Here is a 96,705-nt window from a genome sequence, read left to right on the forward strand (position 1 = left end):
CACTTGCTCGTCCTCCAGTACTTGGTAGACCAGGCGATGCTGAATATTAATGCGGCGCGAATAGGCCCCCGCAAGATCACCAATTAGCTTCTCAAACGGAGGCGGCTTGCGGTAAGGATCTTCTGCTATTAGCGCTAACAGTTCTTGGGCTTTTGGTTTGAGGCCGCTGGAGGCCAACTTTTTTGCATCTTTCTGAGCCTGCTTGGTGTAAACCAACTTCCATGTCACCAGTCCAGCTCCTCATCGCATGCATCCACGGGGGTATCCATCCCTTCCCGAATAGACTCCCGCATACCGGGTACGGAGAGCAGGTAAAGTGTTTCCTGAATAGCAGACCAGTCTTCTTCGGATACCAGAACGGCTTTGTTCCGCTTACCCATGATAACGATTGGTTGGTGGGACTCAGCGGTCTCGTCAATCAACCGATAAAGGTTGCTACGCGCCTCAGTTGCTGTGATTCCGGTCATGACGCACCTCTTGCGTATTCAATTTTTCACCAAGTGTACGCCTTTGGGTACGTACGTCAAGACGAACGCCTTTGTGGCAGCGACAAAGAGGACTTTTAACTTTCCCAGTTACTGGCTGGAATTCGCTTAACGTGTATATGGCTAACAAGCCGGATGGTGGGGCGGATCAGGAACTGGAAGCTGCCAATGATAAACAGCCAGATGGCTGCCTTCTCGTATTCCGGAAACAGAAACAGGATGCTGCCCACCAGGAACCAGATGGCGATGAAGAAGTCGTTGATGATGCTGATTACTTCGTAGCGGCGGCGAATGATCAGCTCTTCGTGCCCAAACTTCAGGGTCAGTGGGCTGTCAGTGCGGTCTTCAACCATGCTGCTGAGGATCTCTTTTAGAAAGCGGCGGAATGTTCATTCCGCCGCGACTGGGATTATTGCATGTCGTTGAAGGCAGCATCGGTTCTCGCAGCCAGGATAAAGTCGTTCTCGTGCAGGCCACCTATTTCGTGGCTCCACCAGCTCACGGCAACCTTGCCATATTCCAGAACAATCACAGGGTGATGATCTTCCTCTTCGGCAAGTTCGCCAATCTTGGTTGTGAATTCGAGCGCCTTAACAAAGTTCTTGAGCTTGTAGACCTTATGGAGCTGCTCCTCACCGTCAATGTCCAGAATTTCCCAGTCTGGAACATCTTTGTGCAGCTGCTGCTTTTCTTCCTCGGTCGCCTTGGGTGCGTTCGGGCTGCAGGCTTCACAGCTGTGTGCTTTCAGGTCACTCATTTCAACCTCCGTGGTTGATGGCTGTATTACAAGCGTGGGTTGTGCTCCTCGGTTTATCAACCCTTCTCTTGAAATCCGGTCGCTTTCAGAATACTGTATATTTAAACAGTATTTTGAGAGTTTTCATCATGAGCGAGCTTCTGAACACGCTGATGCAGGATGCCCGTGTCTGGCAGGGGCATCGTCATACCCAGACTTCACAGCCGGCGGAACCCACCGGTTACCAGGTGCTGGATAACCAGCTTGGCGGCCTGGGCTGGCCCCGGGGTGCACTGAGCGAATGCCTGTTGGATGCACCGGGTATTGGTGAGCTGCATCTGCTTTTGCCGCTCATGCGGCGGGTGTGCGAAGAGGGCAAAAGCATGTTCTGGCTGAACCCACCACATACGCCCTACGCCCCTGCCCTGGCCCGGGAAGGTGTGAATCTGGACCAGGTGGTGCTGATCCATACCGACGATGAGGGCGATTTCCTGTGGACACTGGAAAACTGCCTGCGTTCACCGGTAACCGGCCTGGTGATGGCCTGGCCGGGGAAGCTGGCCTCGCGGGACGTCCGTCGCCTGCAACTGGCCGCCGAAGCTGGCAGCAATGTGTGCGTGCTGTTCCGGGAGCGGCGCTACGCCGAGCAGAATTCTCCGGCTGCCCTGCGTTTGGAACTGGAACCCGATGAGCAGCAGGCTCTCAAGGTGAATGTGCTCAAACGCCGGGGCAGCTGGCCCGGGCAACGCTGTTCACTGGCCATGGCCCAGCGGGCCGATCTCGCATTCCGTGAAACCACCCGGGTTGTCCGGGGCCCCTGGTCGGGTTCAACCAGGTAATAACGCTCCATGCTCTGGCTGTATCTGCATTTCCCGCACCTGGTGCTGGACCATATTCGCCGCACCCGTGAAGATGAGGGCGCCCTGGTGGTGGTTGAAGGCTCTGGCCAGAAGGTGATTCAGGCCTGCCCGGAAGCCAGGAGCCAGGGTATTCGTAGCGGCATGCGCCTGAAAACCGCCATCAGCCTGGCGCCGGATCTGGGTATGGTGCGTGCCGATGAAACCCAGGAAGCCAGGATTCTGGAAGATCAGGCCCGCTGGCTGTACCGCTACGCCGCCCATATTGTGCTGGTGCCGCCCGATGGTCTGCTGGCAGAGATTGGCAGCCTGCAAAAACTCTATGGCGGCCTGCCCGCTGTTTGGCAAACCGTGGAACAGGGCCTGAATGAACGACAGTTGAACGCCTGGATCGGTATTGGCTATACCCCGTTGGCGGCCCGGCTGATTGCCCGTGCTGGCAAGGGGGAATGCACCGCAGACAAAGGCCACATTCTTCGGAACCTGAGCCAGATGCCCCTGCTGGCAGCGGAATTCGACGAGAAAGCCTGTACCCGGCTGCAGCGCCTGGGGCTGAATACGCTGGGAGAGGTGTTTGATTTACCGCCGGGGGAGCTTGCACGGCGGCTGTCTCCGGAACTGCTGGTTTACATCCAGAAAATCCAGGGCACCCGGCCAGATCCCCGCACACCCTGGCAACCGCCCCACTCGTTCCGGCAACAGGCGGATTTTGTGCAGGAAATCGAACATACCCAGGGGCTGCTGTTTCCGCTCCAGCGCATGCTTGACGAACTGGAAGAGGATCTGTGCTGGCGCCAGCAGGATACCGACAGCCTGCGGCTGATTCTGAGGCATCGGCACGCAGAACCAACCAGGCTGCAGATCCGCACATCCGGGCCGGAGCACAGGGCCGATAATTTCCTCAACCTGATTCGCCTGAGGCTGGAGCAGCACTCCCTGAGTTCCCCGGTTATCTCGATGGTTCTGCGGGTAAAGCGCTTCCTGTCCCGGGAAGCACCTGTCGGGCAGGATCTGCTGGGCGAAACCCAGGACCTGAATGAAGCCTGGCATACCCTGATCAGCCGGTTGCAGGCCCGGCTTGGCGATCAGGCCCTCAGGCAGCTTTCGCCCCAGGCGGATCATCGTCCCGAACGGGCCTGGTCGGCCTCGGAAGTTCTGCGTAAAACCGGAACGCCGCTCATACCGGCGGCAGAACTGCCCAGGCGGCCGCTCTGGCTATTGAAAGGCCCGCAACCGCTGACGGAAGCACCCGTTGCCTGGTTTTCCGGGCCCGAGCGCATCAGCGGTGGCTGGTGGGATGGCCAGCGCGTGCACCGGGATTACTACATTGCCCAGTTAACCAGCGGCCAACTGGCCTGGGTGTTCCGGGACGCCCGGGAAGGCTGGTTCGTGCATGGTTGGTTTGGCTGATGGCTACACAATCTTATGCAGAGCTGTTCTGCTTCAGCAATTTCACCTTCCTGACTGGAGCTTCTCATCCTCACGAGCTGGCTGAGCGGGCACATGAGCTGGGTTACACCGCCCTGGCCATTACCGATGCCTGTTCTGTAGCCGGCATTCCCCGGGCCTGGGCGGCGCTGGCAGAGAGTCCGGTAAAACTCATTACCGGCAGCTGGTTTGAGTTGTCGGATGCCCCCGCCGGCGCCACATTACCCCGCTTTATCCTTCTGGCCCGCACGCGCAAAGGCTACGGCCAGCTTTGCCAGTTGATCACTACCGGCCGCCGTCGGGCTGAGAAAGGCCAGTACCAGCTGTTTTACCGGGACATCGAAACCCACACCCTGGATGACTGCCTGTGCCTGTGGCTGCCCCCCTCGCCTACCGAGGCAAACTCTGATCAGGCACTGGCCTGCGGCGAGTGGCTGGCCCGACTTTTTGACCTACGGCTCTGGATTGCTGCCGCCCGCACCCTGGAATCTGGCGAGGAGCAGCGGCTGGCCCGAATACACTGGCTGGCCGATCAGCTGCGCACACCCGTTGCCGCCGTGGGCGAGGTGCACATGCACAGCCGGGAACGCCAGCCGCTGCAGGATGTACTCACGGCCCTGCGAAATCACACCAATCTGGAGAACGCCGGGCACTGCCTGTTTCAGAATGGCGAGCGATACCTGCGGCCCCTGCCCGTTCTGCAGAGACTGTTTCCGGAAGCCTGGCTGAAAGAAACCCTTGCCATCGCCAGCCAGTGCACCTTCGAGCCCGGCAGCCTGCGCTATGAATACCCGCCGGATCTGGTGCCGGAAGGCGAGACCCCGGCCGGCTACCTGAAACGGCTGACCCGCGAAGGCGAGCGTCGGCGTTACCCGGAGGGCACTCCACTGCAGGTACAAAGCCTGATCCGCAAGGAGCTGGGCCTGATCTCGGAGATGAAGTACGAGCATTACTTCCTCACCATTCACGATATTGTGGACTTCGCCCGCAGCCGGGGAATTCTCTGCCAGGGACGGGGCTCGGCCGCCAACTCTGCGGTCTGTTATTGCCTGGGCATCACCGAGGTGAACCCGGCCCGGGTGGAACTGCTGTTCGAGCGGTTTATTTCCAAAGACCGGAACGAGCCCCCCGATATCGATGTGGATTTCGAGCACGAACGGCGCGAAGAGGTTATCCAGTATATCTACCGGCGCTATACCCGTGAGCGTGCCGCCCTGGCGGCTACCGTGATCCGCTACCGGCCCAAAAGCGCCATCCGCGATGTCGGCAAAGCCCTGGGGTTTGATCCGGCCCTGGTGGAACAGTTGCTGGAAGGTATCGACTGGCGGGACAAGGCCACTAACTTGCGCCAGCAGATTCTCGACAAGAAAATCACCCGCAACCCACAGGTAGCGGACCAGTTCTTTACCCTGGTCAATACCCTGCTGGGCTTTCCGCGGCACCTCTCCCAGCACGTAGGTGGGTTCGTGATCAGCGCCGGGCCACTGGCCGAACTGGTGCCGGTGGAAAACGCCGCCATGGCCGACCGCACCGTCATCCAGTGGGATAAGGACGATCTCGAGAGCCTGGGGCTGATGAAGGTGGATGTGCTGGCCCTGGGCATGCTCTCCGCCATTCGAAAAGCGCTGGAGCTGATCAGTGAAGAAAAAGGCGAGCCTTTCCGGATACAGGACATTCCCCAGGAAGACCGTGGCACCTACGCCATGCTTCAGACAGGCGACAGCATCGGCGTGTTTCAGGTGGAATCCCGGGCCCAGATCAACATGCTGCCCCGCCTGAAACCGGAAACCTATTACGATCTGGTGATCGAAGTGGCCATTGTGCGGCCCGGCCCCATCCAGGGCGACATGGTGCATCCGTACCTGCGTCGCAAGCACGGGCTGGAGCCGGTGGATTATCCAAACGATGCCGTGCGCAAGGTGTTGGAGCGCACCCTCGGCGTGCCCATTTTCCAGGAACAGGTGATCAAACTGGCCATGGTGGCGGCCGGCTTCTCCGCCGGTGAAGCCGATCAGTTGCGCCGGGCCATGGCGGCCTGGAAATCCCATGGCGACCTGACCCCGTTCCGGGAAAAGCTGGTCACCGGCATGTTGGAACGTGGGCACGATGCCGATTTTGCCGAGCGGCTGTACCAGCAGATCTGCGGCTTTGGTGGCTATGGCTTTCCTGAATCCCACGCTGCCAGCTTTGCCCTGCTGGTCTACGTTTCGGCCTGGATCAAGCGGCATTACCCGGCTGCCTTCTACTGTGCCCTGCTCAACAGCCAGCCCATGGGCTTCTACTCCCCCTCACAACTCGTGCAGGACGCACGGCGGCACAATGTCACCGTGCTGCCGCCAGATGTGAATGCCAGCCAGTGGGATCACACCCTGGGAGGCAAAGCACGACACCTACGCCTGGGCCTGAGAATCATCCAGGGCCTCTCTGTGAGTGGTGCCGAGCGCATCCATCAGAGCCGCCCGTCCTCCGGCTACCGTTCCGCCAGCGAGCTTCGTCGTCTGGCTGCCCTGAACCAGCGTGATATGGAACTACTCGCCGGCGCCAACGCCATGCCCGGCTTCACCGCCAACCGCCACCAGGCGTACTGGCAACTGCTCGATCACGAACAGCCCACGGAACTGTTCGCCGAAGAAACCGCTGTCGACTATCAACCGGACTACTGCCAGCAATTGCCGGAACCCTCGGAAGGCCAGAACGTACTGGCCGACTACGCCAGCCAGGGTCTCACCCTTCAGCGCCACCCTCTGGCCCTGCTTCGGGAACAGGGCCACCTGAAGTTCTGCCTCAGCGCCGAACAGCTCAAATCCACCAAAGCCGGCATCCCTGTCCAGGTCGCCGGCCTGGTCACCGGCCGCCAGCGCCCCGGATCCGCCTCCGGCGTTACCTTCGTGACCCTGGAAGACGAAACCGGCAACGTGAACGTGGTGGTGTGGCTGGAAACGGCACGGCGGCAGCGCAAGCCGTTACTGACTGCGCGGTTGTTGCATGTAAAGGGCGTGTTGGAGCGGCAGGGGGATATTGTGCATGTGATGGCGGGCAGGCTTTCGGATCTTAGCCATTTGATTCGGTCGTTGCCGGTTCACTCCCGGAATTTTCATTAGCAACAAAAAACCCCGCACAAAGGCGGGGTTTTCGGTACTGCAGTGAGAAGATCAGCCCAGAAGCTTGATCATCACACCCGCAGCAACCGCAGAGCCAATAACGCCGGCCACGTTCGGGCCCATGGCGTGCATCAGCAGGAAGTTCTGCGGGTTGGCTTCCAGACCAACCTTGTTGGAGACCCGCGCTGCCATCGGCACCGCAGATACACCGGCAGAACCGATCAACGGGTTGATCTGCTCTTTGCTCAGCTTGTTCATCAGCTTCGCCATCAGAACACCGCAGGCGGTACCAATACCGAAGGCAACGATACCCAGGCCGAGGATACCCAGAGTCTGGCCATCCAGGAATTTATCCGCCATCAGCTTGGAGCCAACAGACAAGCCCAGGAAAATGGTCACGATGTTGATCAGGGCATTCTGGGCAGTGTCGCTCAGACGCTCGACCACGCCACACTCGCGCATCAGGTTACCGAAACAGAACATACCCAGCAACGGTGCCGCATCCGGCAGGAACAGAACCACTGCAATCAGTACCACCAGCGGGAAAATGATCTTTTCCTGCTTGCTGACCGGGCGCAACTGATTCATCTTGATCTTCCGCTCTTCGGCCGAAGTCAGCGCCTTCATGATCGGCGGCTGAATCATCGGTACCAGTGCCATGTAAGCGTAGGCAGAGACGGCAATGGCACCCAGCAGGTGCGGAGCCAGAACACTGGATACGTAGATGGACGTCGGGCCATCCGCACCACCGATGATACCGATGGCAGCCGCTTCCAGGATGTTGAACTCCAGAACACCGGTCCAGTCCAACAGCGCAGCACCGATTACAGTACCGAAAATACCGAACTGAGCCGCAGCACCCAGCAGCAGGGTCTTGGGGTTGGCAAGCAGCGGACCGAAGTCCGTCATGGCACCCACACCCATGAAGATCAGCAGAGGCCCGATGGTGCTGCCGATAACCACAGAGTAGAAGTTATACAGCATGCCATTGCCATAACCGAAGTCCTGCGCAAGGGAGTTTGCCGCCGCCATTTCGGAGTAGCTGGCCTCTTTCACCGCCAGCTTGAAGGCTTCCTTAAGCTCGGGCGTTACTGCCTGCCCGGCCTGATAAGCCACATCCAGGGGCGCGGCCAATGCGGCCAGAATCTGCGTTGCTTCGTTCTTCAGAGCGAAGTGGATGGCATTTTCCGCCGCAGTCAGGGCCAGGCCTGCCTCCGGAATATTCGCCAGAATGCCACCAAACCCGATGGGTACCAGAAGCAGCGGCTCAAATTTCTTGTTGATCGCAAGATAGAGGAGCAAGAGGCCGATGGCGATCATGATCACCTGGCCGATCTCGATGTTGAACAGGCCACTACCTGTCCAGAGTGTCATTAATTTTTCCATGGAATGCTGGCCCTTTATGCGATTGTCAGCATTTCATCATCAGGAGAGACGGCATCACCGACCTTGATGAAGACTTCGCCGATAGTGCCGGCTTTCGGCGCGCGAACCTCGGTTTCCATTTTCATGGCCTCGAGGATAATCATCACATCGCCCTCTTCCACGGTGTCACCCGGTGAAACCAGGACCTTGAAGATGTTGCCACCCAGAGGCGCGACCACAGGCTCGCCTTCACCTGCTGCAGGTGCCGGAGCCGAAGAAGCAGCCGGTGCGGAAGCAGCACCGCCCTCACCCTGAATCTGGGTGATCTCACCACCTTCGGAAACGGCAACCACAAACTTCTTGCCGTTCACTTCAACGGTGTAGGTCTCGGGCCCTTCGGACTTCTTGGCCGGAGCTGCGCTTTCGGCGGTTGGAACCGGCTCGAACGCATCCGGGTTGTCACGGTTTTCCAGGAACTTCAGGCCAATCTGCGGGAACAGCGCGTAGGTCAGAACGTCGTCTTCGACATTTTCCGCCAGCTTGATGCCCTTCTCTTCGGCCAGCTTCTTGAGCTCGTCGGTCAGCTTGTCCATTTCCGGCTCAAGCAGATCTGCCGGACGACAGGTCACAGGCTCTTTGCCATCCAGAACACGCTCTTGCAGTTCCTTGTTCATGGGCGCAGGTGCAGCACCGTATTCGCCTTTAAGAATTGCAGAGGTTTCCTTGGAGATGGACTTGTAACGCTCGCCGGTCAGAACGTTCAGCACCGCCTGGGTACCGACGATCTGGGAAGTCGGGGTTACCAGCGGGATGTAGCCCAGGTCTTCACGAACCTTGGGAATCTCGTCCAGTACCTGGTCGAACTTGTCGCTGGCATTCTGCTCACGCAGCTGGTTTTCCATGTTGGTGAGCATGCCACCCGGTACCTGGGCAATCAGGATGCGGGAGTCGGTACCACGCAGGCTGCCTTCAAACTTGGCGTACTTCTTCCGTACCTGACGGAAGTAAGCGGCAATTTCTTCCAGCAGGTTCAGGTCCAGGCCGGTATCACGATCGGTACCCTCAAGAATCGCAACCACGGCTTCGGTGGGCGAGTGACCGTAGGTCATGCTCATGGAAGAAATCGCGGTATCCACGTTGTCGATACCGGCTTCCGCGGCCTTGATGGCGGTAGCGGTGGACATGCCGGTAGTGGCGTGGCACTGCATGTGAATCGGGATGTCCAGCTCTTTCTTCAGACGGCTGACCAGATCAAAGGCCACGTACGGCTTGAGAATGCCCGCCATGTCTTTGATCGCGATGGAGTCCGCACCCATGTCGGCGACTTCTTTCGCCAGCTCGACCCACATGTCGATGGTGTGAACCGGGCTGGTGGTGTAGGCAATGGTGCCCTGGGCGTGTTTGCCGGTCTTGCGAACAGCCTTGATGGCGCGATCCAGGTTACGGGGATCGTTCATCGCATCGAAAATACGGAACACGTCCACGCCATTCTCGGCGGCACGCTCACAGAAACGGTCAACCACATCATCCGCGTAATGACGGTAGCCCAGCAGATTCTGGCCGCGCAGAAGCATCTGCTGCTGGGTGTTGGGCATGGCTTTTTTCAGCTCGCGAATGCGCTCCCAGGGATCTTCGCCCAGGTAGCGGATGCAGGAATCAAAGGTAGCGCCGCCCCAGGACTCCAGGGACCAGAAACCGACCTTGTCGAGTTTCTCGGCAATAGGCAGCATGTCATCCAGCCGCATACGGGTGGCAAGCAGGGACTGGTGGGCGTCACGCAGGATAACGTCCGTAATCCCCAGCGGTTTCTTTGTGTCAGTCATCGTGTCAGCCTTCTGTTTAAAGGTTCTAGTCTTTTACCGGCTCACTTCTTGTGGCGCGACCGGAATTGTGCAATCGCCTTCTTGATGGCCTCGGCGGTGTCAGGGTCAACCGACGCGGGCGCCTTCGGCTTGGCACGTGGCGTTTTGGCCGGGGTTGCCGGCTCTGGCGGCGCAAACCGTCCTATAAGCTTGGACATGAGGAGTGTCGCGAATACCAGAATAATCAGGAACACGAACACAAACCCCATTCCGGCAATCATCAGATCGACGGCTTGTGACATCAGGTCATTCATATCGAACAGCTACCTGTATTGATTTATGTTTCTCCCGAACTTTGCCCGGACTGACCAGTTAGACTAAGGTCTAACAGCCTTCCGCCACAATTCGGGGGGCAAAATCCTGCGTAATTTACCGTTTTCAGGGCCCTCGGGCAACCTGAATGCAAAAATCTATACGGGGTTTCCGAGCGTCGCGGCCCGAAAAGACACACATTTACCCAGACGAAGCAATTCTCATTCAGGCATATCGGACGCGGATTTTACGGCCTTTTACCTTGCCGTTTTCAAGCCTGGACAACGCCTTGCCTGCCAGCGACTTTTCAACCGCCACAAAACACTGATGGTCGAACAGATCGATCTTCCCGACGGCCTTTCCGGGCAGACCGGCTTCACCAGTCAGGGCGCCCATTACATCCCCCGGACGAATCTTGTCCTTGCGGCCACCGGCAATGCACAGGGTTTTCATGGCGGGCGTAACGGGCTTCAGGGGCGTCGCCAGAAGGGCCTCGGTGTCTCCCCACTCCACGGCGCGCCCTCTCTCGGATTCGATACGACTGATCTTGTGGCCTTGGGCCGGTGTGCAGAAGGTGACGGCATGGCCCTGCTCACCTGCCCGGCCGGTGCGCCCGATGCGATGAGTGTGAACCTCGGGATCCCGCGCAGGTTCAGCATTGATCACCAAAGGCAGAGACTTGATATCAAGGCCTCGGGCGGCCACGTCGGTGGCTACCAGGATGGAACAACTCTGATTGCCAAAGCGCACCAGCACGCTGTCTCGATCCCTTTGTTCCAGATCCCCGTGCAAAGGCAGTGCGGAAAAGCCTCGCTCACCAAGCTCCTGCGCCAGTTCGTCGCACTGCTGCTTGGTGGTGCAAAAAACGATACAGGACTCAGGCTGCCGCTCGGAAAGCAGCGCCACAATGGCATCCGATTTGGATTGCGGCGACACTTCGTAGAACAACTCTTTGATGTCCGGATTCTCTCCGGCTTCTTCAGCGCGAACATCTACCGGGCTCTTCTGATACTGCTTGCTCAGTTCTCGGATGGGCGCGGGCCAGGTCGCCGAAAACATCATGGTCTGGCGGGAGGACGGCGTCTGGGAAAGAATATCTTCCATTGCCTCCTGAAAACCCATATCGAGCATGCGGTCTGCCTCATCAAGCACCACGGTTTTCAGCCGTGCCAACGAGAGAGTTTGCTTGCGCAAGTGGTCCTGGATCCGTCCCGGGGTTCCAACCACAATATGGGCGCCATGGCTAAGCGACCCGATCTGGGGGCCAATGGCCACACCACCGCACAGAGTCAGCACCTTGATGTTATCCCGGGCCCGTGCCAGCTCACGGATCGCTTTGGCCACCTGATCCGCCAGCTCCCTGGTGGGGCATAACACCAGCGCCTGCACCGCAAACAGCGGGGGATTGAGCTTCTCAACCAGGCTGATGCCAAAGGCCGCCGTTTTTCCGCTACCGGTTTTCGCCATGGCGATGATGTCTTTGCCGGCCAGCCCTGGCGCAAGCGCCTTCGCCTGAATCTCCGTGGGTTGAGCAAAACCCAATTGGTCGAGGTTCGAACGCATGGCCGACGACAGGCCAAAGTCATTAAAAGAAGACATAGAAGAAAATCCCGGAATCAGCGGAAGCTGGTTATGAAGGCAATAATGAGGGCGTATACTAGGGCGGAATTGTACCAGAATCTGCAACGAAAGAACGGAGTGACTGATGGCATCCCTGCAGGACCAACTGCTGAAAGCCGGCCTGGCCGACGAGAAAAAGGCCAAGGCTATTCGCAGCGAAAAACGCAAGAAGAGAAAACAACAACCCAAGGGTGCTGTCGAGGTAAACGAGGCCGAGGTCCGAGCACGCCAGGCCCGTGAGGAAAAAGCCGAACGGGATCGCCAGCTCAACCTGGAGCGCCAGCGCGCCGCCGAGAAGAAAGCCATTCAGGCCCAGATCCGGCAGCTGGTAGAAACCAACCGACTGGACCGGAGCCGGGGCGAAACCTCCTACCAGTTCGTCCATGACAAGAAGATCAAGAAGCTCTTCGTAGACGACACGATGGTCGATCAGCTATCCCGCGGCCGCCTGGCGATCGTTTTCGTGAACGACAATTACGAGATTGTGGCGGAAGGCGTTGCGCGGAAGATCATGGAGCGGGATGAAAGCGCCGTTGTCGTTCTACATGACCGCAAGAAGGATGATGTAGGCGAAGACGACCCGTATGCAGGCTACGAAATTCCCGATGACCTGATGTGGTAAGCCGTTGAGCTGATTCTGATAGCCATCAGAATCAGCAACTCACCATTCCGTATCACGTTAAAGAACACCCGGTAATCATCTGTTACTGTAAAGTTCTGGAATACCCCGCCGTAAACCCTCTTAATATAAGTCAAATAAAAGGCACCTTTACTCTTCCAGGCGTATCAAAAACACGTCTCCGGCCTGCGGTCGGACAGAGGCGCTATCGAAGTTGGGCCGGCCACTCTCACATCGTTCAGGGTTACAAACACAATGCGTTTTTCAGAGTTGTTCAGCAACATGACCATCCGGACTCGACTCGCCGGAGGTTTTGCCATCCTCCTGGTTCTGACCATTCTGGTCGGCCTGGTTGGCGACCGCGCACTGGAGAGCTACAGCCAACGATCGAATATTGTTGCCATGCTCGGGCAAGTAAATACCAATCTCACCGAAGCACGGGTTGAAGAAAAGAACTTCTTGCTAACCGGTGAAAGCGAGGCTGTTGCAAGCACCCAGGCACAGGGCGATCGTGTTCTGGAACTGACCAAAGACATCAAACCATTACTTGCAGTACCCGAAGATATCGAAACACTGGGCCAGATTCAGGCTGATGTAAAAAACTACCAGCAACTGATGGGACAGGTTGAGACAAATATTGGTGAGCGAGAGGCAGCGCTCGAGCGCCTTGAAACCAGCGCCCGCATCTTCGGCTCATCACTCAAGGCACACAGCTCTCTGTTTTTTGCCTCGGCCATTTTCGAGGATATGCGCCGCTCTGAACGCAAGTTCCTCATCGAACAGGACACTGCCAGCGTCAAGGCTTATCTCGAAGATGCAAAAAGAGTCCAGGGCCCGCTCAAATCGGCGGCGATCACCGCCGAGGAAAAAGACGAGATCAACAAGGCACTTGAGACTTATGTAAGCGAATTTCAAACGGTAGTGGATCTGACCAACGCGGGTGAGCAACTGTCCGATGACATGGTCAGCACGGCTCGCAGCGCCATCGAATCGGCAAACAACCTTCGGGCACTTCAGACCGAGAAAATGGAGGCTGACCGCCTGCAGGCGTCCGGGTTGATTTTTGGCGCCACCGGCATTGCCGTGGTGCTGGGCATCCTGATGGCTTACCTGATCACTCGCGCGATCGTATCCCCCGTTAATCAGGCAGTGAACATTGCCTCCGAAGTTGCCTCTGGCAACCTGACCGTGGACATCAAGGCAAGCGGTACCAACGAGATCGGTCGGCTGATGGCCGCCCTGGCGACGATGGTAACCAGCCTCCGGGAATTGGTCAGGAGTATCGAATCAGGTGCATCAAACATCGCCGCCTCTGCAGAGGAGCTTTCAACCGTCACCAGCCAGACCAGCGACGGCATCAACCGCCAGAAGCAGGAAACCGACCAAGTTGCCACGGCCATGAACGAGATGACGGCGACCGTTGGCGAAATTGCCCGCAGCGCAGAGCAGGCCTTCTCAGTAGCAACCGATGCTGCCAGTCAGGCCAGCGATGGTGAACGAGAGGTACGGGAAACGGTTGATCAGGTGAACAGCCTGGCGCATGAAGTCAGCCAGAGCATGGAAACTATCCAGGGACTGCAGAAAGAAACCGCAAACATCGGAACCGTCCTGGATGTCATCAAATCGGTTGCTGAACAGACCAATCTACTGGCCCTGAACGCTGCTATTGAAGCCGCCCGGGCTGGTGAGCAAGGTCGAGGCTTTGCCGTCGTAGCTGATGAGGTTCGTTCACTCGCCCAGCGGACCCAATCATCCGCCCAGGAAATCGAGACACTGGTAACCTCGCTTCAAAACAGTGCCGGCGATTCGGTTTCTGCCATGGAGTCCAGCACCACCATGGCCTCGAACACCCTGGAGCGTGCCACGGCAACCGGGGCGACCATTGAGCGCATTGCCCGTGCCGTGGAGGACATCAAACAGTACAACAGCCAGATCGCCACAGCCTCCGAGCAGCAGACGTCGGTGGCTGAGGAGATCAATCAGAACATCACCAGCATCCGCGACGTTACCGATCAGTCTGCGGCTTCATCGAACCAGACAGCCAGCTCCAGCAGCGAGCTGGCCAGGCTCGGCAGCGACCTGCAGAACCTGGTTTCCCGATTCCGGCTGTAGGCTCATAAAAACCAAAAAGGGGCAGCTAACACATCCTGGTTGCCTGCCCCCTTTCCTTATTGAATTGACCGGTATCAGTGAAGCTGGTGCCGCTCAAATATCTCCAGAATTTCCCTTTCGGTCTCCGCAGGCACACTGACTTTCACAACCTTGGCTTCCTCGTCGATGAAAATGTTGTCACGGGGAATACCGGTTGCAATTAGATCGTCCCAGGTGTTCTTGGCCTGGTCATGATCCCTGTAGCTACCATTGAGTGTCTTGTTCATGGTTAGACCTCCTTCCTGAAATCAAATTTCCCTGCACTCTTAAGATTAGGTTCGAGAAGGATGGTTGAGCAAATATTGATCAACCTGAAATTGATCGGGGACAAAATAAAAAACCCCGCACAAGGCGGGGTTCTTTATTTATATGGCGCGGCTGGGAGGATTATTCGGGGCCTTTGGCCCTCACCCCTTTGGGGTCGCCGTCGCTTTGCTCCGGCGTTCCTCAACCCACTGCGTGGGTTTCGGTCGAACCTCTTATCGGTTCAAATCCTCCCAGCTATACAAAGCAAAACGCCCCAGCCTGTGGGATGCACAAACTGAGGCGTCTTGATCTTAAGATGGCGCGGCTGGGAGGATTCGAACCTCCGACCGCCTGGTTCGTAGCCAGGTACTCTATCCAGCTGAGCTACAGCCGCTTAAAACTTGTGGCAGGTTGATCGATGGCGCGGCTGGGAGGATTCGAACCTCCGACCGCCTGGTTCGTAGCCAGGTACTCTATCCAGCTGAGCTACAGCCGCACATTGATCACTTGCTCTGGTTGAATGCTACCTCAACCTGTCTCGCTTTTCCCGAAAGGAAAATGGCGGAGAGGGAGGGATTCGAACCCTCGGTACGATTGCTCGTACGGTTCCTTAGCAGGGAACTGGTTTCAGCCACTCACCCACCTCTCCTTGAGAACGGGGCGTATACTACCATAATTTTTCTGTTTTCATAGGGTTGACACGAGATTTTTCGGACTCGTTTCAGCCCACCATCAAAAAAGCCGTTCAGGTTTCCCATGAACGGCTTTCTGTCTCTCAGCTGTTGCCGGGTTCCGGCTCTTCAGAGCCTTTTTCCGACTGAATACGCTGGTAGATTTCTTCACGGTGTACCGCGACTTCTTTCGGGGCATTAACGCCAATGCGTACCTGATTGCCCTTTACACCCAGGACGGTGACGGTGATATCGTCGCCGACCATCAGGGTTTCGCCCACACGGCGAGTCAAAATCAACATATCCCTTACTCCCTATCCAGAGCTACCTGTTCCGATAAATGGTTTTTGATCTATTTATTGCTTTTATAGTGGGATCACTTACTGATCTGTAGACGCACATTCCCTTATACGGTTCACGTTTGTCATAGGCTCAGCATATGATGCCCTTTTTTCAGAGGCTCCGCAGACCGACCTTTTATCTGCGTTTTTCAGGCCTCGTCTGATACCGCGGGCTTGTCCAGCTCAAATGCACTGTGAAGCGCACGAACGGCAAGCTCAAGGTATTTCTCATCGATCACCACGGAAATCTTGATTTCTGATGTGGAGATCATCTGGATGTTGATGCCCTCATTGGACAGCGCTTCAAACATCTGGGTTGCCACGCCAGCGTGGGAACGCATTCCAACACCCACGATGCTGACCTTGGCAATCTTGCTGTCGCCAGCCACTTCACGGGCGCCCAGTTCGTCAGCCACACGCTGAAGCACTTCTTTCGCACGCTTGAAATCATTGCGGTGAACGGTGAACGTGAAGGCTGTGCGGTTATCCTCACCCACGTTCTGCACGATCATATCCACTTCGATATTGGCGTCGCTCACCGGCTTCAGAATGCGCAGCGCGCTGCCCGGGGTATCCGGTACGCCGGCAATGGTCAGTTTGGCTTCATCACGGTTAAAAGCGATGCCGGAAACAACCGGTTGTTCCATGGCGTTTTCATCCTCAAGAGTAATCAGGGTGCCTTCGCCTTCCTGGAAGCTGGAAAGTACCCTTAATGGAACGTTGTATTTACCTGCAAATTCTACTGAACGGATCTGGAGCACTTTCGAGCCCAGGCTGGCCATCTCGAGCATTTCCTCGAACGTGATCCGCTCAAGCCTGCGCGCGGTATCGACAACCCTCGGATCGGTCGTGTAGACACCGTCAACGTCGGTATAGATCTGGCATTCGTCTGCCCTGAGCGCCGCCGCCAGCGCTACCGCTGTAGTATCAGACCCGCCGCGGCCCAGAGTGGTGATATTTCCGCTCTCGTCGATGCCCTGGAACCCGGCGACCACCACCACTCGGCCGGCATCCAGATCTTCGCGCATGCGTTGTTCGTCGATCTGTTTGATCCGAGCCTTGGTGTGACTGCTATCAGTCAGGATGCGTACCTGTGAGCCGGTGTAGGAGCGCGCTTCACAGCCGCGTTTCTGCAACGCCATGGACAGGAGCGCAATCGTTACCTGCTCACCGGTGGAGACCAACACATCCATTTCACGGGGCGTCGGCTCCTCCATGATGTCGTTCGCCAGGGCGATCAACCGGTTGGTTTCGCCACTCATGGCGGAAACCACGACAACGACATCATGACCTTCCTTGCGGAAACGGCACACCTTGTCGGCTACCGCTTGAATACGTTCGGTTGTTCCAACCGATGTGCCACCAAATTTCTGAACCAACAGAGCCATTATTTTCCCAATATCCGAAACGGGGACTCACAGCGGAGTAACGCTCCGCCAATTAAAACAAACGGGCGGGATTATAAACCCCAGCCCGCCCACAAAAACAGTTGCTTAAGCGATATTTTTTTCGACCCAACCGGCGACACCTGCCAGGGCATCCTCAAGCTTGGATGGATCATTACCCCCACCCTGAGCCATATCGGGACGTCCCCCGCCTTTGCCGTCGACCTGGGCCGCCAGGTGCTTCATCAGATCCCCTGCCTTGATCCGGTTCGTCGCAGACTTGGTAACACCTGCGACCAGGGTGACCTTGCCATCTTCCACGCTGGCAAGCACCACAACACCTTCGCCCAGCTTGTTCTTGAGCTGGTCCGCCGTTTCCATCAGGGCTTTGCGGTCTGCGCCTTCCAGTTCGGAGGCCACGACCTTGAGCCCAGCGACGTCCACTGCCGTGCTGGCCAGGTCGGTGCCTGCAGAAGAAGCCAGCTTGGCTTTCAGCGCATCCACTTCCTTCTCAAGCTGACGATTGCGATCCACGGTCTGCTGAACCTTCTCAATAACCGAATCGCGGGAACCTTTCACCAGGCGAGCCGCTTCGCGCAGGGTGCGCTCGGTACCGTCGATCCAGTCCAGCGCGCCCATGCCGGTAACCGCTTCGATACGGCGCACACCGGATGAAATGCCGCTTTCAGAGGTAATACGGAAAAGACCAATGTCACCAGTGCGAGAAACGTGCGTACCACCGCACAGTTCAACGGAGTAGTTGTCGGTACCCATGCTGAGTACCCGAACCACATCCCCGTATTTTTCACCGAACAGCGCCATGGCGCCCTTCTCCTGGGCCTTTTCCATGTCGGTGATTTCGGTTTGCACCGGGCTGTTTTCCAGAATCTGCTCGTTCACCTGACGCTCAATCTCACGGAGCTGTTCCAGCGTCACGGCCTCGAAATGGGAGAAGTCGAAACGCAGTTTATCCGGATCCACCAATGAACCCTTCTGGGTTACATGCTCACCCAGCACCTTGCGCAGGGCCGCATGTAGCAGGTGGGTAGCAGAGTGGTTGCGCTTGGTGCGCTCACGACGGGCGTGATCGATCCGGGCGTCGACTTCCAGCCCCGGGAACAACTCGCCCTCAATCAGCGTACCAAGGTGCAGGTGGTTATCCCCTTCCTTGCGCGTATCCGTTACCTTGAACCGGCCACCGCTCCAGGTCAGCAGGCCAGTATCGCCCACCTGGCCACCGGACTCGGCGTAGAACGGCGTGCGCTCAAGCACCACAACGGCCTCATCGCCGGCTTCTGCGGTCTTTTCCTCGCCGTTAACGATGACTGCACGGATTTTCTCGTGGCCATCGATATGCTCATAACCGGTAAATTCAGTCTTGCCCTCGAGCTGCAAACCGGCGGCGTTGTAGTCGATACCGAACTTGCTGGCTGCCCGGGCGCGTTCGCGCTGACCTTCCATGGCTTTCTCATAGCCTTCATAGTCCAGCGTCAGGCCCCGCTCACGGGCGATATCGTTGGTCAGGTCAACCGGGAAACCGTAGGTGTCGTAAAGGGTGAAGATGGTCTCGCCCGGAATCTCGCTGCCGTTAAGCTCAGCAATGTCCTGCTCAAGCAGGCGCAAGCCCTTGTCCAGGGTCTTGGCAAACTGCTCTTCTTCCTGCAGCAACACTTTTTCAATCTGCTTGCGGCTGCTAACCAGCTGCGGGAAGGCGTCGCCCATCAATTCACACAGGGCACCGGTGAGTTTGTAGAAGAATGGCCCGGTTGCACCCAGCTTGTTGCCATGGCGTGCCGCGCGGCGAATGATCCGGCGCAGCACGAAACCGCGGCCCTCGTTGGACGGCATCACGCCGTCGGCAATCAGGAAGGCGCAGGAGCGGATGTGATCGGCGACAACACGCAGTGACGCTTCCGTGGTCGCGGCACCGCCCAGAACCTGGGAGGCGGCCGCCAACAGATCCTGGAACAAATCGATCTCATAGTTGCTATGCACGCCCTGCAGAACCGCTGTGATTCGCTCCAGGCCCATGCCAGTGTCTACGGAGGGCTTGGGCAGCTTCAGCATCTCGCCATCGGCAGTACGGTTGTACTGCATGAACACCACGTTCCAGATTTCGATGTAGCGATCACCATCCTCTTCCGGCGAGCCGGGAGGTCCACCAGCCACATCCGGGCCGTGATCGTAGAAGATTTCGGTACAGGGGCCACAGGGACCGGTATCGCCCATTTGCCAGAAGTTGTCAGAGGCGTAACGGCCACCCTTGTTATCGCCGATCCGGACGATGCGGTCAGCCGGAACTCCGATTTCCTTGTTCCAGATATCGAAGGCTTCGTCATCTTCGGCGTATACGGTCACCCAGAGTTTCTCCTGGGGCAGGTTCAGCCAGTTCTCGCCGGTCAGAAATGTCCAGGCGTAGTTGATCGCTTCGCGCTTGAAGTAGTCACCGAAGCTGAAGTTGCCCAGCATTTCGAAGAAGGTGTGGTGACGGGCGGTGTAGCCCACGTTCTCCAGGTCGTTGTGCTTGCCACCCGCGCGGACGCATTTCTGGGAGGAGGTTGCCCGGGTGTAGTCACGCTCTTCACGGCCCAGGAACAGGTCCTTGAACTGGTTCATTCCCGCATTCGTAAACAGCAATGTGGGGTCGTCCGCAGGTACCAGCGAACTACTTGGAACAATGGTGTGGCCTTGCTGCTTGAAATAATCGAGGAACGCCTGTCGCAACTCTGCGGTTTTCATAGCCCTTTGATACCTTTCCAGAAACCCGGCGGGAGTGCCGCCCGGTCCGCGATTGAATACGAATACTTACATGCTTGTGCAAATCCGCTACTCTAGCACACGCCGAGAACAGGAAAAACGTGAAACATCACAGGAGATTCCATGCCCCGACGCTTCCATGACGCCGAGGAACTATTCCCACCAGCCACCGCCCTGAAACGCTCTCTTGCCATTATTTACGACGGTTTGATCAGCATCGCCGTGCTGCTTGTCGCGACCTGGGGATACACCATGGTGGCCGGCTGGATTACTGGCTGGGACCGGTACGAACAGATGGCCGAGTCAGGCCAGCTTTCGGGCGACCCGGGGCTGACGTTTACCCTGTTTCTGGTCCTCTACCTGTTCTTCGGCTATTTCTGGACCCGCATCGGCCAGACCCTGGGAATGCAGGTGTGGCGTATCCGCATTGAAAACATTGATGGCACGTCGGTGAGCTGGAGCAAGGCGCTCAGGCGGTATGTAACGGCGGCGGCGGTGATCTTCCTGACGCTGCTGGGCAGCTACTACCTCGGAGCCGCCACTCTGTTTCTGGGCATACCGGCGATTATCGCTTTGTTCTATCCAATCAACGGTCTTTCTATCACTGATCGGCTGTCGGACAGCGTCGTTGTCTCGGTTCCCAAAGAGACCACAACTAAAAAGCGCGCGGCAAAGTAATGACGGGGACAGGGTCTGCTAGCCGGCCCGGCGCATCAGGATCGCGCCTACCACGGCATTGACCGCAATTGGCACCAGCACCGCCAGCATCGGGTTAAAACCGTAAACAAGACTCATGGGCCCCAGCAGATCCTGCATGTACTTGAATAGCAGCCCCACCAAGAGGCCCGTGAACACGCGAAAACCCATGGTAACCGAGCGCAGGGGCCCGAAAATAAAGGAAATGGCGACCAGCACCATCACAGCAGTACCCAGGGGCATCAGGGCCTTCTTCCAGAATGCCAGCCAATAACGCGAGGCATTGAGGTCCTGTTCCCCCAGATAGCGGGCGTAGGTGAACAAGCCCGTCATGGAGAGGTTTTCCGGTTTTACAATCAGGACACTCAGAACGCTCGGTGAAAGCCCCGTATCCCATCTCAGGGCCTGCTTTTCAGAGCGCGTGGTTCTGTCTTCCTCGAACTCGGTGGTGCGCACCTTCTCCAGCAGCCAATAATCACCCTGATAGATGGCCCGCTCCGCAAAGCTCGCCGCCAGCAACTGCCTGTCTTCATTGAACTGGAATCGGGAAACGCCGTGAAGCACGCCATTGGGCTGCACCGCATTCAAGTGAATGTAGACGTTCCCTTCCTTGTGCCAGACCCCGGATGCCGAAGCGACGTTGGTGCCTGCACCCAGTGCCACGGCCTTGTCGCTCTGCGCCACCCGCTCTGCCGGCGGGGCCACGTACTCACCAATCAATACGCCCAGAATGACCACAACCAGAGCCGGCTTCATGGCCGACCAGACAATACGTTTGAGCGAGACCCCGGCCGCCCGGATAACCGTCAGCTCCGACGAGCTGGCCATGGAACCCAGCCCCACCAGACACCCCATGAACGCGCCCAGCGGCAGGTAATCGTAGATCCGACGTGGCAGGGTCAGGAAGACATACCAGAGCGCCTCAAGCGTCTGGTAATCATTGCGGGTATCCTCAAGCTCGGCGATAAAGGCGAAGATCAGATCAAGCGACAGTACCACTACCATCACCAGGAACATGGCGCCGCCAACGGTGCGCATCACATAGCCGTCAATCCTGCGCATGGGCAGTCCCCTCCCGCATCAATCGCCGGCGATGCAGCCAGTCAGGACCAAATTGCAGCCAAAGGCCAAAACCGATAAACAGGGCATGGACCCAGAGCATGCCGACCCACTCGGGAACCTTGCCCTCGGCAAGCCAGTCCCGGGCAACAATCAGCAGGCCGAGGTAGGTGATGTACACCAGCATCGCCGGAAGCAGATGGAAGAACCTACCCTGGCGAGGGTTCACCCGGCTCAGGCGAACCGCCAGCAAAGTCACGACCGGGACAATCAGGGGCAGTGAAAAGCGCCAGTGCAACAAAGCCCGATCCTCCAGCCGGTCTGACTGCATCAGGCTCCAGGTACTGGCCCCTTCCTCCAGCTCCCGGGTGCCAGCCTTGCCACTCTCGATCTTCAGGCCATAGGCTTCAAAATCGATGGTGATGTAGTCCAGCTCCCCAGCGGCACCCTCGAAGCGGCCACCCTCTTCCAGGATCAAGAAGCGGCTCCCGGTTTCCGGGTCCACCAGCTGGGAACCGGAGTCGGCGGTGATAATCGTCAGCCCCTGACCGTTTTCGGCGTATTCGGCGATAAAGACCCCCTGAAGCCGGCGTTTATCCTCACTCAGGCCTTCGGTGTAGGTAACTCGCCCGCCCGAAGAGAAATCCTGGAAACGCCCGGGCGCCAGCATCTCGAATTCTGTGGCCTTGCGCTGTTCATTGAAGATTTTCTCAACCTGGTTCATTCCCCAGGGAGAGACGTACAGACTCATGGCGCCAACGATGATCATCACCGGCAGACTGCCCAGGAGGGTTTTACCCAACAGGGCCTTGTCGCTGACACCGCAGGCAAACAACACGGTCATCTCGCTTTCGAGGTACATGCGGCCGTAGGCGAGCAGAATGCCAATAAACAGACCCAGCGGCAGGATCAGTTCGAGAAATCCCGGAAAACGGTACGCCATGATCTCGAACAGAACACCGGCGGAAATACTGCCTTGCGCAGCACTGTCCAGATATTTAAGGAAACGGCCACTCATGAACACCAGCAGCAGAATGCCGGAAACGGCAAGCATGCTGATCATGATCTGGCGTATGAGGTAACGGAAAATGATACTCAAATCGGTCTCTCTGGCCGTATCCGTTGAAACGTGGAGGTCGCTGGGAACTGCGCGTATTCTATGTAACCTTGGTGCCGAATGACAGAGTAGCGGTATTACACCGGCGTGAAGGCACGAACAGGCGCGGAAGCCGCGCCAATCGCTTGATAATTTCCCGGCAAGCCCCAATGCTAGACTAGATCACAATCAAGAACGATTCCCGCCGGCGGCGGGACCCTCGTGAACAATCAACAGGAGTTGCCATGAATTTCAGCCTGAGCAGTAAAGCCATCGCCAGCACCAAAGCAGACTGCCTTGTTATTGGCTTGCCTGAGAAAGGCACCTGGCCCGATTCGACCAATCAGGCCGATGAGGCTCTGGGCGGGCTGATCAAGACACTCCAGAAGGCCGGTGACCTCACCGGCAAAAATGCCACCACAGTGACAATTCCGCTGACGGATCAGCCCTGGAGCCGTCTGCTCGTGGTTGGCACTGGCAAGGATGCAGATCGCAGCCCCGCCAACTACCGTAAAGCGTTGATCGCAATGATGACCGCGCTCAAGGACGGTCCGTCCAAAAGTGTCGCGATAGCGCTGGCAGATACCCCGCTAACCGGCGAAGAAGCCGTGAGCTCCGAGGCCGCCCGGCTGAGCCTGATTGGCAGGACGCTGGAAGACCAGCTCTACACCTTCAGCGACTTCAAGAGCGAAAAGCCCGCCGACCGCAAGCTAAACAAAGTCGTTGTCCATGCCTCGAATGCCGGCAAAGCCCTCAAGGATGCCTTCAACCTCGGCCTCGCCACCGGGCGCGGCATGAACTTCACCCGGGATCTCGGCAACACCCCGCCCAACATCTGCCATCCGGAATGGCTGGCCCAGCAGGCCAAGAAACTGGCCAAGGACTACGACTCCATCAAGACCGAAGTGCTTGATGAGAAGCAGATGGAAAAAATGGGTATGAACACCATCCTCGCCGTGGGCAAAGGCAGCACCCAACCCCCACGCCTGATTGTGATGGAATACCGTGGCGGCAAGGCCAAAGACAAGCCCCATGTCCTGGTTGGCAAAGGTATCACCTTCGACACCGGCGGGATCAGCCTCAAGCCCGGCGAGGGCATGGATGAGATGAAGTACGACATGGGCGGCTCCGCCAGCGTCTTCGGCGCCATGAAGGTTCTGGCCGAAACCCAGCCCAAGATTAACGTAGTGGCTGTCATTGCCGCGGCGGAGAACATGCCGGACGGCGGCGCGTCCCGCCCGGGCGATATTGTAACCACCCTGTCGGGTATGACCGTTGAAATCCTCAACACCGACGCCGAAGGCCGCCTGGTACTGTGTGACGCCCTCACCTACGTGAAGAAATTCGACCCGGCCGCCGTGATCGATCTCGCAACCCTGACCGGTGCCTGCATCATTGCCCTTGGCAATCACGCCACCGGCCTACTGGCCAACAACGATGAACTGGCCAACGAACTGCTGGCCGCCGGCGAACGGGCTGGTGACCGTGCCTGGCGCCTGCCGCTCTGGGACGAATACCAGAGCCAGCTCGACAGCAACTTCGCCGACATGGCCAACATCGGCGGCCGCCCGGCCGGCACCATTACGGCAGCGTGCTTCCTGTCCAGGTTCGCCAAAGACTACCGCTGGGCGCACCTCGACATCGCCGGTACTGCCTGGCACTCCGGTAAGGCCAAAGGCTCCTCCGGCCGCCCGGTGCCCCTGCTGGTTAACTACCTGATGTCCCATGCCGGATAACAACCCGGCGCCCTCTCCGGAAACCGGCAGCCCCGCTGCCGGCTCTTCCGGCCAGGAGGACCGGAACCAACGCTACTGGTTCCACATCCTCGCCCAGAACACCCCCGCAGCCCGCAACCTCCACGCCGCAAAGCTCGTGGACAAAGCCTGGCAGCAGGGAGACCGCGTGTGCGTCGTCTGCGATACCATGCAACACGCAGAAGAACTGGACGACCTGCTCTGGAACTTCAGCCCCGACGCCTTCATTCCACACAGCGTTGTTCCCGATTCAGCTACCACCTGCACCGACCCTGTCGGCATCCTGCTATGCCCGCCGGTCGCCGAAGACTGGGATACCGTGATCATTCTTTCGGCCACCTTGCCGGCGGATGCAGACCGGTTCAAACGGCTGGCTCTGGTCGCCCATAACGATCCGAATGTGCTGAATCAGGCCCGCTCGCATTTCAAGCAGTTGCGGGCACTGGGAATTGAACCCCGGGTGCATGATCAGAGGAAGCGTTAGGTTCGCCGCATCACCGGCGAGCATGTATAATCGTGCGTCTCAATTTTCCCTTGTGAATCAACCAACGGTCACTGCAGAACCCCATGGAAAAAACCTACCAGCCAGAAAACATCGAGCGCCAGTGGTACGAAAACTGGGAAGCCAAAGGGTACTTCCGCCCCACAGGTGAAGGCCAGTCCTACAGCATCGCCATCCCGCCGCCCAACGTCACCGGCAGCCTGCACATGGGCCATGCGTTCCAGCACACCATCATGGACACCCTCACCCGCTTCAAGCGCATGCAGGGCCGCAACGCACTGTGGACCGTCGGCACCGACCACGCCGGCATCGCCACCCAGATGGTGGTTGAGCGCAAACTGGCCGCTGAAGAAGACAAAACCCGCCATGACCTGGGCCGGGAAGAGTTCATCAAGCGCATCTGGGACTGGAAAGAGCACTCGGGCGGCACCATCACCCGCCAGATCCGCCGCCTCGGCAATTCCGTGGACTGGGACAACGAACGCTTCACCATGGACGACGGCTTCTACAAGGCCGTGCAGGAAGTGTTTATTCGGCTGTACGACGAAGGCCTGGTCTACCGCGGCAAACGCCTGGTGAACTGGGACCCGAAACTGCACACCGCCATTTCTGATCTGGAAGTGGAAAACAAGGAAGAGAAAGGCTTTTTCTGGCATCTGCGCTACCCGCTGGCTGACGGCGTGCAGACCAAAGACGGCAAAGATTACCTGGTGGTAGCCACCACTCGTCCGGAAACCATGCTCGGCGACACCGCCGTGGCCGTACACCCGGACGACGAACGCTACCAGCACCTGATTGGCAAGCACGTGATGCTGCCCCTGGTGAACCGCCGTATTCCCATTGTGGCCGATCATCACGCCGATCCGGAGAAAGGCTCCGGCTGCGTGAAGATCACTCCGGCCCACGACTTCAACGACTATGCCGTTGGCAAGCGCAACAACCTGCCGATGATCAACGTCATGACCCAGGACGCCAACATCCGGGACGTGGCCGAAGTGTTCAATGCCGATGGCAGCGAAAACACCGAACTCGACGGCACCATGCCAAGCGCCTACGCCGGACTAACCCGGGAAGCAGCCCGCAAGCAGATTGTTGCCGACATGGAAGCCGAGGGGCTGGTCGAGAACATCGAGGACCACGTACTCAGCGTGCCCCGGGGTGATCGCTCTGGCCTCATTATCGAGCCCATGCTGACCGACCAGTGGTTTGCCGACGCCAAGACCTTGGCCAAACCGGCCATTGAAGCGGTGGAAGACGGTCGTATCCAATTCGTACCCAAGCAGTACGAGAACATGTACTTTGCCTGGATGCGCGACATCCAGGACTGGTGCATCTCCCGCCAGCTCTGGTGGGGCCATCGTATTCCGGCCTGGTACGACGCCGAGGGGAACATCTATGTTGGCCGCAGCGAAGATGAAGTTCGCCAGAAGCACAACCTGGATGCCGACGTCACCCTGGAGCAGGATGAAGACGTTCTGGATACCTGGTTCAGCTCTGCCCTGTGGACCTTTGGCACCCTGGGCTGGCCGGAAATCACCGAGCGCCTGAAGACCTTCCATCCGACCGATGTGCTGGTAACCGGCTTCGACATCATCTTCTTCTGGGTTGCCCGGATGATCATGATGACCATGCACTTCATGAAGAACGAAGACGGTACGCCCCAGGTGCCCTTCCACACCGTGTACGTCACCGGCCTGATCCGCGACGAGCACGGCGACAAGATGTCCAAGTCCAAGGGCAACGTGATCGACCCGCTGGACATGATTGATGGCATCAGCCTGGACGACCTGCTGGAGAAGCGGACCGGCAACCTGATGCAGCCTAAGCTGGCCGAGAAGATCGGTAAGCGCACCAAGAAGGAATTCCCCGAGGGCATCGCCGCCCACGGCACCGACGCCCTGCGTTTCACCCTGGCCGCCATGGCCACCACCGGCCGCGACATCAACTGGGACATGAAACGCCTGGAAGGCTACCGCAACTTCTGCAACAAGCTCTGGAACGCGGCCCGCTACGTGCTGATGAACACCGAGGGCGAAGATTGCGGGGTCAATGACGAACCGGTTGAACTGTCCCTGGCCGACCGCTGGATCATCAGCGAGCTGCAGAGCTGCGAGCAGGATGTGATCCGCCACCTGGACCAGTACCGTTTCGATCTGGCCGCCTACGCACTTTACGAGTTCATCTGGAACGAGTACTGCGACTGGTATCTAGAGCTGTCCAAGCCGGTACTCAACGATGAAACCGCCAGTGCCGAAGCCAAACGTGGCACCCGTCGTACCCTGGTGCGCGTGCTGGAAGCCGTCCTGCGCCTGGCCCACCCGATGATGCCGTTCATCACCGAGGAAATCTGGCAGCGTATTGCACCCCTGGCTGGTAAAACCGGCGACAGCATCATGCTGCAGGCCTACCCGCAGCCGGATGCCACCAAGCAGGATGCAGCGGTCACTGCCGATATTGAATGGCTGAAAGGCGTAATCGTGGCCGTGCGGAACATCCGGGGCGAAATGAACATCTCCCCGGCGAAAAAGATTCCGGTACTGCTGCGCGGCAAAGACGCCGAAGACCAGCGTCGCATGAACGACAACCGCCAGTTCCTTGGCTCCCTTGCCAAGCTGGAGAGCCTGGACTGGTTCGAAGGTGACAAAGCTCCGATGTCTGCTACCCAACTGGTAGGCGATATGGAAGTTCTGGTTCCCATGGCCGGCCTGATCGACAAGGATGCCGAGCTCAAGCGCCTGGACAAGGAGCTGGAGCGCCTGCAGAAAGAGATTGGCCGCCTGGAGGGCAAATTGGGGAACGAGAAGTTTACTGCCAAGGCGCCAGCCGAAGTGGTTGAGAAAGAGCAGGAGAAACTCCGGGACGCCCAGAGCAGCCAGGCCCGCCTGAGCCAGCAAAGGGCTGACATCGAGGCCATGTAACCGGCATGATCGGCATTCTCGGCGCAGGCTCGCTGGGCAGGCTCTGGGGCGCAATGCTACCTGCGGGGGGCGTTGCCTTCATTGCCAGGCCCGGTGAGCCGACCGGCGCCAGTGTCGATTACCGGTTCCGGCCTTTTGAAGGGCCGGAATCACAAGTACGGATTCCCTTTCTACAGCCTGGCGACGAGCCAGAACTTATTCTGGTTACAACCAAGGCCGGCGATACCCTGGACGCCGTTGCCGGCGTCATCAACCAGTTCGCAATTGATACCCCCATCCTGCTTTTCCAGAACGGTCTTGGCAGCCAGCAAGCCGTTGCCAAGCGGTGGCCGGAGCGACCAATCCTGGCCGCAAGCACCACCGAAGGCGCGAACCGACCAGAATCAGGGCTTCTCGTTCACGCCGGTACCGGTGACACCTGGGTAGGCCCGATGACAAGCCCCGCCAAAGTAACGGTCAGAAAAGCCGTTACCATGCTGGCAACCTCCGGCATGAAAATTCATCCGGAGACGGACATCGTCCAACGACTCTGGCAAAAACTCATTATTAACGCCGGCATCAACCCCTACACCGCCATCCTGGACTGCCCCAATGGCAAGATCCTGGATGCCCCCCTGTACCAGAGCACCATCGACCAGCTCTGTCTGGAGCTTTCACAGCTGATGGATGCCGCCGTCAGGATTCGACAGACACCGGACGCGCTACGGGAACGCATCGAGCAGGTAGCCCGCAATACCGCCGGCAACACGTCATCCATGCGTGCCGATGTTCAACGGGGACGCCAAACCGAGATAGACTTTATAAACGGATACGTGGCGAAACTGGGGAAAGAGCTCGGCATCGAAACTCCGGTGAACCAAATGCTGACCGAGCGGGTACAACAACTGTCGTGACGTTAACAGGAGCAGACTGATGGGCAACCGCCTTTCCAAGATTTACACCCGCACCGGCGATGACGGCTCTACGGGCCTGGCCGATGGAAATCGTATTGCCAAGAACGCCCAGCGGGTCGAGGCCATGGGTACCGCTGATGAACTCAACTGCCACATCGGGCTTTTGATCGAGACACTGGACAGCGACGACGAACTGGTGGAAAGCCTGCGCCGTATCCAGCACCATCTGTTCGACCTTGGCGGCGAATTTGCCATTCCCGGCAGCCGTGTGATCGGCGACGAACACATTGAGTGGTTGGAGGGCACGTTGGACCAGCACAACGAGGGTCTGCCACCACTGAAGAACTTTGTATTGCCAGGCGGTAGCCCCGCTGCAGCCCAATGCCACCTTGCCCGTGCGGTCTGTCGCCGTGCAGAGCGGGTTGTCGTCGCCCTCGGCCACGAGGATTCGATCAACACCGCTTCCCGGCACTACCTGAATCGTCTCTCCGATCTGTTATTCGTCATTGCCCGCGTATTAGCCCGGCGCGAGGGCGGTGAGGAAATTCTCTGGGAACAAAAAAAATCCGGCCTCTAGGGCCGGATTTTTAGTTGTCTCGCTCCAGTTCTGGCGCCAGTCAGACTTTAAAGGCCTCCACCAGACGCTGAAGTGAGGCCGTCAGTTGCGACATTTCCCTCGAGGATCCCAGTGTCTCCTCGGCATTGGCGGCCGTTTTATGGCCCAGTTCGCCAATCTGCTCGACACTGGCATTCACGTTTTTCGCAACGGCAGACTGCTCTTCTGCCGCCTGTGCAATCTGGTGGCTCATATCCACGATCACCGAGATGCCTTTGGCGATCCTGTCCAGAGCTTCCGTCACTTCACCAGACTTCTGCACCGTTGTCTCGGTAACGTCCCGGCTGTTGGTCATGGCCGAAACCGCGTCTTTCACGCCGCTCTGAAGCCGGGAAATCATGCCTTCGATCTCTTCGGTGGATTTATGGGTACGCTGAGAGAGTGAGCGGACCTCATCGGCAACTACCGCAAACCCACGACCCTGCTCACCTGCCCTCGCGGCCTCAATCGCAGCATTCAGGGCCAACAGGTTGGTCTGTTCGGCAATCGCCTTGATCTCTATCAGCACCTGGCTGATGTTGTCGCTGTCCTTGCTGACCCGGTTAATCACTTCCACGGCGCCGGATATCTCGCCTGCCAGCTTGTTGATGGTTTCTACGGTATCAGCAACGACACCACGACCGGTCTCGGTGTCCTGCTCGGCGTTGCTGGCGCTGTCTGCCACCCGGTGAGCGCTTTCGGTAACTTCGTGAACCGCCTCGACCATCTGGTTCATGGCTTCGTTGATCTGGCCGCTTTCTTCCATCTGCCGTGCCACGGCTTCGCTGTTGGCCGCCGCAGTATCATTGACCCGGGTTGCCTGCTGGTCCACATCCGCCGTAGTCCGGCTGACGGAACGGATAAGCTCGGCAATCCGGTCCGTCATGTTATTGAATTCCGTGGTCAGCTCACCCAGTTCGTCGCGATTGCGCAGCATGATGTGGGTGGTCATATCGCCGGCAGCGACGCTGCGAGCCGCTTCGCTGAACCGGTTAATGGCGGTGCGTACAGACATGAAGAAGCCGATATAGAGATAGACCACCACCAGAAGAACAACAACCAGGGCGATGACGATCAGCCGGCGCTGATTGACCTCACTGTTCAGCCGCGCCTGCAGATTCTCGTCGACCACGTTGAAAGCCGCCGCCTTGACCTGATTATAGTGAGCCAGTTGCCCGGACATCAGGTCGTTGTATTCAGTCCAGGGCATTTCCAGGCGCATCGGCGTAATCACGTTCACATCCAGTTGATCCCGAACCACCATCAGGCTCTCATCAACCCGCTGGATGGCATTACCCGCCCGCTCAGCCAAAGCCGGCGATGCCTCAGAGGCCAGGGCCAACGCTGGTGAGAGCAGTGAACTGCGATTGGTCAACTGGTCATAGATTTCGTTCAGCGTTTCGCTCAGCGCATAGCCTACCTGTCCCTCGACCAGGGCATAGATACCGTAGGATTTTGCCTGGCCAATCACGGTGCGGGCTGCCGGCAGTGAGTCGCGGACAAGTCCCAGAATCAACTGATTTTCCCGGGACGCCCCCTGCCCCAGGCCCGAGATTTCAATGGTGGCCGAAAGCAGGGCCTGAGCCTTCTGGACAAATTCCTGGTAATACTTGAACTGCGGATCGAAGTTACCCTGATAGTTGTCTTCAGACCGCAGAGCCTCCCACTCCTGCCGAAGGTCGTTGACCTGCTCGGCCCAGGAGCCAGATGTATCGAAAGAACGCTCCTCGGCAGTCAGGGCCGCCAGCGTATTATCGATCTCACTGGCAGCCTCTTCCGACACCGCCATAATAGCGCTCTCGTCCTTGATGATCGCGGGTGAGCGATAATCGCGATAATCCATCGCGGCGTCCACCAGCCGGTCAACCTGCTGAAGCTGCTCAAGCCCCTCGACACCTCGGGTCATGGTCTGGACGGAACGGTTCAGCTCGGAAATGGCGAGCCAGGACAGCCCACCGATCGGTAACAGGAACAGAATGCTGATGAGACTGAACTTGTAAACCATCGGCAGCCGGTTCATCAGTGCAATGGCGGGATTAATGAGTTGCTTCACAGGGACCCTCGTGCTGGCAAAAAACAACTGAACTCATGTTCTTTTCTTATATTGTCGCCTAAAGTCTTAAAAACTTAAGCATTCTTTCTTGTTAAACTGTAATGTTTTATAAAATCCGGCTCAGACAACCCCGGAAATGACCAGCAGAGCGAGCGTGCATATCCAGACCAGCATGCTTCTGTTCAACAAATCCCTTACTGCTCTCAGGCTACGTCCTCCGAACGCTGTCCACTCATCCGGATGAACCCGGGAAAAGCGGGCTGGATCCAGCGCATACCCGGTTAACGACCCGTTGGCCGAAATCATGAGCACCTCCCCGGCTTTTTTGGTCACACCGGTCAGCGTGCGGCGGGTTTCCCGCAGCCAGCCGGCCAGGTCTCCGGCAATTCCGAAGGTCAGGGAAAGAAGCCTGGCAGGGATCCAGCCGGCGAGGTTCGCCAACCCGGAAAAGCGCGGCCTTGCCGGAGCCTGGGGCCACTGATCGGCAAGAGCAACCAGACCGCGGGCGAGAAGGGCAACGCCGATACCACCAACCACGTACCAGAAAGCCACCAGAAAGAAGCGCTGGAACACCGACACCATAAGTGCCTTCGACAGCGAGAGGTGCATGGCCTCGGGAGACACCGCTGCTCCCCGTTCATCAGCCGGCAAAAGATCTTTCACATGATGCCAGGCTGACTGCATGTCCCCCCGCTGCCATGCCTCTGCGTAGGCCCGGAGGATCTGTCGCCAGCCAGGCGTTCCCATGAGAACGACCAGAACCAGGAATTCCAGTGGGTAAGCAGCCATTCTCCAGCCGGAGGCGACCAGGAGATATTGCGCAAGCCCGAGCAGAAAGGCCGGTAATAAAACCAGTGCCAGCCCGATACCTATCCCGGACTCACGGCCTGCCCTGACCCGGCTGCCATGCCTGAACCAGCGACGCCAGACCTCGTCACCGGAGAGCAGATCAAGGGAATCCAGACGCCTGCGAACCATGTAAGCCAGCAGAAACACAACAAACACCATTCAGACGTTCCTCCCCGAACCTCTGGCTGCGTGCAGCCCCGCCCGGAAGTACTGCCAGTCGAAGGCCGGCCCCGGATCAGTTTTCCTGCCCGGCGCAATGTCGCAGTGGCCGGTGATACGGTCATCAGTGATGGCCGGCCAGGCAGCCATAATCAGGTCCGCCACCTCTGCCAACCTACGATACTGTTCAGGGGTGTAAGGAATGTCGTCAGTCCCCTCCAGTTCTATGCCGATGGAGAAATCATTGCACTCGTCCTGACCTTCGAAACACGAACGGCCAGCATGCCAGGCGCGCTCAAGCAGACTGACAAACTGAACCAGAACACCATCCCGACGAATCAACAGATGGGCGGATACCTGAACGCCCTCGATGGTCTGGAAATATGGGTGCGCGGAGTGATCAAGCCGGTTGCAGAAGAAGTCCTCTATTTCAGGACCGCCAAACTGCCCGGGAGGCAGGCTGATGTTGTGGACGACCAACAGGGAGATGGGTACCCCGTCCGGACGGGGCCCGAAATTTGGCGAGGGACACCAGCGGGCGAAGGGAATCAGTCCGGTTTCACGAAGCAATCTTGCATCGGTACCGGAATCAGTATGGCGTTCGGCAAAAACGTCTGTATCGGGCAAAGTAATTCCAGATGTATCAGAGGATTACACTCTCCGATTGAATCACAAACTTGCCACGGTTGCTACGAATCAGTCCTTGCGGCTGCTGCGCAGGTTGTCGATGATCGACTCCAGTGCCCGATCAAAGATGAGGCCATCATCGAGCATGCTGATCTTCCCGGCTTCCATGTCGGCGGCGAGTTCCAGACGTAAATACTCGGCCACCTTGGCACCACTGCGGTTGACGAAGATGTACTTGCCAGTGGCTTTGATAAAGGCCGCAAGCTTGCAGCGCACCTTGGTTTCGTCTCGGGTTAGCTCAATCCATGAACCCACGCGCAAGCTTTCCGCCTTTTCCAGCCATTGCGGCGATACTTGAGCCGGATCCGCAGTCTCTGCCATCCCCGCTTTTTCCTCTGGCGCCTCGTTGGCCAGCCCAGAGGCTGCCTGCTCGGGCTCGGTCGGCGCCGGGGTCTGCTTGAACCCCTCGTCTGGCGCCGGAGGAGCCACAGGCGCTTGCAGCGAGCGCTCGGGCTCTGGCTCGGGCAAGTCCTCAGGCTCCGCCAAAGGTTCGGGACGGGACGGCGCGGTCACCAGCCGCTGGAAAACGTCTACGTGGGCCAGTTCCAAGTCACGAATGGCCGCATCGGTGGCAAACGGGTCCCAGGAAATTTCCTGGAGGGCCTTGCGAAGGTCATCCACAATGGCTGGAATCGCACGGAGAAGCTCCCCACGGGTAGAGTCATTGATCGGGCGAGGGTCGACACTCCACACCAGCTGCTCGGTGAGATTCCGGGCGTGTTGCCAGCGGTCGCTTTCCTCACCTTCACGGAGAACCACCCATTGCAGATATTTGGCCCATGCTTCGTTCAGGAGCCCGACAACCGGCTCGGGAATGTCCCGTTGCTCCATCAGTTCCTGTAACAATCCGTCCGCCGCCTGAGAGGCACGCTCCTGCCGGGCTCGACCCTCTTCTGCATCCCGCAGGCGTTGCTCCACGAGCTCACGACGTCTGCGGTCGAGATCCATGAAGTGGCTGAAGTCTTTGAGCAGCTCTTCGAACAAACTGACGTCGGTAGTGAACTCGCCCAGCACCCTGTCCACAACCGATTCGATTTTTTCCCTCAGCGGGTCCCTCTGGCCGGCCTTTTTTTCGGTCCAGCCGATGGCTGACAGCGCCAGTTCGTTAAGCAGCTTACGGACCGGGTGACCGCCGCGATTGAAGAAGTTCTTGTCGCTCAGTGCCACCTTGAGTACCGGAATCTGCAGGCGACCAATCAACGCCTTCATCACAGGGTGCAGCTGACGATCCTCAAGGATGAAGTCGAACAACATGGAAACCAGGTTGATCACATCACTGTCTACCTGACCCACGTGCAGACTTTTGCCATCACCTGAGCGCAGGATCGGCTGAAGCTGCTCGTTCAGCGGAACAACGGCATCATCGCCCCATTGACGGCTGTTGGACTGCGCCTCGGTGAGGCGCGCCATCAGTCGATCAGTATCAATGTAACCTTCACCGTAAGAGGCAGTACCGCTGGCAGGAGCGGTATCGCCCCGGTGCAGCAGCGCACTGAGCTCCGAGAATGTTGCCTGCGATTGAGACATACCCTGGCTCTCTGAAGAAAAACCTGCCTGCCCGCCCGCGCCTGCCGGTGCCGAACTCTCGCCCGTCGGGCGCTGACCCGAGCGAGCGGGCACCCTGCCGGTAGGGGGACGCTTCATGTCCGGCATAACCCCTTCATTAATCAGGGTGCGGTTCGCTTCTTTGTAGAAGTCACCAAGAGTATCGGCAAGCAGGCGATCGAACAGCTTCAAAACCACCAGCTTGGCCCGGATATCAATATCCAGATCGGCACAGGCTTCGGCAACACCGCCACAGATGATTTCCGGGCTCAATGGCATCTGCGCGTCTTTCAGCTCAATGCCCGGCAACAGGTGCCCGACACGCGCTGTCAGCAGGCGAATCTGTTCGGTGTAGCGGTTCCGGAGCTTGTTGATCAGGTTGTCGACAGCAACCTGCTGCTCCAACTGGGAGTGATCAACCAGGCTGAGAGAGTCCTCATCCACGTGCTCCAGAGACCGGCCGCCCTGCTGGGGTTGGAACTTTCCAATTTCATTGAACGCCTGGCTGACGTACTGGAGAATCGAGACCACCATGGACTTGCGACGAAGCCTGAGCTCGCGCATGGCGTCAAAGTAGGCGGTCTGGTCAAGATTCGTTCCGGCTCTGTCGGCGAGTTCGAACAGGGCATCATCGGCACGATCGAAAAAACTGGCAAGAACGGACTTCAGGGACTGACCCGATGCGTCACGCAGACGAATGAGGGGCGCAGGCAATGAAAACCGGGCGGGCGGCTTCTGGCCTGAAAAGCTGACAACCTTGTTATCGTGCACCATGTCGCTGCTCCGCCTTGTCTTGCAATAATGCCTTTTGGTTTCTCCACTTCACATGATACGAGCTGCCCACGTCAGGTTGTGTCAGATTTTGTCACCTTTTGTGTAGACCTGACGTGCATCACAGTTTAGCAGTCTGGACTCAAGAGTTTGGCGATTCTCTGGCAGCCCTTTAGAATTGGCAGCCTGAAACGCTCACAACCCTCTGCACCGGACACTTTGCCCTATGATCTCCCCAGAACTCCTTCGCCAGGCCCGAATTGAGAATGTTGCCCAGAGCCTGCGGGAAGACATTGGTGATGGTGACATCACGGCCAGGCTGATACCCGCCGACAAACGGGCGAAGGGCCGCGTGATTACCCGGGAAACCGCGACGATTGCAGGAAGGGAATGGGTTAACGAGGTGTTCCGACAAGTGGACCCGTCCGTGGAACTCACCTGGCAGGTATCCGATGGTGATACCGTTTCACCGGACCAGGTGCTGTTTACTATGGAGGGCCCTGCCAGAAGCCTGCTGAGCGCCGAGCGAGCAGCCCTGAACTGGCTCCAGACCCTGTCCGGGGTAGCTACTTCATGCGCCGCTTATGCTGCCCGGGTTGCCCACACCCAGGTTCGCCTGCTGGATACCCGCAAAACCTTGCCAGGTCTGCGTCTGGCCCAGAAATACGCCGTTACCTGTGGCGGTTGCTTCAATCATCGCATCGGCCTTTGGGACGCCTTCCTGATCAAGGAAAATCACATTGCCGCCTGCGGCTCAATCGCCAAGGCCATTGAGGCCGCCCACAGGATTGCGCCAGGCAAACCGGTTGAAGTGGAAACCGAGAACCTCGACGAGCTGGCGCAGGCGCTGAAGGCTGGCGCAGATATCATCATGCTGGATGAATTCTCGCTTGAGGACATGCGAACAGCTGTTGCCACCACTGGGGGCAAGGCAAAGCTAGAGGCCTCCGGGGGCATCAACGCCGACACCCTGGTGCCGGTCGCCGAGACGGGCGTGGACTACATTTCGATCGGGGCGCTGACCAAAGATGTGAAGGCCCTGGATCTGTCTATGAGACTGAACTGATCACCCGTCACTAAGAAGGCGATCGATAGCTTCCAGTTCCCTGACCAGCCGGCTCCCGGACTCCGGCCGTCCCCGGAAGTGCTCCTCGGCCATCGGTGCGATGCCGGAAGCCGAGGGTAACGGGTGATCGTTTTCGATGATCACCTTCATCCGCTCAACGAAGACAAACTGCAGCCACTGGGTGAACTCCAGCGTATCGATACAGAATGGCTGAACGCTCTGGAATGCTTCGTCCGGTGGTGGCTCAGACTCCCAAAGACCCAGCTGCCGCAACTCCATCTCAATGTTCAGAAGGCAGTCTGCAACCTGCCCGATCGGGTTACCGGATTCAGTCATATCAATCTCGCCTCAATCGTTGAGCGGCTCAAGCTCCACGGTTTCACCATGCAGGACCCGGAACAGGTCCTCATACTGGCGTGTCAGTGGGTGCTTGGGCGCCATGTGAATCAGGGGTTGCCGGCTTTGATGGGATTCTTTCATTTTCACGGAGCTTGAGAGCCTTACCGGCAGCATGGGCAAGCCTTCTTCGGTAAGCTCCCTGACCAACTGCTTCGGCAAGCTGGCGCGGGGCTGGAACTGGTTGGCAACAATTCCCTCCACCAAAAGGTCCTCGTTGTGATCTTCCTGGAGATCACGAATCTCATTCAGGATGTTGTACAGGGCCTGCCGGGAAAAATCGTCACAATCGAAGGGTATCAGGCAACGCTGGGCGGCAATCAGCGCGGAGCGCGTGTAGAAATTCAACGCAGGCGCCGTGTCGATGTAGATCGCATCGAAGGATTCACCGAGCTTTTTCAGTGCCTCCCTCAGTTTGTATATCTTGTGCTTCGCTTCCAGCTTGCGTTCCAGGAAGTCCAGCTCCGGGCTGGAAGGCATCACAAACAGGTTCTTGAATGGTGAGGCGTGGACAAATTCATCCGGGCGGCGATTGAAAACCGTAAATGCAACCGTCTGTTCAAGCAGATCGGCGACGGTGTCCTTGAGCTCGCTGGCAGGCTTGCCGAGCAGATAATGGGTGGAGTTTCCCTGGGGGTCAAGATCCACAACCAGAGTTCGCTTTCCACGAGCGGCGCTGATGGCTGCGAGGTTACACGTGATACTGGACTTGCCGACACCGCCCTTCTGATTGAATACCACCCGTCTCATTTTTTCTCTCCCTTGATGAACCCGTTATCGTTTTCTGCCCTGCAATGCGTGCCGTCCAGCTCACCAATCCATCACTGTTTTCACAAAGGGGATGGTAAGCCGCCTCTGGGCCTGAAGTGAGTTTTCGTCCAGTATATCCAGAATCCCCAGCAAATCACCGAGCCTCCGCGGTGCCCGGCGCATGATGTAGCTGGCGACGTCATCTGCCATGACCAGCCCCCGCTGCTCTGCCCGGGCCCGTAGAATCTTCAGGCGATCCTCATCCCGGTATATGCCCAACTGGATGACCAACCCGTGACTGAACCTCGAGACCAGATCCGGCAATCCAAAGGGCAGGCTGGCTGGCAAATCAGAGAGACTTACCAACAACAGGCCGCCCCGATCCTGTATCCGGTTATACAGGTGAAAAATGGCCTCTTCCCATACCTGCTGCCCTGCGATGCGATCGACATCGTCCAGACATACAATGTCATGGCCCTCAAGCCCCGACAGGGCATCGGCACCGAAAGGCTCCAGCTCTGCGATGCTGATACAGACCGCCGTCCTGCCCTGCTGCTCACCCAGGTGGCACACGGCCTGCAAAAGATGACTCTTGCCGGTATCGGCATCACCACACAGAACAACCACCGGAACATCATCAGGCCGATGACATACGGATTCAAGGCGCTGGGCCGCCGTGGTGTTCCTGTCACCGTGAAAGTTATCGAAACGGGCATCATCGCGTAGCTTGACCCCAAGCACCAACTGGGACGCGGTCATGGACGGGTAGCCCTCCAGGCCCGCAAGCTCCATACAATCAGGTAATGCCCGCCGCTGAACACTGCGGAAACAGCCACCAGGAGAATGCCGGCATCCACCACCCAGGGCTGCATCGGCAGGTCCGCCAGAAGCACGATAATGGCAAGGGCGACGAGAATCTGGATAAAGGTATTGATCTTGCCGGGGATGCTTGGCTCCATATCGTATCGGCCAACCTTGTAGTGGTATGCCAGAGCCCCGACAACAATGAGAAGATCGCGACCCAGCACCAGCAAAAACAGCCATACCGGCAGAACGGCGGTGAGTGTCAGCATCAGGTAGGCCGTGATCAGCAGGGCCTTGTCCGCCAGGGGATCGGCAATCGCCCCAAGCCTGGAACGCCAGTTGAAATGCCGGGCCAGGAACCCGTCAACCGCATCGGTACCCGCGGCCAGGAAGAAAATCAGCAACGCCCGGCGATAATCTCCGGCAAGGAGTGCTCCGGCAAAGGGAGCGATCAAGAGGATACGCAGGAACGTCAGGGCATTGGGAATCCAGCGCCAGCGGTGCAAATTCAAAAGACTCCCTCCGGTTACACCTTATTCGCCGCCATCGCTCCCGATGACAGAAGACGGTTGCCAACGATAATACAGAACCTGGTACAGGGATTCGAACGCCTCCTGAGCCTCCTCCTCATCGACGGGCACCGGCTGATAGGTAAACTGGGAGGTTTCTTCGGGCTCTGCCACAGAGGTTTGTTGATCCGAACCCTCCGGTTGGGTTTCCCCGCTCCCGGTTGCAGCTTCTGTTTTCGCGTCCGACGACGTTAACCGCCCTTCTGTTGTCGGCCCGGCACCTGGGCGTTCCGCGGGAACGTCTGAATCCATCGGAACAAAGCGCGGATCCAGGGCGATATACTCTCGAAGCTGGTCCAGCTCACCGGAAAACGCCACGCGCAGGGTAAGCTGTTCATCGCGTACCCGGTGGGCACCGACTCTGACAACCGGTGTCAGCCCCTCCAGTACCTTATTGGCTCTTGCATAGTCTTCCAGTGAGGTCACGCCGCGCAAAACAATGTCCACCTGCGGCGAATCCCCCACTTCTGATGCAGCAACTGCATATCGGCTGGCGTAGAGCTCGGCCCAGCGATTGATCACGGCCTCCGCCAATGCTTCCGGAGTTTGCGCCGTAACCGACTCTTCACCGGTATTCATGGCCATACCATCGAACACCCAGCCCGCTCGCCATTGGCCGCCGGTGCGGCTAACCCGAACCAGCGCGAGAACATCGTGATCCAGATCCTCAGAGGCGGACTTCACCCGGCCGATAAACTGCCCCCAGATATCCGAAAGCAACTCCCGATCAGCGCCAAAATCCGATGGCGGTAATGCAACCGGCAAGCCCCGCTTACCGGCCGCCTCATCGAAAGCAGCCCGCCAGGTGTCGGCGCTTTCTGCAGCGGCGCCCGCTTCTGGGCGCGTGACGAGTGTTCTCGAACCACGATCCTCGGCAGCGATCCAGGCCAGCGTGAGCGGCCTGTTGGCGCCCCACACCGGCGCATTGATTGAAGCCAGGGCACGGTTAACACCAACCGCCCCGAAAGACATGCTTAGAACACTCTGGCCGGACTCATCCCGGGCAACCTGATAGGAAAGTAACAAAGACTCGGCCTCGGACAGCAGTGCGTCAACGCCCTCCATAGCCAGCACCTCACGGGTACCGGAAACCCGGATAAAGACCTGGCTGAGGCCATCGGCATACCCCTGGGCCAGTTGCCCGGGCGAGGATCCTTCCACCGGTACTTTGGCCGAGTACAGACCGGAGACTGTCACCGCGGTTACCGGGGCGGAAAACCCGACCAGCAGAAAGCTGAACAACGCAAAGAACCACGTCGCGGAAACAGACCTGTGTGCCGGCTTTTGTCCTGATACTGACATGAAACACCCTGCAATTCGCATGAATGGCGCATAGGATACACCATGCCCCAAGGCGTGAGTAGCAGCCACGGATTTCGGAAAAGCAATATACATTTGGAGCGCCACACCGCACCTGTTAAAATCCGCCGCCTGACACACTGGCCAACGGTTAAGTACACCATGAGCGAACAGAAGCCCTCCCTGACCTACCGCGATGCTGGCGTCGATATCGATGCAGGCAATGAACTCGTCAGCCGAATCAAGGACACCGCAGCGCGAACCCGTCGCCCGGAGGTTCTTGGTGGTCTGGGTGGCTTCGGCGCCATGGTCTCGATTCCCGCCGGCTACAACGAGCCTGTTCTGGTTTCCGGCACGGACGGCGTCGGCACCAAGCTCAGACTGGCCATGCAGCTGGACAAGCACGACAGCATCGGTATTGATCTGGTCGCCATGTGCGTGAACGACCTGGTGGTCGGTGGCGCAGAGCCCCTCTTTTTCCTCGACTATTATGCCACCGGCAAGCTCAACGTCGATGTGGCTGCACAGGTTGTCGCCGGGATCGGCGAAGGCTGCGAACAGGCCGGTTGCGCGCTGGTAGGTGGAGAAACCGCTGAAATGCCGGGCATGTACGAGGGCGACGACTACGACCTGGCAGGCTTCTGCGTGGGCGTTGCCGAACGCAGCGAAATCATTGATGGCGGCCGGGTTCAGGCCGGCGATGTTCTGATTGCCCTGGGCTCTTCCGGACCTCACTCAAACGGCTATTCCCTGATCCGGAAGATTCTGGAAGTCAGCAACGCCGACCTAGAGCAGCCTATGGGCGACACTACCCTGGCGAATGCCCTGATGGCGCCGACGCGCATCTACGTAAAGAACCTCCTTCAACTGATTCGCGAGGTGGATGTCCGGGCCCTGTCCCACATTACCGGCGGCGGCCTGCCAGAGAATATTCCCAGGGTTCTGCCAAACGGCACCATCGCGGCCATAGACACCGAAAGCTGGTCTCTGCCTCCGGTTTTTGAGTGGCTCAAGAACAATGGCGGCGTGGCCAGTGAAGAAATGTACCGCACGTTCAACTGCGGTATCGGCATGATTGTCTGCGTGCCGGCCAACCAGAAGGAACTCGCCCTGGATACGCTTAAGGCTCTGGGCGAACATGCCTGGCACGTGGGTACGATCGAGCGCGCAGACAGTGAAGAGGCCGATGCCAGCATTCGCTACGCTCCGGGACTGCTGTCGGCATGAAGGCAGATCAGACTCCGTTACCGAAAATCCTGGTGCTCGCCTCCGGCAGTGGCACCAACCTTCAGGCTCTCATTGAAGCCAGCCGAGAACGGGATTTCCCGGGGCAGATCGTTGCCGTTGGCTGCAACCAGCCCGGAGCATTTGCCCTCGAGCGCGCGGCCCAGGCCAACATCGAAACCTTTGTGGTCAACCACAAGAATTTCGAATCCCGGAATGAGTTCGATGCCTCCCTGATGGCGGAAATCCTCCGCTACAATCCGGACGTGATTGTTCTGGCAGGCTTCATGCGTATTCTGACCACCGACTTTGTCCGGGCTTTCCGGGGCAAGATGCTGAACATTCACCCCTCATTGCTGCCCAAGTACACCGGGCTCAACACGCACCGCAGGGCACTGGAAGCGGGTGATAGGGTTCACGGCGTCTCTATCCACTTCGTCACCGAAGAGCTGGATGGCGGCCCGGTCATTGCCCAGGCAGAGGTGTCGATTGCTTCCGATGACACACCCGAAAGCCTCGCGGAGAAGGTCCAGACCAAGGAGCACATCCTTTACCCTATCGTTGTGCGCTGGTTCTGCGAAGGCCGGATTCAACTGGGCAGCGATTATGTGCTGTTCGACGGCGAACCGCTGAACGCGCCCATGCGCCTGCCGGACAACTGATACCTCCCCTGAACGAATTGTCATCCCCGCACTCGCTCCAAGCAGCTACACTGTCGCCATTGATGACGGTAATGGTTCGGGAATGACAAGATGCTTTCACGACGACTCACCAGAGCAGGCTTGGCGGTCTTGCTGGCCTGCCTCGGCATTCTGGCCGGGCCGGCCAATCTGCACGCACAGACTGAAGCCGACCTGACCCCTTTCGAGGCCAGCTACACCGCAGCCATGGAAAAGGGGCTCTCCCTCAATGGTACTGCAAAGCGCACACTTACCTCCCAGGGCAACGACATCTGGCTTTACCGGACGGATGTCGATTCCTTTATCGTGAGTATCGACGAATCGCTCGTATTCCGCTGGGAGGACGGACACGTCATACCCATGCGATACCGGTACCGACTATCCGGTTTTCTGATCAGCGACCGAAAGCAATCGATCGACTTTGACTGGTCCGCAGGCGTCGCAAGCGGGGAATACAAGGGCAAGCGCTTTGAACTACCACTTGAGGAAGGGCTTCTGGACCCGCTGGGTTATCAGCTTCAGCTGCATCAGGATATCAAGAACGGCAAGCGGGATATGACCTATCGGGTGCTGGACGGCAACTCCATAGATACCGATCGCTTCGCGGTGATCAACGGCGAGAAGATAAACACGGGCAGCAAACAGAGAAGCACGCTCAAGGCAGAGAAGGTCCGCGAGGACTCGAAGCGCCAGACCCTGATGTGGTTTTCGCCGGAGCAGAATTACCTGCTCGTCCGGCTCAGACAGGTGGAGCCGGACGGCAGCACCTACGAGCTGAAACTCAAGGAAGCGGAGTTCGAGCGCTAGACGCTGCGCCCGGCCTCCCGCCACACCGCCTTGACCTCATCAGCAATGATCCGAAGACCTTCGGCGACCCGGTCGTCGTCCTGTGAATAGGTAACGCGCAGGCACTCGTGCCGGTGCCTCCAGCCATCCTCGGGCAACCCCGGGAAGAAATAATGCCCGGAAACCACCAGGACACCCCGGCTTTTCAGCCTCTGGTACAGTTCCAGGCTGGTAATCGGCAGGTCCGGGAACCAGAGCCACAGGAACATGGCGCCTTCGGGTTTGTGGACGTACCAGCGGCAGCTGTCCTCACCCATGGCCTCCCGGAAAGCCGCCACCGCCCGCTCCATCTTCGCCTTGTAGAAGGGGCAAACCACATCCCGGCTCAGGGACAGGATCTCACCGGAGCGAACCAGCGGCTCCGCCAGCATGGCACCAAAGCTGCCAGTCGCCAGATTCATGATGGCGTTGATACCGGAAAGCGCCTTGATCACGGGCTCGGCCGCAATCACGATACCGGTCCTCGCCGCCGGCAAACCCAGCTTCGAAAGGCTCAGACAGAGGATAATCTGGTCGTTCCAGGTCGGCGTTGCATCAACGAACAACAAGCTCGGGAAGGGCGTGCCGTAGGCTCCGTCAACGATCAGCGGAACATCGTGCTGCCGGGCAAGCTCTTCGAGCCGCGCAAGCTCCTCATCCGTGACAACGTTTCCAGTAGGATTGGTTGGCCGCGACACACAGATGGCGCCGGTTTCTCCGGTAACCTCCACCGCATCAAAATCCACCCGATACTTGAATTCGTGGGCATCGGTGAAGGAGATGTCCGGCTGAACCGCGTGGAACAGTCCCGGTTCGATGCCAGCGTCGGCGTAGCCGATATACTCGGGCGCCAGTGGCAACAGGATATGCTTGCGTTGTCCTTCGCCATAATCGCCGCCAAACATGTTGAAGAGCATGAAGAAGGCCGCCTGACTGCCGTTGGTCAGGGCAATATTCTCGGGCTTCAACCCCCAGTCGTATTCCCGGTTAAGCAGTTCGGCGAGCGAGGCGATAAACTGTTTTTCACCCTGGGGCGGATCGTAGATGCCGACCAAACGGCGAACGTCGCCCTCACTACGACTCATATCGGCCAGAATTTCCTGCACCCGCTGCTGAATCTCGGGAATGTGCCCTGGATTACCGCCACCCATCATGATCATGTCATCTCCGGATGCCATGGCGTTACCCAGGTCATCCATCAGAGACGTGATGCCGGCATCGGCGGTGAACTTGCGACCAAAAGCAGAGAGTTTCATGGGGTTAAATCCATCTGACCTAATCTGAGAATAAGGAGTACTACCGGAAGTGTAGCTTGCTTCTTCACCCTGCGTTTATTCGCTGAGCGAGATACCGAGGTTACTGACGCCCTCGTTGGCGGCGTCTTCCCGAAGCCGAGCCACAAACTGATCGGTCGGCGTACGCTGGCGTTTCAGAGCCAGGATCAGGTCCCGCTGGAAGGTTTTGTCTTCCTTCATTAGCGGATGGTGATCGAGCAAACGAACAAGTTCGTCCTCCTCCAGATCCTCGCCCTCCGACAGCTCAATAAAGTTCATCACGGTTCCGGTAGCCATCTGCGAGGCATCGGTGGCCCGGTGCTTGGCCGGGTTGAGCCGGTTCAGCAGGGCCTGCTCCAGTAGCTGACAGAAGTCGAAGGCCGGGTAAACGCCGTAGGCATCGTAGGCTTCGACATCTGGCGACAGGGTTTCCAGTTTCGCAAGTAGCTGGGGAATGGCGGATTCCGAGACGTCTTTCTGAAGCATGTCCCAGCCCAGATCCAGAAGCTGGCGCATTTTGGCACCTGTTTTCAGGCCCATGGCGTCGGAAAACAACGCGTAATTCGGGAATGAGCGCTCAGCCAGAGCAAGCAGGAAGGCGCATTCGCGCCAGCCCTGCAGTTGTGAAACGGCTTTCAGGAACTGATTGGCGTTCATGTCCTGGGCAGGGTCACGCCGGTCTGGCCGAGGTACTTGCCGCCGCGATCCTTGTAGCTGGTTTCACAGATTTCGTCAGATTCGAAGAACAGCATCTGGGCCACGCCTTCGTTGGCGTAGATCTTGGCCGGGAGGTTGGTGGTGTTGGAAAACTCCAGCGTAACCTGGCCTTCCCATTCCGGCTCCAGCGGGGTGACGTTGACGATGATGCCACAGCGGGCATAGGTGGATTTGCCCAGACAGATGGTCAGCACGCTTCGCGGGATGCGGAAGTATTCAACGGTGCGAGCCAGTGCAAAGGAGTTCGGCGGGATGATGCAGACGTCGCCGGTGTAGTTGACGAAGCTGTTTTCGTCGAAGTTCTTCGGGTCCACGGTGGCGGAGTGGACGTTGGTGAAGATTTTGAATTCGTTGCTGCAGCGTACGTCGTAGCCGTAGCTGGAGGTGCCGTAGGAGATCACGCGGCCTTTTTCGGTTTCACGAACCTGTCCGCTTTCGAACGGTTCGATCATGCCGTGTTGTTCGGACATCCGGCGAATCCACTTGTCGGATTTGATGCTCATTGGCGAAGTCTCGTATCCACTGGGAAAATTGGGGCGTAGTTTACCTGTTCACTCGGGGTCTGTCGAAGCCCACGGAGGTTCCGCCTTAAGAGGGCTGCGACTGTTATTCAGGACTTCACCATTGGCGGGCTACGCCCACAGGGGCAGCCTTCCAAAAACCGCTACGAGCACATCCATGTGCGCTTGGCGAAGGCCATCCATGGCCTTCGACATTTTTGGAAGGCTGCCCCTGCGGCCGTGATCAAGCCAGTGAGTTAACCGCCGCAGTTCTGCACAACGCCTCAGTGCTCGGTCACAGAAACACTTGAGATCGAACCGGAAAGGTTCCGCTCCCTAGTGGACAGTTCAGCCCCTACCCTTCTCGCGATATCGCGATAACGGCGGGCCACTTCGGAGTCCGGTTCGGCGATCACGGAGGGGGTGCCGCCATCGGTTTGCTCCCGGATGGTCATGTGCAGGGGCAGCTGGCCTAGGAGTGTGGTGTCGTATTCCTCAGCAATGCGTTCGCCGCCGCCGTGGCCGAACAATGGCTCTTCGTGGCCACAATTGCTGCAGATGTGGACGCTCATGTTTTCGACCACGCCCAGCACCGGGATGTCGACTTTTCGGAACATTTCAATGCCTTTTTTGCCGTCCAGGAGTGCAATATCCTGGGGTGTGGTGACGATGACGGCGCCGGTTACCGGGACTTTCTGGGCCAGGGTGAGCTGAATGTCGCCGGTGCCGGGGGGCATGTCGACAATGAGGTAGTCGAGTTCGTTCCAGAGGGTCTGCTGGAGCAACTGCATCACGGCGCCGCTGACCATGGGGCCGCGCCAGACCATGGGGGTTTTCTCGGTGACGACGAAGGCCATGGAGTTGGCCTGGAGTCCGTGGGCGTCCATTGGGACGAAGTATTTGTTTTCGCGGGTATCCGGGCGTTTACCTTCAGGCACGCCGAGCATCATGCCGATGCTGGGGCCGTAGATGTCGGCGTCGAGGATGCCGACCCGTGCACCTTCGGCCTGGAGAGCCAGAGCCAGGTTGACGGCGGTGGTGGATTTGCCGACACCGCCCTTGCCGGAGGCGACGGCGATGATGTTTTTCACGCCGGGGACCGAGGGCAGGTCTTTCTGGACTTTGTAGGAGTGGATTTTCTGGCCCACGTGGACGTCCACGTTCTCGACACCATCGACGTCTTCCAGGGCGTTACCGACCAGCTGTTTCAGGGCTCCTGCGATGCCTTTCGAGGGGTATGGCAGCTCGACCATGAGGGTAACGTTCCCGTTGTCGTCGGCATTGAGGGATTTAACGGCACCCAGTTCGTAGAGGTCCTTGTTGAGGTAGGGATCGCGGTACTCGCGAACCGCTGCTTGCAGGGCCTGCTCTGAAATCTGTGTCATCGGGTTCTCCGGAATAAGCTCATGCTCGATTTTAAGCACGGAAACAGGTGATTCGGGTGAAAATTATCTGCTCGGAAGGTATCATCTGTGCCCGTTTCTGACCATATGGGGTCTTTATCTGGGGCAATCAATCAAGACAGCCGCCAGTCCCCGTTTTGTTTTTCCAACCCGTGTCAACATAAGGTTCGGACATCACCATGACGCAAGCGAGCAAGCAACAGCGCGATATTCTGGTTACCAGCGCCCTGCCGTACGCCAACGGCCCTATCCATCTGGGGCACCTGCTGGAATACATTCAGACCGATATCTGGGTGCGCTACCAGAAGATGCGTGGCCAGAACTGTTACTACGTTTGCGCCGACGATGCCCATGGCACCGCCATCATGCTCCGCGCGGAGCGGGAAGGCATTACGTCCGAGCAGCTGATCGACCGGATCCGTGAGGAGCACCAGGAAGATTTCGCCGGGTTCCATATCCGCTTCGACAACTATTACACCACCCACTCCGAGGAGAATCGTCAGTTCTCGGAGTACATCTACCGTCAGCTTCAAGAAAACGGACACATTGCCACGCGCAAGATTACCCAGTCCTACGATCCGGAAAAGAACATGTTCCTGGCGGATCGCTTTATCAAGGGCACCTGCCCCAAGTGCAAGACCGAGGATCAGTACGGTGATAACTGTGAGGCCTGTGGCGCGACCTACACGCCGGCCGAGCTGATCAATCCGCGCTCGGCGGTCTCCGGAGCCACACCGATCGAGAAGGAATCCGAGCACTATTTCTTCAAGCTGCCAGATTTCCAGGATTTCCTCGCCAAGTGGACCCGCAGCGGAACGCTGCAGCCCCAGGTGGCCAACAAGCTGGCTGAATGGCTGGACGCAGGTCTGCAGGAATGGGACATCAGCCGTGATGCGCCCTACTTCGGTTTCGAGATTCCGGACGCTCCGGGCAAGTACTTCTATGTCTGGCTGGACGCGCCGATCGGTTACCTGGCGAGCTTCAAGAACCTCTGCAACCGGGAAGGCATCGATTTCGAGCACTTCTGGAAGGCCGATTCCACCGCTGAGGTCTACCACTTCATCGGCAAGGACATCATCAACTTCCACGCGCTGTTCTGGCCGTCGATGCTGCACGATGCAGGCTTCCGCACGCCGACCGCGGTGTGGGCCCACGGTTTTGTCACCGTTAACGGGAAGAAGATGTCCAAGTCCCGGGGCACGTTTATCATGGCGCGCACCTATCTGGACCATCTGAACCCGGAATACCTGCGCTACTACTTCGCCGCCAAGCTGACCGGCAGCGTGGATGACATGGACCTGAACCTGGAAGACTTTGCTGCCCGGGTGAACTCGGATCTGGTGGGCAAGGTGGTGAATATTGCCAGCCGCAGCGCCGGTTTCATTACCAAGCGCTTTGAAGGCCAGCTTGGCCAGGTGACCGAGCACGCCAAACTGAAAGAATTCATCGAAGCCGGCAAGGAAATCGAGGAATTCTACGAGACCCGCGAATTCGGCCGCGCGATGCGCCGGATCATGGAACTGGCGGACATTGCCAACCAGTATGTTAACGACGAGCAGCCCTGGGTGATTGCCAAGCAGGAAGGCCAGGACGAGAACCTGCAGGCTATCTGTACCAACGCCATCAACATGTTCCATCTTCTGATGACCTATCTGGCGCCGGTACTGCCGGAAACTGCCAAGGCGTCCGAGACGTTCCTGAATGCGCCGCTGGACTGGACTAACCGCGGCGAGCGCCTGGAAAACCACGGTATCAACAAGTTCAAACCGCTGATGAACCGCGTGGACATGGCCCAGATCGAGAAAATGCTGGACGCCTCCAAGGAGGAATTGCCTGCAGCGACCGGCAAACCGGCGCCTGCTGCCAATCTGGAGCCGATCGCAGATGAAATAGAATTTGGCGATTTCGCGAAAGTGGATCTTCGGGTGGTTAAAATTGTCAAAGCCGAGCATGTGGACGGCGCCGACAAGCTTCTTCGCCTCACCCTTGACGTAGGGCATGGCGAGCGCAACGTGTTTGCTGGTATCAAGTCAGCCTACAATCCGGAAGAACTCGAGGGGCGCCTGACGGTGATGGTCGCTAACCTCAAGCCACGGAAGATGAAGTTCGGGATGTCCGAGGGCATGGTTCTGGCGGCCGGCCCCGGCGGCAAGGACATCTTCATCCTGTCCCCGGATTCCGGCGCCACCCCCGGCATGCGGGTCATGTAAGGGCGACCTGGCAGAGCTGGCAGGGGCCAATGGAGCAAGGTAAATGACGGAATATCTGCTGATTCTGGTCAGCACCATTCTGGTGAACAATTTTGTGCTGGTTCAGTTTCTGGGCCTGTGCCCGTTCATGGGTGTGTCCGGAAAGCTGGAAACGGCCATGGGTATGTCCCTGGCTACCACCTTCGTGCTGACCCTGGCGTCGGTTTGCAGTTACCTTGCCTACACCTATCTGCTTGAGCCGCTGGACCTGGCGTTTCTGAGAACCATCACGTTCATTCTGGTGATTGCCGTGGTGGTGCAGTTCACCGAAATGGTGGTTCGCAAGACAAGCCCGTTGCTCTATCGGGTGCTGGGTATTTTCCTTCCGCTGATCACCACGAACTGCGCGGTGCTCGGCGTTGCCCTTCTGAACATCAACAAGAACAACAACTTCGTTGAATCGGTTTTGTATGGCTTTGGCGCAGCAGCGGGCTTTTCCATGGTTCTGGTGCTGTTTGCCGCCATGCGTGAGCGCATCGCCGTGGCCGATGTTCCGGTTGCGTTTCGGGGTGCAGCTATCGGCCTTGTTACGGCCGGGCTGATGGCTCTGGCTTTCCTGGGCTTTGGCGGCCTGGTCAGCGTGTGACCGGCTGACGGGATTAGGAGTAACGGGTTATGTGGACAAGCGTTCTTGTTGCCGTTGTGGTTCTTCTGGCCCTCGCCGTGATTTTCGGCGGTTTGCTTGGATTTGCCGCTGAACGATTCCGGGTCGAAGGCAATCCCCTGGTCGATCAGATTGATGCCCTTCTGCCCCAGACCCAGTGCGGCCAGTGCGGCTATCCCGGATGCCGTCCCTATGCCGAATCCATCGCCGAGGGCGGCCCCATCAATAAGTGCCCGCCAGGCGGCGAGTCCACTATCAAGGCACTGGCCGACCTGCTGGATGTAGAGCCAGAGCCACTGGATGCCGAGCATGGCGTTGAACAGGTCAAACGGGTTGCGGTGATTCGTGAGGACGAATGCATCGGTTGCACCAAGTGCATCCAGGCCTGCCCCGTGGACGCCATTCTTGGAGCCGCAAAGCACATGCACACGGTGATTGAAAGCGAATGCACCGGCTGCGATCTGTGTGTTGATCCCTGCCCGGTGGATTGCATCGACATGGTGACGGTTGAACAGGATATACGCACCTGGACCTGGACACCGCCCAAATCCGGCCTCATTGCTACCGATCGCCAGGGAGCCAGCGCCTGATGACTCAACTCTGGGATTTTTCCGGCGGCATTCACCCTCTGGAACACAAAGCCATTTCCACCGACCGTCCGATTCGCAGCGCCAGCGTTCCTGACTATCTGGTTCTGCCCCTCCAGCAGCACATCGGCGAGCCCGCCGAAGCCATTGTTGCGGTCGGCGAGCGGGTATTGAAGGGCCAAAAAGTTGCCGATGTGAAAACGGGCATGGGCGTCCCTGTACACGCGCCAACATCCGGCGTGATTGAGAGCATTGCCGACCTTCCTGTTCCCCACCCCTCGGGTATGACGGACCGGTGCATCACCCTGAAATCGGATGGTGAAGACCAGTGGTGCCAGCGCAATCCCGTAAAGGACTATCGTTCCCTGGAGCGGGACCAGGTTCTGCAGATCATCCGTGACGCTGGCATCTCCGGCATGGGTGGCGCCGGCTTTCCCACCAACATCAAGCTACGGCCACCACGGGACCGCAAGGTAAGCACGCTCATCCTGAACGGTGCAGAATGCGAGCCCTACATCACCGCTGACGACATGACCATGCGGGAAAAGGCCGACGAAGTGGTTGCCGGCCTGAAAATCATGGCCTGGATTCTGCGCCCCGAGCGTTGCGTGATCGGCATCGAGGACAACAAGCCGGAGGCCATTGCCGCGCTTCAAAAAGCCACCGAAGGCACCCAGACCGAAATTGCGGTTATTCCCACCAAGTATCCCTCAGGCGGTGAGAAACAGCTGATCCAGATTCTGACCGGCATGGAAGTACCCAGCGGGGGCATTCCAGCCGATATTGGCGTGATGTGCCAGAACATCGGAACCGCAGTGGCCGTGGCAAAGGCGGTTTTCGAAGGAACACCGCTGATCTCCCGTGTGGTGACCATTACCGGGGAAGCCGTCCGGGAACCAGGTAATTTCGAAGCTCTCATTGGCACGCCGATTGAACACCTGCTGGAGCAGGCCGGCGTTAACCAGAACGCCGTTAGTCGTCTTGTGCTTGGCGGGCCCATGATGGGCTACACGCTGACCACGGAAGCAGTACCGGTGATCAAAACCACCAACTGTGTGATCGCCGCAACCGCCGCCGAATTGCCGGCACCGCCACCTGAACAGCCCTGCATCCGGTGTGGCCAGTGCGCCGAAGCCTGCCCGATGGAACTACTGCCACAACAGTTGTTCTGGCATGCCAAGGCTACTGAGTTTGAAAAGGCGGAGCACCTGAACCTGTTCGACTGTATTGAATGCGGAGCTTGTTCCTACGTTTGCCCGAGTTCTATTCCACTGGTTCAGTACTATCGATTCGCCAAGGGCGAGATCCGTGCCCAACAGGCGGAACAGCTAAAGGCAGACAGGGCTCGCGAGCGCTTTGAAGCGCGCCAAGCCCGCCTCGAGCGGGAGCAGCAGGAGAAAGAACTGAGGCGCCAGGAACGTGCGAAGGCAGCTGCCGAAGCGGCGGCCAAGAAGCAGGCTGAAGCGGAAAAAGCGGCTGCGGAGGGTGACGCCGTTGATGAGCGGGCCGCCAAGTCGGCGCTGGTCGAACAGGCCCTGGCCCGCAAGAAGGCTAAGGCTGAAGCCTCGAGGCCCCCTGCCCCCAGCGAGCCGCAAGCGGAGGAAAAGCCGGATATCGAGGCCCTTGAAAAGCAGTTGAGCCAGGCTCAGTCGAAACTGGAAACCATGCAGGGCATGCTCGATGACGCCAAAGCCCAGCAAGCGGACAACGTGGAGAAACTGGAGCGGGCCGTAGCCAAAAACCACGACCGGGTAAAACGTGCTGAAGAAGCCCTGGCTGAAGCCAGACAGCAGCTGGCCGCCGGTCCAACCGAATCCCAGCCAACCCACTAACCGAGATCAGGCACCACACCCATGGCATTCGTTCAGCAGTCATCGCCCCACGCACACAGTGCCCGGCCAACATCCCGCGTGATGTTATGGGTGCTTATTGCGGCCTTGCCTGGCCTGTTGGCACAGACGTTGTTTTTTGGCTGGGGCAACCTGATCAATGTTGTCTTCTGTATCGCCGTTGCAATCGCCTCCGAAGCTGCCCTTCTGAAGCTCAGAAAGAAGCCAGTCGCGTTCTTTATCAAGGACAACACTGCTGCCGTCACCGGCCTTCTGCTGGGCCTGTCACTGCCTCAGTTCGCGCCCTGGTGGGTCTCAGCCGTCGCGGTGATTTCAGCCATAGTTGTGGCCAAGCAACTGTATGGCGGGCTGGGCTCAAATCCGTTCAACCCCGCCATGGTGGGCTACGCCCTGGTTCTGGTTTCGTTTCCGGTGGCCATGACCACCAACTGGGCGGAACCTGCCATGCTCTGGGACGGAGCGCCCGGCTTTGGTGAGACACTGGCGACCATTGCCTCGGGCCAGCAAACAGCGGTCGATGGCTGGACCATGGCCACACCACTTGATGAATACAAACACAAGATCACCACCCACACTGCGGTCGAGGTTCTCAACCATCCGACGTTTGGAGAGGGCATCGCCAAAGGGTGGGAGTGGGTCAATGCGGCATTCCTGGCCGGAGGCTTGCTGCTCATCGGCCTTCGCATTATCAGCTGGCACATTCCAGCGGGGTTTCTCGGCGGCCTGATCGTAATGAGCCTGGCTTTTGGCAATAATGCCGACCTCTATACGCCGCTTTCACTGCATCTGCTGGCAGGCGGAACCATGCTGGGTGCGTTCTTTATTGCCACCGATCCGGTTTCGGCCGCTACCAGCCACCAGGGAAAACTGATCTACGGGGCCGGGATTGGCATCCTGATCTACCTGATTCGTACCTGGGGCAATTATCCGGACGCCGTGGCGTTCAGCGTTCTGCTAATGAATTTTGCCGTACCGTTCATTGATCATTACACACCCCCGCGGACATACGGGCATCACAAGGCCCGTCGGGGTGTGCCGGGGAGTCAGGGATAATCATGGCTGCAGTTGCACAGTCCATCCGTCGCAGTGCCATCGGGCTCGGCTTGTTCGCCGTTATCACCGGTGGCACCATCGCCGTGACCCAGGTGGCTACCGAAGAGCGCATTCGTGAGCAGGCGGCTCGTGCCGAAGCCCAGGCCCTCTACGAGATCATTCCGGAGAGCCAGCACAATAACGACCTGCTCAGGGACACGGTGCAGCTACCCGCCAGTGAGCGGCTAGCGCAACCCGGTCCGCTGACCGTCTGGGTGGCGAGACAGAATGATCGTCCCATTGGCATGATCATGCCCGTGGTGGCCCCGGACGGGTACTCTGGCAAAATACATCTGCTGGTGGGCGTCAACATGCAAGGTACTATCCTTGGCGTGCGGGTAACCAATCATAAAGAAACGCCGGGGCTGGGAGACCAGATCGAGACCCGGAAATCCGACTGGATCAAGAGCTTTGATGGCCGGTCCCTGGGCAAGCCGCCCCACCGGGAGTGGAACGTTAAAAAGAATGGTGGAGAGTTCGATCAGTTCACCGGCGCCACCATCACACCTAGGGCTGTGGTGAAAGCGGTTCAAAAAGCACTTATCTACTTCCGGGAAAATCGTCAGACTATCCGTGAGCGGCTCAATGACGAGCCGTCACCAAGAGATAGCATCCTGAACCCTGAAGCAATTGCCGGCGAATCGTCCAATACGGAGCATTCCTGATCATGGCAACCAAATCATCCAGCGAAATCGTCCGGGACGGACTCTGGGACAATAACCCTGCCCTCGTCCAGGTGCTTGGGCTCTGTCCTCTTCTGGCCGTGACCAGTACCGTTGTTAACGCCATCGGCCTGGGCCTGGCCACACTCATGGTACTCATGGGATCCAATCTCGCGGTGTCGCTGATTCGCAATTTCGTGAGCGAGTCAGTTCGCCTGCCCGCGTTCGTGATGATCATCGCCTCGTTCGTGACCTGCGCAGAGTTGCTGATGCAGGCCTTTACCTACGAGCTGTACCTGATTCTTGGCATCTTCATTCCGCTGATTGTCACCAACTGTGCCATCCTGGGCCGGGCCGACGCCTTCGCCTCGAGGAACCCACCACTTCCGGCACTGTTGGACGGCGCCATGATGGGCCTCGGTTTTCTGGCGGTTCTGGTGGTTCTCGGAGGCCTTCGGGAATTGATCGGACAGGGCACTCTGTTTGTCGACATGCACCTGCTCCTCGGCCCCGTTGCTGCTGACTGGGTGGTACGCCCCTTCGAAAACTACCCGGACATGCTGTTCATGATCCTCCCCCCGGGCGCGTTTGTGGGCCTCGGCCTGCTCATCGCCCTCAAAAACGGGATCGACAATCACCTGGAAGAACGGCGGAAAGCCAATGAACCGGCACCCGTGGCAGCAGGGAGCAAGCGGGTCCGGGTTACCGGTAATGTCTCCTGATTCCTGGTTGCAGAACACTGAGAGCTGATGAACAAACAGAAACGCATCGAGATCTTCACCCGATTACGGGAAGCCAACCCCAATCCGACCACCGAGCTGAACTATTCCAGCCCGTTCGAGTTGCTGATAGCGGTTATTCTATCGGCCCAGGCCACGGATGTGGGGGTCAACAAGGCCACCGACAAGCTCTTTCCGGTAGCCAACACCCCAGAGGCCATCCTCGCGCTGGGCGTTGATGGTCTCAAGGAATACATCAAGACCATCGGCCTGTTTAACAGCAAGGCCGAAAACGTGATCAAGACTTGTCGCATGCTGATCGAAAAACACGGCGGTCAGGTACCGGAACGCCGGGAAGATCTTGAGGCCTTACCAGGCGTGGGTCGGAAAACTGCAAATGTGGTGCTCAACACCGCCTTCGGCCACATGGCGATGGCGGTGGACACCCATATCTATCGGGTGTCGAACCGAACGGGCATCGCTCCGGGCAAGAATGTTCTTGAGGTTGAAAACCGGTTGATGCGCCTGGTTCCGAAAGAGTTTCTGCTGGACGCCCACCACTGGCTGATTCTGCATGGCCGCTATACCTGCACTGCCCGCAAACCGAAATGCGGTGCCTGTATCATCGAAGACCTCTGCGAATTCAAGCAGAAACGGGATTACCTCTGAACCCGGGGCATTAAAAAGCCGGCATCTCGCCGGCTTTTTGATTCAGATGCCAAGCCACGGTTATCGCTGACCCAGCATTTTCTCCTTCAGATCCTTCTGGGCCGGCTTGTCAGACAGCCAGATTCCGAACAGGGCTTTTTTAAAGGCCAGATCGCCAACCGTGTCCTTGTGTTCGCCATTCTTCAGGACCCGCACGCCCTCGCCGGGCAGATACACCAGATCAAAAACGTCACCCTCGGTGATCTCTTCCTGGAACACCGCCATGAACTGGTCCACATCCCCCTGGATAGACGCCATATCGCCGTCGGTGGAGGCTTCGAAACCCTCCAGCGTGGCCTCGGTCATCCGTTCGCTGGTAATCATGCCGGAAATGATATGCAGCGTAATCGCCTGGGGCTCGTCTGCGTTGATAACGGCCTCACCATCATCGATGGTCTCGGGGACGTACAGGCCTCCGACATACAGATCCATAAACCACTTGGAACGGGTACCCGCGCCATTGAGCTTCAGTTCGGTATCCATGGCGGAATAGGTGTCCGGAACATCAACGCCTTCTACGGTGAGCGCAGAGGCCGGTGCCGACAGCAGGGCGGTCATAAGCACAGAGGCAAAGCCGGTTGTAAGAGCCTTCTTCATAGTCCTTTCCTTTTCGATCGTTATTATTGACGTGTTTCATTCGTGCACCGGACTTCGACACCCTTATCCCCGCCCGGTCCCGGCATTCTATCAATGAGGCTGGCGGCCAAGGCGCAACCTGGTTCTCATTTGCAGCGATCCTGAAACACAAAAAAGCCGGCCAGGAGTGTCCTGGCCGGCTTTTTGATGGGAATATCAGGAGGGTCTTACTTGAAAAGCAGGTTTCCGGACAAGCCTTCCTTCTCCAGGATCTCACGAAGACGACGCAGCGCCTCGACCTGGATCTGCCTTACACGTTCGCGGGTCAGACCGATTTCCTGCCCCACTTCCTCCAGCGTACTGACCGGGTAACCCCGAAGACCAAACCGGCGGGAGAGAACCTCCTGCTGTTTGTCACTGAGCTGATCAATCCACTTCTCCAGGCAGGAACACATGTTGTTGTCCTGCAGGAGATCCGCCGGATCTGAAGCTCCCTCATCGGCTACGGTATCCAGAAGCGATTTTTCACCACCGGTGCCGATGGGTGTATCCATGGACGCAACGCGCTCATTCAGACCAAGCATGCGCTTCACGTCAGCCACCGGCTTGTCGACCATCTTCGCAATTTCTTCGGCCGACGGTTCGTGATCCAGCTTCTGGGTCAGCTCCCGCGCCGCACGCAGGTAGAGGTTGAGTTCCTTCACCACATGAATCGGGAGTCGGATGGTGCGGGTCTGGTTCATGATGGCGCGCTCAATGGTCTGGCGAATCCACCATGTGGCGTAAGTGGAGAAGCGGAAGCCACGCTCCGGGTCGAACTTCTCAACCGCCCTGATCAGGCCAAGATTGCCTTCCTCGATCAGGTCCAGCAGAGTCAGACCACGGTTCACATAGCGACGGGCAATCTTCACCACAAGGCGAAGGTTGCTCTCGATCATGCGCTTGCGACCGGACTCCTCACCCTTGCGCGCCAGGCGGGCAAAATAAACTTCTTCTTCCGGCGTAAGGAGCGGTGAAAATCCGATTTCGTTGAGGTACAGCTGAGTGGCATCCAGCTGCTTTTGACTGGTGAAATAACGTCCCTGGGTAGGGAAATCTTCTTCGACTTCAGCGACCTCTTCAGTCGCCTCTTTATCGACTTTTTCTTCTGCTAGCAATTGATCCTCGGCATCGTCCATGTCCGACACGCGATCAATGATGATGTCTTCTTGCTCTGCTGACATTTGTCTTGCCCCGCCTCTCAATAATCCTGGATGTTCGCCCGATACTTCTTGTTATTGCGGACGTCTTTGTCTTCATGCTTTTTCTTCAGGACATTTTGTTGGTCGGCCTGTCACGGCCATTACCGTTCTTGTTTTTCTTGCGAACGCGGTGTTTTTGTCAGTGCCGGGGTGTGCGATCTGGGCAGCCTGCTGACTGCACCATTTCCTAGCGCGGTGGCAGATAATGGACTGGGTCAACCGGATTGCCATTCTTCCGAATCTCAAAATGCAACATGGGTCGTTCAGCGCCACTGCTACCGAGCTCTGCGATCACCTGCCCGGCTTTCACATCCTCCCCTTCCTGCACCAGAATCTTCCGGTTGTGAGCGTAAGCACTCAAATAGTGCTCGTTATGATTCACGATAATCAGATTGCCGTATCCAAGCAACCCGTTGCCGGCGTAGACTACATTCCCGGTGGCTGCTGCTCTTACAGCATCCCCGGCTTGGCCGGCAATATCAATACCTTTATTGACTTTTCCAGATGTTGAATATCCAGCAATTACAGTGCCAATATGCGGCCAGCGCCATTCAATTCGGGCTACGGTCTGTGTCTGCGAGGCAAGCGGCGCGCCTTTACTCGGCGCCCTGGTAACCGCAGGTTTTGGTGCCGTGGCGGCTGTCTGCTTTGGCGGCGAGGCCCGGCTCGGGGTTTTGGAGACCGCGGCAGCCGGTCTGCTAGCCGTGGTAGTCTGACTGCCCGAGGTTACATTTCCGCGAAGGTCCAGACGAAGCACCTGCCCCGCCCTGAGGTTCCAGGGCGGGCCAATCCCATTGGCGTCACCCAGCTCCCGATAGTCCCGACCATACCGCCAGGCGATGCTGTAGAGGGTTTCACCAGGCTGGACTACATGCCTACCCCAATAAACCGGGGGATTGTAAATGTCATCCTGGTACAGTGCCGGCGTATTGCAGCCAGACAGCAGCATCAAAGTTATGAGGGGAGCGAGGAGAAACAGGCTGATCGGAGTTTTTTTAGCAGGGCGACAAGATTCACAGGCACCGGAAAGGAACCGCGGGGACACCGGTAAAACGGCATTGACTAGCCCACGCAAAAATCTCACAGGAATAAAACTGACCCAGTTATGAAAAATCCGTATAAACCATTTTGGTTATCGAAGCAGTTTCTAAACTTTTTATAGTAACTTGCTAATATATTGCACATTTCAGGCAGGAAGCCAAGTTACTGGCTGGCCACCCTTGTTACCTCACGAAACACCCGATATGTGCGTTAGGTAACAATTTCGCAAAACAAGCGCCCCGATCTACGCCGACGATGAGGCATGCCCGCGCCTTGAGCCAATCCACTCCACAAGCAGAACAAGACCGAAGCCAGCCAGCGCCATAACCACCGCAAGTAGCACCTGGGGATCCTGCCCGGCCTGCTCCAAAAAGGTCCATGGCCAGACGCTTGCCTCATTCAAGGGCACTTTTTCACCCGAGCTGTTTACCCGCCAACTCAGCGTTTCTTTCCAGGGCCATACCTTGTTGAGCGCACCGATCATGAAGCCCGTCAGCAGGGCGAGGACAAGATCATGAAAATGATGAAATGCCCAGGTGATCAGGCGGGCAATGGATAAAAGGCCCACCACGCACCCTGCCATAAACAACATAAGAACGCCCACATCCAACGATTTGATCGCTGCCAGCACAGGAGCATACATACCAATAATCACCAGTATGAAACTGCCCGAGATACCGGGAAGAATCATGGCACAGATGGCTAGCGCACCGGCCCCGAAAAACGCCAGTGCGGATGGCGCCACCTCGCTGGCGGAGAGAGTGGTTATCCACCAGGCGACAGCAATCCCCAGTAGCAGCGGGATCAGCAGTAGAGGCTCATAATGCCGAACCTGGCGCCCCACATGCCAAACCGAAGCGACAATCAAACCGAAGAAAAAGCTCCAGATCAGGATGGGATAGGCCACCAGCATGTAACTGATGGCTGAAGCCAGGGTGGCAATGCTGGTCAGGATGCCGGCCATCAGACAAGCCAGAAAGGTTCCATCGCAAGTGCGCCAGAAAGCGCCAAAGCGACCCCGAAGCAGATCATGGAATACCGCTGCGGGAACCGCGTTGATGGCTCCCAACAGTCGGAAGTATATGCCGGTAATGAATGCAATGGTGCCGCCAGAGACACCTGGAACAATATCAGCCGCGCCCATGGCAATGCCCCGCAGGAAAACTGCTCCAGGATGATGGATACGGCCGGTTTCGCTTTCAGGATCCGAATTGGGTACCGCAGAATCAACCATGACTAGCGGACAACCCCGCCCAACAGCGGCACAAAACGGACCGGCTCCAACTCTTTGTGATCGAAACGATCACCCCTGCGGGTTACCTCAACCAACACCTGGTCTTCCTCTCCCACGGGCGCAATCAGAACGCCACCGTCTGCCAGTTGGGCGAGTAACTCGCCTGGAACTTCAATGGGCGCTGCGGTCACGATGATGCCATCGAAAGGACCCCGCTCAGGCCAGCCCATACCTCCGTCAGCGTGTTTCAGGAACACATTCCTGGCGTTCAGCTGACGCAACCGGTCCCGCGCCCTGTCCTGTAATGCCTTGATACGCTCAACGCTGTAAATTTCCGAAAACAGGCGGGAGAGCACCGAGGTCTGGTAACCTGACCCGGTTCCCAGCTCCAGCACCCGTGATGGCCCATGAGCGAGCATCAATTCCGTCATCCTTGCCACAATGTAGGGCTGGGACAGGGTCTGGCCATACCCGATTGGCAGGGATGTGTCTTCATAAGCGCGATGGGACAGCGCTTCATCCAGGAAAATGTGCCTTGGCACCTCTCCCATGATCTCGAGCACGCGGTCCGATTCGATGCCGGCTTCCCTGAGGCGCTGCACCAGTCGCATCCGGGTACGCCGTGAGGTCATCCCGATACCTTCAAGCTGAGCGGTCATCCCCGGCCCTCCGGCAAATCCGCAAGGGTATCGACCCAGTCCCGAAGCCGCGAAAGGGCCTCATGCCGGGTCATATCTATATGCACCGGGGTTACCGAGACGTAGCCTTCGCGGACGGCGTTGAAATCGGTACCAGGACCGGCATCACCGCCCACACCGGCCGCCCCTATCCAGTAACGTTCCTTACCGCGGGGACAGGTCATTGGCACCGCGCCTTCCGCCCGTTCCCGGTGGCCCAGACGGGTTACCCGAATGCCTGCCAGTTCTTCCCAGGGGACGTCCGGTACATTAACGTTGAGGATAGAGCGCGGCCCGAGCTCCAGAGGGCTCTCGTTCTCGAGCAGCATCCGGACCACCCGGGCAGCCGTCGCATAGTGAAAGTGGCCATCGTTGACCAGGGAAACAGCGATGGCCGGAAGACCAAGGTGACGCCCCTCAGTGGCTGCGGCAACAGTACCCGAATAAATAATGTCATCGCCCAGGTTGGCGTGGGTGTTTATTCCGGAGACTACTCTGTCGAACGGCTCTTTGAACAGCCCGTTAACCGCCAGATGAACACAGTCGGTCGGGGTGCCATCCACAGAGCGGAACCCGTTGGGATGCTCTTCTACGGTCAAAGGCCGATTGAGGGTAAGGGCGTTGCTGGCGCCGCTATGATCCCGATCGGGCGCCACCACCTCCAGCTCACCCAGCCCCTTCAATCCCTCGAACAGGGCAATAAGCCCCGGTGAGTGAACGCCGTCATCGTTCGACAACAGAATACGCACAGTGTTCTCCGCTAGCCTTGTTGTTCGTTATGTCGGCTGAGGCTCATGTCCTCAAGCTCGAAAATATCACTCAAAATCGTAGTGGCGTACTGGCCGGGTGACAAAAAGAACGTCAGTTCCAGAGTGTCCTCAGCCAGCCACCGCCAGGCAAGCCTATCGGGCTTTACCGCCAGGGGACGTCGCTCCGGTTTCATCCGGGTGACCGAGAACAGGCTCGCCAATCCAGGGGTTTGCGCAACAATGTCCCGTTCAAGAGCTTCCAGTGCCCCGGAAGCCGTCGTGCCGCCGTCACCCCACAAGGGGCCTGTAGCCCCCGCCTCGGCCCAGCTGCCATCGCTTACCCGAGCCGCAAGCACCTCATTGAACAGCCATGAGCGCGCCGCCGAAAAATACAATACGTTTTTCGAGCCGTCGCTGCCAGCGCGCTTTTTGCCACCCCGGCCTTTTCCGCCGGACCGGTTCCGACGGTTCAGGGTGGCGGGATCCAGATGCACCGCCCGGTAAAGGTTTGCACCACCGTTGCCGAACCGTTGGGGGCCAAAGTAATTGGGAGCGCCAATATCTGCCAGGCGCACCAGAGCACGATCAATCACCTCGGGTTCCCCGGTGACTGCTCTCAGGGTGATTACAAAGCCATTGCCACTGTGCTCTCCCCGCCGCAATTTCCGGGTCTGTCGCGAGGCCGCAAGAACGGGCCATCGAACAGCAATTTCGTCAATCAGGGCGGCGTCTTGAGCTTCACACCCTGGCCGATAGAGACTGAACCATTGGCGTGTTACCGCATGTCGATCCTTGAGACCGCAGAAGCCGACATCAAAGTTGCGAAAACCCGCCATTCTGGCCAGTTCGCGAGCGACGTACTCTGTGTTATCGCCCACTTTCTCCAGTTTCACACAGAGATGCTCTCCGACGCCGGAGATTGCGTCTGCCCTGAGATCGGAGCCGCTTTCCGGAAATTCCAGCACCTCGTCAACAATGAAATCGCCGGGCGCTGTCTTCAAACGGCCCGAAGCAACACGCCCACCGCCAGACGTGGGCCAGTCAAGGCGCCACTGACTCACGAATCCACCGGTTCAAGCAGGCAGATAGCCTGGCAGGCAATGCCCTCACCGCGCCCGGTAAAGCCGAGTTTTTCCGTGGTGGTGGCTTTCACACTAACGCGACTGGCCGGAACGCCCAGGTCTTCCGCAATGTTCAGACGGATGGCATCAATATGAGGGGCCATTTTAGGAGCTTGAGCGATGATGGTGGCATCCACATTCACCACGCCAAACCCCTCAGCCCAAACCCGGGTCATGACGCGGCGCAGAAGGTCGCGGCTGTCGGCGCCCGCCCACTCATCACTGGTGTCCGGAAAAAAATGCCCGATGTCGCCCAGTGCTACGGCACCCAGCAGCGCATCCGCCAGTGCGTGCAGCAGGACATCACCATCAGAATGGGCCTTCAGCCCGTGGGAATGCGGAATGCTGACACCGCCAATAATCACATTGTCGCCTTCACAAAAGGCATGGACATCAAAGCCCTGACCAATACGCATAATGTACTCCGGAAACTCCGAAAATTCAGAACCGGCTGAGAATGAAGCCTGCGAGGGCCAGATCTGCGGGTACGGTGATCTTGATATTGTCCGGCCGTCCTTCGACCAGAACGGGCATGTTACCGGAAAACTCCACGGCAGAGGACTCATCAGTCACCAGAAGTTCGCCGGCAAGGGCAGCTTCCAGTGAATCCACCAGAATACGATAGCGAAACATCTGAGGCGTTAATGCCCGCCACAGATTTTTGCGATCCACCGTTTCAAGAACTTCAGGCAGGTCGCCTGTGCCAGCCCGCTTCAGGGTGTCGGCCACTGGCGAAGCCAGAAGCCCCCCGACAGGGTGGTGGTAGAGTTGGTCAATCAGGTTCGACAGGTCCCGGGTATGAAGACATGGTCGTGCCGCATCGTGGACCAGGACCCAATCATCATCCCTGATCTGCTCCGCCAGGGCATGCAGTGCGGACAATACCGACTCGGCCCTTTCGGCTCCGCCGGTGCAGGTCTGGATTCGGCTATCGCCGCTGGCCTCGGTATCCGGCCACCAATGATCGGCCGGATGCAATGGCACCATGCAGCCGGAAAACGGGGCGGAATCCATCAATCGGGAAAGGGTGATATCGAGAATGAAACGCTGGCCGATTCGAAGGTACTGCTTCGGTTGTTCGGCCTGCATACGCTGGCCGATGCCGGCGGCAGGGACAATCAGCCAAAGTCTCGGAGCAGGCATAGACAATCAGTTTTCAACAACCAGGAAAAAGGTCTCGTCGTCTCTAATCAGGCCAAGGTTCATTCTGGCCCGCTCTTCAACGGCGCCCTGCTCATTACGCAGATTCCTGACTTCGGCATACAGACGTTCATTGCGGGTAGCCAGTTCGGCATTTTCTTCACGTTGCTCGGCGATGGACTTCTCGAGAGCCCATACCTGCGCAAAGCTGCCCTCCCCAACCCACAGGCGCACCTGCAGCAGGAGAATAACAACAACCATTGTGGTCCAGAGCAACTTCATTGCCGATTCCAGTCAAATTCAATCAATCAAAATGCCAACGCCGGACGTTGAGTATAGACCTTAGAGTAGATTAGCAACAAATTCTTCTAACTGCCTGTACAAAAAGGCCATCGTAACCAAGCTTTCGCTCGGAACACGATGGCCTTAACAGTTTTTCGCTGATTGCCGGCCCGAAACTCAACCAGAACCGGTCAGATCAGTCGATCAGCCCTGCCCCTTGATCTCGCTCAGGCCGCGGTACGGCGCTTTGCCATCCAGGGCTTCTTCAATGCGCAGCAACTGGTTGTACTTGGCAACGCGATCGGAACGGCACAGCGAGCCGGTCTTGATCTGGCCGGCACAGGTGGCTACAGCCAGATCGGCAATAGTGGTGTCTTCGGTCTCACCGGAGCGATGGGAAATCACGGCAGTGAAGCCGGCATCCTGTGCCATCTTGATGGCATCAAGGGTTTCGCTCAGGCTGCCAATCTGGTTGAACTTGATCAGGATGGAGTTCCCCACGCCCTTCTCAATACCTTGCTTGAGGATCTTGGTATTGGTCACGAACAGGTCGTCGCCCACCAGCTGAACCTTGCTACCGAGCTTGTCGGTCAGCACTTTCCAGCCGTCCCAGTCGCTCTCGTCCATACCGTCTTCAATGGAGACGATCGGGTACCGCTCGCAAAGCCCTGCCAGGTAATCGGCAAAGCCCTCGGAATCGAAACTCTTGCCTTCACCGGACAGCTGGTACTGGCCATCCTTGTAGAATTCAGAGGAGGCACAGTCCAGAGCCAGGGTTACATCGGTACCCAGCTTGTAACCTGCCTTCTCGACCGCTTCCTGAATGACGGCCAGTGCCGCTTCGTTGGAGGGCAGGTTCGGCGCAAAGCCACCCTCATCACCAACGGCGGTGTTCAGGCCCTGGGCCTTCAGCACTTTCTTCAGGCTGTGGAAAATCTCCGCGCCCACACGCAGAGCTTCAGAGAAGCTCTTGACGGATACCGGCTGAACCATGAACTCCTGGATATCCACGTTGTTATCCGCATGCTCGCCACCGTTCAGGATGTTCATCATCGGTACCGGCATGGAGAACTTATCGGAGGTACCGTTAATGTCGGCAATGTGCGCATACAGCGGCTTTCCAAGGGAAATTGCAGCAGCTTTTGCAGCAGCCAGAGACACAGCCAGAATAGCGTTAGCGCCAAGGTTAGCCTTGTTCTCCGTGCCATCGAGGTCCAGCATGATCTGGTCCAGTGCACGCTGATCAGCCGCATCTTTGCCTACGAGGGCTTCACGGATCTTGCTGTTTACGGCTTCAACTGCCTTCAGAACACCTTTGCCAAGGTAACGGGAAGCATCACCATCACGCAGTTCCAGTGCTTCGCGAGAGCCGGTGGAAGCACCAGAAGGCGCGCAGGCGGAACCAATGGTGCCGTCTTCCAGAATAACGTCGGCTTCGACAGTCGGGTTACCGCGGGAATCCAGAACCTCACGGCCTTTGATGTTGGCAATCTTTGTCATTCGAATGATTCTCCAAATTTTCGATTTCTAAACGGTTCAAACTCGAAGTTGGGCATAGAGCAGGTGGGGGATGGCTTTCCGAAACTGTGCGGAGCCAGGGATGGCGGAGCCCAAGCGTCACATGGATGTGCCGCAAGGAGCGTGTTTCGGAAAGCCATCCCCCACCTGCTCGTACTCCCAAACAAAACAAACACCGCCAATCAGGCGGTGTCGATAGGTTTAAAGCTTTTTACCAGATCATCCACAGCTTTTACCCGCTGCAGGAAGGGCTCAAGCTGGCTGAGCCGCAAAGCGCAGGGGCCATCGCACTTGGCTTTGTCCGGGTCCGGATGGGCCTCAAGGAACAAACCTGCCAACCCCTGGGACATACCCGCCAGCGCCAGGTCAGTCACCTGGGCACGTCGGCCACCGGCCGAATCCGCGCGTCCGCCCGGCATCTGCAGGGAGTGGGTCACATCGAACATCACCGGTACATTCATGGCTTTCATAATGCCGAAGCCGAGCATGTCGACGACCAGGTTGTTGTAACCGAAGCTGCTGCCCCGCTCACAGAGGATTACCTTGTCGTTGCCGGCTTCCTCGCATTTGGTAATGATGTGCTTCATTTCCTGGGGCGCGAGGAACTGGGCCTTCTTGATGTTGATCACGGCACCGGTTTTCGCCATGGCGACCACCAGATCGGTCTGGCGGCTCAGAAACGCCGGCAGTTGGATAATGTCACAGACTTCGGCTGCCGGGGCCGCCTGAGCCGGCTCGTGGACGTCCGAAATAATGGGAACACCGAACTTGCTCTTGATGTCCGCCAGTATCTGAAGACCTTTCTCCAGGCCGGGGCCACGGAAAGAGTTCACGGACGACCGGTTGGCTTTATCAAAAGACGCTTTGAAAACGTAGGGAATACCCAGTTTGCCAGTTACCTCAACGTAGGCCTGGGCCACTTCCATGGCCAGCTCCGGCGACTCCAGAACGTTCATACCGCCAAAGAGCACAAACGGTTTTTGGTTGGCGACCTCGATTCCCGATACGTTTACGGTGCTCTGAGCCATCTTCAGGATCCTTTCTTGCTGGCCAGTGCTGCCTCAACAAAGCCCTTGAACAGCGGGTGGCCGTCCCTGGGAGTGGAGGTAAATTCCGGATGGAACTGGCAGGCAACAAACCAGGGATGGTTCGGCGCCTCGACCACTTCCACCAAGCGTCCATCCGATGAACGGCCAGAGATCTGGAGCCCGGCCTCTTCCAGCCTCGGCAGGAAATGGTTGTTCACCTCGTAGCGGTGGCGATGACGCTCTTGAATGGTTTTCTTGCCGTAGCAGTTGGCGATGGTGGAGCCTTCGGTCAGCACGCAGTCCTGGGCGCCAAGACGCATGGTTCCGCCCAGATCGGACTCTTCAGTACGCTCTTCCCGCTCGCCGGTAGAATCCAGCCACTCGGTGATAAGGCCGACAACCGGTTCCGGCGTGTGCGTGCGGAATTCCGTGCTGTGGGCATCTTTGAGGCCTGCCACATTGCGGGCATATTCAATAACTGCAACCTGCATACCCAGACAGATGCCCAGGTAAGGTACCTTGTTCTCACGGGCGTACTGAACGGTGCGGATCTTGCCTTCAACGCCGCGCTCGCCAAAACCACCCGGCACCAGGATAGCGTCGGCACTTTCCAGTGCGCCTGTACCGTCACGCTCAATATCTTCGGAATCGATGTAGTTGATATTGACCTTGGTACGGGTCTTGATGCCGGCGTGAAGCAGGGATTCAATCAGGGACTTGTATGCGTCCAGGAGTTCCATGTACTTGCCAACCATGGCAATGGTTACTTCCTGCTCGGGGTTCATCAACGATTCAACAACGTTGTCCCATTCACTCAAATCCGCGGGACGGGCATCTAGACCGAAGCGCTCGATAACCAACTGGTCCAGGCCATGCTCATAGAGCATCCGCGGGATCGCATAAATGGATTTGGCATCCTGGAGAGGAATAACTGCCCGCTCTTCGACGTTGGTGAACAGGGCAATCTTGCGACGCGAGCTGGCGTCCACCTCATGCTCCGAGCGGCACAGCAGGATATCCGGCTGCAGGCCGATAGAGCGCATTTCCTTGACGGAATGCTGGGTTGGCTTGGTCTTGATCTCACCGGCCGTGGCAATGTACGGAACCAGGGTAAGATGCATGAAAAGCGCACGCTGGGAACCCACTTCGACCTTGAGCTGACGACAGGCTTCCAGGAACGGCAGGGATTCAATATCGCCAACCGTACCACCGATTTCGATCAGTGCCACGTCCGCGCCGGCAGCCCCTTCAACAACCCGACGCTTGATCTCGTCAGTGATGTGAGGAATCACCTGAACGGTTCCGCCCAGGTAGTCGCCACGGCGCTCCTTACGGATCACCTCTTCGTACACCCGGCCGGTGGTGAAGTTATTACGCTTGCTCATCCGGGAACGGATGAAGCGCTCATAGTGGCCCAGATCCAGGTCTGTTTCCGCGCCATCCTCGGTAACAAAAACCTCACCGTGCTGGAACGGGCTCATGGTGCCGGGGTCCACGTTGATATACGGGTCCAGCTTGAGAATAGTGACCTTCAGGCCGCGTGCCTCGAGGATCGCAGCCAGTGAGGCTGATGCGATACCTTTCCCCAAGGAGGACACGACACCGCCGGTGACGAAAATATAACGCGTCATGCAGATTCCGTGATTGTCTGGTTCGGTGAAGGAGGGAGATTGTCATCTCAAGATGGGACGCCAGACTACCAGAAAGGCCCCATTGACTCAATCACATTCCCGCTCTACAACCAGCCGCCAACCGGCGGCATGGGCGCCTTCCGAGTATTGTTCAGAACACCATAAATCGCCAATGGCAACGAGTTCGGCTGCATCCCCGGAACCGGCGAAAACCAGCGGCAGCCGGGCCCTTTCCCAGGGTGGAACCGCAATCTCCTGCAGCCACTTCTTGAGCGAACGGGACGGACCATCCGAACGGAAACGTACCCGCTCACCGCCCTGCCTCGTAAATATCCGTATTGGCGGCAACGGTCTTTCCGGGGTAACGGCCGGCTCCAGCTTCAGGAACCATTCGCCAAAGTTCAGCCCGGGACCCGGCTCCAGAGTAACGGGGACGTCCGGCAGCTGCGAGTGATCCGGAACCAGGTAAAGATCGCCCTGAAAGCGGCGCAGACTGAAACCGTCGGACCGGAACTCCGGCTCTCGATCCTCTCTTGCGAAAATCAGGTCCTGCATAACCTGCTGCCAACTGCTGATTGTGGGCGCAGGAAACCCCCGTTCCCGAACCCACCAGCGAATCAGGTTTTTCTGCTCCGCCAAAGATAAGGTTTTCAGCCCCTCAACGGGCAGTCGGTCCTGCTCACCGCCGACAGCCTGCCACTGCAAGGCCGCCAGCTTTTGGTTCAGCGCTTCACTTTCTGCACAGGCGTCCGCCGTGTGGCGCAACCTGCGATTCAGCCCCGGCCAGCGCTCCCGCAAAGCTGGCAGCACCGTGTGGCGCAGGAAATTCCGGTCAAATCGTTGGTCGGTGTTGCTGGGATCATCAACCCACGACAGACCAGCGGACCTGGCCCACCGCTCAAGCTCGACCCGTTCAAACCCAAGCAGGGGCCGGACCAGTGTCGCCGGGCCGAGGTCACGGCTGAACGGCATACCCGCCAGCCCGGCCACACCGCTGCCCCTCAGCATCCGGAACAGCACCGTTTCGGCCTGATCATCGCCATGGTGAGCCATCAGAACCAGATCCCTCCGCTGAACCATCGCTTCCAGGGCGGAATAGCGCGCTTTGCGAGCTGCCTCTTCGATGCCACCAGCCGAGTTTTCTCCGCTCCTGACAGTGACCTTCTCAACCACAAGCGGGACACCCAGGCGCCCACAAAGATCGCGGCAGAATGATTCGGTCTCGGAGGCATTCGGCTGCAGCTGATGATTGATATGAACCGCTCGGACAGCCCCGGAATGCCCATGGCAATGGACTGCCAGGTGTAATAACAGGGTGGAATCGAGGCCGCCGCTCAGGGCAACCAACAGGCGGGCGTGATCGGGGAGTTCTCTGACCGGGGCGCACAGTGCCTCCGGCCAGGTGAATCCGGAGCCGGGCTCAGCGCCCGGTGTCATAGCGGGTCAGCCGCTCATAGCGGCGGGATACCAGCTCATCCAGTGGCAGGCGACTGAGTTCAGCGACGCCTTTTGCCAGAACCTCCTTGAGGGATTCCGACATTTTTTCGGGGTTGCGGTGAGCACCGCCAAGGGGCTCGGTTACCACGTTATCCGCCAGCCCCAGATCTTTGAGCCGGTCAGCTGTTACACCCATGGCCTCCGCCGCCTGGGCAGCGTATTCGGCACTCTTCCAGAGGATTGAGGCACAGCCCTCTGGGGAAATCACCGCGTAGGTGGAGTACTGGAGCATGTTCAGTTGATCACAGACACCGATGGCCAAGGCGCCACCGGAACCGCCCTCACCGATCACCGTGGAGATAATGGGTGTCTTGAGGCGAGACATGACCGCCAGATTGAAGGCAATGGCCTCGCTCTGCCCGCGCTCTTCCGCACCAATGCCCGGATAAGCCCCTGGCGTATCGATGAAGGTGAGGATAGGCATCTTGAAACGCTCGGCCATTTCCATCAGGCGCAGAGCCTTGCGGTAGCCCTCCGGCCGGGGCATACCGAAGTTACGCTTGACCTTGTCGCGGACTTCCCGACCCTTTTGATGACCGATGACCATCACCGGTTTGTCATCAAGCCTGGCGGTACCGCCTACAATAGCCAGGTCGTCGGCGTAGCGACGATCACCGTGCAACTCATCAAAATCCTCAAAGATGGATTCAATGTAGTCCAGGGTGTAGGGCCTGCGAGGGTGACGGGCCAGCCGCGCAACGTCCCAGGGCTTGAGATCTGAGAAAATGCTCTCGGTAAGGCTGACGCTCTTTTTCTTCAGCCGGGTGATCTCGTCTGTGATATTGATGTCGGTATCGTTACCAACCATCCGAAGCTCTTCAATCTTGGCTTCCAGGTCGGCGATTGGCTGTTCGAAATCCAGATAGTTAGGGTTCATGATGTTCCATCATTTATTGCCAGGCGGGAACGTACTCCGCCAAACCAGAATTTGACACAAAGATAGCAGCGCCCGGTCAGTGGCTAAAGCGGACATTGGTATGAGTCCGCTGTCTGACAAACTTTTAATTTTCAACTCATTCAATCATAGACCAGTTCTACCGACTGGTCGCCTACGAGGTACCGGAGCTCCAGCAGCAGGTTGTCATCCGGCTGCACACGCCAGGACTCACCGAGCTCGATCCGGGTCGACGCCTCGGGGCTGCTGTACTCGATCCAGACCGGGCTGCCCTCGCATCGGAACGGCCGCAGAGTACTGTCGAGCTTCTCCAGCAATCCGTTCTGCAACTGATCGGCGCACAGGTTCAGTTTAAGGCCACGACTGAACTGCTGGCGAGCCGTTGCCACATCCATCACCGAGCTCACTCGCATCTTCATCTGCCCGGAATAGTCGTCGTGACTGACCTGGCCTTCCACCACAATCACCTGGTCGGATTGCAACAGCTCACGGTTTTCGAAAAACGCCTCGGAAAACAGAGTCGCCTCAATCCGGGCACTGCGGTCGTCAAGGGTGATGAAACACATCGTGGAGCCGGTGCGCGTTTTCATGGTGCGCTGGGCAACCACGAGCCCCGCCACCCGCTGGGGTGACTTGTTCGGCTTCAGATCGGCAATGGAGGACCGGACAAACCGACGGACTTCTTTTTCATACTCGTCAAACGGATGACCGGTGAGGTACAGCCCCAGGGTATCCTTTTCGCCTTTCAGCCGCTGCTTCTCCGGCCATTCGCGTACCCCGGCCACGTCCTCGTAGGGATCGCCACCATCACCGGCTTCCAGCATTTCGCCAAACATATCCATCATGCCAACGGATTCGTTCCGGGATTGTTGGTCGGCCTGCTGCACGGCCTTGTCAATGCTTGCCATGAGCTGCGCGCGGCTCGCACCCAGCTTGTCCATGGCACCGGAGCGGATAAGCGCTTCCATGGCCCGCTTGTTGACCTTCTTGAGGTCAACCCGCCGACAGAAATCAAAGATATCCTGGAACGGCTCGCCATCGCCGCGACCCTCAACAATGCTCTGGATCGGGCCCTCACCCAAGCCCTTGATCGCTCCGAGACCATACACAATCTGGCCGTCGTCATTAACGGTAAAGGTGTATTCCGAACGGCTGACATCCGGCACCAGAAGATCCAGCTTCATGTTCCGGCATTCTTCCACCAGCGTGACCACCTTATCGGTGTTCTGCATATCGGCAGTCAGTACCGCGGCCATGAACTCTGCCGGGTAATGGGCTTTCAGCCAGAGGGTCTGGTATGACACCAGGGCGTAAGCAGCCGAGTGGGATTTGTTGAAGCCGTAGCCGGCAAACTTTTCCACCAGATCGAAGATATTTTCGGCCAGGGTTTTGTTGATGCCATTCTTTTCGCAGCCATCCAGGAAGATCTGCTTCTGCTTGGCCATCTCCTCGGGCTTTTTCTTACCCATGGCCCGGCGCAGCATGTCCGCTCCACCCAGGGTATAGCCGGCCATGACCTGGGCGATCTGCATGACCTGCTCCTGATACAGGATGACGCCGTAGGTCGGTTCCAGTACGGGCTTCAGGCCCTCGTACTGGTAATCCGGGTGCGGGAAGGACATGGGCTGGCGACCGTGCTTACGGTCAATAAAGTCATCCACCATGCCCGATTGCAGCGGCCCCGGCCGAAACAGAGCCACTAGGGCGATCATGTCTTCGAGGGAGTCTGGCTGGAGACGGCGAATCAGGTCTTTCATGCCCCGGGATTCCAGCTGGAACACCGCCGTGGTTTCAGCTTTCTTGAGCATGTCGAACGAGGGCACGTCATCCAGTGGAATCTCGTTGATGTCCAGCGGCTGCATGCCCTTCTTTTCCCGGCGCGGATTGATCATGTTCAGCGCCCACTTGATAATCGTGAGCGTCCGCAGGCCCAGGAAGTCGAACTTCACCAGTCCGGCATCTTCCACATCGCCCTTATCGAACTGGGTTACCAGGCTTCCGCCCTCATCATCACAATACAGGGGCGAGAAATCGGTGATCTTGGTGGGCGCGATCACCACGCCACCTGCGTGCTTACCGGCGTTCCGGCACACGCCCTCGAGCTTCAGGGCCATTTCCCAGATTTCCTGGGCTTCCTCGTCATTCTCGAGAAACTCGACCAGTTGCGGTTCCTGTTCCAGAGCCTTTTCAAGGGTCATGCCCGGTTCGAAGGGGATCATTTTGGACAGCTTGTCGGCCAGGCCATAGGATTTGCCCTGCACCCGGGCAACGTCCCGCACGACCGCCTTCGCGGCCATGGTGCCGAAGGTAATGATCTGCGACACCGCCTCACGCCCGTACTTCTGGGCGGTGTACTCGATCACCCTGTCCCGGCCTTCCATGCAGAAGTCGACGTCGAAGTCGGGCATGGAGACCCGCTCCGGGTTCAGGAAACGCTCGAACAGCAGGTCGTACTCCAGGGGATCCAGATCGGTAATCAACTGGGCATAGGCCACCAGGGAGCCGGCACCGGACCCCCGACCTGGCCCGACCGGCACGCCGTTGTTCTTGGCCCACTTGATAAAGTCCATCACGATCAGGAAGTAGCCCGGGAAACCCATCTGGATAATGATGTCCAGCTCGAAGTTCAGGCGCTTGTAGTAGGCCTCCCGCTTGGCATCGTATTCCGGATCGTCCTTGCTCAGGGTCTTGGCAAGCCGCTCCTCCAGGCCTTCCTCGGAGACCTTCCGGAAATAGTCGTCCATGGTCATGCCGTCCGGAATCGGGTAGTTCGGAAGGAAGTATTCGCCCATCCGAACCTTCACCGAGCAGCGCCGGGCGATTTCCACGGTATTCTCGATGGCCTCGGGGATGTCGCTGAACAGCTCGATCATCTCATCGGCGCTGCGCAGGTACTGCTGATCACTGAACCGACGGTCACGCCGCGGATCGTCCAGAGTACGACTCTCGCCGATGCAAACCCGGGCCTCGTGGGCCTCAAAGTCTTCCGCTTCGAGGAAGTGAACATCGTTGGTGGCCACCACTGGAAGGCCAAGCGCCCCGGCCAGCTCAACACTCAGGTGCAGGCAGTCCTCGTCACCCGGTCGACCAGTGCGCTGGAGCTCCAGGTAGTAGCTGTCCGGGTACAGATCCATCCAGTAACGAGCGCGCTCCCGAGCCAGTTCCGGCTTGCCGGCCATCAGCGCCTTGCCCACATCACCCAGCTTTGCGCCGGAGAGCGCGATCAGGCCGTTCGCTCTGGCCTCCAGCCACTTTCGCTGGATAATCGGCTTGCCGAACCGCTGGCCCTCGGTGAAACCCAGGGAAATGATTTCAGTGAGGTTGAGATAACCATCGTTGTCTCGGGCAAGCAGCGTCAGCCGGAAAGGGTTTTCGGGTTCATCCGGATTTTCGAGCCAGAGATCCGCGCCTATAACGGGCTTGACACCCGCGCCCATGGCCGCCTTATAGAAACGCACCAGCGAGCACATATTGGATTGCTCGGTCAGGCCGACTGCCGGCATGCCCAGCTCGGCAACACGTTTGATCAGCGGTTTCACCCTGACCAGGCCATCCACCATGGAGTACTCGGAATGGACACGGAGATGTACAAAAGTCTGCGACATAACGTCAGGTTATTCCTGCTGTAAAATTCAGTTAGAGCTGCGGTCTCAGCCGCCGATTACTGCCCTGAGCTCTTCTTCGGTCTGGGGGCCAAAACGAGTCTCAACCAGATCACCATCGGGATTGACCAGGAAGGTGGCCGGCAGCGCGACCGGCAGTTTCCAGCCGAACCCGGGCCCCGGGTCATCCGCCAGCATGGTAAATTCAATGCCCATCCGTTCCCCGAGTTCCACCAGCGCATCGCCCCGCACACCATCAAAATTAACGCCAAGTACGGTGATGTCGGGTGCCTGGTCGAGCTCGTTGAGCTCGGGAATTTCCTCAAGACATGGCTTGCACCATTCCGCCCAGTAGTTGACCAGCACCCACTGACCGCGAAACGTGTCCCAGTTCAGCTTTGTTCCTTCGGCCCGTTCAAGCTCAATTTTCTCACAACCCGTCATCGTCAGAACAAGCAGCACAATGGCTGCTGTGCGAAGGCGGGAGCCACGAAGAACTGAATCAGGGTACTGCACCGGAAAACCTCCTGTTAGACTACCGACCACAGAAATCGTGGACTCCATTCAGACAACCAGGCACGAAGATGACAGAACCAACCCGGATTTTCCACAACCCGCGCTGCTCGAAATCCCGCCAAACCCTTGAACTGCTTACCGAACGGGGAATTGAACCGGAGATTATACGCTACCTGGAAACACCACCGACAGAGCAGGAGCTAAAGGATATTCTCAGCGCCCTGAATCTGACGCCCCGCGAGCTGATGCGTACCAAGGAAAAAGAATATAAAGAACAGGGACTGAACAACCCTGAGCTGAGCGATGAGCAATTGATCGCGGCCATGATAGCGACCCCGAAACTGATTGAACGGCCGATCGTGATCGCCAACGGCAAAGTAGCCCTTGGTCGTCCGCCAGAAAACGTTCTCTCGATTCTTTAAGCCCCAATAACTTCTCCGAGTCAGATCAGAAGGATCGCTGACGATGCCCGAGCAATTGCCGTACGTTCTTGTTCTTTTCTACAGCCGCACCGGCCAAACCGCAGAGCTGGCCAGCCAGATAGGACGTGGCGTGGCCCGAGTGGAAGGAATTGAAGCAAGGCTGAGGTCGGTACCGCCGGTTTCACCGGACACGGCAGCATCGCTGCCCGCTGTGCCGGACTCCGGGGCGCCCTATGCCAGCAAATCCGATCTCGCGAATTGTGCCGGCCTGGCCATCGGCAGCCCCACCCGCTTTGGTAACATGGCGGCGCCTTTGAAGCACTTCCTGGACACCACCGGCGACCTATGGCTGGGCGGCGCCCTTGAAGGCAAACCCGCCGGGGCATTCACGTCGACCGGCAGCCTTCATGGCGGACAGGAAATCACACTGATGACCATGATGATGCCACTTCTGCATCACGGCATGGTCGTCTGCGGCCTGCCCTACTCCGAGAAAAGCCTGGGGGACACACAAACCGGGGGCACTCCCTATGGCCCGAGCCATTGGGCCGGAACCGGTGAACAGCAGCCACTGAGCGCTGACGAGAAAGCATTGTGCCAGGCCTTTGGCGAGCGCCTTGCCCGATTCGCCCTGAAGCTTGCTGACTGATACACGCCCGGGTACCAGACGTAATCTGCTTAACACTTTTTTATTACGGAACACACTATGCTGAACAACCCGAAGGCCCGCGCCACCTTGCGTGCAACAGCCGCGCTCTACATCGGCGTGCTTGCCACCCTGCTGATCACAACTTTCTACCCGGCACCCGTCGAGGGCGTTTCAATAACGTTGATGCTGGCGGTGAAACTGCTTCCGCTTCTGCCCTTTGCGATTCCGGTATTTCGGGGCCACAATCGGGGCTATATCTGGATGTCGTTCGTGGTGATCTTTTACTTCACCCAGGCCGTCGTATCTGCCTGGCTGAGTGAAGGTGCTACGGGACCGGTCATTCTGACGGTACTGACCTTCCTGTTGTTCACTGTTGCCATGATTCACCTCAAAGTGAACCGGCCAGTGGCGAATGGAAATACACCCTGAATTCCTGGACCTGACACTTTATGGCTGAAACAAGCAACTCCGGAACCGTGCCGAGGCCACCCGCGCCGCCCAGAAGCACCCTGACCCTGAGAGATGTTTGCACCGCACTTGTCACCAGCGGGGAAATCAGCCAGGAAGACGCAGAACGGGTACTCTCGGCCAATCTTGGCGCGGCCACCGGCGATGGACAGAAGGGCAAGCGCCATCCACTGGAACTGGTGGCCATTGCCGCACTGACCAGCCAGAAAAGTGGTCGCACACTTGATCTGGACCGGCTGACCCATTGGCTGGCAGATTGGGCCGGGCAACCTTACTACCACATTGATCCTTTGAAGATCGACACGCCTGCCATTGCCCGGGTGATGTCCTATGCCTTTGCCCAACGCCACGGCATTCTGGCGGTAGAGATCGGCGCAGAAGAGGTACTGATCGCCAGCACAGAGCCCTTCAAGAACGACTGGGTCCAAAACCTCCAACAGGCGGTTCGAAAGGATATCCGTCGAGTTGTTGCCAACCCCGAGGATATCCGCCGGTATACCGTGGAGTTCTATCAGCTTGCCAACTCCGTCAGCAAGGCCAGTGGCGGCCAGGGCCCCGGTGTGGCAGGAAACCAGAATTTCGAACAGTTACTGGACCTTGGCGCCAGCGAACACCCGGATGCCAATGACCAGCACGTGGTCAAGATCGTCGACTGGCTGCTGCAGTATGCCTTTGACCAGCGCGCCTCAGACATCCACATAGAGCCCCGCCGCACAGTCACGCAGGTGCGGTTCCGGATCGACGGCGTGCTCCACAACGTCTATGAATTCCCGGAACACGTGGGCGTGGCGGTTACCAGTCGGCTGAAGATTCTTGGTCGCCTGAACGTGGCCGAGAAACGCCGCCCCCAGGACGGTCGCATCAAGACCCGCAAGCCCGATAACCGCGAGGTCGAACTGCGCCTGGCCACCATGCCGACCGCCTTTGGCGAAAAGATGGTCATGCGGATCTTTGATCCGGACGTGCTCCTGAAGTCCTATGAGCAGCTGGGATTCGGCAAGGAAGATCGCCAGCGATGGCAGGAAATCACCTCCCGCCCCCACGGTATTGTTCTGGTGACCGGACCAACCGGGTCTGGCAAGACCACAACCCTGTACTCGACCCTGAAACAGATTGCGTCATCCGAGCTCAACGTCTGCACCATCGAGGATCCCATCGAAATGGTGGAGCCGGCGTTCAACCAGATGCAGGTCCAGACCAACATCGACCTGACCTTCGCGGCGGGCGTGCGGGCCCTGCTGCGGCAGGATCCGGATATCATCATGATCGGCGAGATCCGCGATCTGGAAACGGCGGAAATGGCGGTTCAGGCTGCCCTCACCGGCCACCTGGTGCTCTCGACCCTACACACCAACGACGCGCCGAGCGCGATTACCCGGATGATGGAACTGGGTATCCCACCGTACCTGATTCGGGCCACGGTACTGGGTGTGATGGCGCAACGGCTTGCCCGAACCCTCTGCCCCCATTGCAAAGCGCCGGGCCCTGCCGACGAGCAGGCCTGGCAGACCCTGACCCGGCCCTGGAAAGCGCCGGTTCCCAAGCAGTTCTACCAGCCCGTGGGCTGCCTGGAGTGCCGGAACACCGGGTATCTTGGCCGGGCCGGAGTTTATGAAATCATGACGCTCTCAGGCTCTTTACTTCGACAGATCACCGATCGCTGCGAGCTGGAACAGCTCAGGCTGGATGCCTATAAGGAAGGCATGAAATCCCTGCGCCTGAGTGGCGCCCAGAAAGTGGCTGCAGGCCAGACAACGGTGGAGGAAATTCTGAGGGTGACGCCGGAAAGCCAGCGCTGAGCGGGGTCAGGCGCCGGGGCGCAACCCGCACTGGCCCAGCAATTCCTGCCAGGCTCTGGTATGCGCCATCATGGCTACATCCAGTTCCCGCCAGAGACTGCTCTGGGCTCCCTGCGAGAGATGGCGCTGGTACCACGCCGTAAAACTCTCCGGCATGACCTCTTTCTGGACTTTGGCCAGCCGCTCAAACGGCTCAATGAGCGCAGCCCGCCCCTGATTCACGGCGCTCATGTAGGGCTGGATCTTTTCGATATACACACTGAAAAACATGTTCTGCACAATATCCGACTGGTTATTGGACTGACCGTTAAGACACAGGGGCCGACCGTTGATTCTCTGCCTGAGCAATTCCGTGCCATCCTGGAGCCGGGCGGTCAGAAGAAGTGCGCTGTTGATCAACTGGCCGGCGCGGAATTCCGCCTGCCAACGCTGATGAACGTCGCCGGCAAAATCGAGGGAAACCGCCAGGTCCTCCGAGTATAGACGCACAACGGCTGCATTCAGGCTGTCGATATCAAGAGCCAGATCAGACACCGGATTGCTCTCCGGCGCTACCGGGTAATAGCCCTTGGCCAGAGTGAACAGTTTCTCGATCTCTTCAACGCCCCAGGTGGCATTCCAGATGGCAATGGGCAGGGATTCCAGCTTGCTGTCGATGGCGCCGGTAAGCTCTTCGGCGAACTCTTCATCCTCTATGTCCGGCAGGCACTCCCTGGCTGTTTCAATAAACCGGATTTCATAGCGCAAACGGTTCAGGGGCTGCATCACCCGCCCCATCACCGAGGTTTTCTCCCCAACCACGTACTGGAGTTCACATCCGTAAAGCGAAAGAAAGTCGAGCATCCCCATTTCCAGCTCGGGCATGGGCAACACCCGATCGCGACGGCGGGGAAGCTGACTTGCGGAAGGGATATCAGAAAACTCAGGATCGGATTCCAGCACTCGGGCGACCCGCTCCACATACTCATCCATCATGGGGCGGGCATCAGAGAATGGGTCGCAACCGGCAAGAAGCATAGCGAGAACCGGCGCAACGATTCTGCAAAAACCGGTTCCGGGCATCAAGTCCTCCTGCTATGGCGTTTTAGGGGCGTTGGCCTAGCGCTTTTGCAGCAGGGTATCCACCTCCGCAAAATCACGCGCAACAAAACGTTCTGTCTCCGGCAGATCCCCCTCGCGAACAAGCCAGGCGGTTTGCATACCGGCTTCCTCGGCTGCCTCGAGTTCGGCCTCCACGTCTGAAAGGAACAGCACCGTGGACGCCTCAACGCCCAATTCAGACAAGATATTGCGGTATGAAGCGGCCTCTTTCTTGCCACCGATACGAGTATCGAAGTAACCAGAGAAGAATGGCGTAAAGTCGCCCTCCGTGGTGAAACCGAAAATCAGCTTCTGGGCCTTGACCGATCCTGAGGAATATACGAACAAACGCAGCCCCCGATCATGCCAGCGCTGCAGGTAATCGGCTGCATCGGCGTAGATATGGCCCTTCAGCTCTCCCTGCTGGTATCCCTGTTCCCAGACCATGCCCTGCAGCGCCTTCAGGGACGTTTCCTTGCGATCCTCTTTGATCCAGGTCTTTAGAACTTCAATCAGGCCATCAATATCCTCACGAGCAATACCTGACGCCTCCGCCACTGCGTCCAGCTGCTCGGACACCGCAGGCGTGTCCTGATGCCGATCGCGGACAAATCCCGGCAGGTGTTCGCTCGCGTAGGGGAAAAGGACATCGTGCACAAACGAGATCGAGCTGGTGGTCCCTTCGATGTCCGTCAGCACAACCCGGATCATTCCGCCGCTCCTGCCAGTGCCTCGTATCGGGGCAACCTGCTGGCGATGTCTTCACCGGTAAAATCGGCGACCCAGCCTTCCGGGTTGGTGAACAGGCGAATACAGGTAAACGCCGGTTCAGGCCCCATATCGAACCAGTGCCGCGTGCCATCTGGCACGCTGATCAGATCGTTTTTCTGGCAAAGCACCGCAAACACCTCGTTGCCGAAATGCAGGTAAAACAGGCCCTGGCCACGGACAAAGAAACGGATTTCGTCTTCACTGTGGGTGTGCTCATCCAGGAACTTTTGCCGAAATGCATCTTTCTGCGGATTGTCCGGGTTCAGGCTGATCACATCCGCAGACTGAAAACCACACTCCTCTCTCAGTTTCGACACTTCCTCGCTGTAGGCTTCGAGGATGTTTTCCTGGGATGCATCAGCCGGCAGATCCTTGGTTGGCCACTGCTCGTAGCGCACACCGTGACGGGCAAGAAGTTCCCTTATTCTTTCCGGGTTCTCGGTGACTGTGTGTGCCTCTTCAGGCTGGCTCTGGTCAAAAATACTCAGGGTGGTCATGGGCGGACCCTCATGGTTTCAAGTTCACATTCAAACAGGAATTCAAAGGCCTCGACATGGCGCAGGCAGTCGGCCATGGTTTTACCCCAGGTATACAGGCCATGGCCGCGAATCAGATACCCGGGCTGCTCGGGGTGCTCCCGGAACCATTCCCGGGTCTGCTCCGCCAGCGCGTCGATATCCTGGGTGTTGTCAAACACCGGAACGGTCAGTACCGATTCGTGGGTATCGACTCCCGTAAACGCCTTCTGAAGCTCATAGCCCTCCAGTGTCAGCGGATGGCCAGCTTCCAGCAAGCGGCTGAGAACCGTTGCCTTCACCGAGTGCGTGTGAAGGACCGCTCCAACCTCCGGAAACACCTCGTACAACACCGTATGCAAACGGGTCTCTGCCGAGGAGCGACAATCACTCTGCACCGGGCGACCCGCCAGGTCTACGACCATAACATCACCGGCACCCAGCTGCCCCTTGTGGCGGCCAGAAACGGTTATGGCAATGTGTTCGCCGTCTACGCGGGCGGAATAGTTGCTGCTGGTTGCCGGTGACCAGCCCTGTTGGTACAAAAAGCGGCCGGCCTCAATTATTGCTTCTGCAGCGACTGCGTATCGGGTTACATCAAACACGAGCTCTCTCCCGGGATTCAGAGTGCTTACAACACTCCCATGGCCGCCATTATAGGGACGAAGCGGCGCCCCGCAAATGATGCCTTGCAGAGATCAGATCGGCGACAATGGAGATGGCAATTTCTGCCGGAGTCTTGCTGGGAATATCGACGCCGATGGGCGCTCGCAGTCTTCCCAGTGCAGCTTCATCGAGCCCCAGAGAGGCCAGTCGTTCCCGCCTTGCTTCCGAGGTTTTCCGGGACCCCATGGCGCCAATGTAAAAAGCATTGGAATGAAGGGCCGCCAGCAAGCCCATATCGTCTATGCGAGGATCATGAGCCAGTGCCAGGATGCCTGACCAAGCGTCGCCAAACTCTCTGGAAATCAGATCATCGGGCAGGCGGCGATCCAGAGGAATCTGATCGTAGCTCCAGCCTGAGGCAAACGTTTCCCTGGGCTCGCAAAGGGTTACAGCAAATTCCGCCGCCGTCGCAAATTCCGCAACGTAACGGGCAACCTCGCCAGCGCCAATCAACAACAGCCGGCACTCAGGCTGCAGAACGTGGACAAGCTGCTCGCCGTCAAAGCTAACAGACTTACCAGCCCTGACCGCAGCGCGCTCCAGAGCCACAATACCATTCAGGGGGACGCGGCGGACCACCGGTTCACGATCGCGCAAGGCGCCCGCAAGCGCGTTAACATGATCAAGGCCTGACTGTCCCTGAAGGGGCTCCACAAGAAGCCGGATCCTGCCGCCGCAAGGCAGTTGGAAATGATCCCGGTCATCATCCGTAATGCCGTAATCAACAAAGACGGGATGATCTGGCCCGTCTTCGGCCGTGCGCCGCAACAGGTCCTCCTCCAGACAACCCCCGGAAACCGAGCCGCTCCAGTGGCCGGATTCCGCAATCGCCAGCCAGGAACCAACCGGACGCGGTGAGGACCCCCAGGTCTCGACGATGGTGCACAACCACACCCTCTGCCCCGCCTGCAGCCACTCAGACATCCTGGCAATAACCATCTGACGCCCCGTGGCGACCGAATGAGCGACGCTTGACTCAGACATCGGCTTTCAACGGCAGGCTTCGCTGGCGTTTACCATTCAGTGCGAACAGCGCATTACCCAGGGCCGGAATGACTGGCGGCACGCCCGGCTCACCAACACCGGTCGGCGCCTCGGCGCTATCAACAATATCCACCACCACCTCGGGTCGCTCGTACTGTCTCATCAACGGATAATCGTGGAAGTTGCTCTGCTGCACCTCACCGTTCTGCAGGGTAATTTCCCCGTAGAGCGCTGCCGTCAGACCGAACAGAATGCCACCCTCGATCTGGTCCTCCACGATTCGTGGATTCACGACCTGGCCGCAGTCCACCGAACAGGTGACCTTGTAGACCCGAACCGTGCCATTCTCGATTCCGGCTTCCACCACCTGCGCCACATAGGTGCCAAAACTACGGAATAATGCAAGGCCCCGGGCCCGGCCTTCTGGCAAAGTGGACTGCCAATTGGCAAGGCGGGCAACCCGATCAAGCACTTCCAGGTGCCGTGGCTCATGGGAAATCAGCCGACGACGAAACTGGTATGGATCTTCTCCGGCCTCGTGGGCCAGTTCGTCCATAAAGGTCTCAACCGCAAAGCCGTTGTGGGAATAGCCCACGGACCGCCACCAGCTAATGGGAATGCCGGGGTCGGTGTGGGTATGGCGAATATCAATATTGGCCACCCGGTAGGGGTACTCAATAGCCCCCTCGATCGCGGAGATATCTTTGGGAGTGGCAATGCCCTCGGCCATCAGACCGACGGAGCCAAGAGTGTCGTACATGAACTTCGGCGCCCAGGGATACTGGGCAGGCGCCGCGTTGCGAACATACCAGTCCAGGATCTGCGGTCCAACGATCTGGTGATGCCAGCCCGTCAGCTCGCCACCAGACAGACTGGCTTTCATGCGGTGGAGCATCGCCGGACGATAGAGGTCATGGCGGGTGTCTTCTTCCCGGGACCAGATAACTTTAACCGGCCGCCGGATGCGATAGGCCACGGCCGCCGCTTCCTCTATGTAGTCCTGGGTCAGCCGACGGCCAAAGCCGCCGCCGAGAAAGGTGGTATTGATGGTGACATCGTCGGGCCCGAGATCGGTTACCCTGGCCGCCGCGATCCGTCCAAGGTCCGGCGCCTGGGTGGGCGCCCACACGTCCATCCGGTTTTCGCGATACCAGGCCGTGGCGTTCATGGGCTCTAAAGTAGCATGGGCGAGGTAGGGCTGGGCGTACTCGGCTTCCACTACTCGGTCACCCTCCTCCACAGCGCTGGCAAAACTGCCTTCACTGCGCTCGGACTCCCCGGGGTCCTCATCAGCGGCAGAGCGATAGGAATCAAACACATCCTTCGTGGACAAAGACACGGCATCCGAGAAATCCCAGTCTATCCGGAGCGCGTCCTGGGCTTTCCGGGCCCGCCAGTACTTGTCGGCAACGACGGCAACGCCGCGCTCGATCTCGAAAACGTCGAGCACTCCCGCCATTGCCCGGACCTGATCGCCGTTAAAGCCCAGTAGCCTGCCTCCGCGCCTGGGCGACCTGGTCACCACCCCATAAACCATGTCCGGAAGTTCCACATCAATCCCATACACCGCGGTTCCCGTCGACTTGGCCCGGGCATCCAGCTTGCCCCTTTCCCTGCCGATGTACTTCCATTCGCTTCGTGGTTTCAGGGCAATGTCACCCCGAACCACTTCTTTGGCAGCCAGCTCGACCAACCTGCCATAGGCCAAGGAATCGATACCGTTCGGGTGCACCACCCGCCCTTCACTGGCCCGGCAATCGCTAGCTTCAACGTTCCAGACCCGAGCCGCGGCCATAACCAGCATCTGCCGGGCTTCAGCCCCCGCCATTCGCAAGGGCTCCCAACTGGTTGCAACACTGGTGCTACCGCCGGTGAGCTGAAGTTTGTACAAAGGATTTCGATACTCGGGTGCCACCGGGGCGAAGCGGGGTTTAATCTGCTCTGGCTGGATTTCCAGCTCCTCGGCAATAAGCGTCGTCAACCCGGTGTAGGTCCCCTGACCCATTTCTACCCGGGCCAGGGTGAAGAAAACTTCGTCATCAGTGGTCAGTTCGAGCCAGGCATCGGGCCGCCACTCACCGGTATCCGGCTCGTAGCCGGTCTGGATTCCGGCACAGCCCGGCAACGTCAGTGAAACCACCAGACTGCCGGAGGCACCGGCACTGACCTTGAGGAAATTCCGTCGGTTCATCGCCATGTTACGCGCCCCCTTTCTGAGAGCCGCCTGAAGACTCAGAGCCAGCGACGGATTCTACGGCTGCAATAATCCGCGAGTAGGTCCCGCATCGGCAAAGGTTACCCGTCATGGCGGCGACGATTTCGTCCCGTGAGGGGGTGGAGTTGTTCGCCAGCAAGTGAGCTGCACTCATAATCTGGCCGGACTGGCAGTAACCGCACTGGGGAACACCGTGTTCTATCCAGGCCTCCTGAAGGGCATGAAGCCGATCGCCATCAGTCAGCCCTTCGATCGTGACGACCTCGCCGCCGGCGGCCATTTCAACGGGCGTGGAACAGGAGCGTACAGGCTGCCCGTTCAGGTGCACCGTGCACGCGCCGCAAAGGCCGGCACCGCAACCGAATTTAGTGCCCTTGAGCCCCAGCTCATCACGCAATACCCACAAAAGCGGCGTATCGCCCTCAATGTTCAGCGACCGCTCGTCGCCGTTAACTGTCAGGCTCACGGCCATCCCAACTCTCTCCTTTGTATTTCCGGTCCTGTTGCCCGGTTTTATTGTTGTGCCCGAGGCTGCGGCAGATGCTCAGGGTCTATTTGACGATTTCCTCGCCATCCTTGTTAACCCAGATCTTGCGTTCACCAGATTCCATCTTGCCGTTGGAGTTCCAGACTTCGCGATCCGTGGTGGCTTCTTCAACTTTACCGTTGTCGTTCCAGATCACTCGATCCTTGCAACCCGCCAGCGCCAGCATGGCCAATACAGCTACTGCAACTTTTTTCACGACGATAACCTCCGCTCAGCCGCCATGGCGGCTCTGATTTAAGGGTGTCTGGGATCGGAGCCGCTAACGGCTTCCGTGGATTTCACGATTATGCTGCTTGTCCCGGTCACTTTTTCGCACCATGACATAAACCGCACCGGTACCACCATGGTGTTTTTGGGCCGAATGAAACGCCAGGACATCGTCCAGCTCCGGTAGCCACTTGGCGAGGTAGCTCTTGAGTTGGGCAATTCCATCGGGATTGCGCTCGCCCTTGCCATGCAGAATGATGACCGAACGCAATCCGTAGCGGACACAATCGCCAATAAACCTGAAAACTTCACGCCGGGACTGCTCAACGGTCATCCGGTGCAGATCGAGGCGCGCCTCGATCGGATACTGCCCGAGCCTGAGCTTGCGGAACACGCCGTGCTGAACGCCCGGCCGCTGCCAGCTCAATACATCGTGAGCCGTGAGCGGTTCCACCATGTCGGATGTCAACGGGTTGGTATCCCGCAACGGTTTCTCCACGGCCGCCCTCTGACGTTCCAGATGGCCGGGCGTCAGTTCGCGGGGCGTTGTCACCTCCGCCCGGTTGGGCTTACGGATACGCCGGACGTCTTTCATTTCCTCTAGGAAGCTGAGGCGCTCTTCTTTGGTTGTCATGGCATTACAGTTAATAACCAGTTTCAGATACTGACTTTACCACCCGGGTCAGTGGCCTTAAAGAAAACTGATCTATGTCAGGCTTCCTGCGACCAAAATCGTAAGGCGACGAACGCTTTGGCTACACTACACTTCAGACGGACAATAATAACCAGCGAGTGACGACGGACATGGCCTCAGCGAACCCGGAAAATGATCGCCCCCAGAACATCCGAGCAATAATGACGTTTCTGCGGGAACATGCGCCCTTTTCCAGCATGGATGATGCGCATCTGGCGCATTTCGCCGAGAATGCCTCCATTCAGTTTTACGCCGATGGCGACGTTGTCCTCTCTCCGGACCATGACGTCGTAAAACGATTCTACGTAGTCAAACAAGGGCGGATTCGTGGCGAGCGCCACAACGATAAGGAAGACCGCACCGAAACGACCTTCGAAATCAGCCAGGGTGAGTGTTTTCCTCTGGCCGCCATGATCGGCGAGCGGCCAACCAGAACCCTGCACCGGGCGTCGGGCGATACCTTCTGCCTCAGTATCGGGCAGGCGGCCTTCGTTACCCTGTTTTCGGAAAGTGAACCCTTTAGGGATTTCTGCCTGCGAGGCGTCAGCAGCCTGCTTGATCAGGTGAACCGGCGCATCCAGTCGAGCGCCATGGCTTCGATGGGGTCCAGTACCTCGCTCGACACCCCGCTGGAACGTTATGCATTGCGAAATCCCATTGTGTGCTCGCCGGACCTTCCGGTGCGCAAGGCCGTGGCGCGTATGCACGAGAACAATGTCGGCAGCATTATCATTACCGATGAAAACCGCATCCCGACCGGCATTTTCACACTACGGGACCTTCGGACCATGATCGCCGAGGGCACAGGCCCGCTGGACACACCCATCCAACAGGTCATGACCAAGGATCCCTGCTGCCTGCCCTCCCATGCGGATGCATTCGAAGCCGCCATGCTGATGGCGGAGCACCATTTTGCCCATTTGTGCGTCATCGACGACGACCACAAGCTGATTGGCGTAGTTTCGGAACGGGACCTGTTCTCCCTGCAGCGGGTGGATCTGGTTAACCTTGCTCGCACCATCGGCACCGCCACCCACCTTCGTACCCTGGTGAGCCTGCGAGCGGACGTCTCCCGCCTGGTGGATGCCATGCTTGCCCACGGCGCTGACTCCGGGCAAGTGGTCAAGATCATCACCACACTCAACGATGTAACTGTCCGCCGGGTCCTGGAACTTAACATCAAGAAACACGACCCCGGCATTCCCTTTACCTGGCTGACATTCGGCAGCGAGGGTCGACAGGAGCAGACTCTGTTGACGGACCAGGACAATGGCATCCTGTTCCAGACGCCCGAAGGCATGACCGAAGAACAGGTCCGGGAAAAGCTGCTGCCGTTTGCCCGGAGGGTTAACGACGAACTGGCCGAGTGCGGCTTCACCCTGTGCAAAGGCAACATCATGGCCAGCAATCCGAAACTGTGTCTGAGCGACAGGGAATGGGACGACTGGTTTATCCGCTTTATTGACGCATCCACGCCCCAAAACCTGGTTTATTCCTCGATTTTCCTGGATATGAGAGCCATCTATGGGCCGACAGAGCCTCTGGATGCCCTTCTGGATAAAGTTCTTGCACGGATCCGGAAAAACGCCCTGTTCCAGAAAATGCTTGCCGGCAACGCCTTCCAGCGCAAGCCACCGCTGACCATGTTCCGCAACTTCCGCTACCTGTCGGATGAAGGCAACAAGCATTCACTGGACCTTAAACGCCAGGGCCTGGCGCCATTTGTTGAAGCTGTTCGGGTCTTTGCCCTGGCGAATGGCGTTGAGACGGCAAACACCCTGGAACGAATGGATGAACTGGCCAAAAAAGGCATCTTCGACCCGAAAGATGCCAACGCCTGGAAAGAAGCCTATAGCCTGATCCAGGCGATCCGGATGCGGGCGCACCAGGAAATGCTGGCAAAGGACCAGGAGCTGACCAACTATATTGATCCCGACGATCTGAACCCGCTCGACCGCCGGATCCTGCGGGAATCCTTCAGGCAGGCTCAGCGGTTGCAGCAGAAGCTCGAAGTGACCTACCAACTCTGACCTTCAGGCGCGAGACATGCTGGAACAAATCAAACAATGGATTGAGCATCGGCGGGGCGGGAAGATCGGCAGCCACGATCCTGGCAATCTGCCCCACGCGAAAACACCGGGAGAACAGCTCCTCACGGATTGCCGTCTGATTGTGCTCGATCTGGAAACCACGGGGCTGAATGCCGCCAAGGATGAAGTCATTGCTATCGGAGCGGTTGCTATCAGGGGCGGCATCATCCACCTCGGCGACCAGTTCGACCTGATTCTGAGGCGGCCAGAGCTCGACATCAGGGAAACGGTGCTTATTCACGGAATCGGGCCGGAAGCACTGACCCAGGGGCACGAAATCGAGGACGCCCTGCTTTACCTTCTAGAGTGGATGAATGGCGACCCGATTCTGGCCTACCACTCGGCGTTCGACCAGAAATTCCTGGAGAAGACATTGAAGGCTCAGCTGGGATACACCCAGCCCCACACCTGGATGGATGTCGCGGACTTGATGCCTGCGTTTTTTCCCAACACGAAAACCGGGGGCAAGGGGCTCGACAATTGGGCGGATTATTTCGGCCTTGAAGTCAGCGAACGACACCATGCTGCCTCGGACGCTCTTGCCACCGCCGAGCTCACCCTGATAGCCCTGAATAAGGCCCGCACCGAGGGCGTAAAAACCCTGAAGGGATTGCACGACAAGCTTCATTACCATCGGCGTTTGCAAAACATGCATCGTTACTGAATGGATGCTGGCCCAGACGTCTCGAAAATAGACGGACGTCACGCCAAATTACTGAGAATTAGACCTTTTGCCAATATCTATAAATCGCTTGACCAGTAAAGTCAGTAGGGACAACTAGTCGGAGAAGTACTTATATGAATAATAAATTCTCTAACCGAAGTGCCTCACCAAAAACCCACCCAACCTCCACAACAACAACACAGGAGTGATCCTATGTCAGGTCATAGCTACGACGCTGAAGCCTACTGGAAGGCGAATCTACGCCTGATATTCGGGAGCCTGATCGTCTGGGCCCTGGTATCTTACGGCTTTGCAATTCTGCTCCGTCCAATGCTCGCGGGCATTCCGATTGGTGGTACCGATCTGGGCTTCTGGTTCGCCCAGCAAGGTTCCATCCTCACGTTCATCGCTCTGATCTTCCACTACGCGTGGCGCATGAACAAGATCGATGAAAAATTCGGCGTGCACGAGGAGTAAGAACGAATGAGTCAATTTGCCATTAACATCATGTTTGTAGGGGGCTCCTTCCTCCTCTACATCGCAATTGCTATCTGGGCCAAGGCCGGAAGCACGAGTGACTTCTACGTTGCCGGTGGCGGCGTTCACCCGATCACCAACGGCGCGGCAATTGGCGCCGACTGGATGTCCGCGGCATCGTTTATCTCTATGGCAGGTCTGATCGCTGCCGGTGGCTACGCCAACTCCACCTTCCTCATGGGCTGGACTGGCGGTTACGTTCTGCTGGCGATGCTGCTGGCTCCGTACCTGCGGAAGTTCGGCAAGTTCACGGTGCCCGAGTTCATCGGTGACCGTTTCTACAGCAAGAATGCCCGCCTGGTGGCGGTTATCTGTCTGATCGTAGCGTCTGTAACCTACGTAATCGGCCAGATGGCTGGTGCCGGTGTTGCCTTCTCCCGCTTCCTCGAAGTGGACTCCACCGTAGGTCTGATGATCGCGGCAGTGGTGGTATTCGTCTATGCGGTAATGGGCGGCATGAAGGGCATCACCTACACCCAGGTGGCCCAGTACTGCGTACTGATCATTGCCTACACCATTCCTGCGGTGTTCATCTCCCTGCAACTGACTGGCAATCCGCTTCCCCCGCTGGGTCTGTTCTCGACTCACGTGGATTCCGGCATGCCGATCCTCGACAAGCTGAACCAGGTTATCACTGACCTCGGCTTCAATGAGTACACCGCCGATATCGACAACAAGCTGAACATGGTTCTGTTCACCCTGTCGCTGATGATCGGTACTGCAGGTCTGCCCCACGTTATCATCCGCTTCTTCACCGTACCGAAGGTGGCTGACGCGCGCTGGTCTGCCGGCTGGGCCCTGGTATTCATCGCCCTGCTGTACCTGACTGCACCGGCTGTTGCTTCCATGGCTCGTCTGAACCTGATGACCACCATCTATCCGGACGGCACCGCTGCGGAGCCAATCCAGTACGACGAGCGTCCAAACTGGATCAAGGAATGGGAAATCACGGGTCTTATCCAGTTCACCGACAAGAACGAAGATGGTCGTATCCAGCTTTACAACGACAGCGAAGCCTTCGCGCCTACGGCTGAAGCCCGCGGCTGGAACGGCAACGAGCTCGTCGTTAACCGGGATATCCTGGTACTGGCCAACCCGGAAATCGCCAACCTGCCCGGCTGGGTCATCGGTCTGATCGCAGCAGGTGGTCTTGCAGCAGCACTGTCCACAGCGGCCGGTCTGTTGCTCGCGATTTCCTCGGCGGTCAGTCACGACCTGATCAAGGGTTCCATCAACCCGGCGATCACGGAGAAAGGTGAGCTGCTGGCAGCCCGGATATCAATGGCGGTCGCGATCGTTGTTGCCACCTACCTTGGGGCCAACCCTCCAGGCTTTGCGGCACAGGTCGTTGCGCTTGCATTCGGTATCGCGGCAGCTTCCCTGTTCCCGGCGCTGATGATGGGCATCTTCTCCAAGCGCGTGAACAACAAAGGCGCCATCGCCGGCATGCTGACCGGTCTGGCCTTCACCCTGGTATACATCTTTGTTTACAAGGGCTGGTTGTTCATTCCGGGCACCAACAACCTGGCAGACACTCCGGATAACTGGGTGCTGGGCATCTCCCCGCTGTCTATCGGCGCGGTTGGTGCAATCGTCAACTTTGCGGTAGCCTTCGTTGTATCCAACGCAACTGAAGAACCGCCCGTTGAGATTCAGGAACTGGTTGAAAGCGTCCGTTACCCGCGTGGTGCCGGTCAGGCTCAAGACCACTAAGCAACATCTCAGCCTGCTTCGTTCAATGAACTGACAGGTTGATACTGAACGGGCTTCCTCAATGAGGGAGCCCGTTCTTTTTTTGAGGAAGTCATTCTATGTTCTGGACATTTGTCGCCACTGTTTTTTGCGGCCTCGGCACTGCCGGTATCGCTCTTGGTATCCGTGCTGCCACCCGAAACAAAGCCCCGAAGTGGATTATCCCGGTGTTTGCCGGCGCGGGCATGCTCGGCTATCTCATTTATATGGAATACACCTGGTTCGATCAGAAAGAGGCCCGCCTGCCCGAAGAAGCCGTCATTGTGAATACCGAAACCGATGGCATACTGTGGCGCCCCTGGACCTTCGTCTTTCCCTATGTCACTGCATTCTCGACAGTCGATACCAAAAGCATCAGTCGTGACACGAACAGCGAAGACATTGTTCGCTTTACCCTGTACCGCTTCGAGCAGAAAATGACGGATGCCGTTTCCCACCGCATTCACATCATCAACTGTGCGACCCGGGAACTGGTGCCACTGGGTTCTGACGGAAGCCCTCGAGTGGACAACCTGAAGCTCCTTGAGCCTGGAGACACCCTGTATAAAACCGTCTGCGCAGAGTGATACCTCGTTAGCGTGATGCCTCTACCTGCTGATACTGTCGGGAACGTACAACAATGATTAGTGCCTGGCTGCTGGTCCTCATTTCCATCACCTACATCTCGATCCTGTTCGTGATCGCCTGGGCCGGTGACAAACACCCCGGCCTGTATCGCAAACGCCTTGCACGCACCCACATATACGCACTGTCTCTGGCAGTCTACTTCACCTCCTGGACCTTCTATGGCGCCGTTGGCCGCGCCACCCAGGAGGGACTCGGTTTTCTGCCCATCTACCTGGGCCCCCTGCTGGTGTTTGTTTTCGGCGCGCCCTTGCTGCGCCGCATCATTTATATCAGCAAGCGCAATAACAGTACTTCCATTGCCGATTTCGTCGCCTCCCGTTACGGCAAATCCCAGCTACTGGCGGCAATGATTGCGACATTCGCCCTGATCGGCAGCGTCCCCTACATAGCCTTGCAGCTCAAAGCCATTGCCATGGGCTTCAACGTGCTTTCGGAAACGGGAACCGGCTATGAGGAACTGAGCACTGCGGCCTGGAACGATTCCGCCTGGTACATCACTCTTGCCCTGGCAGTATTTACCGTCCTGTTCGGAACCCGCCATCTGGAGTCCACCGAGCATCACCGGGGCATGATCCAGGCCGTGGCCTTCGAGTCACTGATTAAATTGGTGGCCTTCGTCGCCGTGGGCCTGTTCGTTGGCTATGGGCTTTACGGCGGATTCGGAGACCTGTTTGAGCGGGCGAAAGACGCAGATCTGATTGGCACCCTGACCACAGACGGCATTGAAGCGCCAGCGTTTATAACCCAGACGCTCATTGCCATGCTCGCCATCATCTGCCTGCCCCGGCAGTTTCATGTCATGGTGGTCGAAAACACCGACCATCGGGATTTCGAAATTGCTCGCTGGGCCATGCCCATCTACCTGATCGTAGCCAGCGCATTTGTACTCCCTATTGCCGCAGCCGGACTGTTGTCGCCCGAGGCCTCAGCCGGCAACCCTGACGTTCTGATACTGCAGCTGCCGATCATGGCAGGCGAGGAATGGCTGGCGATACTTGCGTTCCTCGGTGGTGGCTCGGCCGCCGCCGCCATGGTTATCGTATGCTCCGTGGCCATCGCCACCATGGTCAGTAACGAAATCATCATGCCGGCGTTGCTGAAATTTTTCCGTCCGGGCATGAACCGACGCACGGATCTCAGTTACCTGTTGTTGAGTATCCGGCGTGTCGCCATCTTCGTGGTGTTGCTCACAGCCTATGGTTTTTACCGGATGGCTGGTGAAGATTACAGCCTGACAGCCTTCGGCCTGCTCTCGTTTGCGGCGGCAGCACAATTTGGACCTGCGCTGGTGGGCGGTATTATCTGGCGCCGGGGTAATTACATGGGCGCCGTCTGGGGCCTGGGCCTCGGCTTCCTGATGTGGTGCTACACCCTGCTACTGCCGGCGCTCGCCACCACGGGCTGGGTCAACGACACTCTTGTTCAGCAGGGAATCCTGGGGTTGAACTGGACTCGGCCCACTGCACTGTTCGGGTCCGAGCTGGACCAGACAAGCCACGGCATTATCTGGAGTTTGGGGATCAACACGGTCGTGTACATCGTGCTCTCAATGCTCACTCGCCAGCGTGTCCGCGAAAAAATCCAGATTGCTTCTTTCTTTCACGATCCACAACCCAAGGCCGAAACGGCCCAACACCAGAGCTGGCAGGGTGAGATACTGACGTCTGACCTGCAGGCTCTTACGGACCGGTTCATGGGTGAAGAGCGCTCGGAAACCATTTTCCGGAATTACGAGCGCCGCAATGCCATTCGACTGCACCCACACCGCCCGGCGTCCGCCCATCTGATGAAATACATCGAGCGCCAGTTGGCTTCGGTGATTGGCGCCTCTACGGCCAGAGTGGTCCTGGAATCCACCCTCACCGGCCGGGACATGCAGATCGAGGACGTTGTCAGCATTGTCGATGAAGCCTCCCAGGCCATGACTTTCAGCCGTGAGCTGCTGCAGTCGGCCATTGAGAACATTAGCCTGGGCGTGTCAGTGGTGAACCATCAGCAACAACTGGTGGTCTGGAACCATCGTTACCTGGAGCTGTTTACCTATCCGAAAGGCTTCGTCAGGGTCGGACGCCCAGTCGAAGATCTGATGCGTTACAACCTGACCAACGCCAACCTCTCTGCCCGCAGGATTGATGAAATCGTGGCTGACCGCTGCACCAGCATGCGCGAGGGTCGGCCAATGTCCTATGAGCGCCAGAGGCCCGATGGAACCGTTTTGCGTATTGATGGCAGTCCGATCCCCGGGGGTGGCTATGTCACGACCTTCCAGGATATTACCGCCATGCGTCGAACCGAGCAGGCCCTGAAGGAAACGAACATTTACCTGGAACAGCGGGTAAAGGAACGTACCCAGGAGCTCCAGGTCATCAATGAGCAGATGCTGAAAGCCAAATCGGTGGCCGAGCAGGCGAACCAGAGCAAGACGCGCTTCCTGGCTTCGGCCAGCCACGACCTGCTCCAGCCCCTGAACGCAGCCAGACTGTTTACCTCCGCCCTCGCCGGGAAAGCAGATGACGGTGAGATGAAAGATCTGGTAGACCACATCGACAGTTCCCTGGGGGCCGCCGAAGAAATCATCAGCACCCTGCTGGATATTTCCAAGCTGGATGCAGGGGCCCTGGAGCCAAACATCGGGGTTTTCCCCGTCAACGACATCATGCGCCATCTGGCAACCGATTTTTCCGCCATCGCCAAGGACCAGAACCTGGAGCTGCACGTTGTACCCAGCACGGTCTGGATCCGATCGGATGCCAAACTCCTGCGCCGGGTGGTTCAGAATTTCCTTTCCAATGCCATACGCTACACACCAGAAGGCAAGATCCTCCTGGGATGCCGTCGCCTTAAAGGCTATATCCGGATAGAAGTCTGGGACACCGGTCCTGGCATACCCGAGGATCAACTGACCCATATCTTCGAGGAGTTCCGTCGGTTTCAGCATGGCCGGGACAAAAAGGGCCTGGGCCTTGGTCTTGCGATCGTCGATCGTATCAGCGGTATGCTGAACCATCCGGTCAGCGTCCATTCTGTCCAGGGTCGCGGTAGCGTCTTTGGGATAACGGTACCAACAGCTGCGCCCGAGCAGAACGAAGCCGCAGCTGCGAAGCCCGCTGCAGGCTCCCGGAGAGTCTCAAACCTCGGGGGACTGCATTTCCTGTGCATCGATAACGACCCGGCCATACTGCAGGGAATGGTGGCGCTACTGGGCAATTGGAAGTGTGATGTGACCGCGGCGGAAAGTCTGGAAGATGCCATGGCAAAACTGGAAGGGGAAAGCCCGGATATTATACTTGCCGATTATCAACTGGACGAAAACAAGAATGGCCTCGACGCCATGGACAGCATTCGTGGTGCGTTGAACGCGGACATCCCTGGAATACTCATCACCGGCTATATGGCGCCTGAAGTGCGGGAAGATGCCATAGACCGGGGTTACCAGATTCTTTACAAACCGGTGAAACCTGCTGCACTGAGGGCACTGGTTAACAAGCTACTCAAACAGAAGCGCTCATGACCGATTCCAAAGCTGACTTCAACCCGTTCGGCAAGCTCACCTATCTGGTTATTGATGACTTCGAGAATTTCCGGTTGTCCATGCGCCAAATGCTTCGCAGCTGCGGTGCCGACAAAATTGAGCTGGTAGCCCATGCCAATCAGGCGATTCAGTACTGTACCTACAATCACGTAGATGTCGTGTTGTGTGACTTTAATCTTGGCGAAGGCAAGAACGGCCAGCACATACTGGAGGAGCTTCGGCATAAAAAACTTCTCAAGCGCTCGTCTCTCTTCCTGATGGTGACTGCCGAAACGTCCAAGGAAATGGTCATGGGAGCGAGGGAATATCAACCCGACGCTTACCTAACCAAACCGATCAATCGGGCCGTACTGGAAAAGCGTCTGGGCGCCCTGATCAGCCAGCGCAACATCCTCCTGCCCATTAACCGGGAAATCGACCGGGAGAACTACCCGGAGGCTATTTCACTATGCCGCCAGGCACTGCCGCGGCAGCCTCGTTACAAGACCTGGCTTATGAAAACCCTGGGCGACCTGTATTTCCAGCTGGGCGACCTGGCTCACGCACTCAAGATCTACGATGACGTCCTGGCACAACGTGAGCTTTCCTGGGCAAAGCTCGGGCGGTGCAAGGTTCTGCTTGCTAAACGAAGTCTCGACGAGGCGGTAGACGGCCTCAGAGACCTTCTGACAAAGCATCCGGACTACATGGAGGCGTATGACCTGCTCGCAGAGGGGCTGGAACGACAGGGGCGTCCTACACAGGCACAGCAAGTCCTCGAAAAAGCCGCCGAGCATTCCCCCAATGCGCTGCTCCGGCAAAAGCATCTAGCCGAACTGGCAGGTTCAAACCAGGACATGGACACGGCTTCAGATGCATGGCGTCGAACCGTTGAACTGGGGACCTACTCGATACATGACAACTCCGAACACTACCTTGCACTGGGCCAGACACTGTCGGACCTGAGTGAAGGCGACCTCGACGAGGCTGGTGCCGAGAAGGCCAAAGAAGCGCTGGCGGTACTCAAAAAAATGGAAAAGCGATTCGATGGCGAGGAAGGTATCGGTCTACGCAGCCGCATCGTGCAGTGCCGGATTTACGCAGGGCAGGGACAGGATCGACAGGCTGCGAAGATTCTTGAGAGTATCAGGCCGGAGCTCCAGGATACCACCGTTCTGGATGCCAGAACGGGGCTTGATTACGCCAAAACCCTGTTTCGCCTGGGGCATGAATCCGATGCGAAACAGTTGCTGGCCGAGATGTCCGAACGCTTCAGCAACGATCCTGAAACTCTCCAGAAGATTGAAAGCCTTCTGGATGAACCCGTGGGATTCCGCCAGAAGATCAAGGCCAGAAGCCTGAACCGGGATGGCATCAAAGCCTTCGAATCCGGAAACTTGCAAGAAGCAGCAGAAACGTTTTCAAAGGCTCTGGAGATCGTGCCTGATCACGCAGCCCTGAACCTTAACCTGGTTCAGGTATTGATGAAGGAACACGACAATAACCCGACCAGCACTGAGCTCCTCAGGCGCTGTCAGTCCTGCCTTGATCGGTTATCAGGACTACCCGAACAACATCGCCAACATAGGCGTTATATCGCCTTAAAACGCAAGCTGAAGGGACTGATGGAATGAACGACCAGAATATCGATTTTTCAATGGTACTCGCCTCAGCCGTTCACGATATGAAGAACTCGCTTGGCATGCTCCTGAACTCCCTGGACGAACTTCGCACCGAACACGAGGAAAACCTGGGGGAATCTGCACGTTTCAATACTCTTCAGTACGAAGCCGAAAGGATGCACAACGATCTGGTGCAACTTCTCGGCATCTACCGCCTTGGCGAGAACAACCTCTCCGCGCACATTGAGGAACACTTTGTGCCGGATTTCCTGACCGAACACCTGGCACGACACACACCTCTGCTTAAGGGCCTCGGCATTGATGTTTCGATAGAGGCTGAAGACATAAACGGCTTTTTCGACGAGGATCTTCTGACCGGCGTGTTAAATAACACCATTAACAACGCAATTCGGTACACTCGAAGCAAAATCCTGCTTACTGCTGGTGAAAGAGATGGTTATCTTGTGATTGGTGTTGAGGACGACGGGAGAGGCTATCCGGAGAGTATGCAACATACCGGTACCCTGAACTTCAAATCGCTTGATTTCAAAAGTGGCAGCACCAGCCTTGGGCTGTTTTTCGCCTCCTCCGTCGCCAAACTGCACAGCGAGGGAGAGAGAAGTGGGTCTATAAAGCTCCACAACGGTGGGAGCCTGGGTGGTGGGGTATTTGAGATTTGGTTGCCTTGAGTCGGCTGCTTTAGCTT

At 57.9% G+C, this 96,705-nt stretch carries 88 protein-coding genes and 3 tRNA genes (1 of these 91 only partly in view); 35 read left to right on the forward strand and 56 right to left on the reverse strand.

Features of this window, described 5'->3' with window-relative positions:
* From GJU83_RS16155 to GJU83_RS16170, 4 genes are all read right to left on the reverse strand, one after another.
* On the reverse strand, positions 1 to 228 hold the 5' portion of the coding sequence (locus GJU83_RS16155) for a Txe/YoeB family addiction module toxin (RefSeq protein ID WP_068440496.1). It extends 36 nt beyond the left edge of the window; only the first 228 of its 264 coding nucleotides appear in the window; the start codon lies at positions 226 to 228; its stop codon lies beyond the left edge, outside the window.
* Complete coding sequence (locus tag GJU83_RS16160; protein ID WP_069184580.1) at positions 225 to 467, reverse strand: type II toxin-antitoxin system Phd/YefM family antitoxin; 243 nt, start codon at positions 465 to 467, stop codon at positions 225 to 227. Before GJU83_RS16160 ends, GJU83_RS16155 begins: the two co-directional genes overlap by 4 nt.
* A 95-nt stretch (positions 468 to 562) precedes the next feature.
* Positions 563 to 838, reverse strand: coding sequence for a YrhK family protein (locus GJU83_RS16165; RefSeq protein WP_069184579.1), 276 nt, complete (start codon positions 836 to 838; stop codon positions 563 to 565).
* A gap of 56 nt (positions 839 to 894) precedes the next feature.
* Positions 895 to 1,242, reverse strand: a complete 348-nt coding sequence (locus tag GJU83_RS16170; protein WP_153634711.1) for a 4a-hydroxytetrahydrobiopterin dehydratase — start codon at positions 1,240 to 1,242, stop codon at positions 895 to 897.
* Positions 1,243 to 1,370: 128 nt separating this feature from the next.
* Between GJU83_RS16170 and imuA the strand changes: the two genes are divergently transcribed.
* Genes imuA through GJU83_RS16185 form a run of 3 tightly spaced genes read left to right on the forward strand, consistent with a single transcriptional unit; the run spans position 1,371 to position 6,607 of the window.
* Positions 1,371 to 2,060: a translesion DNA synthesis-associated protein ImuA gene (imuA, locus tag GJU83_RS16175; RefSeq protein WP_153634712.1), complete on the forward strand. Its 690-nt coding sequence runs from the start codon at positions 1,371 to 1,373 to the stop codon at positions 2,058 to 2,060.
* A 9-nt stretch (positions 2,061 to 2,069) separates the two neighbouring features.
* Complete coding sequence (locus GJU83_RS16180) at positions 2,070 to 3,488, forward strand: Y-family DNA polymerase (RefSeq protein ID WP_153634713.1); 1,419 nt, start codon at positions 2,070 to 2,072, stop codon at positions 3,486 to 3,488.
* Positions 3,488 to 6,607 carry an error-prone DNA polymerase gene (locus tag GJU83_RS16185; RefSeq protein ID WP_153634714.1) on the forward strand — a complete coding sequence of 1,040 codons (3,120 nt, stop codon included), beginning with the start codon at positions 3,488 to 3,490 and terminating at the stop codon, positions 6,605 to 6,607. Before GJU83_RS16180 ends, GJU83_RS16185 begins: the two co-directional genes overlap by 1 nt.
* 51 nt (positions 6,608 to 6,658) lie before the next feature.
* Here the strand turns inward: GJU83_RS16185 and GJU83_RS16190 are convergent, their stop codons facing one another.
* From GJU83_RS16190 to dbpA, 4 genes are all read right to left on the reverse strand, one after another.
* Entirely contained in the window at positions 6,659 to 7,993 is a 1,335-nt protein-coding gene (locus tag GJU83_RS16190) for a sodium ion-translocating decarboxylase subunit beta (protein WP_153634715.1), read from the reverse strand.
* Positions 7,994 to 8,007: 14 nt separating this feature from the next.
* Positions 8,008 to 9,795 (reverse strand): sodium-extruding oxaloacetate decarboxylase subunit alpha, encoded by a 1,788-nt coding sequence (gene oadA / locus GJU83_RS16195; RefSeq protein ID WP_069184573.1) that lies wholly within the window; start codon positions 9,793 to 9,795, stop codon positions 8,008 to 8,010.
* A gap of 41 nt (positions 9,796 to 9,836) precedes the next feature.
* Positions 9,837 to 10,088 carry an OadG family protein gene (locus tag GJU83_RS16200; RefSeq protein ID WP_008172126.1) on the reverse strand — a complete coding sequence of 84 codons (252 nt, stop codon included), beginning with the start codon at positions 10,086 to 10,088 and terminating at the stop codon, positions 9,837 to 9,839.
* A 223-nt stretch (positions 10,089 to 10,311) separates the two neighbouring features.
* Entirely contained in the window at positions 10,312 to 11,685 is a 1,374-nt protein-coding gene (gene dbpA, locus GJU83_RS16205; protein WP_153634716.1) for an ATP-dependent RNA helicase DbpA, read from the reverse strand.
* A gap of 106 nt (positions 11,686 to 11,791) precedes the next feature.
* On the opposite strand from dbpA, the gene GJU83_RS16210 reads away from it, so the two are divergent.
* Positions 11,792 to 12,328 (forward strand): DUF2058 domain-containing protein, encoded by a 537-nt coding sequence (locus GJU83_RS16210; protein ID WP_069184571.1) that lies wholly within the window; start codon positions 11,792 to 11,794, stop codon positions 12,326 to 12,328.
* 252 nt (positions 12,329 to 12,580) lie between these two features.
* Positions 12,581 to 14,437, forward strand: coding sequence for a HAMP domain-containing methyl-accepting chemotaxis protein (locus GJU83_RS16215; RefSeq protein ID WP_069184570.1), 1,857 nt, complete (start codon positions 12,581 to 12,583; stop codon positions 14,435 to 14,437).
* Between the two features lie 74 nt (positions 14,438 to 14,511).
* Here GJU83_RS16215 and GJU83_RS16220 read toward each other — a convergent pair whose 3' ends face one another.
* From GJU83_RS16220 to alaS, 7 genes are all read right to left on the reverse strand, one after another.
* Complete coding sequence (locus GJU83_RS16220; protein WP_069184569.1) at positions 14,512 to 14,703, reverse strand: hypothetical protein; 192 nt, start codon at positions 14,701 to 14,703, stop codon at positions 14,512 to 14,514.
* A 336-nt stretch (positions 14,704 to 15,039) separates the two neighbouring features.
* Positions 15,040 to 15,116: transfer RNA gene (locus GJU83_RS16225), tRNA-Arg, on the reverse strand.
* Positions 15,117 to 15,141: 25 nt separating this feature from the next.
* Positions 15,142 to 15,218, reverse strand: a tRNA-Arg gene (locus GJU83_RS16230).
* 63 nt (positions 15,219 to 15,281) lie between these two features.
* A tRNA-Ser gene (locus GJU83_RS16235) sits at positions 15,282 to 15,371 on the reverse strand.
* Positions 15,372 to 15,497: 126 nt separating this feature from the next.
* Positions 15,498 to 15,695 (reverse strand): carbon storage regulator CsrA, encoded by a 198-nt coding sequence (gene csrA / locus GJU83_RS16240; RefSeq protein ID WP_008172808.1) that lies wholly within the window; start codon positions 15,693 to 15,695, stop codon positions 15,498 to 15,500.
* Between the two features lie 188 nt (positions 15,696 to 15,883).
* Complete coding sequence (locus GJU83_RS16245; RefSeq protein ID WP_069184568.1) at positions 15,884 to 17,122, reverse strand: aspartate kinase; 1,239 nt, start codon at positions 17,120 to 17,122, stop codon at positions 15,884 to 15,886.
* A 105-nt stretch (positions 17,123 to 17,227) separates the two neighbouring features.
* A complete protein-coding gene (gene alaS, locus GJU83_RS16250; protein WP_069184567.1) occupies positions 17,228 to 19,858 on the reverse strand; it encodes an alanine--tRNA ligase in 2,631 nt (876 codons plus the stop codon).
* Positions 19,859 to 19,999: 141 nt separating this feature from the next.
* Here alaS and GJU83_RS16255 point away from each other — a divergent pair, with 141 nt between their 5' ends.
* A complete protein-coding gene (locus GJU83_RS16255) occupies positions 20,000 to 20,554 on the forward strand; it encodes an RDD family protein (protein WP_069184566.1) in 555 nt (184 codons plus the stop codon).
* An 18-nt stretch (positions 20,555 to 20,572) separates the two neighbouring features.
* Here the strand turns inward: GJU83_RS16255 and lptG are convergent, their stop codons facing one another.
* Positions 20,573 to 21,634 (reverse strand): LPS export ABC transporter permease LptG, encoded by a 1,062-nt coding sequence (lptG, locus tag GJU83_RS16260; protein WP_069184565.1) that lies wholly within the window; start codon positions 21,632 to 21,634, stop codon positions 20,573 to 20,575.
* Complete coding sequence (lptF, locus tag GJU83_RS16265) at positions 21,621 to 22,730, reverse strand: LPS export ABC transporter permease LptF (RefSeq protein WP_153634717.1); 1,110 nt, start codon at positions 22,728 to 22,730, stop codon at positions 21,621 to 21,623. The genes lptG and lptF overlap by 14 nt, the downstream gene beginning before the upstream one ends.
* A 242-nt stretch (positions 22,731 to 22,972) precedes the next feature.
* Between lptF and GJU83_RS16270 the strand changes: the two genes are divergently transcribed.
* The 5 genes from GJU83_RS16270 to GJU83_RS16290 all read left to right on the forward strand — a co-directional run bounded on the left by GJU83_RS16270 (position 22,973) and on the right by GJU83_RS16290 (position 29,371).
* Positions 22,973 to 24,463 (forward strand): leucyl aminopeptidase, encoded by a 1,491-nt coding sequence (locus GJU83_RS16270; RefSeq protein WP_069184563.1) that lies wholly within the window; start codon positions 22,973 to 22,975, stop codon positions 24,461 to 24,463.
* A complete protein-coding gene (locus tag GJU83_RS16275) occupies positions 24,453 to 24,965 on the forward strand; it encodes a DNA polymerase III subunit chi (protein WP_069184562.1) in 513 nt (170 codons plus the stop codon). Before GJU83_RS16270 ends, GJU83_RS16275 begins: the two co-directional genes overlap by 11 nt.
* An 83-nt stretch (positions 24,966 to 25,048) precedes the next feature.
* The gene (locus tag GJU83_RS16280) at positions 25,049 to 27,901 is read left to right on the forward strand and encodes a valine--tRNA ligase (RefSeq protein ID WP_069184561.1); all 2,853 of its coding nucleotides are present in this window, start codon (positions 25,049 to 25,051) and stop codon (positions 27,899 to 27,901) included.
* 5 nt (positions 27,902 to 27,906) lie between these two features.
* The gene (locus GJU83_RS16285; protein ID WP_069184560.1) at positions 27,907 to 28,794 is read left to right on the forward strand and encodes a ketopantoate reductase family protein; all 888 of its coding nucleotides are present in this window, start codon (positions 27,907 to 27,909) and stop codon (positions 28,792 to 28,794) included.
* A 19-nt stretch (positions 28,795 to 28,813) separates the two neighbouring features.
* The gene (locus GJU83_RS16290) at positions 28,814 to 29,371 is read left to right on the forward strand and encodes a cob(I)yrinic acid a,c-diamide adenosyltransferase (protein WP_069184559.1); all 558 of its coding nucleotides are present in this window, start codon (positions 28,814 to 28,816) and stop codon (positions 29,369 to 29,371) included.
* Between the two features lie 40 nt (positions 29,372 to 29,411).
* On the opposite strand, the gene GJU83_RS16295 is transcribed toward GJU83_RS16290, so the two are convergent.
* The 4 genes from GJU83_RS16295 to GJU83_RS16310 all read right to left on the reverse strand — a co-directional run bounded on the left by GJU83_RS16295 (position 29,412) and on the right by GJU83_RS16310 (position 35,456).
* Positions 29,412 to 31,442 (reverse strand): methyl-accepting chemotaxis protein, encoded by a 2,031-nt coding sequence (locus tag GJU83_RS16295; protein ID WP_069184558.1) that lies wholly within the window; start codon positions 31,440 to 31,442, stop codon positions 29,412 to 29,414.
* Between the two features lie 120 nt (positions 31,443 to 31,562).
* Positions 31,563 to 32,450: a regulatory signaling modulator protein AmpE gene (locus GJU83_RS16300; protein WP_069184557.1), complete on the reverse strand. Its 888-nt coding sequence runs from the start codon at positions 32,448 to 32,450 to the stop codon at positions 31,563 to 31,565.
* Positions 32,451 to 33,020 carry a 1,6-anhydro-N-acetylmuramyl-L-alanine amidase AmpD gene (ampD, locus tag GJU83_RS16305; RefSeq protein WP_227514593.1) on the reverse strand — a complete coding sequence of 190 codons (570 nt, stop codon included), beginning with the start codon at positions 33,018 to 33,020 and terminating at the stop codon, positions 32,451 to 32,453.
* Between the two features lie 126 nt (positions 33,021 to 33,146).
* Positions 33,147 to 35,456 (reverse strand): DUF1631 domain-containing protein, encoded by a 2,310-nt coding sequence (locus GJU83_RS16310; protein WP_069184555.1) that lies wholly within the window; start codon positions 35,454 to 35,456, stop codon positions 33,147 to 33,149.
* A 223-nt stretch (positions 35,457 to 35,679) separates the two neighbouring features.
* Here GJU83_RS16310 and nadC point away from each other — a divergent pair, with 223 nt between their 5' ends.
* Positions 35,680 to 36,519, forward strand: a complete 840-nt coding sequence (gene nadC, locus GJU83_RS16315) for a carboxylating nicotinate-nucleotide diphosphorylase (protein WP_069184554.1) — start codon at positions 35,680 to 35,682, stop codon at positions 36,517 to 36,519.
* On the opposite strand, the gene GJU83_RS16320 is transcribed toward nadC, so the two are convergent.
* From GJU83_RS16320 to GJU83_RS16340, 5 genes are read right to left on the reverse strand one after another with little or no spacing between them, the layout of a single operon-like run.
* Positions 36,520 to 36,855: a YqcC family protein gene (locus GJU83_RS16320; RefSeq protein WP_069184553.1), complete on the reverse strand. Its 336-nt coding sequence runs from the start codon at positions 36,853 to 36,855 to the stop codon at positions 36,520 to 36,522.
* Positions 36,856 to 36,867: 12 nt separating this feature from the next.
* Positions 36,868 to 37,665, reverse strand: a complete 798-nt coding sequence (locus GJU83_RS16325) for a ParA family protein (protein ID WP_069184552.1) — start codon at positions 37,663 to 37,665, stop codon at positions 36,868 to 36,870.
* 60 nt (positions 37,666 to 37,725) lie between these two features.
* Positions 37,726 to 38,424 carry a DnaA regulatory inactivator Hda gene (gene hda, locus GJU83_RS16330; protein ID WP_069184551.1) on the reverse strand — a complete coding sequence of 233 codons (699 nt, stop codon included), beginning with the start codon at positions 38,422 to 38,424 and terminating at the stop codon, positions 37,726 to 37,728.
* Positions 38,421 to 38,981 (reverse strand): CDP-alcohol phosphatidyltransferase family protein, encoded by a 561-nt coding sequence (locus GJU83_RS16335; RefSeq protein ID WP_069184550.1) that lies wholly within the window; start codon positions 38,979 to 38,981, stop codon positions 38,421 to 38,423. The genes hda and GJU83_RS16335 overlap by 4 nt, the downstream gene beginning before the upstream one ends.
* Positions 38,982 to 39,002: 21 nt before the next feature.
* Positions 39,003 to 40,340 (reverse strand): DUF2066 domain-containing protein, encoded by a 1,338-nt coding sequence (locus tag GJU83_RS16340; RefSeq protein ID WP_069184549.1) that lies wholly within the window; start codon positions 40,338 to 40,340, stop codon positions 39,003 to 39,005.
* A 159-nt stretch (positions 40,341 to 40,499) separates the two neighbouring features.
* Here GJU83_RS16340 and purM point away from each other — a divergent pair, with 159 nt between their 5' ends.
* The 3 genes from purM to GJU83_RS16355 all read left to right on the forward strand — a co-directional run bounded on the left by purM (position 40,500) and on the right by GJU83_RS16355 (position 43,048).
* Positions 40,500 to 41,564, forward strand: a complete 1,065-nt coding sequence (purM, locus tag GJU83_RS16345; protein WP_069184548.1) for a phosphoribosylformylglycinamidine cyclo-ligase — start codon at positions 40,500 to 40,502, stop codon at positions 41,562 to 41,564.
* The gene (purN, locus tag GJU83_RS16350; protein WP_069184547.1) at positions 41,561 to 42,223 is read left to right on the forward strand and encodes a phosphoribosylglycinamide formyltransferase; all 663 of its coding nucleotides are present in this window, start codon (positions 41,561 to 41,563) and stop codon (positions 42,221 to 42,223) included. The genes purM and purN overlap by 4 nt, the downstream gene beginning before the upstream one ends.
* Positions 42,224 to 42,313: 90 nt before the next feature.
* Positions 42,314 to 43,048: a DUF3108 domain-containing protein gene (locus tag GJU83_RS16355; protein ID WP_069184546.1), complete on the forward strand. Its 735-nt coding sequence runs from the start codon at positions 42,314 to 42,316 to the stop codon at positions 43,046 to 43,048.
* Here the strand turns inward: GJU83_RS16355 and GJU83_RS16360 are convergent.
* The 4 genes from GJU83_RS16360 to apbC form a co-directional block, all read right to left on the reverse strand.
* A complete protein-coding gene (locus GJU83_RS16360; RefSeq protein ID WP_069184545.1) occupies positions 43,045 to 44,322 on the reverse strand; it encodes a valine--pyruvate transaminase in 1,278 nt (425 codons plus the stop codon). The two genes, GJU83_RS16355 and GJU83_RS16360, sit on opposite strands and share 4 nt — an antisense overlap.
* A gap of 75 nt (positions 44,323 to 44,397) precedes the next feature.
* A complete protein-coding gene (locus GJU83_RS16365; protein WP_069184544.1) occupies positions 44,398 to 44,997 on the reverse strand; it encodes a YjaG family protein in 600 nt (199 codons plus the stop codon).
* Positions 44,994 to 45,560, reverse strand: coding sequence for a dCTP deaminase (gene dcd, locus GJU83_RS16370; protein WP_008172848.1), 567 nt, complete (start codon positions 45,558 to 45,560; stop codon positions 44,994 to 44,996). The genes GJU83_RS16365 and dcd overlap by 4 nt, the downstream gene beginning before the upstream one ends.
* A 281-nt stretch (positions 45,561 to 45,841) precedes the next feature.
* Complete coding sequence (gene apbC / locus GJU83_RS16375) at positions 45,842 to 46,942, reverse strand: iron-sulfur cluster carrier protein ApbC (RefSeq protein ID WP_069184543.1); 1,101 nt, start codon at positions 46,940 to 46,942, stop codon at positions 45,842 to 45,844.
* 197 nt (positions 46,943 to 47,139) lie between these two features.
* On the opposite strand from apbC, the gene metG reads away from it, so the two are divergent.
* The 8 genes from metG to nth are packed head-to-tail and all read left to right on the forward strand — an operon-like array spanning position 47,140 to position 55,392.
* On the forward strand, positions 47,140 to 49,170 hold the full coding sequence (gene metG, locus GJU83_RS16380) for a methionine--tRNA ligase (protein ID WP_069184542.1): 2,031 nt from the start codon (positions 47,140 to 47,142) through the stop codon (positions 49,168 to 49,170).
* Positions 49,171 to 49,213: 43 nt separating this feature from the next.
* Positions 49,214 to 49,795, forward strand: a complete 582-nt coding sequence (gene rsxA / locus GJU83_RS16385) for an electron transport complex subunit RsxA (RefSeq protein ID WP_008172856.1) — start codon at positions 49,214 to 49,216, stop codon at positions 49,793 to 49,795.
* Between the two features lie 29 nt (positions 49,796 to 49,824).
* Positions 49,825 to 50,403 (forward strand): electron transport complex subunit RsxB, encoded by a 579-nt coding sequence (gene rsxB, locus GJU83_RS16390; protein WP_069184541.1) that lies wholly within the window; start codon positions 49,825 to 49,827, stop codon positions 50,401 to 50,403.
* Complete coding sequence (gene rsxC, locus GJU83_RS16395) at positions 50,403 to 52,232, forward strand: electron transport complex subunit RsxC (RefSeq protein WP_069184540.1); 1,830 nt, start codon at positions 50,403 to 50,405, stop codon at positions 52,230 to 52,232. Before rsxB ends, rsxC begins: the two co-directional genes overlap by 1 nt.
* A gap of 21 nt (positions 52,233 to 52,253) precedes the next feature.
* Positions 52,254 to 53,303, forward strand: coding sequence for an electron transport complex subunit RsxD (gene rsxD, locus GJU83_RS16400; RefSeq protein ID WP_069184539.1), 1,050 nt, complete (start codon positions 52,254 to 52,256; stop codon positions 53,301 to 53,303).
* A gap of 2 nt (positions 53,304 to 53,305) precedes the next feature.
* A complete protein-coding gene (gene rsxG, locus GJU83_RS16405; protein ID WP_069184538.1) occupies positions 53,306 to 54,007 on the forward strand; it encodes an electron transport complex subunit RsxG in 702 nt (233 codons plus the stop codon).
* A gap of 2 nt (positions 54,008 to 54,009) precedes the next feature.
* Positions 54,010 to 54,726 carry an electron transport complex subunit E gene (locus tag GJU83_RS16410; protein ID WP_069184537.1) on the forward strand — a complete coding sequence of 239 codons (717 nt, stop codon included), beginning with the start codon at positions 54,010 to 54,012 and terminating at the stop codon, positions 54,724 to 54,726.
* A gap of 27 nt (positions 54,727 to 54,753) precedes the next feature.
* Positions 54,754 to 55,392 carry an endonuclease III gene (gene nth / locus GJU83_RS16415; protein WP_069184536.1) on the forward strand — a complete coding sequence of 213 codons (639 nt, stop codon included), beginning with the start codon at positions 54,754 to 54,756 and terminating at the stop codon, positions 55,390 to 55,392.
* 60 nt (positions 55,393 to 55,452) lie between these two features.
* Here nth and GJU83_RS16420 read toward each other — a convergent pair whose 3' ends face one another.
* From GJU83_RS16420 to GJU83_RS16500, 17 genes are all read right to left on the reverse strand, one after another.
* Positions 55,453 to 56,028 (reverse strand): chalcone isomerase family protein, encoded by a 576-nt coding sequence (locus tag GJU83_RS16420; protein WP_069184535.1) that lies wholly within the window; start codon positions 56,026 to 56,028, stop codon positions 55,453 to 55,455.
* Between the two features lie 206 nt (positions 56,029 to 56,234).
* Positions 56,235 to 57,230, reverse strand: coding sequence for an RNA polymerase sigma factor RpoS (rpoS, locus tag GJU83_RS16425; RefSeq protein WP_069184534.1), 996 nt, complete (start codon positions 57,228 to 57,230; stop codon positions 56,235 to 56,237).
* A 205-nt stretch (positions 57,231 to 57,435) separates the two neighbouring features.
* Positions 57,436 to 58,197 (reverse strand): peptidoglycan DD-metalloendopeptidase family protein, encoded by a 762-nt coding sequence (locus GJU83_RS16430; RefSeq protein WP_174805055.1) that lies wholly within the window; start codon positions 58,195 to 58,197, stop codon positions 57,436 to 57,438.
* Positions 58,198 to 58,533: 336 nt separating this feature from the next.
* A complete protein-coding gene (locus tag GJU83_RS16435; protein ID WP_069184533.1) occupies positions 58,534 to 59,523 on the reverse strand; it encodes a polyprenyl-phosphate transporter in 990 nt (329 codons plus the stop codon).
* Positions 59,524 to 59,525: 2 nt separating this feature from the next.
* The gene (locus GJU83_RS16440) at positions 59,526 to 60,182 is read right to left on the reverse strand and encodes a protein-L-isoaspartate(D-aspartate) O-methyltransferase (RefSeq protein ID WP_069184532.1); all 657 of its coding nucleotides are present in this window, start codon (positions 60,180 to 60,182) and stop codon (positions 59,526 to 59,528) included.
* Positions 60,179 to 60,949, reverse strand: coding sequence for a 5'/3'-nucleotidase SurE (gene surE / locus GJU83_RS16445; protein ID WP_069184531.1), 771 nt, complete (start codon positions 60,947 to 60,949; stop codon positions 60,179 to 60,181). The genes GJU83_RS16440 and surE overlap by 4 nt, the downstream gene beginning before the upstream one ends.
* A gap of 11 nt (positions 60,950 to 60,960) precedes the next feature.
* Positions 60,961 to 62,010: a tRNA pseudouridine(13) synthase TruD gene (gene truD / locus GJU83_RS16450; RefSeq protein WP_069184530.1), complete on the reverse strand. Its 1,050-nt coding sequence runs from the start codon at positions 62,008 to 62,010 to the stop codon at positions 60,961 to 60,963.
* The gene (gene ispF, locus GJU83_RS16455; RefSeq protein WP_069184529.1) at positions 62,007 to 62,486 is read right to left on the reverse strand and encodes a 2-C-methyl-D-erythritol 2,4-cyclodiphosphate synthase; all 480 of its coding nucleotides are present in this window, start codon (positions 62,484 to 62,486) and stop codon (positions 62,007 to 62,009) included. The genes truD and ispF overlap by 4 nt, the downstream gene beginning before the upstream one ends.
* A gap of 25 nt (positions 62,487 to 62,511) precedes the next feature.
* On the reverse strand, positions 62,512 to 63,213 hold the full coding sequence (gene ispD, locus GJU83_RS16460; protein WP_069184528.1) for a 2-C-methyl-D-erythritol 4-phosphate cytidylyltransferase: 702 nt from the start codon (positions 63,211 to 63,213) through the stop codon (positions 62,512 to 62,514).
* A 6-nt stretch (positions 63,214 to 63,219) separates the two neighbouring features.
* Positions 63,220 to 63,492 carry a septum formation initiator family protein gene (locus GJU83_RS16465; protein ID WP_069184527.1) on the reverse strand — a complete coding sequence of 91 codons (273 nt, stop codon included), beginning with the start codon at positions 63,490 to 63,492 and terminating at the stop codon, positions 63,220 to 63,222.
* A gap of 204 nt (positions 63,493 to 63,696) precedes the next feature.
* Positions 63,697 to 64,992 carry a phosphopyruvate hydratase gene (eno, locus tag GJU83_RS16470; RefSeq protein ID WP_069184526.1) on the reverse strand — a complete coding sequence of 432 codons (1,296 nt, stop codon included), beginning with the start codon at positions 64,990 to 64,992 and terminating at the stop codon, positions 63,697 to 63,699.
* A gap of 200 nt (positions 64,993 to 65,192) precedes the next feature.
* Complete coding sequence (gene kdsA, locus GJU83_RS16475; protein ID WP_069184525.1) at positions 65,193 to 66,038, reverse strand: 3-deoxy-8-phosphooctulonate synthase; 846 nt, start codon at positions 66,036 to 66,038, stop codon at positions 65,193 to 65,195.
* 2 nt (positions 66,039 to 66,040) lie between these two features.
* On the reverse strand, positions 66,041 to 67,669 hold the full coding sequence (locus tag GJU83_RS16480) for a CTP synthase (RefSeq protein WP_069184524.1): 1,629 nt from the start codon (positions 67,667 to 67,669) through the stop codon (positions 66,041 to 66,043).
* 87 nt (positions 67,670 to 67,756) lie between these two features.
* Positions 67,757 to 69,106 (reverse strand): tRNA lysidine(34) synthetase TilS, encoded by a 1,350-nt coding sequence (gene tilS / locus GJU83_RS16485; RefSeq protein WP_069184523.1) that lies wholly within the window; start codon positions 69,104 to 69,106, stop codon positions 67,757 to 67,759.
* Complete coding sequence (gene accA / locus GJU83_RS16490) at positions 69,090 to 70,043, reverse strand: acetyl-CoA carboxylase carboxyl transferase subunit alpha (protein WP_069184522.1); 954 nt, start codon at positions 70,041 to 70,043, stop codon at positions 69,090 to 69,092. The genes tilS and accA overlap by 17 nt, the downstream gene beginning before the upstream one ends.
* A gap of 140 nt (positions 70,044 to 70,183) precedes the next feature.
* A complete protein-coding gene (gene dnaE / locus GJU83_RS16495; protein ID WP_069184521.1) occupies positions 70,184 to 73,666 on the reverse strand; it encodes a DNA polymerase III subunit alpha in 3,483 nt (1,160 codons plus the stop codon).
* A gap of 45 nt (positions 73,667 to 73,711) precedes the next feature.
* Positions 73,712 to 74,179, reverse strand: a complete 468-nt coding sequence (locus GJU83_RS16500; protein WP_069184520.1) for a TlpA family protein disulfide reductase — start codon at positions 74,177 to 74,179, stop codon at positions 73,712 to 73,714.
* Positions 74,180 to 74,247: 68 nt separating this feature from the next.
* On the opposite strand from GJU83_RS16500, the gene arsC reads away from it, so the two are divergent.
* From arsC to tfpB, 4 genes are read left to right on the forward strand one after another with little or no spacing between them, the layout of a single operon-like run.
* A complete protein-coding gene (gene arsC / locus GJU83_RS16505; protein WP_069184519.1) occupies positions 74,248 to 74,601 on the forward strand; it encodes an arsenate reductase (glutaredoxin) in 354 nt (117 codons plus the stop codon).
* A gap of 43 nt (positions 74,602 to 74,644) precedes the next feature.
* Positions 74,645 to 75,250 (forward strand): NAD(P)H:quinone oxidoreductase, encoded by a 606-nt coding sequence (gene wrbA / locus GJU83_RS16510; protein WP_069184518.1) that lies wholly within the window; start codon positions 74,645 to 74,647, stop codon positions 75,248 to 75,250.
* A 57-nt stretch (positions 75,251 to 75,307) separates the two neighbouring features.
* Positions 75,308 to 75,679, forward strand: coding sequence for a DUF2069 domain-containing protein (locus GJU83_RS16515; RefSeq protein WP_069184517.1), 372 nt, complete (start codon positions 75,308 to 75,310; stop codon positions 75,677 to 75,679).
* A 20-nt stretch (positions 75,680 to 75,699) separates the two neighbouring features.
* Entirely contained in the window at positions 75,700 to 77,517 is a 1,818-nt protein-coding gene (gene tfpB, locus GJU83_RS16520) for a type IV pilus assembly ATPase TfpB (protein ID WP_069184516.1), read from the forward strand.
* 6 nt (positions 77,518 to 77,523) lie between these two features.
* Here tfpB and GJU83_RS16525 read toward each other — a convergent pair whose 3' ends face one another.
* The 9 genes from GJU83_RS16525 to smrA all read right to left on the reverse strand — a co-directional run bounded on the left by GJU83_RS16525 (position 77,524) and on the right by smrA (position 85,136).
* A complete protein-coding gene (locus GJU83_RS16525; RefSeq protein ID WP_069184515.1) occupies positions 77,524 to 78,579 on the reverse strand; it encodes a DUF3080 domain-containing protein in 1,056 nt (351 codons plus the stop codon).
* A gap of 36 nt (positions 78,580 to 78,615) precedes the next feature.
* Positions 78,616 to 79,308, reverse strand: coding sequence for an acireductone synthase (gene mtnC, locus GJU83_RS16530; protein WP_069184514.1), 693 nt, complete (start codon positions 79,306 to 79,308; stop codon positions 78,616 to 78,618).
* Positions 79,305 to 79,865, reverse strand: coding sequence for a 1,2-dihydroxy-3-keto-5-methylthiopentene dioxygenase (locus tag GJU83_RS16535; protein WP_069184513.1), 561 nt, complete (start codon positions 79,863 to 79,865; stop codon positions 79,305 to 79,307). The genes mtnC and GJU83_RS16535 overlap by 4 nt, the downstream gene beginning before the upstream one ends.
* Positions 79,862 to 80,488, reverse strand: a complete 627-nt coding sequence (locus GJU83_RS16540) for a methylthioribulose 1-phosphate dehydratase (protein WP_153634718.1) — start codon at positions 80,486 to 80,488, stop codon at positions 79,862 to 79,864. Before GJU83_RS16540 ends, GJU83_RS16535 begins: the two co-directional genes overlap by 4 nt.
* A gap of 49 nt (positions 80,489 to 80,537) precedes the next feature.
* Positions 80,538 to 81,533 (reverse strand): XdhC family protein, encoded by a 996-nt coding sequence (locus GJU83_RS16545; RefSeq protein WP_228715199.1) that lies wholly within the window; start codon positions 81,531 to 81,533, stop codon positions 80,538 to 80,540.
* The gene (locus tag GJU83_RS16550; RefSeq protein ID WP_153634719.1) at positions 81,526 to 83,730 is read right to left on the reverse strand and encodes a xanthine dehydrogenase family protein molybdopterin-binding subunit; all 2,205 of its coding nucleotides are present in this window, start codon (positions 83,728 to 83,730) and stop codon (positions 81,526 to 81,528) included. The genes GJU83_RS16545 and GJU83_RS16550 overlap by 8 nt, the downstream gene beginning before the upstream one ends.
* A 1-nt stretch (position 83,731) precedes the next feature.
* Complete coding sequence (locus GJU83_RS16555; protein WP_153634720.1) at positions 83,732 to 84,220, reverse strand: (2Fe-2S)-binding protein; 489 nt, start codon at positions 84,218 to 84,220, stop codon at positions 83,732 to 83,734.
* 79 nt (positions 84,221 to 84,299) lie between these two features.
* Positions 84,300 to 84,491, reverse strand: a complete 192-nt coding sequence (locus tag GJU83_RS16560) for a hypothetical protein (RefSeq protein ID WP_153634721.1) — start codon at positions 84,489 to 84,491, stop codon at positions 84,300 to 84,302.
* Positions 84,492 to 84,554: 63 nt separating this feature from the next.
* The gene (smrA, locus tag GJU83_RS16565) at positions 84,555 to 85,136 is read right to left on the reverse strand and encodes a DNA endonuclease SmrA (RefSeq protein WP_136629582.1); all 582 of its coding nucleotides are present in this window, start codon (positions 85,134 to 85,136) and stop codon (positions 84,555 to 84,557) included.
* Between the two features lie 170 nt (positions 85,137 to 85,306).
* Between smrA and GJU83_RS16570 the strand changes: the two genes are divergently transcribed.
* The 8 genes from GJU83_RS16570 (at position 85,307) to GJU83_RS16605 (ending at position 96,688) form a co-directional block, all read left to right on the forward strand.
* Entirely contained in the window at positions 85,307 to 87,226 is a 1,920-nt protein-coding gene (locus tag GJU83_RS16570; protein WP_153634722.1) for a putative nucleotidyltransferase substrate binding domain-containing protein, read from the forward strand.
* Positions 87,227 to 87,242: 16 nt separating this feature from the next.
* A complete protein-coding gene (locus tag GJU83_RS16575) occupies positions 87,243 to 87,950 on the forward strand; it encodes a 3'-5' exonuclease (RefSeq protein WP_069184507.1) in 708 nt (235 codons plus the stop codon).
* A gap of 213 nt (positions 87,951 to 88,163) precedes the next feature.
* On the forward strand, positions 88,164 to 88,427 hold the full coding sequence (locus GJU83_RS16580; protein WP_069184506.1) for a DUF4212 domain-containing protein: 264 nt from the start codon (positions 88,164 to 88,166) through the stop codon (positions 88,425 to 88,427).
* Positions 88,428 to 88,433: 6 nt separating this feature from the next.
* On the forward strand, positions 88,434 to 90,200 hold the full coding sequence (locus GJU83_RS16585; protein WP_153634723.1) for a sodium:solute symporter family protein: 1,767 nt from the start codon (positions 88,434 to 88,436) through the stop codon (positions 90,198 to 90,200).
* A 98-nt stretch (positions 90,201 to 90,298) separates the two neighbouring features.
* The gene (locus GJU83_RS16590) at positions 90,299 to 90,805 is read left to right on the forward strand and encodes a hypothetical protein (RefSeq protein ID WP_153634724.1); all 507 of its coding nucleotides are present in this window, start codon (positions 90,299 to 90,301) and stop codon (positions 90,803 to 90,805) included.
* A gap of 53 nt (positions 90,806 to 90,858) precedes the next feature.
* Positions 90,859 to 94,377: a hybrid sensor histidine kinase/response regulator gene (locus GJU83_RS16595; RefSeq protein ID WP_136629579.1), complete on the forward strand. Its 3,519-nt coding sequence runs from the start codon at positions 90,859 to 90,861 to the stop codon at positions 94,375 to 94,377.
* Entirely contained in the window at positions 94,374 to 96,011 is a 1,638-nt protein-coding gene (locus GJU83_RS16600; protein WP_069184502.1) for a tetratricopeptide repeat-containing response regulator, read from the forward strand. The genes GJU83_RS16595 and GJU83_RS16600 overlap by 4 nt, the downstream gene beginning before the upstream one ends.
* Complete coding sequence (locus tag GJU83_RS16605; RefSeq protein ID WP_069184501.1) at positions 96,008 to 96,688, forward strand: sensor histidine kinase; 681 nt, start codon at positions 96,008 to 96,010, stop codon at positions 96,686 to 96,688. Before GJU83_RS16600 ends, GJU83_RS16605 begins: the two co-directional genes overlap by 4 nt.
* Positions 96,689 to 96,705 lie beyond the last annotated feature (17 nt).

The organism is Marinobacter salsuginis (genome assembly GCF_009617755.1).
Lineage (GTDB): Bacteria > Pseudomonadota > Gammaproteobacteria > Pseudomonadales > Oleiphilaceae > Marinobacter > Marinobacter salsuginis.

Excerpts from the sequence above, each read along its gene's own strand:
- GJU83_RS16570 (WP_153634722.1), top strand. The coding sequence starts at position 85,307 with ATGGCCTCAGCGAACCCGGAAAATGATCGCCCCCAGAACATCCGAGCA.
- GJU83_RS16185 (WP_153634714.1), top strand. The coding sequence starts at position 3,488 with ATGGCTACACAATCTTATGCAGAGCTGTTCTGCTTCAGCAATTTCACC.
- GJU83_RS16310 (WP_069184555.1), bottom strand. The coding sequence starts at position 35,456 with ATGGTGCACGATAACAAGGTTGTCAGCTTTTCAGGCCAGAAGCCGCCC.
- GJU83_RS16525 (WP_069184515.1), bottom strand. The coding sequence starts at position 78,579 with ATGCCCGGAACCGGTTTTTGCAGAATCGTTGCGCCGGTTCTCGCTATG.
- dcd (WP_008172848.1), bottom strand. The coding sequence starts at position 45,560 with ATGAGCATCAAATCCGACAAGTGGATTCGCCGGATGTCCGAACAACAC.
- GJU83_RS16585 (WP_153634723.1), top strand. The coding sequence starts at position 88,434 with ATGAGTCAATTTGCCATTAACATCATGTTTGTAGGGGGCTCCTTCCTC.
- GJU83_RS16170 (WP_153634711.1), bottom strand. The coding sequence starts at position 1,242 with ATGAGTGACCTGAAAGCACACAGCTGTGAAGCCTGCAGCCCGAACGCA.
- GJU83_RS16270 (WP_069184563.1), top strand. The coding sequence starts at position 22,973 with ATGAATTTCAGCCTGAGCAGTAAAGCCATCGCCAGCACCAAAGCAGAC.
- GJU83_RS16550 (WP_153634719.1), bottom strand. The coding sequence starts at position 83,730 with ATGGCGATGAACCGACGGAATTTCCTCAAGGTCAGTGCCGGTGCCTCC.
- GJU83_RS16605 (WP_069184501.1), top strand. The coding sequence starts at position 96,008 with ATGAACGACCAGAATATCGATTTTTCAATGGTACTCGCCTCAGCCGTT.
- dbpA (WP_153634716.1), bottom strand. The coding sequence starts at position 11,685 with ATGTCTTCTTTTAATGACTTTGGCCTGTCGTCGGCCATGCGTTCGAAC.
- wrbA (WP_069184518.1), top strand. The coding sequence starts at position 74,645 with ATGCCCGAGCAATTGCCGTACGTTCTTGTTCTTTTCTACAGCCGCACC.
- GJU83_RS16290 (WP_069184559.1), top strand. The coding sequence starts at position 28,814 with ATGGGCAACCGCCTTTCCAAGATTTACACCCGCACCGGCGATGACGGC.
- GJU83_RS16420 (WP_069184535.1), bottom strand. The coding sequence starts at position 56,028 with ATGAAGAAGGCTCTTACAACCGGCTTTGCCTCTGTGCTTATGACCGCC.
- alaS (WP_069184567.1), bottom strand. The coding sequence starts at position 19,858 with ATGAAAACCGCAGAGTTGCGACAGGCGTTCCTCGATTATTTCAAGCAG.
- mtnC (WP_069184514.1), bottom strand. The coding sequence starts at position 79,308 with ATGATCCGGGTTGTGCTGACGGACATCGAAGGGACCACCAGCTCGATC.
- ispF (WP_069184529.1), bottom strand. The coding sequence starts at position 62,486 with ATGCGTATTGGTCAGGGCTTTGATGTCCATGCCTTTTGTGAAGGCGAC.
- nth (WP_069184536.1), top strand. The coding sequence starts at position 54,754 with ATGAACAAACAGAAACGCATCGAGATCTTCACCCGATTACGGGAAGCC.
- nadC (WP_069184554.1), top strand. The coding sequence starts at position 35,680 with ATGATCTCCCCAGAACTCCTTCGCCAGGCCCGAATTGAGAATGTTGCC.
- GJU83_RS16480 (WP_069184524.1), bottom strand. The coding sequence starts at position 67,669 with ATGACGCGTTATATTTTCGTCACCGGCGGTGTCGTGTCCTCCTTGGGG.
- GJU83_RS16300 (WP_069184557.1), bottom strand. The coding sequence starts at position 32,450 with ATGGTGTTTGTTGTGTTTCTGCTGGCTTACATGGTTCGCAGGCGTCTG.
- GJU83_RS16410 (WP_069184537.1), top strand. The coding sequence starts at position 54,010 with ATGGCAACCAAATCATCCAGCGAAATCGTCCGGGACGGACTCTGGGAC.
- GJU83_RS16440 (WP_069184532.1), bottom strand. The coding sequence starts at position 60,182 with ATGACCGCTCAGCTTGAAGGTATCGGGATGACCTCACGGCGTACCCGG.
- rsxD (WP_069184539.1), top strand. The coding sequence starts at position 52,254 with ATGGCATTCGTTCAGCAGTCATCGCCCCACGCACACAGTGCCCGGCCA.
- GJU83_RS16535 (WP_069184513.1), bottom strand. The coding sequence starts at position 79,865 with ATGACCACCCTGAGTATTTTTGACCAGAGCCAGCCTGAAGAGGCACAC.
- GJU83_RS16210 (WP_069184571.1), top strand. The coding sequence starts at position 11,792 with ATGGCATCCCTGCAGGACCAACTGCTGAAAGCCGGCCTGGCCGACGAG.
- arsC (WP_069184519.1), top strand. The coding sequence starts at position 74,248 with ATGACAGAACCAACCCGGATTTTCCACAACCCGCGCTGCTCGAAATCC.
- GJU83_RS16165 (WP_069184579.1), bottom strand. The coding sequence starts at position 838 with ATGGTTGAAGACCGCACTGACAGCCCACTGACCCTGAAGTTTGGGCAC.
- GJU83_RS16275 (WP_069184562.1), top strand. The coding sequence starts at position 24,453 with ATGCCGGATAACAACCCGGCGCCCTCTCCGGAAACCGGCAGCCCCGCT.
- rsxC (WP_069184540.1), top strand. The coding sequence starts at position 50,403 with ATGACTCAACTCTGGGATTTTTCCGGCGGCATTCACCCTCTGGAACAC.
- oadA (WP_069184573.1), bottom strand. The coding sequence starts at position 9,795 with ATGACTGACACAAAGAAACCGCTGGGGATTACGGACGTTATCCTGCGT.
- eno (WP_069184526.1), bottom strand. The coding sequence starts at position 64,992 with ATGACAAAGATTGCCAACATCAAAGGCCGTGAGGTTCTGGATTCCCGC.
- apbC (WP_069184543.1), bottom strand. The coding sequence starts at position 46,942 with ATGACACAGATTTCAGAGCAGGCCCTGCAAGCAGCGGTTCGCGAGTAC.
- GJU83_RS16255 (WP_069184566.1), top strand. The coding sequence starts at position 20,000 with ATGCCCCGACGCTTCCATGACGCCGAGGAACTATTCCCACCAGCCACC.
- GJU83_RS16555 (WP_153634720.1), bottom strand. The coding sequence starts at position 84,220 with ATGGCCGTGAGCCTGACAGTTAACGGCGACGAGCGGTCGCTGAACATT.
- ispD (WP_069184528.1), bottom strand. The coding sequence starts at position 63,213 with ATGCCTGCTCCGAGACTTTGGCTGATTGTCCCTGCCGCCGGCATCGGC.
- GJU83_RS16580 (WP_069184506.1), top strand. The coding sequence starts at position 88,164 with ATGTCAGGTCATAGCTACGACGCTGAAGCCTACTGGAAGGCGAATCTA.
- GJU83_RS16245 (WP_069184568.1), bottom strand. The coding sequence starts at position 17,122 with ATGGCTCTGTTGGTTCAGAAATTTGGTGGCACATCGGTTGGAACAACC.
- GJU83_RS16365 (WP_069184544.1), bottom strand. The coding sequence starts at position 44,997 with ATGAACGCCAATCAGTTCCTGAAAGCCGTTTCACAACTGCAGGGCTGG.
- lptG (WP_069184565.1), bottom strand. The coding sequence starts at position 21,634 with ATGCGCAGGATTGACGGCTATGTGATGCGCACCGTTGGCGGCGCCATG.
- GJU83_RS16285 (WP_069184560.1), top strand. The coding sequence starts at position 27,907 with ATGATCGGCATTCTCGGCGCAGGCTCGCTGGGCAGGCTCTGGGGCGCA.
- GJU83_RS16160 (WP_069184580.1), bottom strand. The coding sequence starts at position 467 with ATGACCGGAATCACAGCAACTGAGGCGCGTAGCAACCTTTATCGGTTG.
- rpoS (WP_069184534.1), bottom strand. The coding sequence starts at position 57,230 with ATGTCAGCAGAGCAAGAAGACATCATCATTGATCGCGTGTCGGACATG.
- smrA (WP_136629582.1), bottom strand. The coding sequence starts at position 85,136 with ATGACAACCAAAGAAGAGCGCCTCAGCTTCCTAGAGGAAATGAAAGAC.
- GJU83_RS16320 (WP_069184553.1), bottom strand. The coding sequence starts at position 36,855 with ATGACTGAATCCGGTAACCCGATCGGGCAGGTTGCAGACTGCCTTCTG.
- GJU83_RS16360 (WP_069184545.1), bottom strand. The coding sequence starts at position 44,322 with ATGAAACTCTCTGCTTTTGGTCGCAAGTTCACCGCCGATGCCGGCATC.
- GJU83_RS16430 (WP_174805055.1), bottom strand. The coding sequence starts at position 58,197 with ATGCTGCTGTCTGGCTGCAATACGCCGGCACTGTACCAGGATGACATT.
- rsxA (WP_008172856.1), top strand. The coding sequence starts at position 49,214 with ATGACGGAATATCTGCTGATTCTGGTCAGCACCATTCTGGTGAACAAT.
- GJU83_RS16465 (WP_069184527.1), bottom strand. The coding sequence starts at position 63,492 with ATGAAGTTGCTCTGGACCACAATGGTTGTTGTTATTCTCCTGCTGCAG.
- csrA (WP_008172808.1), bottom strand. The coding sequence starts at position 15,695 with ATGTTGATTTTGACTCGCCGTGTGGGCGAAACCCTGATGGTCGGCGAC.
- accA (WP_069184522.1), bottom strand. The coding sequence starts at position 70,043 with ATGAACCCTAACTATCTGGATTTCGAACAGCCAATCGCCGACCTGGAA.
- dnaE (WP_069184521.1), bottom strand. The coding sequence starts at position 73,666 with ATGTCGCAGACTTTTGTACATCTCCGTGTCCATTCCGAGTACTCCATG.
- purN (WP_069184547.1), top strand. The coding sequence starts at position 41,561 with ATGAAGGCAGATCAGACTCCGTTACCGAAAATCCTGGTGCTCGCCTCC.
- GJU83_RS16340 (WP_069184549.1), bottom strand. The coding sequence starts at position 40,340 with ATGTCAGTATCAGGACAAAAGCCGGCACACAGGTCTGTTTCCGCGACG.
- GJU83_RS16590 (WP_153634724.1), top strand. The coding sequence starts at position 90,299 with ATGTTCTGGACATTTGTCGCCACTGTTTTTTGCGGCCTCGGCACTGCC.
- GJU83_RS16355 (WP_069184546.1), top strand. The coding sequence starts at position 42,314 with ATGCTTTCACGACGACTCACCAGAGCAGGCTTGGCGGTCTTGCTGGCC.
- metG (WP_069184542.1), top strand. The coding sequence starts at position 47,140 with ATGACGCAAGCGAGCAAGCAACAGCGCGATATTCTGGTTACCAGCGCC.
- GJU83_RS16220 (WP_069184569.1), bottom strand. The coding sequence starts at position 14,703 with ATGAACAAGACACTCAATGGTAGCTACAGGGATCATGACCAGGCCAAG.
- GJU83_RS16575 (WP_069184507.1), top strand. The coding sequence starts at position 87,243 with ATGCTGGAACAAATCAAACAATGGATTGAGCATCGGCGGGGCGGGAAG.
- hda (WP_069184551.1), bottom strand. The coding sequence starts at position 38,424 with ATGACCGCGTCCCAGTTGGTGCTTGGGGTCAAGCTACGCGATGATGCC.
- GJU83_RS16190 (WP_153634715.1), bottom strand. The coding sequence starts at position 7,993 with ATGGAAAAATTAATGACACTCTGGACAGGTAGTGGCCTGTTCAACATC.
- GJU83_RS16435 (WP_069184533.1), bottom strand. The coding sequence starts at position 59,523 with ATGGTTGATTCTGCGGTACCCAATTCGGATCCTGAAAGCGAAACCGGC.
- tilS (WP_069184523.1), bottom strand. The coding sequence starts at position 69,106 with ATGACACCGGGCGCTGAGCCCGGCTCCGGATTCACCTGGCCGGAGGCA.
- GJU83_RS16515 (WP_069184517.1), top strand. The coding sequence starts at position 75,308 with ATGCTGAACAACCCGAAGGCCCGCGCCACCTTGCGTGCAACAGCCGCG.
- GJU83_RS16180 (WP_153634713.1), top strand. The coding sequence starts at position 2,070 with ATGCTCTGGCTGTATCTGCATTTCCCGCACCTGGTGCTGGACCATATT.
- tfpB (WP_069184516.1), top strand. The coding sequence starts at position 75,700 with ATGGCTGAAACAAGCAACTCCGGAACCGTGCCGAGGCCACCCGCGCCG.
- purM (WP_069184548.1), top strand. The coding sequence starts at position 40,500 with ATGAGCGAACAGAAGCCCTCCCTGACCTACCGCGATGCTGGCGTCGAT.
- GJU83_RS16325 (WP_069184552.1), bottom strand. The coding sequence starts at position 37,665 with ATGAGACGGGTGGTATTCAATCAGAAGGGCGGTGTCGGCAAGTCCAGT.
- GJU83_RS16200 (WP_008172126.1), bottom strand. The coding sequence starts at position 10,088 with ATGAATGACCTGATGTCACAAGCCGTCGATCTGATGATTGCCGGAATG.
- GJU83_RS16215 (WP_069184570.1), top strand. The coding sequence starts at position 12,581 with ATGCGTTTTTCAGAGTTGTTCAGCAACATGACCATCCGGACTCGACTC.
- GJU83_RS16280 (WP_069184561.1), top strand. The coding sequence starts at position 25,049 with ATGGAAAAAACCTACCAGCCAGAAAACATCGAGCGCCAGTGGTACGAA.
- imuA (WP_153634712.1), top strand. The coding sequence starts at position 1,371 with ATGAGCGAGCTTCTGAACACGCTGATGCAGGATGCCCGTGTCTGGCAG.
- GJU83_RS16600 (WP_069184502.1), top strand. The coding sequence starts at position 94,374 with ATGACCGATTCCAAAGCTGACTTCAACCCGTTCGGCAAGCTCACCTAT.
- kdsA (WP_069184525.1), bottom strand. The coding sequence starts at position 66,038 with ATGGCTCAGAGCACCGTAAACGTATCGGGAATCGAGGTCGCCAACCAA.
- GJU83_RS16595 (WP_136629579.1), top strand. The coding sequence starts at position 90,859 with ATGATTAGTGCCTGGCTGCTGGTCCTCATTTCCATCACCTACATCTCG.
- rsxG (WP_069184538.1), top strand. The coding sequence starts at position 53,306 with ATGGCTGCAGTTGCACAGTCCATCCGTCGCAGTGCCATCGGGCTCGGC.
- rsxB (WP_069184541.1), top strand. The coding sequence starts at position 49,825 with ATGTGGACAAGCGTTCTTGTTGCCGTTGTGGTTCTTCTGGCCCTCGCC.
- GJU83_RS16545 (WP_228715199.1), bottom strand. The coding sequence starts at position 81,533 with ATGTCTGAGTCAAGCGTCGCTCATTCGGTCGCCACGGGGCGTCAGATG.